This is a genomic window from Roseovarius litoreus (assembly GCF_900142765.1).
Lineage (GTDB): Bacteria > Pseudomonadota > Alphaproteobacteria > Rhodobacterales > Rhodobacteraceae > Roseovarius > Roseovarius litoreus.
The window spans coordinates 281262-396604 of record NZ_FRCB01000002.1 but is presented as its reverse complement, the minus strand read 5'-3'; the positions used below and the strand labels follow the sequence as shown (position 1 = coordinate 396604).

Below are 115343 nucleotides of genomic sequence, written 5' to 3'. Positions count from 1 at the left end.
CGGTTCTGATGCTGGGATTTTTCCGAGCTGGTGACGACAATGCCGGTCGGATGGTGGGTGATCCGCACCGCCGAGTCGGTCTTGTTCACGTGCTGACCGCCCGCGCCCGAACTGCGGAAGGTGTCGATGCGGATATCGGCGGGGTTCACCTCGATCTCGATATTGTCATCGACCACCGGATAGACCCAGACCGACGAAAACGACGTGTGCCGCTTGGCCGCCGAATCAAACGGCGATATCCGCACCAGCCGGTGCACACCCGATTCCGATTTCAGCCAGCCATAGGCATTATGCCCCGTGACCTTGTAGGTGGCCGACTTGATGCCCGCCTCTTCGCCCGCGGTCTCCGATTGCAGCTCGACCGTATAGCCATGCTGCTCGGCCCAACGCACATACATCCGCGCAAGCATCGACGCCCAGTCACAACTTTCGGTGCCGCCCGCCCCGGCATGGATCTCCAGGAAGGCGTCATTGGCATCGGCCTCGCCGTTCAGCAACGCCTCAAGCTCCTTTTGCGCCGCCTTGCGCGCCAGCGCCTTGATCGCCGCCTCGGCCTCGGCGACCACATCGGGATCGCCCTCCATCTCGCCCAGTTCGATCAACTCGACATTGTCCTGCATGTCCTGCTGGATCGTGTCATGGGTCGTGATCGCATCCACAAGGCTCTGTCGGTCGCGCATCAGCTTCTGCGCCTTGGCCGGATCGTCCCACAGCTGCGGGTCCTCGACCCTGGCGTTGAACTCCTCCAGCCGATGGCGCGCGGTCTCCCACCCCATCCGCTGCCGCAACAGCTCAAGCGAATTCTTGATTTCGGCAACGGTCGTCTGGATTTCGGCGCGCATGATACCCTGTTCCTGATCTGCTCGGATGCCGGTGATACCTCAGCCCGGCGCCCCCGGCAAGATCGCCCGCAGCCGTCTCCGCTCGTCGTGCTAGTAAAGCCCGCCCGAACTCATGCTGCCAAAGCTTGCCTTGCCGCCCACTTGCGCCTTGCGCCCCGTCGATGTCGTGACCTCACGCACCTGTTCGGTCTCACCGCGTGCAAAAAGCTCCAGATCGTTGCCCATCGCGAAGCCGCCCGAGACGCTGTAGCCGAAGATCGGCTCTTCCCCGTCACGGAAATACTCGGCCACGACATAATCGCCCTCCGCATCATCCGGCAGACGCGCGCCCGTAAACCGGTCGATCTTCAGGAAGTGACCGCCCGGCGGCACCTCGAACGGGCCGCCGCCATATGTCTTGATCGCCTCGGCCATGAACTCCTGAAACACCGGCCCGCACAAGGACGACCCATAAGCCCCGCGCCCCAGCCCGCGCGGCTGGTCATGCCCGATATAGCAGCCCGCCGCGATATTGCTGGTGAAACCCACGAACCACACATCGCGCGCATCATTGGTGGTCCCGGTCTTGCCCGCCACCGGCACCGGCAGGTTGATCGCGCCCGACGCGGTGCCGCGATCCACAACGCCCTTCATCATCGAGGTGAGCTGATAAGCCGTGACCGCATCCATCACCCGCTCGCGATCCGACACGATACGTGGCCCGCGCGCCTCGGGAATGGCGCGCGTGTCGCAATCGGTGCAGATGCGCGGATCATGCTTGAACACGGTCTTGCCATAGCGGTCCTGCACCCGGTCCACCAGCGTGGGTCGAACCCGTTCGCCACCATTGGCGAACATGGCATAGGCCGCCACCATGTTGTAAAGCGTGGTTTCCTCGGACCCCAGCGAATTGGCCAGGAACTGGCCCATATTGTCATAGACCCCGAAGCGTTCCGCGTAATCGGCCACCACGTCCATGCCCACTTCCTGCGCCAAACGGATCGTCATCAGGTTCCGCGACTGCTCGATCCCCGTGCGCAGCGGCGTCGGGCCGTAAAACTTGTTGGACGAGTTCCGGGGCCGCCACAGCCCTTGCGGCGTGTCGATCTCGATCGGCGCGTCGATCACGATGGTGGCGGGGCTGTAGCCACTGTCGAGTGCCGCGGCATAGACGAAGGGCTTGAAGCTCGAACCCGGCTGGCGCAGCGCCTGCGTCGCCCGGTTGAACACCGAATGCTGATACGAGAACCCGCCCTGCATCGCCAGGACACGGCCCGTGTCAACATCCATCGCCACGAACCCGCCCTGCACCTCGGGCACCTGCCGCAGGCTCCAGCGCGTGAACTCGCCCGCGTCATTGGTCATCTTGCGGACATGCACCACCTCGCCCGGCTCGAACGTGTCGAAGAAATTGCCGGGCAACCAGGCGATATCGGCGCGCGGCACCACATGCGGAGCGTTCTCGTCGGGGGCCACACCCTCGATGCCAAGCCGCATCTGCTGATCGGCGATCTCCAGCACCACCGCCGGATACCATGTGCCGTCCAGCACGATATCCCGCGCGACCTCGGCCCCGGCCAGCGCGGCGCGCCAGCTCTGCTCGTCCGCCAGCACCTCTTGCGGCAGCGTGATCCCGGTGCCCGTCCATCTGCCGCGCGCGCGGTCATAGGCCTCGAGCTGGCGGCGCAGGGCGATGGCCGCCTCAAGCTGCAGCTCGGGATCGATCGTCGCGCGCACGCTCAAGCCCCCGCTGAAAAACTCGCCCTCGCCGAATTCCTGGCTCAGCTGGCGGCGGATCTCGTCGGTGAAATAATCGCGTGGCGGCAATTCGGCGGAATAGGGCGAGAAATCCCCGTTCTGCACCGAGCGCAGGGGCTGTGCGACTTCGGCCTCATAGGTGGCCGCGTCCAGATAGCCGTTCTCGTGCATCTCCCGCAGCACGAAGTTGCGCCGTTGCAGCAGCCGGTCGCGATTGCGCACCGGATGGTAATCCGACGGCGCCTTGGGCATCGACGCAAGAAACGCCGCCTCATGCGGCGCCAGCTCGCGCAGCGACTTGTTGAAATAGGTCTGCGCCGCCGCCGTCACGCCATAGGAATTCTGCCCGAGGAAGATCTCGTTCAGATAAAGCTCGAGGATCTTCTCCTTGCTCAGCGTCTCCTCGATGCGCGTGGCAAGGATGATCTCCTTGATCTTGCGCTCGATCCGCCGGTCACCGGACAGCAGGAAGTTCTTCATCACCTGCTGCGTGATGGTCGAGGCGCCCCTGACTGTCTCACCACGGGTCTGCACCGCCTCCACCACCGCCGCCGCGATACCCCGCGCGTCATAGCCGCCATGCTGATAGAAATTCTTGTCCTCGGCGCTGATGAAGGCCTGTTTGACCATGACGGGGATATCCTCCGCCGGGGTGAACAGGCGCCGCTCGCGTGCAAATTCGTCGATCACGCGCCCCTCGCCGGAATAGATCCGGCTGATCGTGGGCGGGGTGTAATTGGCAAGCGACTCGTGACTGGGCAGGTCCTGCCCATAGATATGCAGCACCGCGCCGACGCTCAGCGCGACCATCATCAGCCCCAGGGTCATCAGGCTGAAGATCGTGCCGAAAAAGGTTCCTATCGCTCTGAGCACACGCACCCCCGGAGATTGTCACAGCCCCATATAGGCATCCCTCGACATCCCGTCAAAACACATCTTGCCCGACGTTTCGGAACGGCGCGTCACTGCCGCACCAGATCCGCGATCGCCGCATCCTCGGCGCGCCAGGCCTCCAGCGCATCCCTCAGCGCCTCGGCCATCTGCATCCGCCAGCCCGGATCGACAAGATTGGCAAGATCGCGCGGGCTCGACATGAACCCCAGCTCCAGCAGGGCCGAGGGGATATCGGGCGATTTCAGCACCGAAAACCCCGCATGGCGCAGCGGTCGCGAATGCAGCGGCAACCCCTTGCCCTCGATGCCCGCGCGCAGGTTTTCCGCCAGCCGCTCGGCGCGCGGCTGGGTCTCGATTCGCGCAAGATCCATCAGCACATCCGCCACGATATCGTCCTTGCCACTCAAATCGATTCCCGCAAGCAGATCGGTCCGGTTATGCCGCTCGGCCAGCGCCGCGCTGGCCTCGTCGCTGGCGCTGTCGGACAGGGTATAGACCGTGGCACCATGCGCGCGCCCCTCGCTCAGCGCATCCGCATGCAGCGACACGAACACATCCGCCCGCACCTGGTGCGCTATGGCGACGCGCTGCTCCAGCGACACGAAACTGTCATCCTGCCGCGTCAGCACCACCTCGAAGCCCCCCGCCCGCACCAGAACCTCCCTTAGTTCCTGTGCAAAGAGCAGCATCAGGTCCTTTTCCGTCAGCCCATCCACTTCGGCCCCCGGATCAATCCCGCCATGCCCCGGATCGAGCACCACCACCAGCGGGTTCTCGCCGCGCTGGCGTGGGCGCGTCTGGGCCTTCAGGCTCCGCTCCGGCAGATCCCATCCCGGCAGGTCCGGCGCCCCGGCGCCCGCGGCAAACGCCTGTGCGCTCACGGGCGTCAGCGACATCTCGAGCACAGCACCCCCGGTAACCTCGTCAATCTCGAGACCCACCCGGTCCAGCCCCAATGGCCCTGCCAGGTCCAGCACCATCCGCGACCAGCCGGGCCGAAAGCCGCCCACCCGGACCCGCTCGACCGCCTCGCTGCGATCGAGCGCATCGCCGTCGATGCCGCCCCAATCCACCTCGCGGAAATCCAGCACCACCCGTTCCGGCTCATCCAGCGTGAACACCCGGTAAGGCACACCCTGGCTCAGCGCCAGGCGCAGCCTCACCCCCTGCCCCTCGTCCGAAATCCCGCTGGCCTGCGGATCGAGCCGCGCCAATCCGCTGAACGCCCGATCCTGCGCCAGCACAGCATCCGACGAAAGGACCGCACACAGCCCCAGCACCCCCGCCAGAATCATCCTGATCATTCTGCTCATCCGCCGCTTTTCCGGTCGCTCTTGCCTGGCGCGAGCATAGCACCTGCGCCCCGCTTGCACAGCCCCCTTCATGCCACCGGCCCTTTCACCTCGCGGCTTCTTCTGGCCTCAAATATCCCGGGGGGTCCGGGGGGCTGGCCCCCCGGGCGGTCGCCCTCAGACGGCGCCGCGCTCGGCCATGAAGCGGCGCAGCCTTGCCAGCCCCTCCTCGATATCCGCCGTTGCGCGCGCATAGGAAAACCGCAGCGTGCCGCCGCCCCGCTCAGGGTCGAAATCAAGCCCCGGCGTGACCGCGACCCCGGCCTTGTCCAGGATCTCGGCCGCAAGGCTGCGGCTGTCATCGGTGATATGGCTCACATCGGCATAGACGTAAAAGGCGCCATCGGGGGGCGCGATCCGGTCGAAACCGGCCTTGGGCAGCCCCTCCAGCATCAGCGCGCGGTTGCGCCGGTAGACGGCCATGTTGGCCTCGAGCTCGCCTGTGCACTCCATCGCGGCCAGCGCCGCGACCTGGCTGGCATGGGGCGGGCAGATGAAAAGGTTCTGCGCCAGCCGCTCGATCACCCTGACATGATCCTCGGGCACCACCATCCAGCCGACCCGCCAGCCGGTCATGCTGAAATATTTCGAGAAGGAGTTGATGACATAGGCCTCGTCGGAAATCTCCAGCGCGCTCACCGCCTTCGCCTCGTATTCAATGCCATGATAGATCTCGTCGCTGATAAAGCTCGCGCCCTGCGCCCGGGCCGCCTCCATGAGCGCCGCCAGCGCCGCGCGGTCCAGCATGGTGCCCGTCGGATTGGCCGGGCTCGCCACCAAGAGCCCCGCGAGGTCCCGGCCCTTGAGGTCACTCGCCACCGGCTGCAGGCGGTTCTCCGCCGCCGTCTCGATATCCACCGGCTGCAGATCGAGCGCCCGCAGGATCTGCCGATAGCTGGGATAGCCCGGCGCACCGATGCCCACCCGGTCGCCCGCGTCGAACAGAGCGGTAAAAGCAAGGATGAAGGCGCCCGACGATCCCGGCGTGATGATCACGCGCTCCGGATCAAGGTCGAGATCGTACCACTCTCCGTAAAGCGCCGCGATCCGCCGCCGCAGCGCCGGCAGGCCAAGCGCCACCGTATACCCCATGGCATCCTCTTGCATGGCGCGCGCCAGCGCGTCTCGGGCGCCCTGCGGCGCAGGCGTGCCGGGCTGGCCCACCTCCATGTGGATGATATGCCGGCCCGCCTCCTCGGCGCGACGCGCGGCTTCCATCACATCCATCACAATAAAGGGATCGACGCCGGATCGGGTTGAGTTTCGCATGTCTTTCTTCCTAGAGTGGTGCTCGAGACGCCCAGCTTTCACTTGGAACAGGCCCCGCCGTCAATGCAGCTTATCCGCCTGATCGCCTTCTGCGCCCTGAGCGCCCTAATGGCCCTCACCCTTGCCAACCCGGCGCGGGCGCTGACGCTGTTGCGCGATCCCGACATCGAATACGCGCTCAAGCAGCTGGCCGAACCGGTGCTCAAGGCCGCCGGCCTCAGCCCGTCGCGCACCGACATTCTGCTGATCGATGACAGCAGCCTCAATGCCTTCGTGGTGGACCGCGACCACATCTTCATCCATTCCGGCCTGCTGCTCAAGATGCGCACGCCTGCGATGCTGCAATCGGTCATCGCCCACGAGGCGGCACATATCTCGAACGGTCACCTGATGCGTCGCCCCGTCAACATGCGCAACGCCCGCACCGCCGCAGGGCTCGGCGCGGCGCTGGCGGCAGCCGCGGCCATCGCCGCAGGCGCGGGCGAGGCGGCAGGCGCTGCCGCCATCGGCGCGCAGACCACCGCGCAGCGGCTCTTCTTCACGCATACACGCGCCGAGGAAAACGCCGCCGACCAGTCCGGCCTGCGCTACATGGCAGCCGCCGGCATCGACACGCGCGGCGCGGTCGAGGTGATGGACATCTTCCGCGGTCAGGAGGTGCTCAGCCTTGGTCGCCAGGACCCCTACGCGCGCACGCATCCCATGTCAGCCGACCGCTTTCGCGTGATCCAGCGTCTGGCCGAGGCCTATGCCAGCGAGACCCGCGCCAATCCCGCCGCCGATTACTGGTTCGCGCGCGCCAAGGGCAAGCTCTCGGCCTTCCAGCGTGCCCCGAAATGGACCCTCACCCGCGCCGGCGAAACCGGTTATGCCGATATCAAGCTGATGCGCCAGGCCATAGCCCATCACCGCCGCTCCGACACCTCAAGGGCCATCGCCGCCATCGACGCCGCGATCGCACAGCGCCCCAACGATCCCTTCTACTACGAACTCAAGGGCCAGATCCTGATGGAAAGCCGCCGCTTCGCCGCCGCCACCGCCGCCTATGGCCGCGCGGTCAATCTGGCGCCCGAAAACGCGCTGATCCTCGGATCCTATGGCCGGGCGCTGCTGGCCGAAGGCAAGGTGTCGCAGGCACAGGATTATCTCGAACGCTCGCGGTCCCGCGACGGGCGCGATTCCCGTGTCATGCGCGATCTGGCCGTGGCCCATGCCCGGCAGGGCAACAAGGGCATGGCCGCGCTGGTGACCGCCGAGCGCTACGCGATGTCGGGCCGGCTTCAGGATGCGGGCTTGCATGCACAGCGCGCCAGCGACATGCTGCCGCGCGGATCGACGGGCTGGCGGCGGGCGCAGGATGTGCTATCAGCCGCTCAAGCCGCCGAACAGAAACGGAGATAACCCAGATGAAATTCGCCCCCCTCGCCGCGCTGGCCACAGCCGCCGCCTTCGCCCTGCCCGCGCAGGCGCTCGATCTGTCGGACATGAGCACCGCCGAGCGCGAGGCGTTTCAGGCCGAGATACGCGCCTATCTTCTCGAAAACCCCGAAGTCATCATGGAGGCCGTGGCCGTTCTCGAACAGCGTCAGGCCCAGCAACAGGCACAGGCCGATGTCGCGCTGGTCGAAAACAACGCCGACGCCCTGTTCAATGACGAAAACTCGTGGGTCGGCGGCAATCCCGAAGGCGACATCACGCTGGTGGAATTCATGGATTACCGCTGCGGCTATTGCCGCCGGGCCTTCCCCGAGGTCGAAAACCTTGTGGAGCTTGACGGCAATATCCGCGTGATCGTCAAGGAATACCCGATCCTGGGCGAGCAATCCATGCTGGCCGCGCGCTTTGCCATCGCCACGCTTCAGCAAGCCGGCGACGAGGCCTACAAACAGGTCCATGACGCGCTGATGACCTTCAGCGGCGACATCACCGAAACCTCTCTGCGCCGCCTCGGGGACGGCTTCGGGCTCGATGTCGAGACGATCATGGGCCATATGGACAGCGACGCCGTGACAGATGTGATCGCCGCCAACCATGCGTTGGCGCAACGCATGAACATCACCGGCACCCCCACCTTCGTGATGCAGGACCAGATGCTGCGCGGCTATGTCCCGCTCGACGCCATGCAGCAGATCGCCGCCGACATCCGCGGCTGATGCCCCGTCCCCTTGCAAGGCTCGGCCTGCCGTTCGCGGCAGGCCTTTTTCTCTGGGCCAGCGCCGCCTCGGCCCAGACCGATTTTCGTGAGCTGACCCCCACCGAACGCGCCGTCTTCCACTCCCAGATCCGCGAAGCGCTTCTGGGCCTGCCGCGCCATCTTCTGCCCGATGCCCCCGCGCCTGCGCTCGATATCATGGGCGACGCCATCGCTCAGGATCTCTCCCGCCTCAAGGACAGCCGCTCTGCCCTCTTCTCGCCGGACCTGCCCGGCTTCGGCCCCGCCGATGCCGCTCTGACCGTGGCGCTCTTCACCGCGCCCGATTGCCCCGATTGCGCCGCCGCCGAAGCCGATCTGCGCCGCCTTGCCGAAACCCGCGATCTGCGCGTGACACTTCTGGACATCGACGCGCATCGCGATCTGGCGCAGGCGCTCGAGATCGACCTCGCCCCCTCCTATGTGCTGCCGGACATGATGCTGCGCGGACATATCCCCATGATCGTGATGGAACGCTACCTGCCGCAATAACGCCCCTTGGTGGCATGGCGAAGGTTATCCACAGGATATGGTTGACACAAAACGAGAACATGCATAGAACAAAGCGAAACGCTTCGATCGGAGTTTCGCATCATGCTGACCAAAAAACAGCTCGATCTACTGGCCTTCATCCACAAGCGCGTGCAGCGCGACGGCGTGCCGCCCAGTTTCGATGAAATGAAGGAAGCGCTTGATCTGCGCTCGAAATCCGGCATCCACCGGCTCATCACCGCGCTCGAAGAACGCGGATTCATCCGCCGTCTGGCGCATCGGGCCCGCGCGCTCGAAATCGTCAAACTGCCCGAATCCCTGGGCGGTGAGGCAAGCCATGGCTTCACCCCCCGGGTGATCGAAGGCGACAAGCCCTCTGCCCCCCAGCCCGCCAACAGCTACGGGGTCGATGCCTCGGACGTGATCGACGTGCCGATGATGGGCCGCATCGCCGCCGGTGTCCCGATCGAGGCGATTGCCCATGCCAGCCATAATGTCACCGTTCCCGGTTCGATGCTGTCCGGCAAGGGCGTCCACTACGCGCTCGAGGTGCGTGGCGACTCGATGATCGAGGCGGGCATCAACGATGGCGACGTGGTCATCATCCGCGAAACGAACACCGCCGATAACGGCGATATCGTCGTGGCCCTCGTCGAAGATCAGGAAGCGACATTGAAGAAATTCTACCGTCGCGGCAACGCCATCGCGCTCGAGGCGGCGAACCCGGCCTATGAAACCCGTGTCCTGCCCGAAGAGCAGGTCAAGGTGCAGGGCCGGCTTGTGGGCCTCATCCGCAGCTACTGATCCGCTTCCCCGGATCGCGCCCGCCTTGTGGCCGGGCTGTTCCAGAGCCGCGCGCCGGTGATCTCGCGCGCGGTCACCACCCTGACCCCATCGCGCCCCATCCGCAGCGCCATCGCGCCAGTCTCGCGCAGCGTTCCGGGATGCACCACCTGACAGGGCAAGGCGCGGTCCGGCTCGACCGACAGCACCAGCCAGTCATGGCCCTCGCAATCGCGCAGGCTGTCCACCGCCCGCCGCCCATGCACCGCCAGCAGGCGGATCTCTCCCGGCATCACCTGCGACCAGCGCGCATGGGCCGCCGCCTGATCGGCGGCATCGCCGTCATTCTCCAGCCAATTCTGCGCGATGAAACCCGCGCCCTTCTCCCGGCTCAAGGCCCGCCCCTCCGGGGTCATCACCCCGACCAGCGCACCGCTATCGGCGATCAGCACCTGCGGCCGCTCCGCCACCAGCCACAGGACCCCGCTCACCAGCACCGGCGCCAGCCCCGCCAGCCGCCCCCACCCGCGCCACAGCATCACGAACAGAACGCCCACCGCCATCAGCGGCAGGACCAGCGGGCCGGGGCTGACCACCGTGCCGCGTGCGCCGGGCCAACCGGCCACCCAATGCGCCACCCACAGGATCCAGTCGAGCCCAAGCCCCATCACCCAAAGCGCCAGCCATTCCAGCCCCACGGGCATCAGGCATGCCGCCACCACCGCCGCCGGCATCACCATCACCCCCATCAGCGGCACGCTCATCAAGTTGGCGATCAGCCCGAAATGCGCGAACTGGTTGAAATGCGCCGCCGCAATCGGCGCCGTGGCGATCCCCGCTACAAAGGACGACACCAGCACCGACACCGCCCCCCGCATCCAGCGCGGTCCAAGCGGCACGTCATGATCCCGCAACCACCCATAGCCTGCCACCAGCGCCGTGGTCGCCGCGAATGACATCTGGAACCCCGGCCCCAGCAACGCCTCTGGGCGCAGCAACAGCACGATCACCGCCGCAACCGCGACCGACCGCAGCGACAGCGCCCGCCGGTCCAGCATCACCGCCACCAGCGCCACCGCGACCATCACAAAGGCCCGCTCGGTGGCCACATTGCCCCCCGACAGGCCCAGATAGACCGCCGCCGCTGCCAGCGCCATCACCGCCGACAGCTTCTTGGCGGGCACCCTCAGCCCCAGAACCGGCACAGCGGCAAAGCCCAGCCGGAACGCGCCGAAAACGAACCCCGCCAACAAGCCCATATGCAGCCCCGAAATCGCCAGCAGATGCGCGAGGTTTGTGACCCTCAGCGCCGTCAGCGCCTCCTGCCCGATGCCCGACCGGTCCCCTGTCATGATCGCCGAGGCAAAGGCTCCCGTCTCCCCCGGCAAGGCCGCCTGAATACGCGCCGACATCGCCATGCGCGCCTTGAACATCCACAGCCCGCGCTCGGGCGGCGCCAGCCCCACGACCGGCGTGCGCGTATATCCCACCGCGCCAAGCCGCAAGAACCACGCGTGACGCTGAAAATCAAAGCCCCCCGGCTCCACCGGACCACCGGGCGGCGACAGATGCGCGGTCATCATCACCCACGCCCCCGGCGCAAGCGTCGTGCCGCCCTGTTCCCCATGCAGCGAAATGCGCACCCGCTCGGGCGTGCGGCGGGGCGGCACATCGCGCAACGTCACCCGGTCCAGCGTCAGCCGGATCGCATCCGATGCCGACCGGTCGATGCCCACGATCCGCCCCTCCACCGGCCCGTAATAGCGCCAGCCCAGCACCGGCCCCTCCACCTGATGCGCCCGCGCGCCCGCCACGCACACCCCCACAGCCATCACGATCACCGCCCAGCCAAGCGGCATCCAGACCGCCCCGAACCAGCGCGCGCTCACCGCCAACAACAGCGCCACCGCACCAAGGACCGCATAGACCCACGGCTCCGGCTCGACCGTGAGCGCGAAATACCCGCCCGCCCCCGCCGCAAGACAGACCGGCACCCACGGAAACAGATGTCCCCGCTGCGCCAGCCACACCGCTTCCAAAGCGTTTTGCGAAAAAGCCGGAACACGGATTTTCGCGAAACGCAGTGCGCCGTTCAATCGTTGCTCGCGGTCCGCCTTTGGCCGATGCCTCAGTTTAAAGGCAGACCGCTTGAGTGACGCCCACGGTGCCAAGTCTTGTCTCCCATTCGCCGCCCCGATAGACAGGCGCCAAAGCTAGGCCCAACTCGGTTACCGAAAGGTTAATGCCGCCCATGTCCCAGACAATCGTGACCCGCTTCGCCCCCTCGCCCACGGGCTTTCTGCATATCGGCGGCGCGCGTACCGCCTTGTTCAACTGGCTTTACGCCCGCGGCCGCGGCGGCAAGTTCCTCTTGCGCATCGAAGACACCGACCGCGCCCGCTCCACCCCGGAGGCGACACAGGCGATCCTCGACGGCATGGCATGGCTCGGCCTCGATCATGACGGCGACGCGATCAGCCAATATGCGCGCGCCGACCGCCACCGCGAGGTGGCGCTCGAACTGCTCGACAAGGGCGCGGCCTATAAATGCTTCGCCACCCAGGACGAAATCGAGGCCTTCCGCGAAGCCGCCCGCGCCGAGAACCGCTCGACCCTCTTCCAAAGCCCGTGGCGCGACGCCGACCCCTCCAGCCATCCCGACGCGCCCTATGTCATCCGCATCAAGGCCCCCCGCGACGGCGCCACCGTGATCCGCGATGAGGTGCAGGGCGATGTGACCATCCGCAACGATCAGCTCGACGACATGGTGCTGCTGCGCTCGGATGGCAATCCGGTCTACATGCTCGCCGTCGCGGTGGATGATCACGACATGGGCGTGACCCATGTGATCCGCGGCGACGATCACCTTAACAACGCCGCCCGCCAGATGATGATCTACACCGCGATGGGCTGGCCCGTGCCGGTCTATGCCCATATCCCGCTGATCCACGGGCCCGACGGCAAGAAACTCAGCAAGCGTCACGGCGCGCTTGGCGTCGATGAATACCGCCGCATGGGCTATCCCGCGGCCGGGATGCGCAATTACCTCGCCCGCCTCGGCTGGAGCCATGGCGATGACGAATTCTTCACCGACGCGCAGGCGCAAGAATGGTTCGACCTGTCGGGAATCGGCAAATCCCCGGCCCGCTTCGACGTCAAGAAACTCGAAAATCTCTGCGGACAACATATCGCAACTTCCGACGATGCTGCGCTGCTGCATGAACTGCAGGATTATCTTTCGGCCACTGGTCAGCCCCCCCTGACAGATGCGATACTTTCGCGGATGCAGGCGGGTATGTACTGCCTCAAAGAGCGCGCAAAGACCTTCCCGGAACTTCTTGATAAAGCGGAATTTATCTTGGCCGAACGTCCGATCTCGCCCGAGCCGAAAGCCGCGGCGCAACTCGATGATGTATCCCGTCGTATACTGAAAGAATTGACGCCGCATCTGCAAACTGCTACGTGGACGCGCGACGATCTTGAGACGCTCGCAAAGCACTTTGCCGAATCTCACAATACCACCTTCGGCAAGCTTGCGGGCCCTCTCAGGGCCGCTCTGGCGGGGCGCAGTGCCACACCGAGCGTGTTCGACATGATGCTTGTGCTCGGGCGGGATGAAACCATCGCCCGCCTGTCCGATGCCGCCGCCGAGGCCGGTTAACCGTCTCGAAAGGCCGACTGTAATATGCTGCCCAAGGGCGCCTGAGGCGCGGGCAAGAAGAGGGAGACTCCCATGGCTGAGACCAAGGCACCCGCCAAGCTGCTGATCAATGGCAATGAATACGACCTGCCGGTCTATGCCGGCACCGCCGGGCCCGATGTGATCGACATCCGCAAGCTCTATGGGCAGGCTGGCGTGTTCACCTATGACCCCGGCTTCACATCCACCGCCAGCTGCGACAGCACCATCACCTATATCGACGGTGACAAGGGCGAATTGCTGCATCGCGGCTATCCGATCGACCAGCTGGCCGAGAAATCGCATTTCCTCGAAGTCTGCTACCTGCTGCTCTATGGCGAATTGCCCACCACCGCGCAGCTCGAGGATTTCGAGACCCGCGTGACCATGCACACCATGCTGCACGAACAGATGATGTACCTGTTCCGCGGCTATCGCCGCGACGCGCATCCGATGGCCATCATGGTCGGCGTGGTCGGCGCCCTGTCGGCCTTCTACCACGATTCCACCGACATCTCCGATCCCTGGCAGCGCGAAGTGGCCTCGATCCGGATGATCGCCAAGATGCCGACCATCGCGGCCAACGCCTTCAAATACACGCTCGGTCAGCCCTTCGTCTATCCGCGCAACGATCTGGACTACGCGTCCAATTTCCTGCGCATGTGCTTTGCCGTCCCCGCCGAGGATTACGTGGTCAACCCGATCCTCAGCCGCGCGATGGACCGCATCTTCACGCTGCATGCCGATCACGAACAGAACGCCTCCACCTCGACGGTGCGTCTGGCCTCGTCCTCGGGCGCCAACCCCTTTGCGTGCATCGCCGCCGGCATCGCCTGCCTCTGGGGTCCGGCCCATGGCGGCGCCAATCAGGCCTGCCTCGAAATGCTGCGCGAAATCGGCACGGTCGACCGCATCCCCGAATATATCGCCCGCGCCAAGGACAAGGACGATGATTTCCGCCTGATGGGCTTCGGGCACCGCGTCTACAAGAACTTCGATCCGCGCGCCACGGTCCTCAAGCAATCCGCCGACGAAGTGCTCGATCTGCTCGGGGTCGAAGATAACCCGACCCTGCAAGTCGCCAAGGAACTGGAAAAAGCCGCCCTCGCCGATCCCTATTTCGTCGAGAAGAAGCTCTTCCCGAATGTCGATTTCTATTCCGGCATCATCCTCGAGGCGATGGGCTTCCCCACGTCGATGTTCACACCGATCTTCGCGGTGTCGCGGACCATCGGCTGGATTTCGCAGTGGAAGGAAATGATCAGCGATCCGCAGCTCAAGATCGGCCGCCCCCGCCAGCTCTACAAGGGTGCGGCACTGCGCGACTACGTCGATATCGAGAACCGCTGACCCCCTCATCAGTACGACATCAGGCCGGGATGCGCGCGCATCCCGGCCTTTTTTGCGACCATACTCCTAAAATTGTCTGCAAATTGAGCCTGAACCCCCTTGGGGAATTCACCGCGCCTTAACCGCGCCTCTGCGATCACTGCCCTGGTTCCCTTGGCAACGCGGAGTTCCTCGTCATGGCCGTTTTCGCACTCCTTCTGCTCGTCGGGGCGTCGCTCGCGACACTGGTGGGGCTGTCCGGATCGGATGAGGATGGCATCCTGCCCGGCAACACGGACGACGATACGCCCCTGATCGATGGCACCCCCGGCCCCGACACGCTGCAGGGGGATGCTGGCGATGACCTGCTGGTGGGCCGGGCCGGCGACGATCTTCTGTCGGGTGGCGCGGGCAATGACTGGCTTTTGGGTCTCGACGGGGACGATATACTTCAGGGCGGTGTCGGGCGCGACGTGCTCATCGGCGGCGAGGGCGGGGACACGATGATCGGCGGCGCGGGCGACGACTTCATCGAAGCCGCCAACATTCTCGACGAAAGCGCGCTGATCGCCTCACTCGACGGGCTTGGCTCCTTTGCCGACATCGCCTTCCGCTACGCCCTTCCCGCCCTCTCCGATCAGGGCGATGAGATCGATCTGGGCGCCGGCAACGACACCGTCGTCGCCGGCAGCGACGACAGCGTGACAGGCGGCGACGGGGACGATGAATTCGCCTTGGGCGACTGGATCGAAGGCGGCCGCCCCGTCCTGATCGAGGATTTCGATCTGGCCGAGGATCTCATCACCTTCATCTCCGCCTCGGACCAGCCCACGCCCGAGCTGACGGTCGAACGTGACACGATCACCGGGCTCACAACGCTCAAGGCCGATGGTCAGGCTGTCGCCGTGCTCCGCAACGCCAGCCCCGAATTTTCGCTGCGCAACGTGGCAGTGGGGCGCTACGCTGCCTGACTCGTCGTGACTCGTCCTGACGCGCCCCGTCCCGGCCCGCTCCGCAGATTGTCGCCCGTTCGGCGACAATGATCTGCACCGCTGATATTGTCATTCTTGGCGCGCAATATAGCCCTTATTTATTCCACCTTTATGCCACATTCTCCAAGACTCGACCGGTCCCGCGAATTATGATGCCTCGTGTTTAACGAGTACAAGCGGAGGTTGTTATGCTTGGTATTGTTCTTCTCAGCCTGTTGGGCATCGGGGCCACGGCAGGTCTCATCGCGGAATTCACGGATGACGACGATGATAACAACAACGCCTTCTTCCAACCCCCCCGCCCCGGCGATGACGCCACACCCGAGGATCCCGGCACCAACCTGAACGACATGATGACCGGCACCGATGGCGATGACACCATCGAAGGCAGCGATAGCGCCACGGTCAACGCAGGTGCTGGCGACGACATCGTCACCGGCAATGCCGGCGCCGATTCCTTGAGCGGCGAGGCCGGCAATGACCGGCTTTCGGGTCTGGCCGGCGACGACGTCCTGTCCGGCGGCGACGGCAATGACGACATCTTCGGCAGCGATGGCAACGATATCGGCTTCGGCGGCGCGGGCGACGACCTGATCTGGGGCGGCTCGGACGACGATATTCTGGCGGGCGGCGCAGGCGCCGATACGCTGATGGGCTCCTCCGGCGATGACATCCTGATCGGCGCCCTGACGCCCCTTGACGCAGAGCTCGCCCCCGATATCGCCACCGCCATCGCGAATGGCGGTCTGACCCTGACGGCACTGGACGTGTTCAACCCCGAAGGCGATGCCGATGCCGGTGACACGCTCATGGGCGGGTTCGGCGACGATATCCTCGTCGTCGGCAGCGAGGACAGCGCCACGGGCGGCGACGGATCGGACATCTTCACTCTCGGCGACTGGATCCAGGATGGCCGCAGCGCCGAGATCACCGATTACGACGCCGCCGATGACCAGATCATCGTCGCCTATCAGGGCAGCACGCCCACCGTCACCATCGCCGATGACGGCGCCTCGAACGCGCTTATCCAGCTCGACGGCGTCACCATCGCTAGCGTCACCGGCGCCGCAGCGTCGCTCACGCTGTCCGACATCGTGCTGTCCGCCGTCGGCCCCGATGGCGGGCCAGCGGGCGATACCCGCCTCGGCTCAGACGGTCCCGACGACATCGAAGGCAGCGCCGGCGAGGATCTGATCGCCGGCAATGACGGCAACGATTCCATCACCGGACTGGCCGGCGCCGACATCCTGCGCGGCGGCCTTGGCGATGATCTGATCGACGCCGGCGCCGACGATGATCGGGTGTTCGGCAATGACGGCAACGACACGATCCTTGGCGGGGCTGGTGACGACTTCCTGCGCGGCAGCGACGGTGATGACCAGATCACCGATACCGAGGGCGCCGACATCATCTTCGGCGATCTGGGCAATGACGTGATCCTCGGCAGCGCCTTTGGCACTCTCGCCACGCCCGCAGCCCTCGATTTCTCGGCAGATACCGACACGGTGGGCGATCAGCTGGATGGCGGCTTCGGCGATGACACGATCTATGCCGGGCTTGATGACACGCTGACCGGCGGCGACGGCAGCGACACCTTCGTGACCAGCGATATCGTGGCGGGGGACACCAATATCACCATCACCGATTTCGATGTCACCCAGGATCTGCTCGTCATCTCGGTCGATCCGGCGGCACCGTCGGCGCTGTCCATCACCTATACCCCAGGCGCCTCATTCGGCAGCATCGATGCAAATGTCCTGCTCGATGGCGATCTGGTGGCCTTTGTCGAAGGTGTGGGCCTCGCCTTCACCGCGTCCAACGTGACCCTGCAGCCGCGCAGCTGACGCATATAGCGCGACCCTCCGGGACCGGCGGCACCCAAGGCGCCGGCGGTCCCTGTCCGCTCAGCGCCCCTCGTATTTCGCCGGGCGCTTCTCAAGGAACGCCACAACACCTTCCTTGAAATCGCGGGTGGTGCCGCACACCCCCTGCAACCGCGCCTCCAGATCAAGCTGGGCGTCGTAATCGTTGGCCCAACTGCTGCGGATCGCTTGCTTCAACTGCCGGTAAGCCACCGTCGGCCCCTTGGCCAGATGCGCGGCCCGGCCCTGCCAGTGATCGGCGAACGCCTCCTCAGGCACCGCCTCCCAGATCATGCCCCAATCGCTGGCCTGCCGGGCACTCACCGGCTCGGCGAACAACGCAGCCCCCATCGCCTTGGCCGCCCCCATCTGACGCGGCAACCAATAGGTGCCGCCCGCATCCGGAATAAGCCCGATCCGCGTGAAGGCCTGCAGGAAATAGGCCTTCTCCGACGCGATCACCACATCGGCGGCCAGCGCCAGATTGGCCCCCGCCCCCGCCGCAGCCCCGTTCACCGCGCTGATCGTCGGCACCGGGCACTCTCCAATGGCGCGCAGCATCGGCTCGTATTCGTCGCGCAGCACCCGCTCCAGATCCATGTTGGCCGCAGTCCCGCTATCGCTCAGATCCTGCCCCGAGCAAAAGCACTTGCCATTCCCGGTCAGCACCAGCACCCGCGCCTGCCGCCCGGCCCGGCCCACCGCATCGGTGATCTCGGCCCGCATTTGCGTGTTGAGCGCGTTCATCTTTTCCGGCCGGTCCAGCCGCAAGATGGCCACGTCATCCACGATATCGAGGGTGATTGTCTGATACTCTGTCACGGGTCTGTTCCTCCGGGCTGTGTCGGGGCTGTGTCGCCCCAGTCAAACCCGATTTCGCCGCTCAGGGAAAGCCGAACCGCGCGTCAGTCCTTCATGATCTCGCGCAGACGCTCCGCCTCGTGCTGGCTCAACACGTCCTTGGGGCCTTCCTCGACCTGTGATCGCCGCCGCAGATAGGTCCAGCCGATCCCGGCCCCCACCAGCAGCATCATCGGCCCCGCCAGCCACAGCACCAGGTTCGCGCCCGTCGCCTTGGGCTGCAACAGCACGTATTCGCCATAGCGGTCCACGATGAACTGCACGACCTCTTCGTTGCTGTCACCCTCCACCAGCCGCTCACGCACCAGAAGCCGCATGTCTCGCGCCAATTCCGCGTTGGAATCGTCGATGCTCTCGTTGCGGCACACAAGACAGCGCAGACCGCCCGAAATCTCCCGTGCCCGCTCTTCGAGCTGCGGATCGTCCAGCATTTCATCGGGCTGCACAGCCCCCACCGGCGCCCAGAAAAGGCAGAGCACCAGTCCAAGGATCAGGCGTTTCATTCCGCCGGCACCCCGCCCGCAACAGTCGGCGTCTTGCGAGCGCCCGCAGCGATCCGATAGCGCCGGTCCGACAGGCTCAGCGCGCCGCCAAGCGCCATCAGGATAGAGCCACCCCAGATCCAGTTGGCCAGCGGCTTGTAATAGGTCCGCACCGCCCAACCGCCATTGCTCTGCGGATCGCCGATCACAACATAGACATCCCGCCAGAACCCGATATCCAGCGCCGCCTCGGTGGTGGGCATCCGCGCCACGGGATAGAACCGCTTCTCAGGGTAAAGCGTGGCGATCTCGGTGCCGTCGCGCGACAGGCTCACCTGCCCCATGGTCGAGACATAGTTCGGCCCCTGCACCTCCTGCACATCCTCAAGAACCAGCGTGAAGCCCGACAATTCGAAACTCTCGCCCTCCTGCACCACGCGGATATCCTCGGTCTTCCAGGCCATCATCGCCGCGACCCCGGCAATCGTGATGCCGAACCCGGCATGCGCCACCGCCTTGCCCCAATCCGCCCTCGGCAGACGCGCCAGACGGCCAAGCCGGTTCTCACCGCGCCCGGTCCGGCTCCACAGATCGACAGCCGCCCCCGACACGAGCCACGCCGCAAGGAACAGACCCACCGGACCAAGCCCGCTGCGCCCGGTCTGCATCGCCCAGGCCAGAACGCCAATGGCCACCGACAGCACGAACACCAGCCGCAAGGGCCGGATCGCCTTGCTCAAGGCGCCACGCTTCCACGGCAGCATCGCGCCCACCGGCAAGAGCAGGCCAAGCGCCACCATGAACGGCGTGAATGCCATGTTGAAGAACGGCGCACCCACGCTCAGCTTGCGGTCGAACAGCATTTCACTGACCAGCGGCCAGATCGTGCCGACGAACACCACAAAGGCCGACACCGCCAGCAGCACGTTATTGGCCACCAGGAACGATTCCCGGCTCACCACCGAAAACACGCCCTTGGCCTGCAGCACATTGGCCCGCGCCGCAAACAGCGTCAGACCACCCAGCATGAAGACCGCCGTGATCATCAGCAGGAACATCCCCCGCTCAGGGTCCGTGGCGAAGGCATGCACCGACGTCAGCACCCCCGACCGGGTGATGAAGGCCCCGATCATCGAAAAGCCGAAGGCGATGATCGCCAGCAGGATGGTCCAGCTTTTCAGCGATTCGCGCTTTTCCACCACAATCGCGGAATGCAGCAGCGCAACGGCGATCAGCCACGGCATGAAGCTCGCATTCTCGACCGGGTCCCAGAACCAGAAACCGCCCCAGCCCAATTCGTAATAGGCCCACCAGCTGCCCAGCCCGATCCCGATGGTCAGGAAAATCCACGCCGCCAGCGTATAGGGCCGCACCCACCGACCCCAGGCCGCATCCACGCGCCCCTCAATGAGCGCCGCCACCGCGAAGGAGAACGTCATCGAAAGCCCGACATAGCCGAGATAAAGAAACGGCGGATGGAACGCGAGGCCCGGATCCTGCAACAGCGGGTTGAGATCCTGCCCATCAAAGGGCGGCACCTGCATCCGCAGGAACGGGTTCGAGGTGAACAGGATAAAGGCGAAGAACGCCACCCCCACCATCGCCTGCACCGACAGCACCCGCGCCTTCAAGGTCGGCGGCAGGTTGCCCCCGAACCATGCCGCGAACGCCCCGAACAGCGTCACGATCAGCACCCACAGCAGCATCGAGCCTTCGTGATTGCCCCAGACGCCGGTGATCTTGTAGAGCAGCGGCTTGTCCGTATGGCTGTTGATCGTCACCAGTCGGACCGAGAAATCCGACATCACGAACGCATAGGTCAGCGCCGCAAAGGATGCCGCCGTCAGCAGGAACTGCACATTCGCTGCAGGCGCCGCCACCGCCATCCAGCCCGGCCATCGCCGATGCGCGCCGACAAGGGGAACAATCGCCTGAACACAGGCGACAAGGAAGGCGAGGATGAGGGCGAAGTGGCCAAATTCTATAATCATGCGTCTATAATAGTCCTTTTCCCGCCCCCGGGCCAACGGGATTCGACAGCGGCGCAGGATCACATTGTCGCGGGTCCCCGGCGCCTCAGCGCTCCACCGCCCGGAAATGCCGCCGCCATTCCGCCAGCGCGGGGTTGTCCGAGGGCCGCACCGCCTCGCGCGCCAGATCGGCATCCTGCCCGCTTGCCGCCACACCGGGGCTTTGCGCCTCAAGCGTTCCAAGCCGTGCCAGACCCTCGGTCACCTGCGGCACGCGCGCCATCGTCGCCGCGATCGAGCGTTGGAACTCCTGGCCCTTCAACTGGTGCCGCGCCCCGAAATAGAAGCTGACGATCACCCCCAGAAGCCACCACAAGGGCTCCGGCACCAGCGCGATCCCCTGCATCCGTGCCGCAAACCAGACCGGATCGACCATCGCCCCCACGAACAACCCCAGCGTACCAAGCGCCATCGCCGGGCGCGGCAGGCGATTGACCCCGTCCATGATCCGGTCGAACAGCCCGCGCTCGGGCGGCGCGAATTCGGCCCCGAACTGCTCCAGAGCCTGCGACCGCCGTTCCGCCTCCCGCGCGGCCCCGGCCTCGGCGTTTTCGCGAAACACCTGCGCGGTCTCGGCCAGCACATTGCGCCACGACCCGAAAACCAGCCCCAAAATCGTCTCGATCAACCCCATGACGCCACCCTGTCCCGAAAATCCGCCTCGCTCAGATGAAAGCGCGGCGTGATGAACTCCTCCGCGCGCCGGATCCAGCCACCCTTGCCGCCATTGCGGGCGCGTGCGAATTTCCGGCTCGCGGGCCGCTGATCCGCCAGCCTCAGGTAATAATTCCGCCGCGCGATCCCGTAGGCATCGGCCAGAAAATCCGGCGCCGCGCGCCATGCGGCATGGGCCGCCGCCTCGGTCTGCGGGCCGATCACCCCGTCAACAGCCACCTCATGCCCCATCTCTTGCAACAGCCGCTGCAGGATGCGCACCGCATTGACGCCTGCATTCACATACATGTCGAACACGCTGGCCTGCAGCACATCGGGCAAGACCTCGATCCGCGTGCGCCGGTAATACTGCTCGATGAAAATCGCCTCGGCCCTGTCGCGCGTCATCGCGCGCACATCGGCCACATCCACATCCCCGTCCCGATCCAGATCAAGCCCAAGCCGGCGCATCGTATGGATCGTGACGCCATGTTTAGTGGCGCCCCCCGGATCGTCGGGATCATCCACAAAGCCGCCCTCTCGGGCGACGATCTCTCGGGCGATCTTTGCGATATCCGGCATGTCGGCTGGCCCTCCTTGGCGCCTGTCATGAACGACAGGCCAAGGATCGCGCCGATTGGTTAACGCCGTCCTGCAGCACCGTGCGCACTTGGCACGGCCGCACCGGACCTCAAATCTGGATCAGCTTCCGCTGGCCCCCTCGATGGGGCGGATATTGCCCTCGGGGTCCTTGTAGACGCCCTGTTCCTTCAGCGCGTCCACCACTTCCTTGGGCATGTAGGTCTCGTCATGCTTGGCCAGGATCTCCGACGCCACAAAGACGCCGTCCTGAAACGAGCCGGTGCCGACCATGCCCTGATTCTCCTCGAAAAGATCGGGCAGAACCCCCTTGTAGGTCACCGTCACAACGCCCCCGCCATCGGTCACGTTGAAGCGTACCGTCTCGCCTTCGCCGCGCACGATGCTGCCCTCTTCGACAAGCCCGCCGATGCGGAACACTTCCGTGGGGCTCGGCGGCTCGGCGATCACCTGGCTGGGCGAGCGGAAGAAATTGATCCCGTCGCGCATCGCATAGCCGATCAACCCGGTCGAGATCACCAGAGCCACCGTCGCAACGGCGATAATCTGGATACGGCGTTTCTTCTTGAGCGATTTCATGGCGCGACCCGTTCAGATCAAGGAAAGACCGGGGCCAGCATCAGACCTTCGGTTTCCTGAATATCTAGCATCAGGTTGGCATTCTGCAAAGCCTGACCGCTGCTACCTTTTGTCAGGTTATCCAAAGCCGCGATCACCAGCGTCTTGCCGGGGATGCGGTCAGCCACCACGCCGATATGGCAAAAGTTGCTGCCCCTCACATGTCGGGTGCTCGGCGCCTCGCCCATCGGCAAAAGCTCGATGAACGGCTCTCCTTCATAAGCTTCGGCCAAGGCCGCATGGATCGCACCCGCCTCACCCTTGACATAACCGGTGGCCAGAATGCCCCGGTTCGCCGGGATCAGATGCGGGGTGAACTGGATGCGCACGTCGCGCCCGGCAATCGCGCTGAACTCCTGATCGAACTCGCCCAAATGCCGATGCGTGCCGCCCACCGCATAGGCGTGATAGCCCTCGCTCAATTCGGCATGCAGCAGATTTTCCTTGAGCGACCGGCCAGCCCCCGACACGCCGCATTTGAGATCGAGGATGATATCGTCCAGATCGATCACCCCCGCCGCAATCAGCGGGCGCAGGATGTATTGCCCTGTCGCCGCGTTGCAGCCCGTGCCCGCCACCAGCCGTGCGGCGCGGATCTCGTCACGGTAGAACTCGGTCAGCCCATAGACCGCCTCTTTCTGCAACTCGGGTGCGGCATGGGCGTTGCCATACCACCGCTCATAGGCCGCAGGATCGCGCAGCCGGAAATCCGCGCTCAGATCGACGATCTTCAGATCGCGTGGCAGCGCGGCGATCACCTCTTGGCTCGTCTTGTGCGGCAGCGCGCAGAAACACAGGTCGATCCCGGCAAAATCGATCTCGTCGATCGTGACCAGCTTCGGCAAGTCCAGATGCCGCAGATGCGGGAACACCTGCGCCATGCTCTGTCCCGCCTTCGAGTTGGCCGCCAGCGCCACGATCTCCATCTGCGGATGGGTGGCGATCAGCCGGACAAGCTCGGCCCCGGTATAGCCGCTGGCGCCCAGAATGGCGATCTTTCGGGTCATGTCGGACTCCTGCAATTTGTCGGCAGTTGCGTACAGGCTGGACACAATAATGCCAAGAGGCGCCTCGGTTCGTCCCAAACCCGCGTAGGTTTGGTACGGATCGTACGAAACCCCGCTCAGGCGGCGCTGAAGATGATTTCCCGGCGCAAAAACTGCGTGGCCCGGCTCGAGACCCGCTTGGGATCACCGGTGGTCAGAAACGCCGCCTCGGTCCCCGACCCCAGCATCGCGGGATGGCGCGTCAGGTAATCGGCAAGGCTTTCCGCCACCAGATTCGCCTGGCTGTAGACCTGCACATCCGGCCCCAACGCATCCTGAAAAACGTTTTGCATCAAGGGGTAATGGGTGCAGCCAAGGATCGCGGCCTCGGGATTGGGCATCTTGCGCTTGAGCGCATCGACATGGCTGCGCACCAGCGCCTCGGCCAGAATCATGTCGCCCTCTTCGATGGCGTCCACCACGCCCCCGCAGGCCTGCGCCTCCACATCGACCCCAATCGCGCGGAACGCCAACTCCCTCTGAAACGCCCGGCTGCTCACCGTCGCCGGCGTCGCAAACAGCGCCACATGCTTGACCGCCACCTCTCGCGGCGGCGAGTTGTCGCCCCATTGCCGCTCGGTAAGTGCTTCAATCAATGGAACAAAAACGCCCAGCACCCGCTTGTCGCGGGGCACCCAGTTTTCCTGCATCCGGCGCAGCGCCGCCGCACTCGCGGTGTTGCACGCCAAAATCACCAGATCGCAGCCCGCATCCCATAACCGGGAGACCGCTCTGGTTGTCAAATCGTAAACATCATCGGCATCGCGCACCCCGTAAGGCGCGTGTGCGTTGTCCCCGAAATAGACGAAAGGCACATCCGGAAGGCGCTTTTCCACCGCGTCCAGAACCGTCAGGCCACCCAGCCCGCTATCGAAAATTCCAACCGCCATAGCCTGTTGCGCCCTTGCGAATTCATTCGAATTCGAACCCGGTCATCGTCGGATCGACCGGCCCCGGGCTTAGCTCATACGTCTTGTGGCGTAAAAAAGCCATAAGGGATTTCGTGTCCCCCTTGCGCGCCTGCAAGGCGTCGCGGTCGATCGGATCGCCCACCACAACCCGCACGGATGTATCCACCCGTTTGCGGAACTCCTTGATAAGAAGGCCCATTCTCAAGGTGTAATGCAGATGACTGGCCAGCTGGAACAGCCGGCTGGTATGTCCGTCAAAGAAGATCGGCACCACGGTCGCATCCGACTTGGCGATCATCCGCGCCGTGAACCCCCGCCAGCCCGGATCCATCGGCTGCGCAAAGGGCTTGGCCGCCGTGCTGACCGTGCCCCCCGGAAAGATCCCGATCGCCCCGCCCTGCCCCAGATACTCCAGGGCGGTCTTGCGCGTCTCGAGGTTGAGCTTCACCGCCTCTTTCGTCTCGTCGAAATTGATCGGCAGAATCACCTTGTTCAGATCCTCCGCCTTGCGGAAAACATGATGCGCCAGAATGCGAAAATCGCCCCGGGTCTGGCTCAGGATGTGGCCCATCATTAACCCATCCAGAATCCCGTAAGGATGGTTCGCGATCACGATCAGCGGGCCGGTTTTCGGGATGCTTTGCAGACTGCCGCCCACAACATCCAGTGTCAGGCCGTAGCGCTCCACCATCACCTGCCAGAAATCGCGCCCGCCTGCCACCTCGTGCTCATAGCCGCGCGCGCGTTTGATAAGGCCGATCCGCCCGGTCATGTTCTCCATCGCGCGAATCATCGCCCGCCCCCCGCGCGTCTGCGCCGAGTGCGCATAGCTGATATCCCGCGCGATATGCCTGTGCTGCTGCATGGTCACGATCCCCGCCTCACCGACGGCCCTGTTAGGAAGTCACGACCCTTGTGACCAGCCACGATGAATTTTTTATGACATTTATTCCGCCGCCTGTTCCAGCGGCGTCCCTCCCGCGCGGATCGCCGCCAGAAGCGTCTCCCGCTCCTTGGCCGCGCGCGCCTCGTTGGCCTGTTTGACCGGACCGAAGCCTCTGATTTTCAACGGCAATTCGGCAAGCGCCACGATCGCGTCGCGGGTCTTGTCGGTCAGCTTGGGCAGCACCTCGCCAAGGTCGCGCTCATATTGGCGGATCAGCGCGCGCTCCATCTTGCGCTCGGCTGTATAGCCGAACGGGTCCACCGGCGTCCCGCGCACCCATTTCAACCCCGCCAGCACCCGCATCGGCCGCTCCATCCACGCACCGAATTCACGCTTCTGCGGACGCCCATCCGGACCCTTGCGCGCCAGAAGCGGCGGCGCCAAGTGGAACGTCATCTCGAAATCGCCGTCGAACTCGGCCCGGGCCTTGTCGCGCGTGTCCAGCAAAAGCCGGGCAACCTCGTATTCATCCTTGTAGGCCAACAGCTTATGGTAGCCCTTCGCCACCGCCTCGCGCAGCCGCGCATCCTCGATCCCGTCCAGCAGACGCAGGTACCGCTTGGCCAGCCGCTTGCCCTGATAGGCCGTCAGATGATCCGCGCGATAGGCGATCTCGTCCTCCAGACTGCGGGGCAGCTGGACCACGTTCGGCGTGATCTGCCGCGCGGCCTCATCGGGATGCACCGCAGCCCACCTCCCGATCCGGAAGGCGCGCTGGTTCTGCTCCACCGCCGCACCGTTCAGCGCGATCGCCTCAAGAATGGCCTGCTCGCCCACGGGGATCAGCCCGCGTTGCCACGCCGCGCCGAAAACGATCATGTTGGAAAAGATCGAGTCGCCCATCGTCACCCGCGCCAACTCATGCGCATCGACAAGCTGCACCCCGTCCTGCAACCGCGATTGCAGCGCGAGCGTCAACCGCTCCGAAGGCAGCCGAAACTCGGTATCGCGCGTGAAATCGCCGGTCATCACCTCATGGCTGTTGACCACAGCACCGGTGCGCCCCTGCCGCATCAAGCCAAGCGTCTTCGCCCCCGCCGATACGACAAGATCGCCGCCGATCACCGCGTCCGCCTCGCCCGTAGCCACGCGGATCGCATTGATATCGCTTGGTTTTTCGGCAATACGGCAATGGATATGAACGGCGCCGCCCTTCTGGGCAAGCCCCGCCATTTCCATCATGCTGGCCCCTTTGCCATCCAGATGCGCCGCCTGCGCCAGGACCGCGCCGATGGTCACAACGCCTGTCCCGCCCACTCCGGTGATGACAACGTTATGCGTGCCCCGGATCGTCGGCAGCACAGGATCGGGCATGTCCGGCAAGTCAAGATCGCTCGCCGCTTCCTTGCGGATCGTGGCGCCCTCCAGCGTCACGAAGGACGGGCAAAACCCCTTGAGACAGCTGAAATCCTTGTTGCAGGCCGATTGGTCGATGGCGCGCTTGCGCCCCAAAGGCGTGTCCACCGGTGTGATCGCCACGCAATTCGACTGCACCCCGCAATCACCGCAGCCCTCGCAGACATCGGTATTGATGAACACCCGCTTGTCCGGGTCCGGGAACGTGCCGCGCTTGCGGCGACGCCGCTTTTCGGCGGCGCAGGTCTGCACATAAACAATGGCCGACACACCGCTGATTTCACGGAATTTTTCCTGAACCTCAGGCAGTTCAGCCCGCTCATGCCAGCCGATATCCTTGGGAAACAGGGCGCGCTCCGGCTCTTCCTTGGCATCATAGACCACGGCGATCTCGCGCACCCCCATCGCCCGCAATTCGCGTACGATCCGGTCCGGCGTCAGCCCGCCCTCATTGCCCTGACCGCCGGTCATCGCAACGGCATCGTTGTAAAGGATCTTGTAGGTCATGGTGGCGCCCGCCGCCACCGCGGCCCGGATCGCCAGGATCCCCGAATGGTTATAGGTGCCGTCCCCGATATTCTGGAACACATGGCCGCGCTCCGAGAACGGCGCCTCGCCGATCCAGTTGGCACCCTCGCCGCCCATATGCGTGAAGCCGCTCGTCTCACGATCCATCCACAAGGCCATGATATGACAGCCGATTCCGGCATAAGCGCGGCTGCCCTCTGGCATTTTGGTCGATGTATTATGCGGGCATCCGGCGCAGAAATACGGCAGGCGCGCCGCGATATACTCGGCATTGTCTGCCTTGCGCGCCTCAGCGATCTCGGCCAGCCCCGCGCGGATACGGTCGGTGCCGCGCCCTTCTTCGATCAGGACGCCGCCGATCTTCTCGGCGATCATCACCGGATCGAGCGCCATGCGTGTCGGAAACAACTCTTCATTATGCAGGCTGCCCGCACCGCCCTTGTACCAGCCATAGACCCGTCTGCCGCGCCGGTTGTCGAAAATCGCCTCCTTGATCTGGATCTCGATCAGCTTGCGTTTCTCCTCGACCACCACGATCAGCTCCAGCCCCTCGGCCCAGTCGTGAAAGCCCTTCATGTCCATCGGAAACGTCTGTCCCACCTTGTAGGTGGTCAGGCCCAGCCGATCCGCCTCGGTGGCGTCGATCCCCAGAAGGTCCAGCGCGTGCACCAGATCGAGCCAATTCTTGCCCGCCGCGACAAATCCGATCTTCGCCCCCGGCTTGCCCCAGACACGCTTGTCGATTTTATTCGCGTTTGCAAAGGCTTCTGCGGCAAACCTCTTGTAATCTATCACCCGCGCTTCCTGCGGAATCCAGTGATCGTTGAGCCGGATGTTCAACCCGCCTTCGGGCATGTCGAATTCGGGCGTCACGAACTGCATCCGGTCAGGACGACCATCGACCACGCTGGTCACCTCAACGGTGTCCTTCATCGTCTTGAGCCCGCACCACACCCCGGCAAACCGGCTGAGCGCAAAGCCGTAAAGCCCGTAATCCAGGATTTCCTGCACCCCTGCGGGCGACAGGACGGGCATATAGGCGTCCACCATCGCCCAGTCCGACTGGTGACACACGGTCGAGGATTCGCCGGTATGGTCATCCCCCATCGCCATCAGGACGCCGCCATATTTCGAACTGCCCGCCATATTGGCATGGCGCATCACGTCGCCCGACCGGTCCACCCCCGGCCCCTTGCCGTACCACAGACCGAAAACGCCGTCATACTTGCCCTCACCGCGCAATTCGGCTTGCTGGGTGCCCCAAAGCGCCGTGGCCGCCAGATCCTCGTTGAGACCCGGCTGAAACAGGATCTCCGCCTCTTTCAAGGGGCGTTCGGCGCGCATCATCTGCATATCCACCGCACCAAGCGGCGAGCCCCGATAGCCGGTCACATAGCCTGCCGTATTCAACCCCGCCGCGCGGTCGCGCGCGGCCTGCATCAACATCAGCCGAACGAGCGCTTGTGTGCCATTCAGCAGCACAGATGACTTTGTGAGGTCAAATCGGTCATTCAGGGATACTTTTTGAGTGCTCATCGCGCGTTCCCCTTTCGGTGCCATGCACCACAATTATATCATAGATCAATAATAGGTCACAAATAGTGACCTACAAAGCGGAATTTCATCGTTTTTCCACGGAACCGCCGTGGTCATGTGACGATTTTCTGCTATTTCGGGGCGCGGGTGGTTTTTAAAATGAAAGTTGCTGTCATGGACTGGGACAAGTTAAGAATATTTCACGCCGTCGCGGATGCAGGCAGCCTCACCCATGCCGGCGATCACCTGCACCTGTCCCAATCCGCGGTGTCCCGACAGGTGCGCGCACTCGAGGAATCGCTCAACACCACGCTGTTTCACCGCCATGCGCGGGGACTGATTCTTACCGAACAGGGCGAATTGCTGTTCGATGCGACCCGCGCGATGCTCAAACGTCTCGATGCCGCCACCGCCCGGATCCGCGACAGCGAGGAAGAGGTGTTCGGCGAATTGCGCGTCACCACCACGATCGGCTTCGGCACCCTGTGGCTCGCCCCGCGCCTGCCCCAGCTTTATGCGAAATATCCCGATCTCAAGATTGATCTGATGCTGGAGGAACGCGTGCTAGACCTGCCCATGCGCGAGGCCGATGTCGCCATCCGCATGAAGGAACCCAGCCAGGCCGATCTGATCCGCAAACGGCTCATGAGTGTGCATATGTGCCTCTTTGCCTCAACCAGCTATCTCGAAAGCCGTGGCACCCCGGTCAGCCCCGACGATCTCAAGCATCACCGCCTGATCTGCCAGAACCCGCGCTCGGCGCAGGTCGGGGCCGGGGCGACGCTGGTCAATGAGTTGATGACCCATGATGTGCCGTCGCTGTTGACGGTGAACAACTATTTCGGCGTGTTGCAGGGCGTTCTGCACAATCTCGGGATCGGTGTGCTGCCGGATTATCTGACGCATGATTTCCCCGATCTCGTACGGGTCCTGCCGGACGTGCATTCCGTCGAAGTTCCGGTTTTCCTCGCCTATCCCGAGGAATTGCGTCATTCCAAGCGCATCGCCGCGTTCCGTGAATTTGTTCAGGAAGAAATCATCGCTTACAGAAAAAAGATAAGAGAACAGGCGGTTAGCTGAAAATTCAGACATATCGTGTTTGCGATATGCATTCAGTGCATGGCGGGCATGCTGCACCTGCGGCATTATTTTTCTTGAATGGTCTAAAAACAGCCCCTATCTCCCGGTCGTGACGGTGGCGGCTTCGCGCCCCACCATCATACCTCCCTGTTGGACTTCGGCCGAGCTTAGTGCTCGGCCTTTTTTTTGGGCAAACGCGCCCTGACATCGTCAGATCTTTGCGCGCCGCCTCTTTTGCGGGCAGCGCGCTCATTTCAGGGGCGGCTCAGATCACGCGCAAATCCGGCCCGGAAAGCGGCGACAAAGCGCGCGGCGCACCATCGGTGATGACGATATTTTCCTCATGCACCATGATCCGGCCCGGCGCCGTCTCGATCCCCGGCTCGAGCGTGATCACCATGCCCGCGCGCAACTCGGTATGATCGCGGGCGGTCAGCGACAGCCCTTCGGTCAGCTGCAGGCCCAACCCATGCCCAAGCCGCCCCGCCGCCTCGCCACCGCCGACGATATCCGCCATCGCGCGCCAGACATCGCTGGCCCTTGCGCCGGGGCGCGCCACATCCAGCCCCGCTTGGGTCGCCTCGATCAACCGGGCATGGGCCGCGCGCTGTGCGTCATCGGCCCTGCCGATTGCGAAATTCCGGTCATAGTCGCAGAAATACCCGTCGCGCACGGCGCCTGTATCCAGCATCAGCACATCGCCGACCGCCAGGGGCGCATCCGTCGCGGGCGAGATGACATCGCCATAGCCCTCCGGCCCGGCGCCACCCGCAAGGTAAGGCACCCAATCCGCGCCTTCCTCCAGCAGCACGCGCTGAAAATCGCGAAACACCTGCGACAGTGGCACACCGGGGGCGGCGATCTCGCCAACCCTGTGAAAGGCCCGCCCGGCAATCGCGCAAATTTCCGCGATCTTGCCAATCTCGGCCTCGGACTTGATCGCGCGGCAGCCCGCCACGATCCGCCGATCATCGGTGAACGGCTGGCGCGACGCCGCCTTGACCCGCTCGAAATCCGCAAGCGGCATCCGCAGATGCGTCTCCAGATGCGAGGGCACCCCCACCGGCCCGCCGATCTCGCGCAGCGCGTCCGCCAGAAGGCTCACCCCGTCATCCACCGGGTCCGGCGCCGACCATGTGCGGATATCCTTGATCCATGTCCCAGCCATCAGTGCAGCCCCAATCGACGGGATCACCGCCACCGGATCGCCTGCAGCCGGCAGGACCACGAACCACGGTCGGCTCGGGCTTTCCCAGAACCGCGTCAGAAATCCGGTGAAATACCGCACATCCGGCTCAGTCGTCAGCAGGATCGCGCCCAGACCCTCGGCCTGCATCCCGGCCTGCGCGCGGGCCAGCCGGGCCTTGTATTCGGCCGCGTCAAAGCCGCGGCTCATGCCTCGGCCTCTTCGCTGAGAATGCACAAGGCCCGCGCGTCAGCCTCCAGCCCTATCAGCCGCATCGCCGCCACGCCTGCCGCGCCTGAACTGGTGGTGGCAAGTCCGCGCCTGGCCAGATCGGGCAAGATCGCCTCGGCCTCGGCATCCGAAATCGTCACGAACAGATCGGCATCCCGCGCCAAGCCCTTGAGCGCGATCAGCGAGGGCGCCTTGCAATCAAGCCGCCCCATGCAGGACACCGGCCCTTGCGTTGTGACAGGGCGTCCGGCTTCGATCGACGCGGTCAGGGCCGGCGCCGCCTCGGGTTCCACCACGACAATGCAGGGCCCCTGCCCCCAGGCCTCGCGGAACAGCGCGGCGCATGCCCCCGCCAGCCCGCCGACACCGGCCTGCAGGAAGATATGCGTGGGCGCCTGCGGCATTTGCCGGACCGTTTCGGCGGCCATCGCCAGATACCCCTCCATCAGACGGTGCGGCAGATCGAAATACCCCGGCCACGAGCTGTCGGACAAAAGCGTCCAGCCATGATCCTGTGCCGCCTGCGCGGCGGCATCCATGCTGGCCTCGTAATCCTCGCCGGCGCGCACGACCTCGGCCCCCTTGGCGCGCAGCCGGTCGGCAAAGCCTTCGGGCACGGTCCGTGCCAGATAGACCACGGCGCGCGCGCCGAAAACATGCGCCCCCGCCGCGACCGAAAGCCCGTGATTGCCCGCACTCGCCGTAACATAGGTGCGCCCCGCAAGCGCCTGCGCCATCGGCGCCTTTCCCGTGGCCGCCGCCTCATGCGCGATGACATAGGCGGCGCCAAGCGCCTTGAAGCTGCCAAGCCCCATGCGTCCGCGTTCATCCTTGATCCAGAACGGCGCAGCGCCCCCCTCGACCGCAACCAGCGGCGTTTGCGAAGCCGCAGGACATTGCGCCAACAGCGCCTCCGGGGTTGCGGCATCGATGCTGGGCCAAGGTGCCCCCGCCAGTACATCATCCGGAAGGCCCACGCCTCGCCACGGATTTTCGATCGTCTTCATGTCCTCTCCCCGATTACCTCCCCCATCCGAGCCCTAATGCGCCCCGGGGTCAAGCCAAGAGCCTCCGCCGCGCCCCCTTCCCCCGGGCCACGCCATGCACTAAAGAAGGCCGCAACCGGACCACCCAGGGGGATTCCATTCAGATGCAGGACCCGGCAATCACGCCCGAACTGATCGAGGCCCATGGCCTCAAGCCCGACGAATATCAGCGCATCCTCGATATCATCGGCCGCGAACCCACCTTTACCGAGTTGGGCATCTTCAGCGCCATGTGGAACGAGCATTGCTCTTACAAGTCCTCCAAGAAATGGCTGCGTACCCTGCCAACCACCGGGCCACAGGTGATCTGCGGGCCGGGCGAGAATGCGGGCGTTGTCGATATCGGCGACGGACAAGCGGTCATCTTCAAGATGGAAAGCCACAACCACCCCTCGTATATCGAGCCCTATCAGGGGGCAGCGACCGGTGTGGGCGGCATTCTGCGCGATGTCTTCACCATGGGCGCGCGCCCCATCGCCTCGATGAACGCGCTCAGCTTCGGTGAGCCGTCGCATCCCAAGACACGGCAGCTTGTGCATGGCGTGGTGGCCGGTGTGGGCGGCTATGGCAACTGCTTCGGCGTTCCTTGCGCAGGCGGCGAGGTGCGGTTCGATCCGGCCTATAACGGCAACTGCCTCGTGAACGCCTTTGCCGCCGGTCTCGCCGATGCCGACAAGATCTTCTATTCCGCCGCTTCCGGCGTCGGGATGCCGGTGGTCTATCTGGGCGCCAAGACGGGCCGCGACGGTGTCGGCGGCGCCACGATGGCCAGCGCCGAATTCGACGAGTCGATCGAGGAAAAGCGCCCCACCGTGCAAGTGGGCGATCCCTTTACCGAAAAGCGCCTGATGGAGGCCACGCTCGAGCTGATGGCCACGGGCGCCGTGATCTCGATTCAGGACATGGGGGCTGCGGGCCTGACGTGCTCGGCGGTTGAAATGGGCGACAAGGGCGATCTGGGCGTGCGGCTCAACCTTGAACAGGTGCCCTGCCGCGAAGACGGCATGACCGCCTATGAAATGATGCTCTCGGAATCCCAGGAACGGATGCTGATGGTCCTGCGCCCTGAGAAAGAGGTCGAGGCCAAGGCCGTCTTCGACAAATGGGACCTCGATTTCGCCATCGTCGGCGAAACCATCCCCGAAGACCGCTTTCTCATCATGCATAACAACGTGGTCAAGGCCGATCTGCCGCTCAAGGCGCTGTCGGGCAACGCACCCGAATATGACCGCCCATGGGTGGAAACCCCAGCCGCCGAACCGCTGGACCCCGCCACCGTGCCGGGCGTCGATCCGATCGACGGACTGCGTGCGCTGCTGGCTTCGCCCAATTACTGCTCGCGGCAGTGGGTCTATGAACAATACGACACGATGGTCATGGCCGACACCGCCCGCACCCCCGGTCAAGGCGCCGGCCTGATCCGGGTGCATGGCACCGACAAGCTCTTGGCCTTCACCTCGGACGTGACCCCGCGCTACGTCAAGGCCAACCCCTTCGAAGGCGGCAAACAGGCCGTGGCCGAAGCCTATCGCAACCTGTCAGCCCTTGGCGCCGTGCCGCTGGCCACGACCGACAACATGAATTTCGGCAATCCCGAAAAGCCCGAGATCATGGGCCAGTTCGTCGGCGCGATCAAAGGCATCGCCGCCGCCGTCTCGGCGCTCGACATGCCGATCGTGTCGGGCAACGTGTCGCTTTATAACGAAACGGACGGCAAGGCGATCCTGCCCACGCCCACCATCGGCGCCGTGGGCCTGATCCGCGACCCCGAAACCGCCATCATCGGCGAGGTGCGTGACGGCCATGTGGCGCTCGTTCTTGGCGAAACCGCCGGGCATCTGGGCCAATCCGCACTGCTCGCCGAAGTCTACAACCGGATCGAAGGCGACGCGCCGCCCGTCGATCTGGACGCCGAGAAGCGTCACGGCGATTTCATCCGCGCCAATCACGCGCTGATCCGTGCCTGCACCGATCTGTCCGATGGCGGCCTTGCGCTGGCCGCGTTCGAGCTGGCCGAGGCGGCGGGCGTCGGCGTGCAACTCGACAGCGACGACACCGCCACGCTCTTCGGTGAGGATCAGGCGCGCTATCTGATCGCCTGCAATTTCGATCAGGCCGAGGCGCTGATGATCGAAGCGGGCCGCGCAGGCGTCACCCTGCAAAGCGTTGGCCGCTTCACCGGCGACACGGTGCGCTTCGGATCCGTCGAAGCGCCGCTCTCGGATCTCTCGCAGACCTACCGCTCTGCCTTTGCGTCCATCTTCGGCTGACATCCCGCGCCCCGCCGATCATTGCGCATCGGCGGGGCGCGCGCCAGTCTCCGGAAAATCGACCCTTCCCAAGTCTTGCGCGCCGCGCCCTCGCACCTGCTATTGCAGAGGGCGCATCGGCGCTCTAAGTCTTGACCAGAAGACTGACAGGAGACGCGCCATGCCAATGCAGCCTCAGGAGATCGAAGACCTGATCCGCACCGGATTTCCCGATGCCAAGATCACCATCACCGATCTGGCCGGTGACGGGAACCATTACGCCGCCGAAGTGATCGACGCCGCGTTCAAGGGGATGAACCGCGTGCAGCAGCAGCGCGCCGTCTATGCCACGCTCAAGGGCAAGATGGACGGCTCGCATGGTGAATTGCACGCGCTGGCCCTCACGACCAAGGCGCCAGACTGAGCGAATGGATCTCGGAGTCATCAGCTTGGGCCTTGTCGCCCTGATCGTGCTGACAGTGGCACTGGCCCGCAGCCGGATGCACGGCGAGCACGAGACGCGGCGCGGCTCCGAGCCGGGCACGGGCGATCATGTGATCGACATTTCGTACAATTCGGGCGGTCCGGGCGGCGGGCATCAGGGTGAGCTTCGGGTGCCCCGCGATCCGCAGGAATATGCCCGCAGGTTCGTGCCCCAAAGCGCATGGCGCCGCGATGGAGGACCCGAAACCGTGCCGCCCCCCGCTCCCGGCAAACCGAAGACAGGGGCCTGATCAAGGCCCCGGCCACCCCACCGAAAGAGAGGCGCCTTGCAAGCCGAAGACACGCCCCAAGCCTTTCCCTTCGATATCGCCAAGGCGCAGGATCTTGCCGCACATCCGCTCGCTCTGCTGCTCCTGACGCCCTTCATCTTGATCTTTCTGTGGGCCGCATGGCTGGAAATCCGCCGCTGGTGGCTTTATGGTCCCTCCCGCAACAAACGCGCAGACTTTCCGATCGACGAATCCGCACCCAGCTACGAACATCCCTCAACAGACAGCAAACCCTCCGGCGCTGCCGGACAAGGACGAAAGTAGAAGGCGACAGATGACCGACGCAAAAACCCAGATCGAAGAAACCGTAAAGGCGAATGACGTCGTGCTCTACATGAAGGGCACCAAGGACATGCCGCAATGTGGCTTCTCCAGCCGCGTGGCGGGGGTTCTCAACTACATGGGCGTTGACTTCAAGGACGTGAACGTGCTGGCCGACGAGACGATCCGCCAGGGCATCAAGGATTATTCCGACTGGCCCACCATTCCGCAGCTCTACGTCAAGGGCGAGTTCGTGGGCGGCTGCGACATCATCACCGAGATGACCCTCTCGGGCGAGCTGGACCAGATGTTCGACCAGCACGGCGTGGCCTATGACAAGGACGCCGCCGACAAGATCCGCGAAGCCAACGGCTGACGCTTCGGCCCGGTCGCACGCGATGCGGCCGGGCCTTTTCCAGATCAGCCTGCGGTGGTGCTCACATCGGCCACAGGATCGCCCCCATGCCGAGCCCCAGCATGCCCGCGCGCATCCAGATCTCCTTGCGCCGCACCAGTGCCCAACTGACCAACCCCAGACCGATCCCGATCTTCAGCGCCGCCACCCCTGCGGCCACCGGCGTCTCGGCCAGCCCGATCAGCGCAGGGTTCGCCACCATGCCAAGCGGGATAAGGTAAAGCCCCACGCCGAGCGCCATCGCCGTCAGCGCGACGCGCAACCAGTTCTCGCCGATCATCCCCGATGCGATGAACACCGCGCCGCAAACCGGCGGCGTGATGGTGGACAAAAGCGCATACCAGAAGACGAACAGATGCGCCTGCAGCGGATCCATTCCCAACTCGATCAGCGCAGGCCCGGCCACCGACACGCAGATCACATAGGCCGCCGTCGTGGGCACCTCCATCCCCAGCACGAGACAGGCGAACGCCGTCAGCAGCAGCGACGGCCATAGCATCCCTCCCGAGGCCGACAGGATCAGCGACGTGATCTTGACCCCAAGCCCCGTCACCCCAAGCACCCCGATCACCAGCGACGCGCAGAAGATGATCGACCCGATCAGCGCCACCTGCCGCCCCGCCGTCAGCAACGCCGTCTCGGCCCTCTGGAACGCACGCCGCAGATCGATACGCAGATCGGCCCCGGTCAGAAGCAGCGCGCAGCCCGCGAAAATCGCAAGACAGGCGGCATATTGCGGCGTCACATCAAGCCCGAACATGCCCCATAAAAGCACCGTGAACGGCACCAGGAAAAACGCCGAAGTGATCGCGACATCGCGCACCCGCGGGCGATCCTCGGGTGCCAGGCCACGCAGATCGAACCGCCGCGCATAGCCATCGATCCCGATCCAGACCGCCCAGAAATAGAGCAGCGCCGGAAGGGCCGCCGCGGCCATGATCGCGGTATAGGGCGTGCCGGTCAGCTCGACCATCACGAAGGCCCCCGCCCCCATCAGCGGCGGCATGATCTGCCCCCCAGACGAGGCCACCGCCTCGACCGCGCCCGCGATCCGCTTCGGGTATCCCAGCCGGTCCATCGCCGGCAGCGTGATCGCCCCGGTTGAGGCCACATTGGCCGATGCCGACCCCGAGATCGACCCGAAGAGCGCCGAACTGAGCACCGACACCTTGGCCGCGCCACCCCTCAGCCGCCCTGCGGCGGCGGCGGCCACATTCATGAAGCCTTGCCCCGCCTCGCCCGCATTCAGCACCGCGCCGAAGATCACGAAGATCGCAACCACGTTGACCGACACCGCCGTGAGCGCCCCCCAAAGCCCCCCCTCGGCAATCGTCAATGTTCCCAGAAAACTTTCCAGCGGTGTACCCGAATGTCCGAAACGCCCCGGAATATGCTGCCCCCACAGCCCGTAAGCCAGCGCCGCCGCCGCCACCACGGGCAGCGGCCAGCCGATCGCGCGCCGCGCGGCCTCCAGCACGACACCGATCAAAACGGCCGCCAACGCCACTTGCCCCGGCCCTTCCAGAAACCCGTATTGATCCGACAGCGCGTCATGGCTCAAGGCCACCCAGCCCGCCGCCCCGATCCCCAGCACCGCCAGCACCGCGCCCGTGATCAGCGACAGGCCCGCCTGACCATAGACCAGCACCCAAGGCAGCACGAAAATCAGGTGTACGGGCCGGCTCACAAGGTTGGGCACCAGCCCCGAAAACACCAAGCCTATGTGAAAAACGACCGAGGCCAGCGCGAAGCTGGCCCAGAACACCCGCGCGACACCGGATCGCGCGGGCAGATCGGTGTGCGCGATGCTCACTTCTGCGCGTCGGTCAGGGCGATCCCCGCCTCCTCGTAATAGCGCAGCGCGCCGGGATGGATCTTGCCGGTGATGTTCTCCATCAGCCCGGTATCGACGCCATTCCACCACGGTGCGGATTGCGCCATCTTGTCCTTGTTTTCCCAGAAGGTCCGCGTCAGCTGATAGGCGGTCTCGTCATCCATCTTGGTGGTGGTGAAGGCCACCACCGGCAGCGATGTCGTGGTGATATCGGCCTCCTGCCCCGCATAGGTGCCCGCCGGGATCACCAGCTTGGCGCGCTTGGTCTGGGCGATCTGCTCATCGCTGAGCGACAGCACCCGCACCCCGGTCGAGGCCGCGGCCTCCACCACATTCGGCGCAGGCCATGATCCCGCCGTGACAAAGCCGTCGATCTGACCGTTCTTCAGCGCCGGCACCGCATTGCCGATCTCGACATCCGCGATCTCGATCTGATCCTTCAGCCCGAAGAGGTCGAGATATTTCTCGCCCTCCGTCGCCCCGAAACTGCCCTTGCCCAGCAGAATCGTCTTGCCCGCCAGATCCTCGAAACCTTGGGCGCCGCTCTCTTCGGACATCACGAAATGCATGGTCAGCGACGGAATCGGAAACAGCGCCCGGATCTCGTCGAAGGCCGGATCGCCCTTGCCTTCGAACATCGCCTTTCCGCCCTGGGCCAGACTGACCAGCGATGGCGGCGTGGTAAAGACGTAATCGGCGCCGCGCGCGCGCACTTCCATGACGTTCTGAACCGAACCCTGGCTTTCCTCGATGGTGACGCTGATCTCGCCATTCGAAGCGGTCTGCATGGCCTCGGCGATCTGCACGGCCATCTGGTAATAGGACGATGTGGACTTCGCCGACTTGTAGGTGACGCGGGTCTCGGCCTGCGCCGGCAATGCGGCCACGGCAGCCAGCATCGCGGCGGCGGTCATCATGCGGAATGTCATCTGGAATCCTCCCCTTGATCCAGCCCGCATGAAAGACGCGATCGACCGAATGGTCAATCGCTTCCTCGCCTCTGTCGCGGCGCTCAGCCTGTCGCCTTCTCGCCCTCGAGCTGATCGGCCAGGGACTCTGTCCGCGCGGCGATCTCGGCCAGCATGTCGCTCAGCCCAGCGGGCACAACCGGCACCTCGACACGCTCGGCCTCGGGCGGCGGCGCATTGCGCAGCTGGTCAAGCTCGGCCTCCTTCTCGGCCATCCGGTCTTCCATCACGCGCAGCTTGTCCTGCAGCCCCGCCGTCTTGTCCGCCAGCATCAAGCCCGCCATCAAGAGCATCCTCGGCTCCGGGATGCGCCCGATCTGCGCCGTCAGCACCGACGCCTCCTCGTCCAGCATCTTGGCAGCCGCGCGCAGGTAATGTTCTTCGCCATCCTGACAGGCGACCTCGAAGCTGCGGCCCCCGATCGTGATCTCCACTTCAGGCATCAGGCTTCCTCCGTCCGGGTTTCGTCTTCGCCATCGCTTGCCTCCAGAACCTTGCCCAGTTCGGACAGGATTACATCGGCCTCGGCGCGATCGGTGGCGCGGCTGGCGCGCAGTCCTTCAATCTCGGCCAGCATCGCCTTGTTGATGAGATGCGGGTCGCCCACGCCTTGCGCATTGGCCTCGCGCAGCGCGACATTGTTGTCGCGCAATTGCTGGTTGGCCTTGCGCAGCGATTGCAGCTCCTTGTCGAGCTTTTCCAGCCGGGCGGCGGTGGCCTCTCGGGCCGACTCGGCCTCGGCCTGGGCGGCCTCCTGCCGGGACTTGAGCTTGCGCACACGTTCTTCCAACTGGGCATTGGCCAGCCGCTCGTCTTCCAGCTGCTGCCTGAGGTCCGCCACCTCGCCTGCATCCCCCGCGGCCTCGCGCCCCTCGAGTCCTTGCCCGATGCGATCCAGCGCCGCGACGATCCGGCGTTGAAGCTCCTCGATTTCGGTCATTTCTTTGCCCCCTGCTCTGTTGCTTGCCCGGCACCCCGAATCGCGGGCCGGTCGGACTGCACCCAAGTCTAGCGAAAGGTTCCATGAAATGCGCCCCCTTAGCGGCGATCGGGCGGGGCGTGCTTGATCTTTGACCCGGTCCTGTTATTGAGCGCCCAAAGATAGCCAACTCAAAGGATGCTCCCCTTGGATATCGCTGCCCTGCGTTCTGCCCACCCCGATCACTGGAAAAAAGCCACCGCGATCCGCGCGCTGACCCTCGATGCGGTCCATGCCGCCAATTCCGGCCATTCCGGCATGCCCATGGGCATGGCCGATGTGGCGACGGTGCTGTTTGAAAAACACCTCAAGTTTCATGCCGCGTCGCCCGACTGGCCGGATCGCGACCGCTTCATCCTGTCGGCGGGTCATGGCTCGATGCTGCTCTATTCGCTGCTGCACCTGACGGGCTATGCGGACATGACGCTGGACCAGATCCGCAACTTCCGCCAATGGGGCGCGATCACCGCCGGCCATCCCGAATACGGCCACGCCAAGGGCATCGAAACCACGACCGGCCCTCTGGGTCAGGGCATCTCGAACGCCGTCGGCTTCGCCATGGCCGAGGAAATGCTGCGTGCCCGCTTCGGGCGCAAGCTGGTGGATCACTACACCTATGTGATCGCCGGTGACGGCTGCCTGATGGAAGGCGTGAGCCAGGAAGCGATCGGCCTCGCCGGTCGCCACGCGCTCTCCAAGCTGATCGTGTTCTGGGACAACAACAACATCACCATCGACGGCACCGTCGATCTGGCGGACCGCACCGATCAGGTGAAACGCTTCCGCGCCAGCGGCTGGCAGGTGCTGGAAATCGACGGCCACGACCCCGAGGCCATCGATGCCGCCATCACCACCGCGAAATCCTCGCGCAAGCCCACGATGATCGCCTGCAAGACCCATATCGCCCTGGGTCACGCCGCTCAGGACACCTCCAAGGGCCACGGCGCCCTGACCGACGCGGGCCAACTCGCCGCCGCCAAGGAGGCGTATGGCTGGCCCTACGGTCCGTTCGAAATCCCCGCCGACGTGAAATCCGCATGGGAAGCCATCGGCGCGCGCGGCGCGGCCGAGCATGACGCCTGGACCGCCCGTCTGGGCGAGGCGTCGCAAAGCCGCCAGAAGGAATTCGCCCGCATCTTCGCAGGCGAGGCGCCCAAGGCCCTTTCGGCCCGCATCAAGGCGCTGAAAAAGCAGATCTCCGAAGAAAAGCCCAGTGTCGCCACCCGCAAATCCTCGGAAATGGTGCTTGAAGTGGTCAATCCGATCATGCCCGAAACCGTGGGCGGCTCGGCGGACCTGTCGGGCTCCAACAACACCCGCTCCGGCGACATGAGCGTGTTCGACGTGGACAACCGCAAGGGCCGCTACGTGCATTGGGGCATCCGCGAACATGGCATGGCCGCCGCGATGAACGGCATGGCGCTGCATGGCGGCATCCGCCCCTATGGCGGCACCTTCATGTGCTTCACCGACTACGCCCGCCCCGCCATGCGCCTTGCCGCGCTGATGAAGGTGCCTTCGGTCTTCGTGATGACCCATGACAGCATCGGCCTTGGCGAAGACGGCCCCACCCACCAGCCGGTCGAGCATCTGGCGATCAGCCGCGCGACCCCCAACACATGGGTGTTCCGCCCCTGTGACACGGTGGAAACCGCCGAGGCCTGGGAACTGGCCCTGCGCTCGACGCAGACACCCTCGGTCCTGTCGCTCACCCGTCAGAACGTGCCCACCCTGCGCACCGAGCACAAGACCGCCAACCTCACCGCGCGCGGCGCTTATGTGCTGACCGACGCCACGGGCAAGCGTCAGGCGCTTCTGATGGCGACCGGCTCCGAAGTGGCCATCGCCATGCAGGCCCGCGATCTGCTCGAGGCCGAGGGCATCGGCACCCGCGTCGTCTCCATGCCCTGCTGGGAACTGTTCGAGGAACAGGACGAGGCCTATCGCAAGCGCGTCCTTCCCGGCGGCCCGGTGCGCGTCGCGGTCGAGGCGGCGATCCGCTTCGGCTGGGATCGCTGGCTTTACGGCGAGCGTGGCAAGCGCGAGAAATCGGGCTTCATCGGGATGCATGATTTCGGCGCCTCCGCCCCCGCCGAAGTGCTCTACGAGAAATTCGGCATCACCCCGCAGGCCGTGGCCGACAAGGTCAAATCCCTGCTCTGATCGGGGTAACAGCTTCAGATCACGGCCCGGGCGATCCCTCGTCCGGGCCTTTTCATGTCACCCGCTTCCGCGCCCCTGCCCTCAGGCCCTTCCGTAAGCGCCCCGACCCCGCTACCGTCGCCGCATGACCCAGCTTGTGATCGTCTATCATTCCCGCACCGGCGGCAGCCGCCAGATGGCCGAAGCCGCCTGTCACGCCGCCCGCGCCGAGACCGAAACCCGCCTGCTGACCGCAGATGAGGCGACCCCTGACGACCTGCTGAACGCCAGCGGCTATCTCTTCTGCGCGCCCGAAAATCTCGCCGCCCTGTCCGGCGCGATGAAAGAGTTTTTCGACCGCTGCTATTACCCGCTTCTGGGCCGGATCGAAGGGCGTGCCTATGCGCAGATGATCTGCGCAGGCTCGGACGGCACCAACGCCGCGCGCCAACTGGCCCGCATCGCGACAGGCTGGCGCCTGCGCGCCGTGCAAGAGCCGCTCATCGTCGGCACCCACGCCCAGACCCCCGAGGCGATCCTCGCCCCGAAAACCCTCTCTGACGCCGATCTCGCCCCCTGCCGCGATCTGGGTCAGGCCCTCGCCGCCGGTCTGGCCATGGGCGCGTTCTGATCCGCGCTATCGCGCGTCGGTGCCGGAGGCGCATGTGGCACGACAAGACCGTCACGCGCTGCTAAACTCACGGCAACCGATCTCACACGGGCAGCCGCCATGTATATCCCGCCTCATTTTCACGAAGTCGACCCGTCCGAGATCGCGTCGATCATCGACGCGTCCCCCCTTGCCTCGATCGTGGCTCAGACCAGCGCAGGGCTGATTGCCAATCACATCCCTTTGCTGGCCGGTGCGAATGGCACGCTGATCGGACATGTGGCGCTGGCCAATGACATGCATCGCCTGATCCCCGATGGTCATGAGGTGATGGCCATCTTCCGCGGCGATGACGCCTATGTGTCACCGAATTTCTATCCCACCAAGCCCCAGCATCACCGCCACGTCCCCACATGGAACTATCAGGTGGTCCATATCTATGGCGCGATCCACTTTCAGCATGACACGCAAGCCAAGCGCGCCGCGGTCGGCCTTCTGACCCGCCTGCATGAACGTCGGCTCAACGGCGCCTCAGCATGGCGCATGGCCGATGCGCCTGAGGATTACATGGCGCAAATGCTTGATAGCATCGTCGCCTTCCGCATCGACGTGACCCGCACGCTTGCCAAATCCAAGCTCAGTCAGAACCGCGACGCGGTGGATTTCGACGGCGCGATATCCGGCCTGCGCAGCGTCGGACAGGACGCAATAGCCGGGAAAATGGCCACCCGGCGCGCGCCATTTGACTGACCGTCCCGCCCCTACCGCGCAGGCATCAGCCGCGTCCAGACCGGTTTGATGATCTTCACGCCCACAGGGATCAAGGCCAGCCCGAGCGCCAGCCCGAACAGCCCGTCTATCCCCGCCGTCACCGCCCATTCCACCGCCCCGGTCCAGTTTCCGGCCCACTCGCCCGCGCCTGTCGCCGCCGCGACCGCCACGTGATGCACCCAGTCATAGAGCGCCGGAAACCCCATCTGATCCAGCGCATGCAGGATGATCGAGCCGCCGACCCACAGCATCGCAGCCGTGCCCACCAGCATCAAAAGCTTCATGAAGCCCGGCATCGCCCGTACGATCCCCCGCCCAAGCGCGCGCGTCGCCCCCAGACGGCCGCGCTCGGCCATGTAAAGCCCCACATCATCCGCCTTCACGATCAACGCCACAGCGCCATAAACCAGCGCCGTGATCCCCACGGCCACCATCGCCAGCGTCGCGGCCTCCATCCAGAAATTGCTTTCGGGGATGGCCGCCAGCGCGATGGTCATGATCTCGGCCGACAGGATGAAATCCGTCTTGATCGCGCCCGCGACCTTGGCCTCTTCCAGATGCGCGGCATCGCCTTCGGTATGGCTGCCATCCGGTCCGCCATGCCCCTTGCCCGCGCCAAGCGCATGGGCCACCTTTTCCGCCCCCTCGAAACACAGATAGGCCCCGCCCAGCATCAGCAGCGGCGGGATCAGCCATGGCGCGAACGCCGACAGCGCCAGACCGGCAGGCAACAGGAACACCAGCTTGTTGATGAGCGAGCCGCGCGCGATCCGCCAGACGATGGGCAGCTCGCGGGCGGGCGCAAAGCCCTGCATGTATTTCGGCGTCACCGCCGCGTCGTCGATCACGGCACCCGCCGCCTTTGACCCGGCCTTGGCCGCCTGTCCCGCAACGTCATCGACCGATGCCGCCGCCATCTTGGCAATACCGGCCACATCGTCCAGCAACGCCATCAAACCGCTCATACCTGCCCCTCGCCCCTGCAGACACTCTTGCCGGACGTTAGCGCAACCAATGCCGACCCGCTAGAGTTTGCGGTAACAGTTATCGCTAACATATTGAATTCAGGTCTGTTTTCTCTGTGTTTTGACGTTTTTCGTCTTTCGGGCACCGCCCGCGCCGTCTATACCGCGCGCATCATCGCACAATCAGGAGCCACCCGTCATGACCATCACAGTCGGCATCAACGGTTTCGGCCGCATCGGCCGCTGCACCCTGGCCCATATCGCGGCCAGCACCCGCAATGACATCAAGGTGGTCAAGGTGAACGCGACCGGCCCGCTGGAAACCGCGGCGCATCTGATGAAATATGACAGCGTGCATGGCCGCTTCCCCGGCGAGATCACCCTCGGTGACGGCACGATGGATCTGGGCCGTGGCCCGATCGAGATGTTTTCGACCTACGACATGAACAGCCTCGACTGGTCCGGCGTCGATGTGGTGATGGAATGCACCGGCAAGTTCAACGACGGCACCAAGGCCCGCGCCCATCTTGAGCGTGGCGCCGGCAAGGTGCTGCTCTCGGCCCCCGGCAAGAACGTGGACCGCACCGTGGTCTACGGCGTGAACCACGCCGATCTGCAGCCCGGCGAGCGGATGATCTCGAACGGCTCCTGCACCACCAACTGCCTCGCCCCCCTCGCCAAGGTGCTGCACGAGACCATCGGCATCGAGTCGGGCATCATGACCACGATCCATGCCTATACCGGCGACCAGCCCACGCTCGACCGCCGCCATGACGATCTCTACCGCGCCCGCGCCGCCGCCATGTCGATGATCCCCACCTCGACCGGCGCCGCCAAGGCCCTGGGCGAAGTGCTGCCCGACCTCAAGGGCAAGCTCGACGGCTCCGCGATCCGCGTTCCCACCCCCAATGTCTCGGCGGTGGACCTGACCTTCGTCGCCTGCAAGGACGTGACCGCCGGCGATGTGAACGCCGTGGTGGCCGAGGCCGCCGCCGGCCCGATGAAGGGCGTTCTGGGCTATGACCCCGAACCCAAGGTCAGCATCGACTTCAACCACACCGAGGAAAGCTCGATCTTCGCCCCCGACCAGACCCGCGTCACCGGCAAGCGGCTGGTGCGGGTGCTGGCATGGTATGACAATGAATGGGGCTTCTCGTGCCGCATGGCCGATGTCGCCGTCGCCATGGGGCGCCTCGCCTGAGCCCACCTGTTGCCGAAAAGCGCCGGGTCGCATGCAAGCGGCCCGGCCCTGTATGTCTCTCTTTCTCAACCGGGATGACTTGCGCCGCGCAATCTGTCATCACTCGGTCAGCGTATGATTGCCGCAGGGACTGCACCACGACATGACCGACAGGATCGCCCTCTTTCTCGGAGCCCTCGTCGCGGCCCTGCTGATCGCCGATTACGCCCTTTTCGACTGGGCCAATACCCTGTTTCTGGCCCGCAAGATGCTGGTCCTGATCGAGTGGCTGGCCTTCTGGCGCTGACCTGAACCCTCTGTCCCCCGTCATCGCAAGGCTTGACCGCAAGGCAGGCTCTCACGTATACGACGCGCATCAATGTTAGCGCTAACAATCCTCAGGGGGTCATCATGCCAGTCAAAGTCGCCATCAACGGATTTGGCCGCATCGGTCGCAACATCCTGCGCGCCATCGTCGAATCCGGCCGCACCGATATCGAGGTGGTCGCGATCAACGATCTCGCCCCGGTCCACACCAACGCCCACCTGCTCGAATTCGATTCGGTCCATGGCCGCTTTCCCGGCACGGTCACCGTATCGGGCGATACGATCGACGTGGGCCGTGGCCCGATCTCGGTCACCGCATTGCGCGATCCCGCCGATCTGCCCTGGTCGGGCGTCGATGTGGTGATGGAATGCACCGGGCTGTTCACCGACCGCGACAAGGCGGCCCTGCACCTGCAGAACGGCGCGCGCTCGGTGCTGGTCTCAGCCCCCTCCAAGGGCGCGGACCGCACGGTGGTTTACGGCGTCAACCACGACAGCCTGCGCCCCGAGGACCGGATCGTGTCGAACGCCTCCTGCACCACCAATTGCCTCGCACCCATGGCCAAGGCGCTGCATGACGCCATCGGCATCACCCGGGGCTTCATGACCACCATCCACAGCTATACCGGCGACCAGCCGACGCTGGATACCGCCCACAAGGACCTCTACCGCGCCCGTGCGGCGGGGCTGAACATGATCCCCACCACCACCGGCGCCGCGCGCGCCGTGGGGCTGGTGCTCCCCGAGCTTGCGGGTCGTCTCGATGGCACCGCGATCCGCGTGCCCACCCCCAATGTCAGCGTCGTCGACCTCACCTTCGAGGCCGCGCGCGACACCTCGGCTGACGAGATCAACGCCGCCATCACCGCCGCCGCCTCGGACGGTCCGCTCAAGGGCATTCTCGATATCTCCACGCGCGAGCTTGTCTCGTCGGATTTCAACCACCACCCCGCAAGCTCGATCTTCGCCACCGATCAGACGCGGGTGATGGACGGCACCATGTGCCGCGTGCTCAGCTGGTATGACAACGAATGGGGCTTTTCGAACCGCATGGCCGACACCGCCGTGCGCATGGGCGCCCTGATCTCGGGTGCAGGCTCCTCGGGCAACAGCAAGGCTCAGGCGCCCGAATACGCCTGAGCACTGCGCTCTCAGGCGAATTTCGCCCGCAGCCTTTCGCGGACCGGCGGCGTGACGAATTTGCTCACGTCGCCGTTCAGCCGGGCGATTTCCTTGACCAGCTTGCTGGCGATCGCCTGGTGGCTCGCATCGGCCATCAGGAACACCGTCTCGACCTTGTTGTCCAGCGCCCGGTTCATGCCGACCATCTGGAACTCGTATTCGAAATCCGCCACCGCCCGCAGGCCGCGCACGATCAATTGCGCCCCCACATCATTGGCGCAGTCGATCAGCAGGTTTTCGAACGGATGCGCCACGATCTCGGTGCCGGTCTGCTCGGTCAGCTTGGCGCATTCCTCCTCGATCATCTCGACCCGCTCCTCGAGCGAGAACAGAGGCCCCTTGTCGCGGTTGATCGCCACGCCGATGACCAGACGATCCACCAGCATCGCCGCGCGGCGGATGATATCGAGATGCCCAAGCGTGATCGGATCGAACGTGCCGGGATAAAGGCCAATGCGCATCGGGCGGCTCCCTGTGTCAGTCATTGCGCGTCACGCAACAATAATGCGCCCGGGAATGCAAGAGGCTCCGGCCAATCTCCGCGCCTCGACCGCTCCGAAACAACAGAGCACGCCCCGCGACGCCATCAGCACAGGTCATCTGGCATCAATAGCCCATGATCATGCCCTCAAGGGCATCCTTCTCCATCGACAATTCCTGCAGCCGTGCCTTGACCACGTCACCGATGGTGACAATGCCCACCAGCTTGCCATCGGTGACCACCGGCATATGCCGGAACCGCCCCTCGGTCATGCGCGCCAACACCGAATCCGAACTGTCCTGCAACGCGCAACAGACCGGGTTCCGGGTCATCATCCCGTCCACCGTCTCGCTCAGGCAGACAGCCCCCTTCACGGCCAGCGCCCGCACGATATCACGCTCCGACAGGATGCCATCCGCCGTGTCGCCCTTCTTGCTCACCACTAGGCCACCGATCCGGCGCTCGGCCAGAATCTGCGCAGCCTCCGACACCAATGTACCCGGCGTTACCGTGATGACGCCATCATCACCCTTGGATTTAAGGATTTGCTGAACGAGCATGAACAGTCCTCCGCTCCGAATGCCCCGAACTTCAGCGTTGACGATAACCCCGCCCCTGTCAAGTTTCCCTCAAGTCTCGGCCTCCAGCCGTGCCACTTCCATGCGCATCCCCTCGACCAGCGCCGCCGCGAACCGGTTGAGCCGCTCCAGCCGCCGATCATCGGCATGGCGCACCAGGTAGAAACTCCGCGTCAGGCTGAACGCCTCTGGCAACAGCTTGACCACCCCGCGCACGAAGGGGATCGAGAAATCATGCACCACGCCGATCCCGCCCCCCTGCCGCACCCAGTTGATCTGCACCGAGACCGAGTTCGACGCCAGATTGACCCGCTCGATCCCCGCCTCTCGCAGATAATCCAGCTCCTTGTCGAAAATCATGTCCTGAATATAGCCCACCACCCGATGCCCCCTAAGATCCTCCAGCCGGGTGATTTTCGGATGGGCGCGCAGATACCGCCGCGACGCCGCCAGATGCAGCTTGTAATCGGTGATCCTCTGCACGCTCAGCCGCCCGGCGGTGGGCGGGCTGACGGCGATCACCATATCGGCCTCGCGCCGGGTCAGGTTGAACACCCTCGGCAGCGCCACGATCTGCACCTCGAGATCCGGGTTCTCCTCGGCGATCCGGGCGCAGACCTGCGGCAGCACGAAATTCGCAGCCCCATCCGGCGCGCCGATGCGGATCTGCCCGGTCATCCCTCCCGACCGGCCCGCCATCTCCTCGGCCACGCCCTCCACGGCCTGCTCCACCCGCACCGCATGGCCCATCAGCCGCTGACCCGCATCGCTCAGCGCGTAGCCCATGGGCGATTTGGCGAAAAGCGGCGCGCCCAGATCGGTCTCGAGCCGCGCGATGCGCCGCCCCACCGTGGCCGGATCCACCTTGAGGATACGCCCCGCCCCCGACAGGCTTTCCGCCCGCGCCACCGCCAGAAAGATCTTCAGATCGTCCCACTGCACGTCCATCCCCGCCCCCTTTGCATTTTTGCATGATCCTTTTGGAATATTGCCTCTGTTACAAATATATTTGCAAGGCTACCCTGCGCGCAAATCGTCATATCGGAGGACACCATGAAGGAACTCACCCATTATATCGGCGGCGAGCACGTCAAAGGCACATCGGGCCGCTTTTCGGATGTCTTCAACCCCGCCACCGGCGAGGTGCAGTCGCGCTGCCCGCTGGCCTCGTCCGAGGAAATGAGCCGTGCGGTCGAGATCGCCGCCGCCGCCCAACCCGCATGGGCCGCCACCAACCCGCAGCGCCGTGCGCGCGTGATGATGGAATTCGTCCGCCTTCTGAACCGCGACATGGACAAGCTCGCCATGGCGCTCAGCGCCGAACACGGCAAGACCTTCCCCGACGCCAAGGGCGATGTGCAGCGCGGCCTTGAAGTCGTCGAATACTGCATCGGCGCGCCGCAGATGCTCAAGGGCGAGTTCACCGACGGCGCCGGTCCCGGCATCGACATGTATTCCATGAAACAGCCCCTCGGCGTTACCGCCGGGATCACACCCTTCAACTTCCCCGCAATGATCCCGATGTGGATGTTCGCGCCCGCCCTGGCTTGCGGCAACGCCTTCATCCTCAAGCCGTCCGAGCGTGACCCCTCCGTGCCCCTGATGCTCGCCGAGCTGATGGAAGAAGCGGGCCTGCCCAAGGGCCTCCTGCAGGTGGTCAACGGCGACAAGGAAGCCGTCGACGCGATCATCGACCACCCGGTGATCCAGTCCATCGGCTTCGTCGGCTCCACCCCGATCGCCGAATATATCTATGGCCGTGGCTGCGCGAACGGCAAGCGCGTGCAGTGCTTCGGCGGCGCCAAGAACCACATGATCATCATGCCCGACGCCGATATGGATCAGGCCGCCGATGCCCTTGTCGGCGCCGGATACGGGGCCGCAGGCGAACGCTGCATGGCGATTTCCGTGGCCGTGCCCGTCGGCGACGAGACCGCCGACCGCCTGATCGAAAAGCTGGTGCCGCGCATCGAAAAGCTCAAAGTCGGCCCCTACACCGCAGGCGACGACGTGGATTACGGTCCCGTCGTCACCGCCGAGGCGAAAAAGAAGATCCTCGGGCTGGTGCAGTCCGGCATCGATCAGGGCGCCGAGCTGGTGGTCGACGGCCGCGACTTCTCGCTCCAGGGCTACGAGGACGGCTTCTTCGTCGGCCCGCATCTCTTCGACAAGGTGACCCCCGACATGGACATCTACACGCAAGAGATCTTCGGCCCGGTCCTCAGCACCGTGCGCGCCGCCTCCTACGAGGAAGCCCTCAAGCTGGCGATGGACCATGAATACGGCAACGGCACCGCGATCTTCACCCGTGACGGCGACGCCGCGCGCGATTTCGCATCGCGGATCAATATCGGCATGGTGGGCATCAACGTGCCGATCCCGGTGCCGCTGGCCTATCACACCTTCGGCGGCTGGAAGAAATCCATGTTCGGCGATCTGAACCAGCATGGCCCCGACGCCTTCAAGTTCTACACCCGCACCAAGACGGTCACATCGCGCTGGCCCTCGGGCATCAAGGACGGCGGCGAATTCAACTTCAAACCGATGGAGTGATCGGCCCTCCGGGTCCTTCGAGCCACGAAAAAAGGCGCCGCAAATGCGGCGCCTTTTGCTTTGTCCGATATGGCCTGCTCAGGCGCTCTTGCGCTTGCGCAGCAGCGCCAGAAGGCCAAAGCCCCCCAGCAACAGCGGCAGACCGGCGGGCAGCGGAATCGCCGCGATATGTTCATAGGAAACCTTGATCTTCGAGACCTTGAACTGATCGTCCTTGTGATCCGCCCCGATCCCGATGAACTTGCTGGTCACCTGCTCGTCCGAATCCAGCCAGACCTGGCCGTGATCGTCGCTGCTGCCATTGTAATACCAGGTGGACTTGTACCACGGGTCCAGATCGACATCCGAATTGTACTCGTCCAGCTTCAGGCCCTTCTTGCCCATGAAATAGCTCGCGATTTCCACGTCATCATCATGGTCGAAATAGCTGACACCGACGAATTTCAGTGTCACCTCGCGGTTGAAGCTGAACAGCAGCATCTCATCGCCGCCACGGCCATCCACCCGGTGATCCTTGTCACCCTTGAACTGCGCGCCAAGCCCGGTGCTCCATTGCCCGACATCGATCTGCTTCTTCAGATCGCCCTTGTTGTGCTTGAACGCGGTCACGGTCAGCGTCAGGTCGCCACTGGTGTATTCGTGGGAATTCGCCACGCCATCATGCCCACCCAGGTAGAACACTTCGTGGACGGTGGCCGCGTTGGCCCCTGTTGCCAGCGCGCCGATCAATGCGGCACCCGCCAGGGTCGAAAATCTATTGCGTCGGTTGGTCATGAAAAACCTCCAGATAAAAACTGTTGTAAAACGGCACGGAGGTAGAACATCGCCCAAAAAACGGGCCCAAGCACCAGCCGTACGAAGACTCAAAAAATCATTACATCGCGGCACGTATCATATTTCGGCAACTTTCCTAACACAATCCTGCATCCACACAGGACTTGGCGTCACTTTCGACACAAAACCCGCAATTCCCATAGAATTGTTTCCCCTTTTAGCGACAACGCCCGACCGCCGCCGCACGGCAATGATTCGTCTCTGCCCTCGGCCAGCATCACGCATCGCTTGCCCAAACCGCCTGTCCCGTGCTGCAATGGACGCAAAACGACCACATCCGGAGATGCCATGGCCCTCACTCATCCCGAATTCACCATCGGCATCGAAGAGGAATACCTCCTCGTTGACCGTGACACATGCGCGCTGGCCGACGCTCCCAAGGGTCTGATGGAAGACTGCCAAAGCCGCCTCGAAGGTCAGGTCAGCCCGGAATTTCTCAACTGCCAGATCGAAATCGGCACCCGCGTGTGTCGCACCGTGGCCGACGCCCGCGACGATCTCAAGCGCTTGCGCTCCACCGTGGCCGACTGCGCCGCGCGCTACAACCTCTCCCCCATCGCCGCCGCCTGCCACCCCTTCGCCGACTGGCGCAAACAGACCCATACCGACAAGGACCGCTACAACACGCTGGCCGGCGATCTGGCCGGCGTGGTGCGCCGGATGCTGATCTGCGGGATGCATGTCCATGTCGGCATCGACCCGCCCGACCGCCGCATCGACCTGATGAACCAGCTCAGCTATTTCCTGCCGCATCTTCTGGCGCTCAGCTGTTCCTCGCCCTTCTGGCAGGGCCACGACACCGGCCTCAACAGCTACCGGCTGACCGTGTTCGACAACCTGCCCCGCACCGGCCTCCCCCCCCGCATGGAAAGCTATGGCGAGTTCGAACGCTCGGTCTCGGCGCTCGTCGATCTCGGCGTGATCGAGGACAGCTCGAAAATCTGGTGGGATCTGCGCCCCTCGCACCAGTTCCCCACGCTCGAAACCCGCATCTTCGACGTGCAGCCCCGGCTGGAACACGCGCTCACCCTTGCCGCGATCACGCAGGCATTGGCCCGGATGCTCTGGCGTCTGGCGATCCGCAATCAGCGCTGGCGCATCTATGACCGCTTTCTGGTCTCCGAAAACCGCTGGCGCGCGCAGCGCTACGGCGTGACCGAGGGGCTGATCGATTTCGGTCTGGGCGAGATCGTCCCGATGGGCGACCTGATCGAAGAGCTGATCGACCTGCTGGACGAGGACGCCGCCTTCTTCGAATCCCTGGCCGAAATCGAAGGCGCCCGCGACATGCTGCGGACCGGCACCTCCGCCGGCCGTCAGCGTCAGGTCTATGCCGACGCCCTGCAGGCCGAGGACGATCCCGACCACGCTCTGCGCGCCGTGGTCCGCCACCTGATCGAGGAATTCCACGCCGATCTCTGAACCCGAAAAACCGCACATCGCACCGAAAACCGCACCGACGCGATACCGACGTTATACCGACGTGATACAGAGCCCCTTTTTCCCTGTTTTCCAAGGCGCAAACCGGGATCCTGACGACGCCTTGCAAAACTCTTGCAAGAATTGATAATTAAACATGCGTTCAATTCGCTTGCGACCACCCCGAGGAGGAGGAAACCCGGCATGGACTTCGCGCTGACCGAAGAACAGACCGCCATTTTCGACATGGCTCGCGCCTTCGGGCAGGACAACATCGCGCCCCATGCGCGCACATGGGAGCGTGAGGGCACCATCCCCAAAGAGCTCTGGCCTCAGATCGCCGAGCTGGGCTTCGGCGGGCTCTATGTCTCCGAAGAGGGTGGCGGCTCGGGCTTGTCCCGGCTTGATGCGACACTGGTTTTCGAAGCCCTCTCAATGGCTTGCCCCTCAGTCGCTGCGTTTTTGTCGATCCACAACATGTGCGCCAAGATGCTCGACAGCTTCGCCTCCGACGAGATGAAAGCCCGCGTCATGCCCGGTGTTCTCTCGATGGAAACCGTGCTCTCCTACTGCCTCACAGAACCCGGCTCCGGCTCGGATGCAGCCGCCCTGAAAACCCGCGCCGAGCGCAGCAACGAGGGCTATATTCTCAACGGAACCAAGGCCTTCATCTCGGGCGGCGGCTATTCGGATGCCTATATCGTGATGGTCCGCACCGGCGAAGACGGCCCCCGCGGCATCTCCACAATCTATGTCGAAGACGGCACCCCCGGCCTCAGCTTCGGTGGCCTCGAAGACAAGATGGGCTGGCGCTCCCAGCCCACCGCACAGGTCCAGTTCGACGATTGCAACATCCCCGCCCACAACCTTGTCGGCGAGGAAAACAAGGGGTTTTCCTATGCCATGGCCGGGCTTGACGGGGGCCGGCTCAACATCGCCGCCTGCTCGCTTGGCGCGGCCCAACAGGCGCTCGACATGACCCTGACCTACATGGGCGAGCGCAAGGCCTTCGGCAAACCGATCGACCAGTTCCAGGCGCTGCAGTTCCGCCTCGCCGATCTGGAAATTCAGCTTCAGGCCGCCCGCACCTTCCTGCGTCAGGCCGCCTGGAAACTCGACACCGGCGCGCCCGATGCCACCAAATTCTGCGCCATGGCCAAGAAATTCGTGACCGAAGCCGGCTCGAACATCGTCAACCAATGCCTCCAGCTGCATGGCGGCTACGGCTACCTTGCCGATTACGGAATCGAAAAACTGGTCCGCGACCTGCGCGTCCATGAAATCCTCGAAGGCACGAACGAGATCATGCGCCTGATCGTGGCCCGTCAGATGCTGGCCGAAAGATGACCGATATCGACATCCGCATCGAGGGCCATGCCGGGCGGATCACCCTGACCCGCCCCAAGGCCCTGAACGCCCTGACCCATCAGATGAGCCTCGAGATCGAAGAGGCGCTAGATGCATGGCGCGACGATCCCGCCGTGGCGCTCGTGGTCATCGATGCCGCGGGCGACAAGGCCTTCTGCGCGGGCGGCGATATCCAGAAGCTCTACGACACGGGCCGCGCGGGCGATCTTGACTACGGTCGCGGCTTTTGGCGCGACGAATACCGCCTGAATGCGAAAATTGCAGAATATCCAAAGCCTTACATCGCGTTCTTGAAGGGCTTCACGATGGGCGGCGGCGTCGGGATCGGCTGCCACGGCAGCCACCGGATCGTGAATGAGACCAGCCAGATCGCCATGCCCGAATGCTCCATCGGGCTGGTGCCGGATGTCGGCGGCTCGCTTCTTCTGGCCCGCGCGCCGGGCCATCTGGGCGAATATCTCGGGATCACCGGCGCGCGCATGGGACCGGCCGACGCAATCCTTGCAGGCTTTGCCGACAGCTTCGTTCCCGGTGATCGCTGGCCCGATCTGATCGCCACGCTGTGCGACACCGGCGACATCTCGGCCATCGCCCCCGCAAGCGAGACGCCCCCGCAAGGGGCGCTGAGCACGGCCCGACCCGTCATCGACGCCACCTTCGCGGGCGCCAGCCTCCATGACATCCTGCAGACCCTGCAGCACGATGACAGCCCTCTGGCCCGTGACGCGCTCCAGAAGATCGCGCGCAATTCCCCCCTCTCCATGGCCTGCACAGTCGAGATGATCCACCGTTTGCGCGATCCCGCCGCCGATATCCGGCGCGCGCTCGATCTGGAATACCGCTTCACCTACCGCGCGATGGAGCATGGCGATTTCCTCGAAGGCATCCGCGCCCGGATCATCGACAAGGACAACGCCCCCAATTGGCGTCACGATCTCGAAACGCTTCCCGCCAGCGATGTCAGCCGGATGCTGATGCCGCTCGACGCGGCACCCCTCACAGACCACAAGGAAGGATAGGCCATGAAAATCGGATTCATCGGATTGGGCAATATGGGCGGCCCGATGGCGGCCAATCTCGCACGCGCGGGTCATGACGTGACCGGCTTCGACACCGCCGATGTCACGATCGACGGCGTCGCACGCGCCGCCTCCGCGGCCGAGGCCGCAACCGGCGCGCAGGTGGTCATAACCATGCTGCCCAACGGGCAGATCCTGCGCAAGGTCGCAGCCGAGGTGATCCCCGCCATGGACAAGGGCGCCGTTCTGCTGGACTGCTCCACCGTCGATGTCGAAAGCGCCCGCGCCGTGGCCCGTCAGGCGCAGGACGCCGGGCTGTCCGCGCTCGATGCGCCCGTGTCGGGCGGCGTCGGCGGCGCGCAGGCCGGCACCCTCACCTTCATGGTCGGCGGCGACGAATCTGGGTTTAATATCGCCCGTGAACTCTTTGACATCATGGGGCAAAAAGCCGTTCATTGCGGCCCCTCTGGCAATGGTCAGGCCGCCAAGATCTGCAACAACATGATCCTTGGCGCCACGATGATCGTCACCTGCGAGGCCTTCGCTCTGGCCGACAAGCTGGGCCTCGACCGACAGGCGATGTTCGATGTGGTCTCCACCTCCTCGGGCTCCAGCTGGTCGATGACCACCTATTGCCCCGCCCCCGGCATCGGCCCGCAAAGCCCCGCCGACAACGACTACAAGCCCGGCTTCGCCGCCGAATTGATGCTCAAGGACCTTCGCCTCGCCCAAGAGGCCGCCGCCGCCGCAGATGCCGACACGCCGCTTGGCGAAGCCGCGATGAAGCTCTACGCCGAATTCGTCGAACGCGAAGACGGGATGGGCCGCGATTTCTCGGCCATGCTGCCACGCTTCGAAAAACGCGGCTACAGCTGATCCATGACCCCGACCAATTGATCCATATCATATTCAACTTTGCGAAGATGTGTCACACACGGGGCATCATTGGTGAAAGGAACGTCCCATGTTCAAGAAAAACGTCGGCGGCATCGACCGCGCACTTCGCATCCTCGTGGGCGCAGCGCTCATCGCGGGCTTCGCCCTCAATCAGGAAGGCGCCTATAGCTGGCTCTATCTCATCGGGATCATCCCGCTGGTGACCGGCATTCTGGGCACCTGCCCCGCCTATTCGATCTTCGGGTTCAACACCTGCCCGTTGAAGAAATAAAACGTTCCGCCTGTACCCTGAGGCATCAGCTCAAGGTGGAATACGTGCAACGATTGACCGGAGCACTGCCTTTCTCGAAAATCTGGGGATCAGGTTTTCGCGAAACGACTTGAAGCAGACTTTCGCGCCTCCCGGCGCAGCGGGCTTGGCCTGCTGCGCCCGCCTATTCCGCCGCCACCTTGCGCGCCGCCAGCATCTCCTTGAGATACCGCCCGGTATGGCTGCGCTCCACCTCGGCCACATCCTCGGGCGTGCCGACAGCCACGATCTCACCACCGCCATCGCCCCCTTCGGGACCGATATCGATGATCCAGTCGGCGGTTTTCACCACATCGAGGTTATGCTCGATCACCACCACCGTGTTGCCGCTCTCGACCAGCTCATGCAGCACTTCCAGCAGCTTTTTCACATCCTCGAAATGCAGCCCCGTCGTCGGCTCGTCCAGAATATAGAGCGTCCGCCCCGTTGATCGCTTCGACAGCTCCTTCGACAGCTTCACCCGCTGCGCCTCGCCACCCGAAAGCGTCGTCGCCTGCTGGCCCACCTTGATATAGCCAAGGCCCACCCGCGCCAGCGCATCCATCTTCTCGCGGATGCTCGGCACCGCCTTGAAAACCTCGCGCGCATCCTCCACCGTCATGTCCAGCACATCGGCGATGGACTTGCCCTTCCAGCGGATTTCCAGCGTCTCGCGGTTATACCGCGCGCCATTGCAGGTCTCGCAGGTCACATAGACATCGGGCAGGAAATGCATCTCGATCTTGATGACCCCGTCGCCCTGACACGCCTCGCAGCGCCCGCCCTTCACGTTGAAGGAAAACCGCCCCGGCTTGTAGCCGCGCGCCTTGGCCTCGGGCAGCCCGGCAAACCAGTCGCGGATCGGGGTAAAGGCGCCGGTATAGGTGGCCGGGTTCGATCTTGGCGTACGCCCGATGGGCCGCTGATCGATATCGATCACCTTGTCCAGATGCTCCAGCCCCTTGATCGTCTCGCAGGGCGCCGGCGTCTGCCGCGCCCCGTTGAGCCGCATCGAGGCGGTCTTGAACAGCGTCTCGATGGTCAGCGTGGATTTGCCCCCGCCCGACACGCCGGTGACACAGACGAATTTGCCAAGCGGGAATTGCGCGCTCACATCTCGCAGGTTGTTGCCGGTGGCCTTGACCACCTCCACCACCTTGCCATTGCCCTTGCGCCGCTCGGTGGGCACCGCGATCTCGCGGGCGCCCGACAGGTATTGCCCGGTGATCGAGGCCGGATCGGCGGTGATCTGCTCGGGCGTGCCGTGGCTCACCACCTGCCCGCCATGCACGCCTGCGCCGGGGCCGATATCAAAGACGTAATCGGCGGTGCGGATCGCCTCTTCGTCATGCTCGACCACGATCACCGTATTGCCCTGATCGCGCAGGTTCTGCAGCGTCTGCAACAGCCGCCCGTTGTCGCGCTGATGCAGCCCGATGCTCGGCTCATCCAGCACGTAAAGAACCCCGGTCAGCCCACTGCCGATCTGGCTCGCCAGCCGGATGCGCTGGCTCTCGCCCCCCGACAGCGTGCCGGCATTGCGGCTCAGCGTCAGGTATTCCAGCCCCACATTGTTCAGAAACCCAAGCCGCTCGCGGATTTCCTTGAGGATCGCCCGCGCGATCTCGTTCTTCTGCGCGCTCAGGCTTTCCGGCACGCCCGCGCACCAGGCATGCGCCTCGCGGATCGACATCTCCACGACCTGCCCCACATGCAGCCCCGCGATCTTCACCGCCAGCGCCTCTTCGCGCAGCCGGTAGCCGCCACAGGTGCCGCAGGCCCGGTTGTTCTGATAGCGTTCGAACTCCTCGCGGATCCAGCTGCTGTCGGTCTCGCGATAGCGCCGCTCCATATTGGGGATCACTCCCTCGAAACTGCGGGTCACCTGATAGACGCGGCCACCCTCGTCATAGCGAAACGGGATCTCCTCCTCGCCCGACCCGTACAGGAACACCTGCTGCACATGGGCGGGCAGGTCCTTCCAGCGGGCGTTGCGGTCGAACTCGTAATGCTTGGCGATGGATTCGATGGTCTGCAGGAAATACGGGCTCTTGCCCTTGCGCCAGGGCGCGATCGCCCCGTCGCTGATCTTGAGCGTGCCATCCGGCACCACCAGCCGCTCGTCGAAATACAGCTCCGCCCCCAGACCGTCGCAATCCGGGCAGGCGCCGAACGGCGCGTTGAACGAAAAGAGCCTCGGTTCGATCTCGGGAATCGTGAAGCCGCTCACCGGACAGGCGAAGTTTTCGCTGAACATATGGCGCTCCGGCTCGCCCTCGCCCTCTTTCGGCGCGGTCTCCAGAACGGCGATCCCATCCGCCAGATCAAGCGCTGTGCGCAGACTGTCCGCCAACCGGGTCTGCAAGCCGTCCTTGACCACGATCCGGTCCACCACCACGTCGATATCGTGGCGGAACTTCTTGTCCAGCTTGGGCGGATCGTCCAGCTCGTGAAACGCGCCATCCACCTTGACCCTCTGGAACCCCTGCTTGCGCAGCTCCAGCATCTCCTTGCGATACTCGCCCTTGCGGTCCCGCACGATGGGCGCCAGAAGATAGGCGCGCGTGCCCTCCTCCATCGCCATGATCCGGTCCACCATGTCCTGCACCTGCTGGGCCTCGATGGGCTTGCCGGTGGCAGGGCTATAAGGCGTGCCGACGCGGGCAAAGAGCAATCGCAGGTAATCGTAGATTTCCGTCACCGTGCCCACGGTCGAGCGCGGGTTCTTGCTGGTGGTCTTCTGCTCGATGGAAATCGCCGGGCTCAACCCGCTGATATGATCCACATCTGGCTTCTGCATCATGTCCAGAAACTGCCGCGCATAGGCGCTCAGGCTTTCGACATAGCGCCGCTGCCCCTCGGCATAGATCGTATCGAACGCCAGGCTCGATTTGCCCGACCCCGACAGCCCGGTGATCACCACCAACTCGTTGCGCGGAATATCCACATCGATGGACTTGAGGTTGTGCTCGCGCGCGCCGCGCACCTCGATATTCTTCAGCTCGGCCATGCCTGCCCCCGTGAACGCTGCCCTACAGATAGTTGAGCGCGCCGAGTCGTCCAAGTCAAAAAAGTGAACATTTCATGAACATGCGCGCAAGCGCTTGCGCCGCCACCGCATTCGGCGCGCAAACGCGCGCAAAGCCGCGCTATTTCTGCGCCAGCGCCCAGGAACAGATGGGAAAATCCGGCTCATTGGTCAGATCGTCCCGCTCCCGGTCATAGGCCGGCGGCCAGGGCGTCTCGAAATTGCGCAGCGCCGCCGCGCGGTTGCCCCATTGCCCGGCGCGCACCTTGTCCTCGTCGAACCCCGCCTCGATCAGCAGGTTCTTCAAGCCCCGCGCCGTCCAGCGCGAGCAATCCACCGGATCGCCATGCCAGGGGATGTAAAACGGCACCGCAACCCAGAAATACCCCCCCGGCCTCAGCATCTCCAGCACGTTGCGCGTGGCGGCATAGGGCCGGTCCAGATGCTCCCAGACCTGGTTGGCCAGGATGATGTCGAAGCTCAGCGCCGCACCATCCTCGTCGCGATACGGCCCTGCACAGACATCATAGGCGGGATAGCGATAGCGCCGATAGCTGCGAAACTGGAACCTGTGGCCGAACTTGCCCGAGACCTCCGCCGCGTCCATCCGCTCCAGAGGCAGCGCCTCCAGCCACCGCCGCGACGTGCGCTGCATCACAACCCTGTTCACACTCGGCACGCGCACATCTCCCTGCAATCCCGCCCTGCAATTGTGCACGCCCCGCGCCACGCCGCAAGCCCGCGCCGGCCCGCGTGTTTCTTCTGGCCACAAATATCCCGGGGGAGTCGATCAAATCCCCCCGGGATTTGATCGGCGGGGGCCGCGCCCCCACCTTATCCGCTCAGATATGGATCACCCGGTCATAGGCATCCAGAACCGCCTCATGCATCATCTCGCTCAGCGTCGGATGCGGGAAGACCGCGTGCATCAGGTCCTCCTCGGTGGTCTCCAGCTGGCGGCCCACCACATAGCCCTGGATCAGCTCGGTCACTTCCGCGCCGATCATATGCGCGCCCAGAAGCTCGCCGGTCTTGTCGTCGAAGATCGTCTTGATCATCCCCTCCGGCTCGCCAAGGGCGATGGCCTTGCCATTGCCGATGAACGGGAAGTGGCCGACCCGGATCTTGTGACCGGCCTCCTTGGCCTGCGCCTCGGTCATGCCGACACTGGCGATCTGCGGCGTGCAATAGGTGCAGCCCGCGATGCTCTCGGGCTTGACCGGATGCACCTTTTTGCCGGCGATCATCTCGGCGACCATGACGCCCTCGTGGCTGGCCTTGTGCGCAAGCCAGGGCGCACCCGCCAGATCGCCGATCGCATAGATCCCCTCGACGCCCGTGCGGCAATGGGTGTCGGTGACCACATGGGTCCGGTCCACCTTGACGCCAAGCGCTTCGAGCCCCAGCCCTTCGGTATTGCCCACGATACCCACCGCCGAGATCACGCTGTCGAACTCGCGCGTTTCCACCTTGCCGCCGATCTCGACATGAGCGGTCACCTTGCCCTTCTGACGATCGAGCTTCTTGACCATGGCCTTTTCAAGGATGGTCATGCCCTGCTTGGTGAACGCCTTCTTGGCCATGCCGGAAATCTCGGCATCCTCCACCGGCAGAATGCGATCCATCACCTCGACCACGGTCGTCTCGGCGCCAAGCGTGTTGTAGAAACTGGCAAACTCGATCCCGATCGCACCCGATCCGATGACCAGCAGCTTCTTGGGCATTCTCGGCGGCATCAGCGCGTGCTTGTAGGTCCAGACAAGATCGCCATCCGCCTCGAGCCCCGGCAATTCGCGCGCCCGCGCGCCCGTGGCTAGCACGATATGCGGCGCCTCCAGCACTTCGGTGCCGCTGTCGGTCTTGACGCTGACCTTGCCCTTGGCGGGCAACGTCGCCTCGCCCATGATCGCGGTCACCTTGTTCTTCTTCAGAAGGTGGCCCACCCCGGAATTGAGCTGCTTGGCGATTGCGCGCGAGCGTTTGACCACCGCCTCCAGATCATAGCCGATACCATCGGCCTTCAGCCCGAACTCCTTGGCCCGGTGCATCAGGTGGAACACTTCCGACGAGCGCAGCATCGCCTTGGTCGGGATACAGCCCCAGTTGAGGCAGATACCGCCCATATGCTCGCGTTCGATGACCGCCACGCTCAGGCCCAGCTGGGCGCCCCGGATCGCGGCCACATAGCCCCCCGGTCCTGCCCCGATTACGATCATGTCAAAGGATTTCGCCGCCATCGCCGACTCCGCTTCAGATTTTAGTTTGACATTAAACTATCTGACGCAGGATCACAACGCAGGACAGCACCCGCCATCCTCTCCGACAGCGGTGAAAGGGGTTAACCCCTTGTCACCGATGATGATATTTCCGGTTTCCCCCCGGTTTCCCCAGCGACGCCGCCGCAGCCCTCAGGCCGCCTCAGGCCGCAGCCGCCGCCTGAAATTCGCGCAAGGTGGCGCCATAGCCGCCCTTGGCGATATAATCGCGCTCATGCCCGGTGCTCATGCGCTCCAGCGCCTCGTTGCGATAGGGGAAGCGGCCGAACTTGCGGATCACCTCGCGATGCGCGCGGGCATGCAGCAGATTGTCGGCGCCGGTCTCGGGCATCCGCTCACAGATCAGCCGTACGCAGCGGTCCTGATCGCACAGGTTCTCGGAATGCATCAGCGGCAGGTAATAGAACTGCCGCGCCGGCTCGTCGATGCGCATGTCCCATTTGCGGTGGATCGCCGCCTTGGCCACGGCCAGCCCCATCCGGTCGGTGGCAAAGGCCCGCCCCTCGCCGCGGAACATGTTGCGCGGGAACTGGTCGGTGAGGATGATATAGGCCAGCGCGCCGCTCGGATAGGTCAACCAAAGCGCATGGGTGCCCTCGCAGGCGCCGCGCCATGCGTCTTCGAACCGGTCCCGGATCGTCTGATCCAGCGCTTCGGTCGGGTTGTACCAGCCTTCCGGCCCAACCGTGTCCAACCAGAAACCCAATACATCCTCGGGCGCTACCATAGGTTCCTCCTTGCGGCCCCTGACGGCCTCAACCTGCTGTTACAAAAATGTTAACTTCACTTGCGCCGCGAAAGATAGTCACGAATTACTACAATCTAAGGGGTATGCGTGACGTTAGCGCAACCGTCGGCGCGTTTACGCCGATCCTTGCGGCGTGTTGGCCGCCGCCTCTTCGGCCTGCTCGGCCTGCTCCAGCGCATATTCCTGCGCCGCCTCCACCGCGACGACCGATGCGCTGGCGGGCAGCGGGGCGAAGCTTTCCGTCTCGCTCACAGCCGGGGCCGCGCGCTGCGTCATCCGGTAGGCGGCATAAACCGCCATCGTCAGGGTCAGCACAGCGACGATCAGGAAAAACGCCGACGGGCCCATCTTGCCCATCGCCCAGCCGGTGACCGGCGGCCCGGCAACCGCGCCCAGACCGTTGATGAACAACAACCCCCCCGAGGCCGCGGCCATGTCGTCGCGGTCCAGAAAGTCATTGGTATGGGCGATCAGCAGCGAATAGAGCGGGTTCGACATGCCCCCGATGAGCAGCCCCGCCACCAGCAGCATCGCAAAGATTTCTCCCAGCAGGAAGCCGATGATCGCACCGCTGGCACAGACCAGCGACGCCACGAAGATCAGCACCCGGCGATCCATCCGGTCCGACAGCCAGCCGATGGGATATTGCAGCACCAGCGCGCCGATGAAAAACGTCGCAACGAAAGTCGAGATCTGCGCCACGCTCAGTCCCGCCTCGGCCCCGAAGACCGGCGCCATCCCGAACTGGGCCGCAAAGACGCCCCCCAGCAGGAACATGCCCACACAGCCAAGCGGCGAGGTATCGAGGATCTGCCGCAGCGTCATCGGCTTTGTGGTCCCGAAGGCGGGCGTCGGACTGATCGACAGCAGGATCGGCGCAAAACTCAGCGACACCAGCACCGACGGGATGATGAACAGCACGAATCCCCCCGGATCGGCCACCAGCATCAGCGCCTGCGCGCTCACGATCCCGACCATCTGCACGATCATGTAGGCCGACAGCGCCTGCCCCCGCGTCTCATTGGTGGCCGAGTTGTTCAGCCAGCTTTCCGCCGTGACATAGACGCCCGAAAAGCAGAAGCCGATCAGGATGCGCCCCAGACCCCATGCAATCGGATCGGTCAGCGTCGGATAAAGGATCATCACCGCCGAAATCAGCGAGGCCAGCGCCGCGAAGACCCGCACATGCCCCACCCGCCGGATCATCTCGGGCGCCATGCGCGACCCGAACAGGAAGCCCACGAAATAGCCCGTCATGACCAGCGACATCGAAAAGGTCGAAAACCCCTCGATCTCGCCGCGAATGCCCAGCAACGTGCTTTGCATGCCGTTGCCGACCTGCAACAACATCATGCCCAGCAAAAGCGCCCACGCGCCGTTCAGAACCTGCAGCATCCGTCAAACTCCGCACAGAAGGGGTGCCGGAACCGTCCGCCACCCTTCCGGCCTGCCAGCAAATCAGCCCGGGATCAACAGTGAAGCGTCCCCGTAGGAAAAGAACCTGTAGCGGTTTTCGACCGCGTGATCATAGATTTTCCGGATCCGGTCCTGCCCCATAAGCGCCGAAACCAGCATCATCAGGGTGGATTTCGGAAGGTGGAAATTCGTAATCAGCGCATCGGTCACCCGAAACGTGAAGCCGGGATAAATGAAGATATCGGTCTCGCCTTCCCAGGGCGCGATCGCGCCACTGGCCTGTGCGGCGCTTTCGATCAGCCGCAGCGCGGTGGTGCCCACCGGGATCACCCGCCCGCCCGCCGCCTTGGTGGCGGCGATCTCGGCGGCGGCAGCCTCGCTCACCCGGCCCCATTCCGCATGCATCTTGTGGGTGGTCACATCCTCGACCTTGACCGGCAGGAACGTACCCGCCCCCACATGCAGCGTCACATGGCTGAACGTGACGCCCATCGCCTCCAGCCGCTCGAGCAGCTCGGCGTCGAAATGCAGCGACGCGGTGGGCGCCGCCACGGCGCCCTTATGGCGCGCCCAGACGGTCTGGTAATCGGTGCGGTCCTGCGCATCGGCGGCCCGGCGCGCGGCGATATAGGGCGGCAGCGGCATGGCCCCTGCGGCATTCAGCGCCGTGTCGAACGCCTCACCCTCGAGGTTGAACCGCAACAGCCCCTGCCCCTCACGGCGCGCCAGCACCTCGGCCTCCAGCCCCGCGCCGAACACGATCACCTCGCCGTCGCGCACCTTCTTCAGCGGCTTGACCAGCGCGCTCCAGTCGCCCTCCGGCCCCGGCTCCAGCAAGGTCACCTCGATCTTCGCCTGCGTTGCCCCCTCGGGTCCCTCACGCCGTCGCACCCCGCTCAGCCGCGCCGGAATCACCGCCGTGTCGTTCAGAACCAGCCGGTCCCCGGGCCGCAGCCAATCGCCCAGATCGCGCACGATCGCATCCTGGATCGCATCGCCCTGCGCCACCAGCAGCCGCGCCGAGGATCTGGGCCGCGCGGGCCGTGTCGCGATCAAATCCTCCGGCAGATCGAAATCGAAATCGCTCAGCTTCACCTGTCGTTCTCCCATGGCGCCCGCCTGACGCCCTGCCCGCGATCCGCCGGCGCGCCCTCGTCCTGTGCCTCTTGCGGTGCGCCGATACCATCTGGCGGCGGGCGGCGAAAGAGATCGCGAAACACCCCCGGCGTCAGGATCGACAACGGGTTCACCCTCACGCTCGGCGCATCCGCAGATCCCCGCATCTCGTAATTGACGCCGACGATCCCCTCGCCGCGTCGTGTGAATAGCCCGCCCACCGCATTGACCATGTAGAACGGGGACAGCACCCCGTGCATATCCAGCTGCCGGCTGCCGGTATAGTAATTGCCCTGCATCGAGATCCCCATCGACGCGCCCACCGCACTGCCCGCCAGAACCGCGACGCGCTCGGGCGTCAGCTCGAACTGCGCCTTCACCTCGCTGAAATGGATGCCCTCTCCATCGAGCTGCTCCAAAAGCCCCACCACGCTGATTGCATTGAGCAGATCCGCCAGCGCCGGCGCATCGGTCAGCCGCACATTCGCGACCAACAAGGAGCCGTGATAGCTGCCCGGCGCCCCCGCGGGCACCAGCGTCAGCGACATCTCCCCTTCCCTCGCCTGCCGCAAAAGCCCCGCCGAAGCCAGCACGCCGCCCGCATCCCCGGCCATGATCTGGAACGCGCTGCGCCCGTCTTTCGGCACGATACTGCCCGTGATCGCAGCCCCCTCGTTCACTCTTGCGGTAAAGCGCCCCGTCGCACCGCCCGCCATGTCCAGATCGGCCCGGAAATCCGTCAGCGTGATCCCCTCGGATATCACCAGCCGGTCCAGCGCCAGCGACACCGGCCCGCCGCGCCGCGGCCCGCCGCCATCAGGGCCGCGCCCATCCCCGGCAAGCGACGTGCGGCGCAGATCGACCGTGCCACCAGACACCAGAATCTGCGGCGCGCGATCCGCCCCGCGCCCCACCAGATCCACCGGCGCGCTCAGCCAATCATCCAGCCGCACTCTCGAAAACCGCGCCCGCTCCAACGTGCCGTCCGCTTGCAGGCTCACACTGCCCTGCGCCTGCAGCCCACCTGCATCCAGCGCCACCAGATCGATCTGCGGCGGCTCGCCAAGCGTGCCCGACACTTCCAGACTGCCCCTTGCCGCCGCCGGAAGCGCCCAGTCCAGCTCGGGCAGCCGCAGCGCCACACCCGCCAGATCCGAACGCAGCGTGAACTGCCCCGGCGCCCCGCGCGGCAGGACGATCTCCACATCGGCGCGCCCCTGTCCTTCAAGGCTTCCGGGCGGCAGCCCGACGCGGAACTCGTCCACGAACCGCTCCGACAGCTCGATCCAGCCGCTCACCCGGCTGGTGCCATCGGCCTCCGGGCCAAGCGCGCTCTGCCAGCTGCCCTCGACAGGCACCTGCCCGATCCGTCCCGCGCCGCTCACGCTCACGCCGGAATTGCCGGCCTTGAGATCCAGCACCGGCGCTGCGATCACCCGGCCCTGCACAAGGCTCTCGCTGCGCACATCACTCAGGGTGCCCACCACGTCGAACGCCACCTCGTCGGGCTGCAGACCGGGCTTGAGCAGGAAATCCAGCCGCCCGGCAAGCCGCGCCTGCCCATCCGCCAGAGTCACCGGAAGATTGGCCTTGGTCATGAAGCCAAAGGGCTTTTCGTTCAGCAGCGACAGCGCCGCCGTGACCGTGCTTTGCGTGCTCAGCCGCGCGCGGGCCGGGCCGCGATTGACCCGGACATCGGGGATGATGAAGCTGGTGCCTGAAATGTCGATCCGCCCGCCCTGCGCCGCCGTCACATGGCCGCTATCGGCGGTGATGACAAAGCGATTGTCACTCAACGAGGCATGGCCTGTTGCGGCCTCGATCACCGGCACATCCTTGACGAACTGCGTCTCCAGCCCGGTGAAGTCGAAACCAAGGAAGACATCCGCCGGGCGCCCCGGATCGGCGCGCAGCGCCAGCTGCAGGTTGCTCAGATCGGCGGCGCGGACATTCTGCTCGATCCACTCGCGGGTCACCGGCGTGACGCTTCGCGGCCACAACGCCTGCAGCCGGTCGCTGTCAAGCGCATCCATCCGCCCATCAAGCGCCAGCCGCCAGCCCTGCGCCCCGGCGATCAGATCGCCGTTCAGAACCATCCGCGACCCCTGATCGCTCAGGCTCAATTGCCCAAGCGTGAGCCGGAACGGATCAAGCCGCAGCCGCATATCCATCACCGCCTGCTCGATCTCGACCGGTTCGGGATAAAGCCCCTCGGGATTGGCGCGGATATCGGTCAGGCGGAACTGACCCAGCAACTCGCTCGGCCAGCCCTGCTCCATGCCCACAAGATACGCCTGCCCCTCGGCGCGCGCCGTGACCCAATTGCTGGTCAGCGTCACATCGCTGAAGCGCATCGCCTGATCGGCGGGATCATAGGTGAAATAGACCCGCGCCTCCGAGAACGGGATCGGCTTGGTCGCCTCGTTGGGCCGCAACTCGCCTTCGGTGATATGCAGCGTGGCATTGAGCGGCCCCAACCGCCCCTCCTCGTCGACCGAAGCCCTCAGCGCCCCCGAGATCGGCGCATCCAGCGCCTCGAGCCAGGTCAGCGCGGGCGACTGCCCGGCAATGTCGCGCGCCGGCATATCCTCGAACGTCACGCCGAAATCCGCCGCCGTCTCGCCGATCCGGCGGGTGTAATTCATAGCCAGCGTCGTGGCGTAGTCCCTTGCCCCCAAAAGGGCCACATCGCCCCGGATCGTCAGATCGTCACCGCTGCGCGTCATCTCCAGCCGCCCGCCATCGGCAGACCAGGCGCGCTCGGCCCGCGCATCCTCGTAGCGCAGCGTGAGGTTGTCGGCGCTCAACTGGCGCAGCGCCGCGAATTGCGGCCGCTCCAGCAGCGCATCAAGCCGCGCGGCAAGCTCGGCCACGCTCATCGCCTCGTCGGGTCCCGGCGCGGCCTCCCCGACACTCAGCCCGATGCGCCCATCGGCAGACCGCCGCAGGATCACCCGCGCGCCCGATACACCGATTTGCGCCGGGTGCAGATCGCCGCGCATGAGCGGCCTCAGCGCCACCGTCCCGCGCACATCCAGCAGGCTGGCCAGCATCGCCCCATCCGCGCCGCGCAGCGTCACATCGCTCAGGTGCAATTGCGGCGTCCAGTCCTCCTCGATGCGCAGCCCGATACCGCCGAACCCGATCGAAACCCCGTCGATATCGGCATTGATCGCGGTCGTGATCCGCTCCTGCAGCCATGCAGGGGCCGCGTAATCGCGCCCCGTCGCCATCGACAGCGCCACCGAAACCACGACGGCAAGCATCGCAAGGGTCAGGATCGACCATAACGCCGCTTTCCTGACCCGACTGCCGCCTGACGTCTCGTGCTGGGGTTCGCTCATTCGTCTCGCTCGATCGGTCCGGTCGCCCGGACCGGATGCCTGATGCCTTTAATCCGGCGTGTCCTGCCCTAATATGACCCCGAGTCGCAGCCATAACAAGGAAGACACCATGCCAGATACCGGCGCATCCGCTCCCGATTTCACCCTGCCCCGCGATGGCGGCGGCGAGATAACCCTCTCCGGCCTGCGCCCCGCGCCGGTCGTGCTGTTCTTCTACCCGCGCGACGACACGTCGGGCTGCACCAAGGAGGCCATCGCCTTCACCACGCTCAAGGCCGATTTCGAAGCGGCGGGCGCGCAGGTCTTCGGCATCTCCAAGGACGACATCGCCGCCCATGACAAGTTCCGCGACAAACACGGGCTCGAAGTGCCACTGCTCTCCGATGCCGACTCCGACGTCTGCGAAACCTACGGCGTCTGGAAGGAAAAAAGCATGTATGGCAAGAAGTTCCTCGGCATCGAGCGCTCCACCTTCCTGATCGACGGCGACGGGCAGATCGCCCGGGTCTGGCGCAAGGTCAAGGTGCCCGGCCATGCCGAAGAGGTGCTCGACGCGGTGCGCGCGCTTTGAGCGGTCAGACGCTTGCCCAGATGGCGGTGGAGGTGCTCTCCACCGCCGATGGCCGCGAAAAGACCGCCCTCTCGCGCCGCCATGCCGCCACGTGGTTCGCCTCCCGCGACGCGGGTGATCCCCTTCCCATCGGCACAGCACTGCCCCCGCTACGCCCCGCGCGCCCCGACCGCCCCGAGCTTCTGGATCCGCGCGACGTGCCGCGCCGCCGCCCCGGCAGCGCGCAGGGCCGGCTCGCGATCCTGCATGCCGTCGCACATATCGAACTCAATGCCGTGGACCTGCACTGGGACATCATCGCGCGCTTCGGCCATGTCCCCATGCCCATCGGCTTCTATGATGACTGGGTCAAATCGGCCGACGAAGAATCCAAGCATTTCAACCTGATATGCGACTGTCTTGAAGCACATGGCAGCCATTACGGCGCCCTTCCCGCCCATGCCGGCATGTGGCGCGCCGCCGAAGACACCGCCCAGGACCTGATGGGCCGCCTCGCGGTCGTGCCCATGGTGCTCGAAGCCCGTGGCCTCGATGTCACCCCCGGCATGATCGAGATCTTCCGCAAGGCCGGCGACACCGCCGCAATCGAGGCGATGCAGGTGATCTATGCCGAAGAGGTGCACCATGTCGCCTATGGCTCGAAATGGTTCCACTTCCTCTGCGGTCGCCAGAACACGGATCCCACGCAGGCATTTCACGAGCTTGTCCGCACCTATTTCCACGGCGCCCTCAAGCCACCCTTCAACGAGGAAAAGCGCGCCGAGGCCGGAATTCCCCCCGATTTCTACTGGCCTCTGGCCGATCAGCCCTCTTCGAAAGCATAGGCAAGCCCTTGGGGATCGGCGATTTTTCGCCGTTCAAGCAACAATACGCCCATTTTCCGGACATCATTGCCCAAAAACCTTGCCCTGAGCGATTCCACTCGGTAAGCCATTTTTTGCAGGCGTCCGGTCACAAAAGATGACCAGTTGCAACAAACGCCGCGATTGAGAAGGGTTACAAGGGACCGTCGTCTTGCGGACAAGAATTGCAATCAGGCTTCACACCCTGCTCGAGCGGTATTTCCCCGAGCGTCGGGTTTTCCTCAAATCTGATACCGATACCCGCTTCATCCGGCTCCGACCTCATTCTCAACTTCTGGCCTTTCTCGGCGCCTCCACCATCGTCGCCTGGGCCATCATCGCCACCGCCATCCTGCTGATGGACAGCATCGGTTCCGGCAATTTCCGCGAACAGGCCAAGCGCGATCAGCGCACCTACGAATACCGCCTCAATGACCTCGCCCAGGAACGCGACATGCGCGCCGAAGAGGCTCTGGCCGCTCAGCAACGCTTCAACTCGGCGCTCGAACAGATTTCCCTCATGCAATCCGAATTGCTGGCCTCCGAAACCCGGCGCCGCGAAATGGAAACCGGCATCGAGGTCATCCAGACCACCCTGCGCCGTGTGATGGGCGAGCGGGAAAACGCCCGCGATGAACTGACCGCCCTCGCCGAAGCCATGCAGGAAACCGGCACCGCCCCCGGCGCCTCGGTCGAAGATGGCAACGGCACGGTCGATTTCCTCGCCGCCGCCCTTCAGGAAACCGCAGAAGAGCGTGACCGGATCGAGCGTGACGCGCGTGACGCCCTGCTTCAGGCCGATGAAATGGCCCTGCAGATCGCCCTGATGCGCGACCAGAACGATCAGATCTTCAGCCAGCTCGAAGACGCCATGACCATCTCGGTCGAACCGCTCGACAAGATGTTCCGCGCCGCGGGCATGGACACCGAAAAGCTGCTCGACAGCGTGCGCCGCGGCTATTCCGGTCAGGGCGGCCCCCTGACCCCGCTCAGCCTGTCGACCCGCGGCGAAGCCGCCTCGGGCGACGAGGCGCGCGCCAATGAGATCCTCAATCAGATGGACCGGCTCAACATCTACCGGATCGCCGCCCAGAAAGCCCCCTTTGCAACGCCGCTGCGCAACGCCTTCCGCTACACCTCCGGTTTCGGGATGCGGTGGGGCCGGATGCATGAGGGCACGGATTTCGCCGCGCCGCATGGCACGCCGATCTATTCCACCGCCGATGGCGTCGTCATTCACGCCGGCTGGCTTTCGGGCTATGGCCGTCTGGTCAAGATCAAGCACGAGTTCGGAATCGAGACCCGCTACGCCCATCTATCCAAAATCCACGTGACCGAAGGCCAAAGGGTCTCGCGCGGAGAGCGGATCGGTGATATGGGCAATACTGGACGTTCCACGGGCACACATCTACACTACGAAGTCCGTGTCGGCGGCAAGGCCGTCAACCCCATGATCTATATCAAGGCTGCTAACGATGTTTTCTAAAAGCAAAATCAACGATCCCGCCCCCAAGGCAGAAGATCCCAGACAGACCTCCACGCCTGACCGGTCGGCCGACACTTCCTATTCCGGCTCCGAGTTCAAGGCATCGGCGCCCAAGGCCAAGCCGCCCGCGTCGGTCCTTTCGGCGGATCTGCACATCACCGGCAACCTCAAGACAACCGGTGACATTCAGGTCGAAGGCACCGTCGAAGGCGACATCCGCGCGCACCTTCTGACGGTCGGCGAAGGCGCCACCATCAAGGGTGAGATCGTCGCTGATGACGTTGTCATCAACGGTCGCATCGTCGGTCGCGTGCGTGGCCTCAAGGTGCGTCTGACCTCGACCGCCCGCGTCGAAGGCGACATCATCCACAAGACCATCGCGATCGAATCCGGCGCCCATTTCGAAGGCTCGGTGCAGCGGCAGGATGATCCCCTGAACGCCAAGTCGAACGCGCCCAAGGCGCCTGCCGCCTCGGCACCGGCTTCTTCCGCCCCCGCAAGCGCGCAGCAACCTGCCGCCAAGGCCGGCTCCTGACGCGCCACGCGCAACCGGGACACACACACGCCAAAGGCGCCCTGCTCCGCAGCGGCGCCTTTTTCTTGTCTGGCGCACGGTCACCGCGCCGCGAATCGTCCGCTCACGCCGCGCGCCTCTCGACCAGCGCCGCGATCCCCATCGCACCCACCGCCCCCGCCGCGTTGAACACCAGATCGAGCGCCGTGTTGTAATACCCGCCCACATTCGTCTCGGGCACCATCAGCACCGCCGTGAACTCGATCATCTCGTTGAGCGAGCCAAGACCCATCGCGCCGATCACCGGATAGACCAGCGCCGTGGCACTGCCCGCCATCTGCGGGAAATGTCGAAGCAGCAGATGACGCAAGAGCCACGCCGTCACCGCGAACCCATAGGCATGCACCAGCTGATCGTATTTCAGGATCACATAGCTCTGCGTCTCGACCAGCCGGACCAGCACCAGATTGTAAAGCACAGACCCATCGACCGGCACCCCGCCACCCGCCATATGCGCCAGCCCCCAGACCGACAGCGCCCAAAGCATTCCCGCCGGATAGGCCGCCTTGCGCAGCGACAGCCCGATCATCGCCACAAGACAGATCATCGTGACGACATAGACGATGAATTCGCTATTGCCGATCGACAGGAACCACAGGGTGAACGCCACCACGTAGCTTGCCGTGAAGGCGGCGACGGCGGTTTCGGATCGGGTCAGTTGCATCTGTGAACCTCACCCTTCGGTGACGCTTCGGCGGGCATTTGTGTACGGAAGGGACACAACTCTCGTCAACGCGCCCGTGTTTGGTCCCAAACCCGTGTAGGTTTCGTACAAACCCTACACATTGAAACCAGGCGTCACGCCTCCAGTTCGGCATCCCAATACAGGAAATCGAGCCAGCTTTCATGCAGGTAATTGGGCGGAAACTTGCGGCCCATATTGCGCAACTGCTCCGCGCCCGGCTGGCGCGGCGACTTTTGCAGGCTCATCCCCGCTTGCCGTAAGCTCTTGGAACCCTTGCGCAAATTGCATTTGCTACAGGCCGCGACCACGTTTTCCCAACTGGTGATTCCCCCGCTGGCGCGTGGCACCACATGGTCGAAGGTCAAATCCCCCTTCGCCCCGCAATACTGACAACAGAACTCATCGCGCAGAAAAAGATTGAACCTCGTAAACGCAACTCGTTTCTGCGGCTTCACAAAATCCTTCAGAACGATCACGCTCGGGATGCGAATTTCGGTGCTCGGACTGCGCACCGTGTGCTCATATTCTGCAACGATATCAACACGATCAAGGTAAACCGCCTTTACTGCATCCTGCCAGGACCAAAGCGACAAGGGGTAATATGACAAGGGTCGAAAATCAGCATTCAGAACCAGCGCGGGATTCTGTCTCAGTGCCGCCGGTTCCCGGACGAACTCGGTTCTGAATTCACCGTCCATCTTTCATACAGCCCCCGCTCGATCCATGCCCTAAGCCGACCTCGGGACGGGACTCGCCGCCCCTTTCTGTGGATAACTATATATCGTGTTCGTCACCTGACAAGCCCCACATATTCGGCAGATATAGGGGATGCGTAATCCGCCCTCGTAACGCCAATATGACACTTATCCACAGGTCTGGGGGCGGTTCGTGGCTCTGGTCTCTCGGGGGCTGGCCACCTCGCCAGATCAGCCCCCAGGCCGCACCCGGCCCATCACCGGCGGTCATGGGATCACGGACTATATCCTCCGCCGCGCAGATACGCGCTCGAACTACTCCGTGTATCCTCCTGAAAATTCAGGGGAATTCGCCACCTCTTGCCCTTCGGGCCGAGCCTTCAGAAATTCAGTTTGTCGCGTATGAAGGCCAGCGCCACCTGCAGCCCATCGGGCGCGATGCCATGCGCGGTGCCCTTCATGACATGCGCATAGACATCCTTCCACCCCGCCGCCTGCAACGCCTCGGCGGCCTGCGGCAAGGATTGCGGCGGCACAACGTCATCGGCATCGCCATGAATCAGAATCACAGGCGGTCTTGAAACCGCCTCATCCTCCAGCAATTCAGGCCGCAAAAGCCGCCCCGAGAAGGCAACGATGCCCGCCACCGGATCCTCCCGGCGCGGCGCGACATGCAGCGCCATCATCGTGCCCTGACTGAACCCGAACAGAACCACCTGTTCGGGCATCACATCTTCATCCACCATCAGCGCATCGAGAAACGCGTTCAGATCATCCGCCGCCGCAAGCAACCCGCGCTCGGATTCCTCTTCGGACGAGCCGTCGATCCAGGGGATCGGAAACCACTGATATCCGGTCGGCATCATCGGGATCGTCTCGGGCGCGTCAGGCGCCACGAACAGCGTGTCCGGCAGATGCTCGGCCAGCACATCGGCAATCCCCAAAAGATCCGCCCCGTTCGCGCCATACCCATGCAGGAATACCACGACCGAGCGAGTCGTTCCCGAATGTGGCTCCTTGCGGCCTGCCTGCAATACGCGTGTCATCTGGTCAATATCCCCTCTGTTTCACAAGCGCATCGCACAGCGCAGGTCATCACGCAATATCGCGCGGTTCATTTCGGCAAACGCCCAAGCATCTAGCGGACCCCCTCGCGCCGGATGCACTGCGCATAATAGGCCCAAAGAATACGCGCCGCGACCGACCTCCAGGGGCGCCACGCTTCGGACATGGCGCGCAGCGCGCGTTCATTGGGCCGTTCCGGCAAGTCGTAAAGAAGCCTCGCGCCCTCCTGCAAAGCCAGATCACCTGGCGCGAACACGTCTGCCCGCCCGAGACTGAACATCGCATAGATTTCCGCAGTCCAGACCCCGATGCCAGGCACTTCGGTCAGGGTCTCGATAACCTGCTCTGTCGGCGCATCGCGCAAGGCGCGGTAATCGATCCGCGCCTCGGCCAGTGCGCGCGCATAACGGATTTTCTGCCGGCTCAGGCCGGCGGCGTGCAGATCATCATCGCTGGCCCACAGGATCTTGCGCGGCCCGGTCAGCTTTGCGCCCTTCATCCGCGACCAGATCGCATCGGCTGCCGCGACACTGACCTGCTGACTGACGATCGCATTGAGCAGCTGTTCGAACCCGTCCTGTCGCCGCCGCAGCGGCAGCGGCGCGGTCAGATCATGGGCATGGGCCATGCGCGGACAGGCCGCGCGCAAATGAGCCGCACCTTCTTCGACATCGTCGAGCGTTTCGATGATGCGCCCGGTCACAGCCTTGCCACCCAGTCCAGCGCCTGACAGGCGGTTTCGACCCTGAACGCATCGGGTTGTCGCGGTCGGTTGAGCATGATCACAGGGATAGCAAGCTGACGCGCGGCATGCAATTTCGTGCGCGGCACCTCGCCACCGGCGTTCTTGACGATGAGCCAGTCGACGGCGAGCCGCGAAAAGGTGTTGATTTCATCCGCAACCGAAAAGGGCGGCCGCCCGATCAGGAATTCGCCATTGGGAAAGGGAAACGGCGCTTCGGGCGGGTCGATCTGGCGGCAGATCAGGCGGCAGGACGAAAGATTGGCGAAGCGCGCAAGCGTTTGGCGTCCGGTAGCAAGAAACACCGTAGAGCCCGGCGCGACATGATCGGCGGCCTGTTCCTCGTGATCCAGCATGGTCCAGTCATCGCCTGTCTCAGGCTCCCAGGCGGGGCGCAGCACCTGACAATAAGGCAGCCCCAGCTCATGACATATCCGGGCACTGCGCGCGCTGATCCGATGCGCGAAAGGATGCGTGGCGTCCAGCACCGCGCTGATGCCCGCATCGGTCAGATAGGCCCGAAAGCCCTCGGCGCCGCCAAATCCGCCGATCCGCGTGGGCAATCCGGTGGGTTTGGGTGCCCGTGTCGCCCCGGCCAGAGATGCGATGGCGGCCCTGCCCTCGGCGGCCAGTTCGCGCGCGATCACCTGCGCCTCGCCGGTGCCGGCCAGCAAGAGCAGCGTCATGCGCCGGCCCTCGCGATGATCCGGCCCTCGCGGTCGATCACGACGGTATCCGCGATCACCTCTGCGGGAAGCATTGCGCGCACATTGTCCAAGGCCGCGCGGGCGACCCAATCAGCCATCGGCGCGCCGAAGTTGTCATAGGCTTGCAAGGCGGTGTTCATGAAGGCCAGATCGGGCATCCCGAGCACCTTGGCCAATTGGTCGAAATCCACCTGACTGCGGCCCGAATGCAGATCGCGCGCCCCTTGCGCAAGCTTCGTCATCTTGCCGATGCCACCCCCAATCGTGACACGCGGCACGGGATGTTTGGCCAGATATTTGAGCAACCCGCCGACAAAATCCCCCATGTCCAGCATCGCGGTATCAGGCAGACCATAGAGCGCCTGCACGGTCTTTTCGCTGGTCGCCCCGGTGCATCCCGCCACATGGCCGTGTCCCGCAGCACAGGCCACGTCTATCCCGCGATGGATCGACGCAATCCACGCAGCACAAGAGAACGGCCGCACGATGCCCGTGGTCCCGAGGATCGAAATACCCCCCTTGATGCCAAGCCGCGGGTTCCATGTCTTCTGCGCCAGCGCCTGCCCGCCGGGCACCGAAATCGTGATCTCGATATCGGGGGATTCAGACAGCCGTTCGGCCATGTCTTCAACCGTTTGGGTCATCATCTGTCGCGGCACGGGATTGATCGCAGGCTCGCCCGGCGCGATGGGCAGGCCGGGCATGGTCACGGTGCCCACACCATCGCCCGCGCGGAACAGCACACCGCCGTTCGATGCCGTCACTCGGGCCTTGATGAGCGCGCCATGGGTCACATCCGGGTCGTCGCCCGCATCCTTGATCACCCCCGCCTCGGCCCAGCCATCGCCTTGCCGGGCCTCCACGATCTCGAACTCGGGCGTCTCACCTTGTGGCAGGGTGATACGCACCCTGGCGGGCCGCCCCTCGCCCCACAGCATCATGAGCGCCGCGCGCAGGGCGGCGGTGGCACAGGCGCCCGTGGTCCAGCCACGGCGCAGCTCCTTGGCGGGTTTGCGGCTCATGTCAGGCGGACTATAGGCCTGCCTCCGGACAAGGCCAATTGGCAAATTTCCCATCTTGGCACATGCCGGATGTCGCAGCGCACAGGGCTCCATGTCGTTTGCAACCTTTCGCGCGCGCCCAAGTCAGGGCATACAGAAATCCATGAGCGATTCACTTTCCCTTCCCCAGGCCGACTGGCCCGTCCTGCAGCCCGGTTGGGTCTGGCTGTGCGGTGCCGGCCCCGGCGACCCCGGATTGCTGACCCTGCATGCCGTCAACGCGCTGCGTCAGGCGGATGTGGTGATCTATGACGCGCTGGTGCAGGAGGCGATCCTTGACTGGGCACCGCAGGCCGAGCGGATCTATGCCGGCAAGCGCGGCGGCAAACCCTCGGCCAAGCAGCGTGACATCTCGCTGCGGCTGGTGGATCTGGCGCGCGCAGGCAAGCGGGTGTTGCGGCTCAAGGGGGGCGATCCCTTTGTTTTCGGCCGCGGCGGAGAAGAAGCGCAGACGCTGGTCCAACACGGCGTGCCGATCCGCATCATTCCCGGCATCAGCGCAGGGATCGGCGGGCTGGCCTATGCCGGCATCCCGGTCACGCATCGCGACGTGAACCAGTCGGTCACTTTCGTCACCGGCCATGATCAGTCCGGGCAAACGCCTTCATCGCTGGACTGGGAGGCGATCGCCCGCGGCAGCCAGGTGATCGTGATCTACATGGGCATGAAACATGTGGAGCGCATCGCCGGCGCGCTGATGCAGGCAGGCCGCCCGGGCAATGAGCCCTGCGCGGTCGTCTGTGCCGCCACCACCGGCGATCAGGATGTGCTGGAGACCACGCTGGAACGCATGGCCGCCGATATCGCGGCAAGCCAACTCGAGCCGCCAGCGATCCTTTGTGTGGGCCGGTCGGTGCTGATGCGCCAGGTGCTGGACTGGCAGGCCATGGCCGCAGGGCACGCGCCACGCGATCTTGATCCGCTCGGCCGGGGACGCCCCGCCGAAAGCGCTTGAGGCGGGCGACGCAAGACCGGGGGCCCTGCCCCCGTCGCCGCAAGCGGCGACTCCCCCGGGATATTTTCAGCCAGAAGAAAACAGGCCCGCGATGGCAAGGGGAGTGATCCTGGCAGCGCCCGCTTCGGGCAGCGGCAAGACCACGGTGACACTGGCGCTGCTGCGGCTGCTGGCGCGGCGGCATATGGCAGTGCGCGGGGCCAAATCGGGTCCGGATTACATCGATCCGCGATTTCACGAGGCGGCCTGTGCTGCGCCTTGCGTCAATCTCGATGCCTGGGCGATGACGCCCGAGCGGATCCATGCGCTGGCCGCGGGCGACGGGCTGCTGATCATCGAAGGCGCCATGGGGCTTTTCGACGGCGCCCCCCCGGATGGGCGCGGTGCCGTGGCAGATCTTGCCCGGCACTTGGCCCTGCCGGTGGTGCTGGTGGTCGATGCAGGCCGTATGGCGCAGTCTGTCGCAGCCCTGGTGGCAGGGTTTGCGGGGCATGATCCCGATGTGCATGTAGCGGGCGTGATCCTGAACAACGTAGGCTCGGAGCGGCATGAGCGGATGCTGCGCGCGGCCCTCGGGAGCATGCCGGTTCTGGGCGCCGTGCGGCGCGATCCGGATCTCGCCCTGCCGTCGCGGCATCTGGGACTGGTGCAGGCCGAGGAGCGCGCCGATCTCGAGGCTTTTCTGGAGCGCGCGGCGGATATCGTGGCGGACCGGATCGACATCGACGCGCTTGTCGCACTGGCAGCCCCGATCGCGCCTGCGTCGGAGGCAGCGCGGATCGCGCCGCCCGCGCAAGTCATCGCGGTGGCCCGGGACGAGGCCTTTGCCTTTTGCTATCCGCACATGCTGGAGGATTGGCAGAGCCGGGGCGCCGAGGTGAAGGTCTTTTCGCCGCTGGCCGACGACCCCGTGCCGGAGGCCGGTTTCGTCTTTCTGCCGGGTGGCTATCCCGAGCTGCATGCAGGCCGGATCGCAGGCGCGCAGAGATTCATTCAAAGCCTGAGAAACGCATCACAAACTTCTGATATATATGGAGAATGCGGCGGCTACATGGTTCTGGGGGACGGACTGATCGATGCCGAAGGTACACGGCATGCCATGGCCGGGCTCTTGCGGCTGGAGACCAGTTTCCAACAGCGCCGCCTGCATCTGGGATATCGCCGCCTGATACCGCATGCAGGCCCCTTCGAGGGCCCGCTCATGGCGCATGAGTTTCACTATGCCACCACGCTCAGCGCCAAGGGCGCACCGCTGTTCAGCAGCACGGATGCGGAAGGTCAGGTGCTTGGAGAGACCGGGCTTGTCGAGGGCCGGGTGACCGGATCATTCGCCCATGTGATCGACCAGGGCTGAGAGCCGCACCGCGGCGCTTGCGCGGCTGAACGAATAGGTCTAGCAGAGCGATTATGACCGACGCAGCCCTCCCTCATGACGACAGCCGCGCCAAGCGCAATGTCGCCGTTCTGACCGCAGCTCAGGCCTTTCTGGGCGCGCAAATGGCCATGATCTTCGTGGTCGGCGGATTGGCCGGGCAATCCCTGGCCAGCAATGTCTGCTTTGCCACGCTGCCCATATCGCTTATCGTGCTCGGCTCGATGCTGGCGGCCAATCCACTGTCATGGTTCATGCAGCGCGCAGGCCGCAAGGCGGGGTTCCTGGTCGGGGCGGGCGCAGGCGCGCTAGGCGCGGCGATCGGGGCTTATGGGCTGTATCTGGCGTCTTTCCCCATATTCCTTTTGGGAAGCCTGATCACCGGCGTCTACATGTCGGCACAGGGCTTCTACCGCTTCGCCGCCGCCGATACCGCAAGCGAGGCGTTTCGCCCCAAGGCCATTTCCTATGTCATGGCCGGTGGTCTGGCGAGTGCGATCATCGGCCCGCAACTGGTCAAGGTCACCAGTCAGGCCATGATCATTCCCTTCATGGGAACCTATTTCGCGGTGGTCGTTCTGAACCTCGTGGGCGCACTTTTGTTCGTGATGCTCGACATTCCAAAGCCGCCCGTACCCTCCGAGGATGCACCGCACGGACGCACCCGGTGGGAGTTGATCACCACGCCGCGCATCGCCGTGGCGGTGATCTGCGCGATGGTGTCTTACGCGCTGATGAACCTCGTGATGACGTCCACGCCGCTGGCAGTCGTGGGGTGTGGCTTCACCGAAGGCAATGCGGCCGACATCGTCACGGGTCATGTGCTGGCGATGTTCGCGCCGTCCTTCTTCACTGGCCATCTGATCGTGCGCTTCGGCGTCGAAAAGATCGTGGCGACCGGGCTGGTGATCCTCGCCGCCGCCGGCGCGGTGGCCCTGCAGGGCGTCGAGATCGAGAATTTCTTCATCGCGCTGATCCTGCTCGGGCTTGGCTGGAATTTCGGCTTCATCGGCGCGACCACCATGCTGGCCGGTGCCCATGAAGCGCATGAACGCGGCCGTATGCAGGGCCTGAACGATCTGTTGGTCTTTGGCGGGGTGACCATGGCCTCTCTGGCCTCGGGCGGGCTGATGAACTGCTCGGGCGGCGATGCGCAGACCGGCTGGATGTCAGTCAACCTTGCGATGGTGCCGTTCCTTGCGCTGGCCGGGGGCGCGCTGATCTGGCTTGCGCTGCGCCCCAAGGACACCTGACCCCTACCACAGCCCGCTGAGCGCCCGCCCCATCAGCGCAAGCCGCGCCTGCATCGGCGCCACGTCAAGCCGCCCTTCGGCCACGCGCCCCGGATCCCGCGCCGCCCGCGACAGAACCGGTCCCGCAAGCCAGAGCGGCAGCAGCGCCGGACGCACCGCCTTTGGTACAGCGTGACGCTGCGCGCGTGCCTTCGCCAGCGCCTGCAAGCCCTCATTGGCCAGCGCGCGCACGGCCTCGGGTGTACCCTCGACCAGGGGAATGCGTCCTGCCTTCTCGAGTGCCGGGACCGCCCGCAACCAGTTCGCGATCCCAAGCGCGCGCCCGGCCTGCAGGACGGGTTCCCGGGGAACCGGCCCAAGCGCGCGCGCCGCCGCCAGCATCAGATGGCCCGACGTCGCATCGATATAATCCCGGAAATGGCTCACGTCCTCGAACGGGTCGCGGTAGATGTCCCACCGCCGCATCTGCACCAACCGATCAAGCAGGGTTGCCCCCTCGGCGTCCAGCACATGCGCCAGCGGAGTGACGACCTCATGCCGGCGCACCACGCCGCGATCCCGGATCTCGGCCAGCGCGTCGCGCCACCATTGCAGACGCATTTCCGCGATCATGCTTTCCTGTGTCACCCATGGTGCGCGGCTGACCTCGATATTGAAGGCGTAGATCGCAAAGAGCGCCGGCCGTGCCGGCACCGGGGCTGCCATCGTCGCGGCAAATCGCTCGGGATCGCCCCGTTCCACGGCCTGTGCGCAGGCGACAAGATCATCGTCGAACGTCATGGCACCCCGATCCTACAGGCACTCGTGGTGTTAAGGGCGGATCGCGCGCGGCACATGCTCACTTTGCGAACCCGTCGCGCAACAGCTTCCAGGTGATCGCATCCAGCAGCGCCTCGAAACTGGCATCCACGATATTCGCACTGACCCCCACCGTGGACCAGCGACGCCCCTGCCCGTCCTGACTGTCGATGATGACACGGGTCACGGCCTCGGTCCCGCCTTGGGTGATGCGCACCTTGAAATCCACCAGCCGCATGTCGTCTATGGCGTCCTGATAGCGCCCCAGGTCCTTGGCAAGCGCCTTGGCCAGAGCGTTGACCGGGCCGCGATCATTGCCCTGCTCATCCATCGACTCGCTGACCGACAGCTTCTTTTCGCCGTCCACCTTGACCACCACCACGGCCTCGGACAGCGACACCATCTGATCGTATTTGTTCTTGCGCCGTTCCACCGTCACCTTGTAGCGCTTGACCTCGAAAAAACGTGGCAACTGGCCCAGTTCGCGCCGCGCCAGCAATTCGAAACTGGCCTGCGCACTGTCATAGGTATAGCCGCGCTCCTCCTGCAGCTTGATCTGCTCGAGGATACGCGCCAGCGCCGGATCGCCCTTGTCGACGACAAGCCCCGCCTCCGACAGCCGCCGCCGCAGGTTCGATTGCCCCGCCTGGTTCGACATCGGAATGACGCGGGCATTACCCACATCACCGGGATCGACATGCTCATAGGTGGTCGGATCCTTGAGGATGGCGCTCGCATGCAACCCCGCCTTATGCGCAAAGGCCGAGGCGCCCACATAGGCCGCCTGCTTCATCGGCACCCGATTGAGGATCTCGTCCAGCATCCGGCTGGCCTGCGTGATGCCGGTCAACGCCTCACGGGTGATCCCTGTCTCATAACGGCTGGCATAGGGCTCCTTCAGCAAGAGCGTCGGGATCAGCGCCGTCAGATTGGCATTGCCGCAGCGCTCGCCCAAGCCGTTCAACGTCCCCTGGACCTGCCGCGCCCCCGCCTCGATCGCCGCAAGACTGCCCGCCACGGCGTTTTCCGTATCGTTATGGGTATGAATGCCAAGCCGGTCGCCGGGAATACCCGCCGCGATCACCTCGGCGGTGATGCGGCCGATCTCGGCAGGCAGCGTGCCACCATTCGTGTCGCACAGCACGATCCATCGCGCCCCCGCCTCATGCGCCGCCTTCAGCGCCTCAAGCGCATAATCCCGGTTGGCTGTCCAGCCGTCGAAGAAATGCTCCGCATCGAACAGCGCCTCGCGCCCCTCGGCCACCACATGCGCAATCGAGGCCTGGATATTCTCGGTATTTTCGTTCAGCGAAATGCCAAGCGCGGTCGTCACGTGAAAATCATGCGTCTTGCCCACCAGACAGACAGCACCGGTCCCGGCATTGAGCACCGCCGCCAGCACCTCGTCATTCTGAGCCGAGCGCCCCGCCCGCTTGGTCATCCCGAACGCCGTCATCATGGCGCGGGTCTGCGGCGCCTCGTCGAAAAAGGCGCTGTCGGTGGGATTGGCCCCCGGCCAGCCGCCCTCGATGTAATCCACGCCAAGCGCATCCAGCCGCCGCGCGATCTGCACCTTTTCATGCATCGAGAAGGACACGCCCTGCGTCTGCTGCCCGTCGCGCAGCGTGGTGTCGTAAATATAAAGACGCTCCCGGCTCATGCCGCCGCTCCTGTTTTCTTCTGGCCGAAAATATCCCGGGGAGTGTGAGGGGCTGGCCCCTCACGCCGCCTTTCGCCCCGGGTGCGCCCGCTGGCCCGCATCAGTCCAATCCCTCAAGCCGGGCCGCATCGAACCCGGCACCGGGCACCAGCTCAACACCGTCCTTGCTCATCCGCACCTCGACCCCTGCGGCGACAAGCGCCGCCTTGAGCCGGTCCACCTCTGAAAAATCCTTGCTCTGCATCGCCGCCGCCCGGGCCTGCACCAATCGGGTTTCCAGCGCCGACAGATCCGCTACCGGCCGCGCCGCCCAGTCCGGAACACCGTCGGCCATCAAGCCCAGAAACCGCAGCGTTGCGCGCAGTGTCGGAAAATCATCGGCTTGCGACAGTTGATGCAACTCCGCGATTGCCTTGGGCGTGTTCAGATCTTCGCTCAGCGCATCGACAACCGCCACATATGGCTCGGCATTGCCCTCCCCCTGCTCGGCCTGCCGGTACCACTTGCGCAACGTGGCTTGCGCCTCGCGGGCCTTTTCGGCGGTCCAGTCCATCGGCTTGCGGTAATGCGTGCTCAGAAAGACGAAGCGGATCACCTCGCCCGGCACGCCCTCTTTCAGCAGATCATGCACGGTAAAGAAATTCCCCAAGCTCTTGGACATCTTCTTGCCCTCGACCTGCAGCATCTCGTTATGCATCCAGATCCGTGCAAAACCGCTTCCCGGATGGGCGCAGCAGCTTTGCGCGATTTCATTCTCGTGATGCGGAAACATCAGATCGTTGCCGCCGCCATGGATGTCAAAGCTTTCGCCAAGCAACTCATGGCTCATCGCCGAACACTCGATATGCCAGCCCGGACGTCCCCGCCCCCACGGACTGTCCCAGCCGGGCAGATCCGCACTCGACGGTTTCCACAACACAAAATCCATAGGGTTGCGCTTGTAGGGCGCCACCTCCACGCGAGACCCTGCGATCATGTCGTCCACAGACCGGCTCGACAAGCGGCCATAATCGGCATAGCTGTCGACGGCGAAAAGCACATGCCCTTCGGCCTCATAAGCATGGCCCTTTGCGATCAGATCCTCGATCATCGCGATCATCTGCGGGATATATTGCGTGGCGCGCGGCATCGCATCGGGCTCGAGCGCGCCAAGCGCGCCCATGTCGTCCAGAAACCACTGGGTGGTCTGCGCGGTGATCCGGGCGATTTCGGCATTCACATCGCCGCCCTTGCCCACGTTCTCGATGGCGCGCGCGTTGATCTTGTCATCCACATCGGTGAAGTTGCGCACATAGGTCACGTGATCCGGGCCATACACATGGCGCAGCAACCTGTAGAGCATGTCGAACACGATCACGGGCCGCGCATTGCCCAGATGGGCGCGGTCATAGACGGTGGGACCGCAGACATACATCCGCACATTATCCGGGTTCAACGGCTCCAGCACCTGCTTGGCGCGGGCCTTGGTGTTGTAGAGTCTGATCGTCATCGTGAATTCCTCGCGCGCGCTCCCGCGGCGGGCTTATCAACTTAACGTCCTGTAGGGAATAGATGACGGCCCGCCCGAGATATCTCAGGTGGTAATGCAGCAGATGGTGGTGCAACGGATCGTCATGAACCCGGACGCTACGCGCCCTCGCGCGGATTGGCAAGGGGGCGTCGGCGGGGGGGGTGACCTGCTTGACAGCCCGGTCTCCCATGGGCCAACTGCGCGGGCAATCACCTCAGTTTCAAAATCTCGGGAGGGCGCCGCATGAAGCTCGCGCGCAGGATCACCGGTTTGACCGGCGGCGGATCGGACGGATGGGATGTCTATTACCGCGCCAAGGACATGCTGGCGGCAGGTCATGACATCACCCAACTGACCATCGGCGAGCATGATATCGGCACCGACCGCGCGATCCTCGATGCGATGCACGAGGCCACGCTGGCCGGCCATACCGGTTATTCGATGTTCAACGGCAATCTCAACCTGCGCGAGCGTGTGGCGGCCCGCGTCACCGCGCGCACCGGCCTTGCGACGACACCCGACAACGTGCTGATCGTGCCCGGCGGTCAGGCGGGGCTTTTCGCTGCGCATCACGCCGCCTGCGACGAAGGCGACCGCGCCCTGTTCATCGATCCTTATTACGCCACCTATCCCGGCACGATCCGTGGCGTGGGGGCACGCCCCGTGGCCATCCCTGCCCGGCCCGACCGCATGTTCCAACCCGATCCCACCGATATCGCGGCCCAGGCCGACGGTGCCTCCAGCCTTCTGATCAACAGCCCCAACAACCCCACCGGCGTGATCTACACACCTGACACCCTGAAGGCGATCGCACAGCTCTGCCGGGATCACGACATGTGGCTCATTTCAGACGAGGTCTATGACACGCTGGTCTGGGAAGGGGCGCATCTCAGCCCCCGCACCCTGCCCGGCATGGCCGAACGCACGCTGGTGATCGGATCGCTGTCGAAATCCCACGCCATGACCGGAAGCCGCATCGGCTGGGTCATCGGCCCGCCCGAGGCGATTGCCCATATGGGCAACCTTGCCACCCATACCACCTATGGCGTGGCGGGATTCGTGCAGGAAGCCGCCTGTTTCGCGCTCGACCAGGGCGCTGCTTTCGAGGCCGCGATCGCCGCACCTTTCCGCAGGCGCCGCGATCTGGTGCTCGGCATGATCGAGGCCCAGGACGTGGTGCGCGCCATCCCTGCGGATGGGGCGATGTTCGTCATGCTGGATATCCGCGCCACCGGCCTCTCCGGCGAGGCCTTCGCCGACCATCTGCTCGACACCCACCATGTCGCGGTGATGCCCGGCGAAAGCTTTGGCTCGGCGGCTGGCGGACATGTGCGCGTGGCGCTGACCGTGGACGATGAAAGACTGGCCAGGGCGCTGGCACATCTGCTCGATCTGGCCAGCGATCTGGCGCGTGATCCGGCCCGCTCGCCCACAGACTGACCCGGACCTTGTCCCGTTTGCGACACGGGTCGCGAACGGGACAGATTCTTGCGATAGAATCGGCTTCTCTTTCCCCGTTCAGGGAGGAGGGCCCGGCCATGTCGCCGAGCTGCAAGATAGAACTGGTGATCCGCACGATCGGCGCGGCCCGTGGTCGGGCTGCACGTGGCAGGCCAGGCGCGATCTGAAAGATCCCGCCGCCTGACACTGTCTCATTACGCGCCCAACAGGACCATCCAGCCATGAACGATATGACCTCCCGCCGTTCCGGTGGCCGCGCCGCCCGCCGCGCCAGCCGTTCCGCCCCGCTTGTCGACCATCTCCGCCCGATCCGCCCCGGTCTCGAAGGTGGGCTTTACAAACCCCTCAGCCCCGAGGCGATGGACCGCATCCATCACGCAGCGCTCGATGCGCTCGAACAGATCGGCCTTGCCGACGCGCCCCCCAGTGGCATCGCCTGGATGACCGGCGCCGGCGCCAGCCTTGGCGAGGATGGCAGGCTGCGCTTTCCCCGTGCCTTGGTCGAGGATACGCTGGCCCGCGCCAATCGCGACATCACCCTTTACGGCCGTGAGCCGCGCCATGACATGCAGCTTTCAGGCAACCGGGTGCATTACGGCACCGCAGGCGCCGCCGTGCATCTCGTCGACCCCGAAGCGCGCCATTACCGCGACAGCACCGTGCAGGATCTGCACGACGCCGCCCGGATCGCCGACCAGATGGACAATATCCACTTCGTCCAGCGCCCGATGGTGGCCCGCGATGTGATCGACAATCGCGAAATGGACCTCAACACGATCTATGCCTGCTGCGCGGGCACCACGAAACACGTGGGAACCTCCTTCACCGACCCGGCCTTCGTGGCCGATGCCTTCGAGATGCTGCATCTCATCGCAGGCGGCGAAAAAGCCTGGCGCGAGCGGCCCTTCGTGAGCAATTCCAATTGCTTCGTTGTCCCGCCCATGAAATTCGCCACCGAATCCTGTCAGGTGATGGAAGCCTGCATCGCGGGCGGCATGCCGATCCTGCTGCTCTCGGCGGGACAAGCCGGCGCCACGGCGCCCGCCTCCATCGCCGGCGCCATCGTGCAGGCCGTGGCGGAATGCCTGGCCGGTCTGGTCTATGTGAACGCCGTCAAGCCGGGACATCCCGCGATCTTCGGCACATGGCCTTTCGTGTCGGACCTGCGCACCGGTGCGATGTCCGGCGGATCGGGCGAACAGGCGCTGCTCAGCGCCGGCTGCGCGCAGATGCATGGCTATTACGGGCTGCCGGGGGGCGCGGCAGCAGGCATCGCCGATGCCAAACTGCCCGACATGCAGGCCGGCTGGGAGCAGATGTGCTCGAACGTGATGGCCGGATTGTCCGGCCTCAACATGGTCTACGAGGCGGCAGGCATGCACGCCTCGCTTCTGGGCTTCTGCCACGAGTCGCTGATCCTCGGGAATGACATGATCGGACAGGCCCTGCGCTGCGTGCGCGGCATCGAGGTCGACGAGGACAGCCTCAGCCTCGAGGTGATCCGCGCCACCTGCATCGGCGGCCCGGGGCATTACCTCGGCAGCGACCAAACGCTGATGCGGATGCAGCGCGACTATGTCTATCCGGATCTGGCCGATCGCAGCTCTCCCAAGGAATGGGTCGAGATGGGCCAGCCGGACCTTCTGGAAAAGGCGACGGCGCGCAAGAATGCGATCCTTGCCGACAGGGCCGCCGCCCGCTTCGATCCGATCCGCGATGCCGAAATCCGCAAACGTTTCGCCATCCACCTGCCAGCCTGACCACGACAGGCCCCGTCACGACAGGCCCGGTCCCGAGAGGCAGCCCGCAAAAACGGGACGACGCCTTGCGTTTCTTCTGGCATCAAGTATCCCGGGGTGAATTGGCCGCAGGCCAAGAGGGGCAGAGCCCCTGACCCGTAACGGAGGCCGCATGTGCAAGGTCGTGATCCTGATCCCAGCCGCCGGCGCCTCGTCGCGGATGCGCGGACGGGACAAGCTCTTGGAACCGGTCGACGGTCTGCCATTGCTGGCACGGCAAGCCGCCATGGCCCTGCAGACCGATTGCGCGGTTCTGGTGACCGTCCCCACCGACGGATCCAGAAGACAGGCCGCCCTCAAGCCTCTACCCGGCCTCGACATGGCCCTTCTGGACGATCCGAGCGAAGGCCTCGCGGCTTCGATCCGCGCAGGCGCCGAATGGGCAAAAACGCAGCATGCCGACGGGCTTATGGTTGTCCTGGCCGATATGCCCGATCTTCAGAGCCCTGATCTGACCCTTATGATCCGCACCTTCCAGGATGCTTCCGACAAGGTTCTTCGCGCAACCGACGTCACGGGGCGCGCGGGACATCCGGTGATCTTTCCAGCCCGGTTGTTCTCCGCCTTGACCGAAATCCAAGGCGATACCGGCGCGCGCGACATTCTGCGCCACGAGGAGGTGAGCACCCTGCCCTTGCCCGGATATCGCGCCACGACCGATCTCGACACACCCGAGGACTGGGCCGCATGGCGCCAGCGCCGGATGTCCTGACGCTCAACGCAAAGCCACCCCTCAGCGGCCGATCACGATATCCGCGCGCAGCCCGCCCAAGCGCTGGCTTTCTCCAAGCCTGACCGTGCCGCCATGCGCCCTCGCGATATCCATCGCGATCGACAGGCCAAGCCCCACACCGGTCCCGAGATTCTGGTTCCGGGCAGGCTCGAGCCGGGCGAAGGGCTTCATCGCCTCGGCGCGGCTTTCAGGCGGAATGCCCGGGCCATCATCCTCGACCCGGATGCGCAGCGACCGATCGGTCAGCAGCACCGACAGTTCGGCCTTGCTGCCATAGCGCACCGCGTTGTTGATCAGGTTTTCGATCGCCCGCCGGATCGCGCCCGCCCTGAGCGCCACCTCGCCGGTGCCATCGCCCTTCACCTCGACCAGCGTGGCCGGAATATTGGCGCGGGCGCAATCCTCGACGATCCGGCGCACCAGTGCCACCGGATCGACCGGTTCGGGCTGCCCCTCCTGCGCCCCCCGGGCGAAGGCCAGGAACTCGTCCAGCAGACGTTCCATGTCGGCCACATCCTGCTGCATGGGGATGCGGTCCTCATCCTCCAGCATGGACAGCCCCAGCTTGAGCCGCGTCAGCGGCGTGCGCATGTCGTGGCTCACCCCCGACAGCATCAGCGTGCGTTGCTCGATCTGACGCTCGATCCGGGCGCGCATGTCGAGAAAGGCGTGCCCCGCCGCGCGCACCTCGACAGCACCTGCCGGGCGATAAGGCTCGTGCCGGCCCCGCCCGAAGGCCTCTGCGGCGCGGGCCAGCCGGGTGATCGGGCGCAATTGGTTGCGCAGGTAAAGATAGGCGATCACCGTCATCAGAACGCCAAAGAACACCATGTTGACGAACAGCTGATGCGCATTCGAGGCAGAGACGCGGCGCCGATCGAATTGCAACCGCCAGATCCCGTCATGCTGCTCCATATAGAGGATCACCCTGTGATCGTCAGGCAGCTCGATCACACGCAGCGCCGGCAAAAGCGCTTCCAGCTCGCGGATCACGATGATGCCGGTGAAATCGAACCAGCGGCGCAGGTTGGCGCGGGGCAGCTCATCCGTGGGCACGGGTTGCACCGCGATCTGCAGCGTCCGCGCCAGTCGGGACGCCCCCGCCTCGCGCGCGCTTTCGCCACTGTCGAGCAGCGCCCGCACCTCGCGGCTGGCGGTGCGTGTCATCTGCTCGGTCACCCCCTCGAAATGGCGCTGGATGAACACCACGGCCACCACCAGAAACAGGCTGACGACCGGCAAAAGCAGGATCAGGGCAGCCCTGCCATAAAGACTGCGTGGCGTATATGATTTGAGCCAGTCGAAGGTCATGCGCTAAACTAGACCCAGCCCGCCCCGGAAGGAAGACCCATGACGCCCCAGACCGAGTTCAATCCGCCAGTGGGCCAGCCAGAGGATCTGGGCCGCGGCATCCGGCGCATTCTGGCGCCCAACCCCTCGGCGATGACGTTTCGCGGGACGAACACCTATCTGCTGGGCGAAACCGATCTGGCAGTCATCGATCCCGGCCCAGACGATCCGGCGCATCTTGACGCCATTCTCCGGGCGGTCGGCCCCGGCCAGCGCATCAGTCATATCTTCGTGACCCATGCGCATCTGGATCACGCACCCTTGGCGCGGGCGCTGGCGCATCGAACAGGCGCACCGGTGCTGGCCTATGGCACTGCCCGCGCCGGGCGCAGCGCGGCGATGCAGCAGCTCACGGCGGCAGGTCTCGGGGATCATGGCGAGGGCGTCGACCTGGCCTTCCAGCCCGATCACTGCCTGCAGGACGGCGAGACCGTGCATGCCCAAGGCTGGAGCCTGACCGCCCACTGGACACCGGGACATCTGGGCAATCACATGTGCTTTGCCGCGCGCGGCGCGATCTTCACCGGTGATCTGGTGATGGGCTGGGCCAGTTCCCTTGTTTCGCCCCCGGACGGAGACCTGAGCGATTTCATGGCCTCCTGTGCCAAGCTGCGCGCCCTGCCTGCCGAGGTGTATCATTCCGGGCATGGCGCCCCGATCGAGGCACCTCTGGCGCGGCTCGACTGGCTGATCGCACACCGCCGCTCGCGCGAGGCGGCGATCCTCGAGCATCTGGCGCACGGCCCCGCTGATGCCGAAACGCTGGCGCGGCAGATCTACACCGACACACCGCCCGCTCTCCTGCCCGCCGCAACGCGCAACGTTCTGGCACATCTCATTGATCTGCATGGAAAAAGCATGGCTTTGCGGCTTGATGACCTCTCCCCTCAGGCGCGCTTCCGGCTGCTCTGACGGGCCGCAGCACAATGTCGGAATTTTTGTGACAATCCCTCTGGACGTCCCCATAGGCTGTTGCTATACCGCGCCTCGTGTTCCGGCGTAGCTCAGCGGTAGAGCAGTTGACTGTTAATCAATTGGTCGTAGGTTCGATCCCTACCGCCGGAGCCAAAAATCCCAACAAAGACAAACGCTTGTAAATCAACCGCGCAGGCTGTCCGCTCTACAGCCTGAGCGTGTCCGCACTATGTCCGCGCGAAAAAGGCGAAGCGCATGGCCCCGGCTTTCTGGTCGGAATCAGCCGTGATCTGACCAAGCTATTCCCGATTGCTTGCCACTGCCCCAGATCAAAGGGGGCATTTTCCATTGAAGAATCAAATCATGTGGACAAAGCTAACGCGCATTCGTGAAAGGGGATTCAATTGAAAAAAATCATAGCCTTAGTGACCATTGTTGGCGTAAGCGCCTGTGCAAAACAGCCAGATCAGATAGCCGCAGCGGATATTGGGAATAACGAATATCGCGGATACTCCTGCAAGCAACTCGCAGAGACGGAAGTTAAATATCAGCAAGCGTTGACGAACCTAAGCGCTCAACAGAAGTCCGCGGCAAGCGGCGATGCTTGGGGCGTGTTCCTTCTCGGGCTGCCCATTTCCTCTATGTCAGGTTCCGACAAAGAAACCGCGATTGCGGTAACTAAGGGTCACCTCCAATCGATAGAGCTCGAGAAAATCCGGAAAAGTTGCGGCTGATCCGAGCGCGTCCTAACCGATCTTCAAAAAGACTAGGCTACGACCGCTGTGCGGGGTTTTACACCGTTAAATGTTCATACGGTCAGGTCTGCTCACGGTCCATACGAGCCATTGGACAATGCTTGATGCCGCAGCGTAGTTTCCGAAAGCGGCAACTCAGTTTCTGCGCAAACAGGGTTGTACGTATCGGGCCTTCCGGGACAACTTCGGGCTGGATCAGTCCTTCAAGTAGTCCATTGTGGCTGCACCATCGCCGCGCTTTTTGGTTTGACCGTTCACCACAGCGTCGTTAACACCCGGGTGGCCATTCGCCCATCCCCAGATAGAGGCCGCACCTGTGCAGAATCGGGCTGCGGACATCCCGATCTCCTTGCCCCATTTGCCATTTGACCTGTGGCAAGCTTCGTAAAGCTCTTTGTAAGAGATTGTCTCGTCAGCTTGATGCTTTGCGACAATCATGCCCAGCAATTTTTCTGCGTCAAAACCTTGCGCTTCGATATATTGCTCACAGTTTGCAGAAAGAAGTGCTTTGCCTTGTGCGACCATCTCAGGTTTGGCTGTCTCCAAGGCCTGCTGGATCCGGGCCTGATGTTCTTGTAATTCGGGGAATTTTTTTGCCATTGCCTGCCCTCCGCACATGATCTTACCCACCTCTGTAGCAGGCCTCTCCCACTCGACCAAGTGGGTATGGTTACGTCGATGTCCTCGCTGCGCGAGCGCAGCGCCACATCCATGCGCATATGCGCAACGAACGTGTATTACAGCTTGTCCAAGGCGAAGTCGCGCGAGACGAGAATGGAGATGTCCTGCCGCATTCTGATCATCAGTGACGCGAAGTTGCCGACAAAGATTGTATTTTCGTCGGTGCCGGTGCCACCGTCTGTCGGAATGCTGGTGGCGGTCAGCATCGGAATTTCCGTCAGGACGCGCGGCGGTTTCAAAGGCTGGTTGGTCGTGTCCGTGAAATTCGACACGGTGCCTTCGTCGCGAGGGTGCGTGATGCTCGCGGAAACCGGGCCTGCATTCTGTGACAGGATGTCGGTTCGCGCGGTCAGCATGAGCGCATAGTTCGCCAAGGCCGCGTCATGCGCCCTTGTGCCGATCCGCGAGGTATTGGCGATGCCGCGCGGTTCGGGCGCGCTGCCGCTGCCCAGAAGGCATACACGATCCATTTCAACCGCCATTGGAGCCGACATGATCTGAGGCAATGCCGTCTCAAGGTTCACGCTGTCTTCCAGCAGTTCCCGCGAAACCTTGAATGCTATGCTTAACTCCTCGGCTGCTTTTTAAAGTTGCGCCGCTGCATAATCTCCCTGGTGAACGGCAGGTCTGGGCCGCAAGCCGACAAATCTGCGGCTTAGCCGATTTCAATTATTTTGCGATCCGCTCTATTGGTGATCCACTCGGCTAAGAAATCGAGCGTTGCCTCGCGCTTGTCACTCGACTTCCTTTTTTGCTCAATCGCACATTCCCAGACAACGGCCACTCTAAAGCCGGCTGCCAACGCCGCTTCGATGTTCTTCTTGTCCCTCGCAACATTGTCCTTGAACTTTACAGCCCATTTTGGCTCTCTTCCCTGAGCGACCTTGGCGGCTTTCGGACAGCCCGGGTGCTGATGCCAGAAACATCCATGAATAAACACGACGACACGTCGTTTCTTGAAGACCAGGTCCGGCGAACCGAGAGCCCCGGAACCGTGTAGACGGTAACGCAGACCGCGTGCGTAGAGGCCCTTCCGAACCGCCAATTCAAGCTTCGTATTCTTGCCCTTGTTACTGCGCATCACCTTTTTGCGCTGTTCGGGCGTCAACGGGTCCGCCACGGACGATTTCCCCCTGGTCTTTGTCCACCATCCTGGTAGAACATGCCCTGCTAACCTAGGAATAAGAGAGTTGGATGAAAGACCCCTATCAGGTCATCGATCTTTTTGCGGGGCCTGGCGGACTGGCGGAAGGCTTCTCGTCAGTTGTCGATGGGGGCGTGCGCTCGTTCGAGATCGCTCTGTCCGTCGAAATAGAGGCGGCGGCGCACAGGACGCTGACACTCAGGGCATTCACGCGCCAGTTTCCGCCAAGACAATTGCCGGAAAGCTATTACCGCTTTGTGGAAGGCGAGAAGACCGTTGCAGACCTCCAGGCGGAGTTCCCGCAACAGTGGAGAATCGCAAGCAACGAGGCGCTCCGACTGGAGCTTGGCTCGACTGAGGCCACTAAAACTCTCATTCCACTTATTGATAACATCCGCAAAAAGTCTGCGGGACGTACGGTTCTCATCGGAGGCCCGCCTTGTCAGGCCTACTCGCTGGTTGGGCGATCACGGAACGCCGGGAAGGATGATTATGTCCCGGAGGAGGATGGGCGCCATTTCCTCTATAGAGAGTATATTCGCATTCTTGAGCAACTGCGCCCTGCCGCTTTCATCATGGAGAATGTCAAAGGTATTCTTTCATCATCCGTTTCCGGTGACCGGATTTTTCAACGCATTCTTGAAGACTTGCGGGACGTCGGAATTGAAGAGGGCGGTTATCGGTTACTTGCGCTGACGCCGGATGCAGAGGGCAAGGAACAAGGTCTCTCTAATCCCCCCCCCCGCGATTTTATAGTTCGCGCTGAAAATCACGGAATTCCTCAAAAACGCCATCGTGTCTTTGTCATTGGCCTCAGAGCCGACGTTGCGGACAGCCTCGAGTTTCCCAAAGACAGCGCTCTCCTTCCTAGAAGGCTACAGGTTTCCGTCCGGGACACCATCAGCGGTATGCCGCATCTTCGAAGCGGGTTGAGCAGACAGGACGGCGAAGACGAGTGGCGGCAGGTAGTTGGTGACGCGGCATCTGAACTGATCAAACTCGGGGTACGTCCCGGCAGACCCGAGGCGATGAAGTCGACATCAAAGACCCTGCGCGCTGTGCGTTCGAGAATGAAACGGTCAAACACCCGCCTGAGCCGTGTCGACAGATCGTATGACCCGGCAGAACTGACCTCCGGATTGTCCGAAGAGCTTGCGGATTTCCTTACTGACAACCGCCTTCAGACACTCGCAAATCACGAGAGCCGCGGACACATGAAGACTGATCTTGCGAGATATCTGTTCTGCGCCGCGTTTGCCGAAGCGAATGGCCGCAGCGCCAAAGCGATCGATTTTCCAGAGGAACTGGCGCCTGATCACCAGAATTGGCGAACGGGAAAATTCGCAGATCGCTTCAGAGTGCAGACGTGGGACGCCCCGTCGACAACGATCACAAGTCACATCTCAAAGGACGGCCACTACTACATCCATCCGGATCCTGCCCAGTGCCGAAGCCTGACCGTGCGGGAAGCGGCAAGGCTCCAGACCTTTCCGGACAATTATGTCTTCCTGGGCAACCGGACGCAGCAATACGTTCAGGTTGGCAACGCGGTGCCTCCCTTCCTTGCAAAGCAGATCGCAGAGGCATTGATCCGGCTGCTGCCCTGAGCAGCCGGATCAATTCATATTTTCGCGCACTGGACCCGGGTCAGCACGCCGCTTTCCTTGAAGAAGGCATCCCCCTTGCCCGTCAGCGACTCGGCACCCGCATCATCCATGATCACCCGGCTCTCCGTCGCACTCTTCACACGCAACGCCAGCTGTGCAGGCAGGTTGGAGCGCAGGTTCGTGCTGATGACGGAAGCGTCTGGTTTCTGCGTGGCGATGATGACGTGGATCCCTGCCGCTCTCGCTTTCTGCGCGAGGCGCTTGAGATGTGCCTCGATCGTCTTTTTCGCGTCAGGCTCGGAGGTGAGGTCCGCATATTCATCGAGAACGATGACCCAGCGAGGAATACGCTCCTCTTCAGAAACCTTTGCATTGTAGTCGCCGAGCGCCCTGACTTTCGAGTTTTTGAACATCGCATATCGCGCCTGCATTTCATCCACGGCGCGTGCAAGTATCTCTATTGCGTCCTCCTCATCCCAGCCAATCTCGCCGTCGAGATGATGAGACTCGGACAGGTGCTCGAGTTCCGTTCCTTTAGGATCGATGAGCTGCAGGCGAACGTCGTCCGGCGCGTAGTGCTCCGTGATCCCGGCGAGGATCGTATTGAGCGCTTCAGACTTGCCGCTGCCTGTAGTGCCGCCGATCAGTAGATGAGGCGAGTTTGACGAGGTGAAGTCGATTTCTACGACATTCCCAAAGCGGTCCTCACCAAGCGGCACTTTGAGGCCAGTCTCGGGACGCTGCCAACGGGCCCAGAGATCCTCAGCATCCACAAAATATCGGTCTTCGTCCAACTTCGGAACGTCAATCGTCACGTAGCCCTTGTCGATGTCGAACCGGATATCCTGGGACGCGTCCAGCTCCAGCGCCAGCTTCAGGGCATCATGGTGAGCTGCAATCTTGCCCGGTGCCACGCCTCTCCCCGGCCGAACCCGGAAGAGAATGGATGCGGGTCCCTCTATCACGTAATCGACGCCCGCATCTGTCCTGTTCACGTTGACGCCATACTGGCCGAGCGTGTCGAGTATTACCTGATAACGACGATCAAGCTCGGACTTCGGAAGGTGTTGTGGGGTCGAGGGGGGCATTGGGTCGACCTCCGGGGCGTCATCATTTCCTGTCTCACCGGTTTCAGATTCCGGCGGCGCCTGCAGCTTAGGCGTTGGTTCAACACCGTCCTGTGCGGCTTCGACCTCGACATCAGGCTCCGCCAGTTCAACGGGCCGATTGTCTTCCGGCTCTGCCGGTTTCACAGGATTGGCCGGCACGAGCACGAACGTGTCATCTGAGCGGTCGAGAAGTGCACTGCCTCCGGTCTGCACGATCTGCACACGGGGATCGGCGTCATAGGCCTGTGCAGTCAACTCTCTCGGATGAGAATATTCACAGATCGAGTAAAGGCCGGAGATTTTCACGGAAGCGAATTCCCCGTCGCGGAAGAGGCTTCTGATCTCTTCCGGCACTCTGGATCGTCTGGGCGCACTGTCCGTGGTTGCCTCACGAGGAATGAAGACCGCTTTCTTGCTCACTGTATCGATTGCGGAGAGGATCGCGTTTCGCCAGAGCTGCCCGTCCATCGGATCACTGTCCTGATCCGTCGGGAAGACCGCGTCAAACATTTGCAGCGTCTTGCGCACCTGCTCGGCCCCATGTGCGTCATACCCGGAGCGTCTCAATTTGCTTTCGAGAACAAGCACATCAACCGAAAGGCCCTCGTCGCCAAGACTGACCGCCAGCCGGATCATATCGGCGCGGATTGAACTCCCGGAGGCAAACCATTCCGGATGTTCGTCGAGTGAAATCCAGGCGATGAACCCGTCCTCCACGGAAATGGGCATCTGGCGATCGGCGACCTGTCGCGCAATGCTCAAACCAAGAATTTCCTCGGTCACCCTGGAAATACCAAGCGCATCCAGCGTGAGCCGCGGGGAGATCTGTCGCGCCTCCTCGTAAATTTTCTGCGCAAGTTCTCTGGCACGCTGCTCGGCCAGGTTTTCCCGACCGATCAAGGACGCGATACGCTTCAACTTTCGGGTCAGGCGATCGATAACAAACTGCTGACCGGCGTTGGAGGAGACGATCAGGGTGAACAGACCACCGGGGCCGACACCGTCTCTCAGGGACAGGACCTCGGGTCGGGTCTCAAGTCGTTCAATCTGCTCCCTCGTGATGTGTCGCTCCACGGTGATGACCCAGTGAGAGCGTTTGTGCAGCGCTCCGAAAAAGCGCGCCGTATTGTTGAAGTTGATACGAATATCCATGAAGTCTGTCGCCTCCGGGCGATCGGCAGCCACGGGGGTTCTGCGCTCGTGTCTGACTGCCAGCGTCGACCAGTCAGAGAGCGCGGTGTCTGGCATCTTGGGCCTGAGTGACACCCAGAGCGCCGAGGCCCCTGCGCCGGAAGCGATGTAGGTCGGATCATCTAGGAGGGGGTCAAACCTCCCGAGCGACGCAGACTCGTCCTCGGTTTTCGCGTCGGTGCTGATATTGTCGTCGAGAAACTGAGGCACGACCGCGATATCACAGATCAGGCCTCCCAACGCGGCCTCCGCATCTTCCCTGACCCTCTCAAGATCGTGGAGGTTGAGCTGAACCGGCGGGAAAAGAGCGCCCGCCCCGGCCAGACGATTGTCGGTGTCCACCAGTTCGAATTGCCGGGCGGCCTCGTCCCAACAACTCTTGGGTGCGACCAGTTCGATTGTCATTGCGAGATTTTTGAATTCCCCCTTGCGAACTTCCTGCACGATGTCTGCCGCCAGGGCACTCGCGCCGCCCGTCACAATAAGAATTCTAAGCCCGTCTGACTTGTAGGGATGAGCATGGAGATAGGCCGTCGTCTGACGGGCGATTTCGGAAACGAGACTGGAGTGGATCCTGTCGCCAGACGCAGTGCCGCCGGAAGAGGCGGCTCTTTGAAAGTTTTCGGTCCATCCCCGCTCACCATCCGCGAAGAGGATGTGACCATCGGCGGAACTGTGGATCGAGGGTTGCTGATGCGGAGACAGCCCCTTTATCCAATCCAGGTAGAGATTTTCGTTCTGCTCATTGAGCCTCAATGAGCCCTCGATAGCGTCGAGAGCAAGCTTCATCGACTGGGCAAGGTAGGAGGCGATCCAGCGCAGTTTCAGTGGATGAGACTGGAGCATCAGGACGCGATCTCCATCAAACTCCTGGACGCAATCGGCGTTCAGGAACTCGATCATGCCCTCGGGTATCTCGCCGTCCGGCACAAATGCCCTTCGTGCATCCGCAAGAAGCACCGACCACGCGTCAAAAACATCATTCAACAGCCGTGATGACAGGCCTTCCTTCTCAGCCTCGGCCCTGAAACCCGAGCGGATTTCAACAAGCCTGTGAATAATCGGGGTCTTCAGCAGTGCATCGGGAATGGGTTTTGACCGTCCATTCTGGAAGGGCAGCATGCGGTGCGCCACCTCGGTTATCCAGTCCTCGCCAGACCGGTTCGCAGGCGCATACAGCTCTGACGTGACCTCTCCCCTGTCCTCTCCGCAAACGGAGATCCAGAACAGCGCCAGATAGGACAGATCGTCGGGCAACCACTCGACAGCGACCTCACTGTCAACCTCCTCCCCGTCCTCGAGGTTCACTAGAACGAATTCGAGAGGAACGGGCAGCCAGACGGTTCCCTCATCCTCCTCTGTGGAGCTGCTATCGGAACTGTCCGCGTCGGGATCCATGTCCCCCCGGAGAGCCGGCACCGGTGTCTGGCCGGTCAGTCGACCGTCCACCTCGAGAGACACCGAGCCAAGTCCGTCTTTGAGGGATGCGCAGATTTCCGCAAGCGCGCTGCCGTATAGAAACGCGAAAAGGCCAAGCGTCGATTCATGCTGCGCACCGATGGCCGGGCCGGCACGCAACTCGATACGATATTCCCCATCATCAAGATCCGTCCGGGCTCGAAAATCAGACGCGACCTGAGAGAGCTTGATGAGCGGGTTCTGGATCCTATCAATGGCAGGGGACGCCAACTTCTCGACCATACGAAGCGTCTGCTTCGACAGCAGGTCCCTCAACGGAAGATCACTGGTTTCGGCCGGTTCACTCTCGAGGAACTTGCGCGCATCCTCGACCGATCGATTGTTCAAACCCGTCTCGACTGCCAGTCCGTCGAATTCGGATTTCCTGGAAGGTGCACTGTCGAGTATTTCCTCGGCAACCCTTTGACCAAGAGGCAACCCTTTGACGTCTTTGCTGAAAACCTGCTCGAAAATCCTGTAAGGTATGCGGCCGCGCCGTGTGTCAGTGGGGTCGAGGCAGTATTGAGAGCATTCTTCACGCCAGTAAGCCTGGGTGTCTGGATCATATTGCTCACCCAGTTCGTCCACGAATTTCGTCCGATGGCAGTCCTGTGCGGTTTTTTCCGGATCGAGATCCGAGGAGGGCGAGGCCGCGAGTTCCGCGCGCAAACGATTGAGTGAGAGGCGGCGCGCAACACGCGTCGCATTCATTCGCCATTCCTCGTCGGGGAACATATCAAGCTGCACAAGACACCTTCCCACGAGGGCGTTTGTCTCTTCCGGGGCGTATACACCGGGACCGGACAAGACTTCCTGCGCCGCCGCGAGGACGAAACCCGCATATTTTCTGACCGGAATGGTCATACCGGCTGCATTGAGCTCGCGAAGAACCTCGACAAGGCGATCGCGAAGAAGTTCGTTGACCTCGGGGTTGGGAGCGCCGACAAACTGCAACGCCTGTCTTACCATCTCCTCCGGAACTACAAATTCACCGGCCTCGTCAAATGTGCCGTCGAGGAAGTTCACGTCTCTGAGCGTAAAGAGGTTCTTCAAACCCTGCTCGTCACTCTCGACTTTTGTCTCGATGTAGACGAGCCCATGCTCATTGTTGTTGCGGTAAAACGTTATAGCGTGCTCCGGATTTGCTCTGAATTCGGCCGGGAAATCCTCATGTGAGTCACTGGCCACAAGAAGCCGCACACGCTTGAGACTTCTTTCGGCAGATCGGGCCTGCCAGACACGCACAAATTTAAGGGCCTCGTTCCGCGTCAGGTTCTTCAGTCTGAACGAGTTGCGGTCGGCTTCGTCGCCCGAAGCAAAGCTGCGAGCGACAATTTCGAATGCCGTGCCTGCAATGATGTTTTCAGTTCCGCTCATGTCAGGTTCCGGTCATGCAGTTGTTCTTGGGCTTACCATTCGCGTCGCGTCGGAATACTGGGTGACCAGACCGGCGGCGATCATCTGGAGCGCCAGTTGCGCCTCGTTTTCCTCGAAGATGCTTGCGTCGATCGAATTCACGAGACCCGATGCCTCGGCGGCGCCGCGCCCGACAGCAATTCCGAGACGATCGTAAAGCACTTCGGTTACAAACCGTTCGAATGGCATTTCGGAGCCGGCCGGAATTGTTGCCAGAACAATCATCTCAAGCGCGTCGACAGAGAATGTGAAATGCTTCCGTCCTCGCCATGCATTCAGGAAGCCGTTCGCGGCCGCCGTCGCCCAGAAAAAGCTTCTTATCTTGTTTTTTTGGGCCTGGGCCATTTCAGGCTCGAACTGGACCACTGCTTCGACGATATTCGATAGCACCTCTTGAAGGCATCGCTGCGAAACACGCCTCAATTGCGGGCTTGCGGCCCCACAGTCACAGACAATCGGCGACAGTTCCATTCCGAGGCTGAACCTTGCGCGTCTGTTCTGCATCAACACGAGCCAGAGTCCAGTCCAGCCCATTACGGCTCGGATCTTCGCGACCGATGTCGCGGCATGCTGTTCGAGAATGTTCAGTATCCCGTCGCGGTAAACGTCCTCAAACTCATCGAGGTTTGCCCTTGTGGCCTTCTCGATGTCATCCGTGACGGGCTCCACGTCATTCTTGCTCTGCCCGTTGATGAATGCGGCCAGAATTTCGAGGGGGCTGTCTACAGTCGCGGAATAAAGACCCGCAAAGCCTTCCCTTATGCGCCGCAGCCGATCCAGGTCAGCGTCAGATCTGAGAACCTTGAAGGCAAGCGCACCACCGCCCCTGAGGTAGAGACGCTCCAGTCGAATTTTACCGCTTCGCTCGCGCGAGTCCCAATGGATGAGAGAGGGCGTGTAGGGAAAGAAGTGCGCTCTCGACCATTTGGGCTCTTTGGTTCCGTTCGGGATATCCAACTGCAGACAGCGCAGGAGCTCCCTCAGGGTTTCCTCCGCTGACGTGTCATCCAACAGCACCTCATGCCGCCTGGGATCGCTCTTGAAGGCTCCATCCCAGACGAGGCGCCTGCCAAAATCATGGGATCTGCGCTTGATCTTCACGGCATCCCCCGCCGGCAAGGGGTCTTGGCCCTCGCCGCAGAATACAAAATTCAGAAGTTCCAATCCCGGGTAGTGCCCGGCCGCGTCGAAGTCGAGAACGCCACCGAACAGTTCGCGCGAGACTTCGGGTCCCTTGCGGGTCTTTTCCGTCAATTCATCCTGCATGCTTTTGCCTATCTGTCGCTCAAGCGCCTGCACCGACCTGAATGGTGCTTCCGTCAATTGAAATGGTTTGAGAGCGACCGTCTCTGATTAAATTGATCTGGTCCGAATTCGCATGCGCGGATTGCGCAATGCGGCCGAGGAAGCTCGCCACACGCCGAATGTCGTGCTCGTAAAACTTTGTCGGCACATGACCTGCCGCGGCTCTCAGAATGCAGTCGAAAGTCATCAGATCCAGCAAGAGGTCGTGCGGAGCGTCTTTCTGGTCGACGATCCTCAGAACCACATGCCGGTCGATCCAGTCGACACTTGTTTTCACGTGATGGGGAACCTCGTCGCTCCTGCCCCATTTCTCCGATAATCTGATGAGATCGACATCGGCAGGCTTGATCCGGGCCGCCAGAATTGCCGTTCCCGACATCGACCTGCCGAATGCCGGATCAACCAGATGAAGCGTGGGTGTCTGGTCGGCGAACTGCAGGCCCTGGATGTGGTGGAGGCCGGCGATTACACGCTTCTTCAGGAGTGTTCGTGCAGGCGCGTCGAGATTGTCATGCACGATCCCCAGAAAGTCGGCGCCGTAGGGAAAGCCCAGATGCGCCATATCCAGGTTGTTGTTGGCCACCCCGTCAACATAGGCGCGGCGGCGCAAAGCGCGGACGACACGGGTCACATTCTCGGCCTCGGATGCCCTCTGCTTTCTGTTGCGCGGATCCCCGATAATCTCATCGATCCCGTCAGCGGCATCGATCACGTCCTCCTCGGACTCGGACGGAGCGGGAAACAGCAGATCCAACTGACCGTGACCGAAGATTTCCTGTTGATTGACGATGCGCTCGTCGATTTCCCGGATAGCTCGCCGCCCCGGATCCAGCTTCGGGAGCTGCTGCATGAGAGGCAGGCGATTCAGCTGCTCTTTGGAGAGCGTATCGGGTGCCTCGAAGGCAAGATTGTAAAAGGCATAGGACTGCTGCCAGCCTCGTTTTCTGCGCTTCCTCATGCGGTGAACATCTTCGCATTTCAAGCCACCTGTGAGGAGATAGGCGAATGCCATCAACATGTCTCGAATGGTTATGACATAGCCAATTCGCTCAAGGGTGGCGAATAACAGACGCAGTTTCTGCTTTCTGGTGCCGGCGACCTCGCTGTCCACACGCTCCGACAGCATTTCCCGGTTACGGTTGATCGGGCAGGCGTCACGCGCGTCACAATCGGCGCAGGCTCTCCACCTTGTGCCGGATGTCCAGTCGCGAATTGCCCGATCTCCCAGAGACTGGCCGTCTTCACCCGCCGCGGTCGACTGATGGTTCAGATTCACAATATGCGTGCTTCCGTCGCGGCTGGCTTTTCCGTCATCGAAAGATGTCTCGAAACTCTTGAGTAGCTCGCGACAATACGAACCGGCCGCATCCGACGCAAGGACCGCACGAAGGCGGCCCTCGTTGGCACAAATGATCGTAACCGCCTCGCCGTCGTTAGAGCTTTCGACAAGTTCGGCGGCGATTTCGGGCGAGAATTCGGAGAAATCCTTGAAAATGCGCAAGGCACCGGTTGTGGCGGCATCCTGTGCCGCCCGGATGACCTGCCTGCCGTCACATGCCTCGTTGATCAGCCGCCTCGCCTGTTCTTCATCGTAACCGAGATAACTCTCGATTACGCGTCGGCAGAGATGGGTTTTTCCATGTCCGGCATCCCCCGTGAGCACAATCATTCGGGCGCCTGAACGGGCCGCCGCCAGCACATAGTCGAACGCCACGGTATCAAGATTCAGAGAGTCGCTCGCGACCTGGTATTCTTCATAGATCTGATCATGCGACGGATCAAATGGCAGGAACCGCGCCATTCTATAGACATGCTGGTTTCTATTATCCGGCAATGCACTGCTCCCTTCCACGCCAACGCCTCTCAGGGCGCATTCGCTGACGTCAACGATCACAACCTAACATTGTGGCGATTGAATGCAATATTCAAGAAATTCCGGTGCTTGCGCAGAACCGTCTCAAAGACGGCGACCGGCCAAAAACCTGGAAGATCCTTCGGTGTGTTCCCGTACGACGTATCATCAAGTTCATCGGTACTGGCCCATGCCGGACGCATCGAAAAGCCCCACCTTGATTTTTGCCTCGATCTGAGTCTCTGTTAGCCTCATCGGTCCGCGTCCTTCTTCGCCACCAAACGTTCCACCTCAGCGACATCACGCCCGCTGTGCAGACACTTCTTCCAACCCTCCGGGTCCTTCGTGTCATAGAACCAGCCAGGATTCATGCTGAAAGTGATTTCTGTGATTTCTGTTTGCCACCATCTTACCGTGTCTTATCCACTCTCGGCGAAACCCGATCCCCGGTCCGAATTCTGGCATGCACAGAAACAAGCTCCCCCCGCCGGTCCCGAGATTCAGGGTGTGAGCGATGTGCCCCCCCCCCTCCTGCTTGGATTGCAGGTAAGGTGGCTGTTGGGAGGAGTAATGGCGCACCGCCCGGCACGCTGAATTTACTTGGCCATAGGCGGGCTGTTCCACCATCAGCCCGTGATCGTGGTTGTCGCGTTGAATGCCTCGGGGTGAGATATCGCAATGTTGCCTCGCATGGGCGCGCAAGGGACCTTCGGGCAGGTGCTCGATCGCGGCAAAACGTTAGGCCATTGCATTAGCAGCGGCGACCTGTTCTTCGTCGCATTGGTGTTCGATTAGATTATGTTGTGGTGTCATGTCGTGGTCCTTTCATTTCCAATTATCTGGGTTATGCAGATCGTCGGCTGCGCGCGGCCAGTCATCTAGCCACGTGTTGCTTGCTGGTGGTCGATCCTCGGGCCATACTGCCCGCTCGGCTGTCTCGCGGTCCTGCCCGCCGTGGAATTTCCGGATCGCGGCCCGTTCCTCGTAAAGATCTCGGGCGAGTTCCTCGGGCGACACTGCATCCGCCTTTCGCCGGCTGGAATTAACCGAATAAACCGAATTAACCTCCGGCATGGGGGGTTGTTTCGGTTTTTTCGGTAAATTCCTGGCCTCGGATGCTCTCTGCGCGGCCTGTAGCCATCGTGTCATGCCTGCCCCTCGAGAATTGCCGGGTTTACCGCATAGAGCCTGGTCGGCCTTCCGCCTTGTGGGCCTGTTGGCACCAGCACCGCGCGGATTAAGTCGCCGTCGAGCAACATTTCCAGCGCGGGGTCGAGCGCGGACTTTGTGCCAAGCCCGGCCCGGTCAAGTCTCAACACGTCGCTCGACGTGAAGCGCAGCCAACCCTGTTCGCGGATCACCTGCACTAGCCGCCGGGCGGCGCGCTCGGCTTTGGGTGTGGCGGCGTCTGCGTATGCGCGGCGCGCCATCGGCAGGATATAGGCTTCCACAAGGTGAGCGGCTCTGCCAAAGTGCTGCACCGTGATCTGGTGCGGTTCCTCGGCCCCTTCGGATGCCCAGTCGAGAAATGCCAGCACCAGCGACAAGCGCGCAGTCAGCCCCGGCAATTTGCCGATGAAGGAAAGCATCAGGCCATCGGCCTCAGTTTCCCATTGCCGCACTGCCTGCCGGAATTGGTCCATCAGGTCTCGCGCGTCATCCGTGAATCCCACAATCCAAGGGCGCTGTTGATCGTGCTCATCGGTCAGCAGGTCGAGGGTCAACAGCTTTTCGATGATCCGCCGCATCAGATCTTCATCAGCCCATGCGCGAGGGCGGCGCAGCGGCGCAGGCTCGGGCCAGATCGGCAGGAAGCGCGCGAGCAAGCCGTCATCATCAGCCTTGAACAAGAGCGTTTTCAGCCGGTCGGGTTGAACGCCTCCCATAACCGCGATGGTGAGACGGTCGATAGTCAGGGGTTCGCGGCCCATGCGCTCAACGGTGTATCCCCGCCCGCCGTATGCCTCTAACCAAAAGGGCCGATCGTTGCCCCCGCCGGAATAGCGGGCCATGCCTTCGAGCCATCCGGCCAGCTCATCGCGCATCTGTAGGATGCCCCGAGGCTGATTTGCGAGGATCGCGCCCAGCCGCTCGATAGTGCCGTCATTAACCACAAGGCGCGGGATATGCGGCGGCGATCCTGCATCGGCCTCTTTCGGCCTGTCTGGCGGCGTCTGGCCTTCTTTGATCGCGGCCTTCACCGTTTCCTTCCATGTGGACTCGGCCAGCTTGGCAATCTCGGCTTTCTCGGTCCATGCCCTCTTTTCTGCGTCTGCGGTCTCTCGCAAGGGGCGCTCGGCGGCGCGCAGCGGTTGCAGGGCAGCGTCGATAGCAGGTGATTTGCCCGCACTCGGCAGACCGATCAGCATGGCCCAGATCACCGGCGGTTCGGTCCAGCCGCGCCAAGGTGACACCCAACGGGCGTTGCCAATGACACTGGACAAAACCGAAAAAACCGAAAAAACCGCATAGTCGAGCGGTGCGCCCTTGGCCTCGGCGGCCTCTCGCGCCCATGTAGAAAAGCGCGATCCGAATACATCGTCAATTGGCAGTTGCGGCGCAGGTGGAATTTCCGGGCGCAGGAATTTTACATCCGGCGCGGGCCAGTCGGGCGAAAAGGCGATCTCTCGAATCTCCGTCATGCCACCACCGCCTTTCCGGCCAGTAAGTCGCACCAGTCCCGGCCATCAGGTGCGGGCAAGGCGCTCTGCCCTTTGCGGCGTTCCGGCTGGCATACAGGGCACGGCGCGGAGCCATAGCGGCGCAGCCATTTGCCGCCCAGTTCGCGTGTGAGGTTTGCGGCGTCTGTCATTGGCCTGCCCCCCAGATCAGGGCGCAAAGCGCGGATGCCTGCGCTTCGGTCAGTCCGTGATGGCGCATCAGCATTTTGATTTGAAGCTGTCTCATTTCTGGCCCTCCATCACCGCGCCGATATCGGCGATAAGGCGATGGGCGTGGCCCCCGTCGCGGACGCGAAACATGAAGCCGTCATGGCGCCGATTTCCGGGTCGGCCTGGTGGTATTCTATCGGAAAGCCCGCCAACTGTTGCGGGCGTAGAAAGTGGAGTGTCATGCTCTTGCCTGTGGTTGCCCACAACGGCGCGGCGCGTTATACTGTAACAATTGAAGCTGTCCCGCTCGATCATTTCCAGCCCCGCCCGCGTGTTCGTCGCGGGTGGGGTTTTCATTTTAGCGGATAGAATGGTTGCGCGATGCCCTCGGTTTCCAGATCGGGAAAAGCATCCTGCATTTCATCCAGCGCGGCCAGCATGTGCCCGGCTAGGCTCAGGTCGTGCTCTGCTCGGTTTGCCAATATCCCGGCAAAGGCCGCGCCGTGATCTGTAATCCGCATCAGAAGCGGGCGGGTGAATTGGCGCTGATAGTCCATCATGCGGCCCCCTTCCGGACGGGGTTCGGCGTCGTGATCCGGCGCTCCATGAAGGCGCGCGCATCCTCGATCCGGTAGAGTTTGCGACCGCCGATATAGAGGAAGGGTAAGCCATCCGGCATTGCCTCATAACGAGCGATGGTGCGCTCGTGGCAGTTCCATTCTGCGGCGAGTTCGGCGCGGCTGACGTATCCAGCCAAGAGGCCGTTTCCGCCTGAGTAACGCTTCTCGAGTGTCTGGGTCATGGTTGCATCCTTCTGCAAAGTGAAGTGATGCAACCCAATATTCACACATTTCGGAGGGTGTCCAAAGCTGCCTATGGCGTGAATAGTGTCATTTTCGGGCTATTCGCGTTCGGTGCGCCTGCGCCTGCTTTTCTGCACTGGCCTTGATCCCCAGCGCCTCGAAAACCTCGCGCAGGGTGTCCAGCCATTCGCCGTATTCCCCTTCGCGATGCACGATCCTGCCCGGTGCCTTGCCGGTGATCTCTTCGAAGAAAGCGGCGGTGATCGTCGTGACCTCGGGTGCCTCTGGCATCCGCTTGCTGCCTGGGTTCTTCTCCGGCAGGCCCTCTAGCCGGCTGCGGGCCTGTCCTGCGAGTTCATGGGCGCGCTGCATCGGTGCCAGAAGATCGCGGGCGATCAGCCCCGCGCCAGACAAAGCGGAAAGGGCCGGGTTGTGCATACCGTCTATCAGATCGGCCAGCTTGCCGGTCAGCTTCTGGAATTCCAGAAGTTCCTTTTCGCTCACACTTGCAGATGCCGGCAGGTTGCCCAGCTGTTCATCGGATCGGCCAAGTTCCGACGCGACGAAGATCTGCGCGGCGGCTGTCTCGATCACATCAGAGGGCGGATCGTAGGATGCCAGCACCGCGCGCAGCGCATCGGCAATCTTGCGCGGTGCAGATTCCACAACGGGCCATCCGTCGACTGTAAAGACGGTTCGTGCGTTATCCGCGCAGTATTCCTCAAACCAGCCCGTCACCCGCTCGACCTTTTCATGTCGATGACCTCGGCGGCCTCTGTGCCGCCCACCAGCGCCGCCGCGCGTTCTGCGGCCTGCCGTAGCGGATCATCCATCAAATGCGCGTAGCGGGCCGTTGTGGCGGGCTGTGAGTGTCCTAGCAGCGCCCCGATGATCGGCAAGGAAAGCCCCGCCGATGCCAGCACCGACGCGTAGGTGTGGCGCAGGTCGTGCATCCGCACTGTCTTGTTGCCCTCATCGTCCACCAACCCGGCGGCGGCGCAAATGTTCTCCCATTGCTTTTTGACCTCTTGCCGGGGCTGGCCCTCAATCTGGCCCGGAAAAACAAATTCGCCTTCGCGCGCGCTTCCTTCCAACAGGGCAACAGCCGCGGCCGATAACGGGACGCGGTGAACGGTCTTCTGCTTTGTCGCTGAACCCGGCTTCATCCATATGCCGGCGCTCAGATCGAATTGCGTCCAGCGGGCCGAAAGCGCCTCGCCCTTTCTGCATCCGGTCAGCAGCATCAGCCGAAAGACATTGGCGGCCTGTTGGTCCGGCAAATTGCGCAAGGCGTCTGTCAATGCCTTTATTTCGGTCAGCGATAGATACCGGGTGCGCTTGGTCTCCTGATTTCGTTCTGTTCCGCGCGCAGGATTGTCCGACCGCCAGCCCCAGCGAACAGCAAGCCCCAGCATCCGCGAGATTACCGAAAGATCGCGGTTTGCCATCGTCGGCGCGGTCCGGCTCAGAATGCGGTGATATTCCGCAATGTCTGCGTGCCTCAGGTCCTCGACCTTGTGATGTTTGAAGTGCTCGCGGATGCCCTTCCGCCTGGCGCTGCCATGGATCGACTGACGGTATTGCTTTTGCGTGTTTGGGCGCAGGCGTGGCAAGTGATCTTCTTCAAACTGATCGCACATGTCCGCGACCGTGCGGGCGTTCCGGGCCTCCTCGAGTTCTGCCAGCGGATCATGCCCGAGGCGGATTTTGGCCTTCATGTCGGCAGCGAATTTCCGGGCTGCTGTCGCCTTCCATTCGGTCGCGCTGCCGATGGTGTATCGGCGTTCCCGGCCTGCGATACGATAGTTGAGGATGTAGGCGCGCGCGCCGCCCTTTGTGACGCGAACACCAAAGCCTGACACGTCGCTGTCATAGGTGATCTTGGCGCCGCGATCAGGCACAGGCAATTCCTTCACCAGCTTGTCGACCAAGCGTTGAGATTTTTTCATTTGCCCCCTGTGTCCGCACTGTGTCCGTAAAATGATGTGTAGTCAGTATGTGAGCCGTGTCCGCAATTGTCTAGCGCTGCCTTATTATATTCAATGCAAAACAGGTATTTGCTGCGAGCGACCTAGTGATTTTTTGCGTTTTCAAAGGCTTGAGAAATGGCCCAAAAAACGACTGTTAATCAATTGGTCGTAGGTTCGATCCCTACCGCCGGAGCCAAAATCTCAACTTTGGTCTGCATATCCACCGGGATTGCCCGGTTTGCAGTTGTGGGTTCTGTGTCCGCGCGCTGCCAGCGTGGATCCGTGCTCGGAGCGACGCATGGTGGCAGACCCTGATCGCGGCAGCCCCTTCCCGCCCAACGTCCACCGATGATCTGTCTTGAAGAGACCGACATCACACCGCCTCGTTCAAGGATTGCGTTGGCTCAACGCAAGCTGCGCACCGGAGTGTACTGCCGAAACGTGATCCCCAAAAAGACCGCGCCGGTCGCAAGGATCCACGCCAGTGCAGGCCAATTGACATGCCCGGCAAACGCGAAGCGGATCAGCTCTACTGCATGCGTGAAAGGGTTCAGTTCACACAGGGCAAGCAGCAGGGCCGAACTTTCCCCCATTTGCGCCAGAGGATACAACGCCGACGACAGGAAGAAAGTCGGGAAAATCACGAAATTCATCACACCGGCGAAGTTCTCAAGTTGGTGGATGCTGGAAGACATGGCCAGTCCGAATGCACCCAGCATCAAGCCCGCCAGAAACACCGCCGGCAGAGCGCTGACATATCCAGCCAACGGAATGTGGATCCCGAAGACCATGGCAACAAGCAGGAAAGCATAGACCTGCAACAGCGAAATTGCCGTGCTGGACAGCAGCCTACACACCAGCAGCCACCACCGCGGCAATGGGCTGGTGAGCAATATCCGCATCGACCCCATTTCGCGATCATAGACGAGGCTCAGGGCGCTCTGCATGCCATTGAACAGCAGGATCATCCCGCACAGGCCGGGCAGGATATACATCTCGTAGCTGATCGGCGTCACATGCGGCGGAGGCGTCAAAGGCCCGAACGCTCCGCGAAACCCGGCGGCAAAAACGACAAGCCAGATCAGGGGACGCACCAGTGCCGCCACAAACCGGCTTCGCTGATGAACAAAGCGCAGAACATCGCGTATCACGATGGCACGCAAGGCGAGCAAGGACGCTCTCATGTGCCCTGGTCCGTCAGCTCGAGAAAGGCCTCCTGCAGGGGCTTGTCCCGGGTCAGTTCGTGGCACGGGCAGTTCCTGAGAACCTGCCCCTTGTGCAGGATCACGACCTGATCGTCGGCCGATATTTCATCGGTCAGATGGGTCGCCCAGAGAACGGTCATTCCATGAGTTTTACACAGATCGTGAGCGTGTTCCGTAATCGCCCGGCGCGCGGCGGCATCAAGGCCGACAGAAGGTTCGTCCAACAGCAGAACGGTCGGGGAATGCACCAAGGCTCGCGCGATCTCCAACCGCCTGCGATGACCGCCATTGAGGTTGCGTACCCGCTCATGGGTACGCTCTGCCATATCCAGTCTGTCCAACGCGGATTTGATAGATGCTTCAGCGGCCTGACCTGAAAGGCCATGCAACCCGGCAAAATAGCTGAGGTTGCGCCAAACCGTCAGGTCGAGATCGAGACTTGGTTGTTGAAAGACTATTCCTATTTTGCCAAGCGCTTTTTCGGGATGAGACCCAAGATCATGTCCGGCAATCTCGATCGTGCCGGTCCGACTAGTGATCAGGCGCGTCAGCAGAGCGAACAATGTGGATTTGCCCGCACCATTGGGGCCGATAAGCGCGCAAAAGACGCCCGGCTCAACATTGAAGCTGATGTCGTTCAGAGCAGGCTTCGCGCCATATGCATAACTTAGGTTTCGGACGGAAAGCCCTGTCACGGAATACCAATCTCGATCTGATGAAGCCGGCGACTGCCGATCTGCCAGCGACGATATTGATACGATGCAAAACTGGCAAACACATTCAACTTGTCCCCCCGGTTCACAGGGCTTGGGACGTGTCCGCTTCTACATCCCGGAGGTTTTGCAGCCAAGGTAGCGCATCGCGTCTTGGCACGCCAAGGCTCGACACCTGCTGCAAAGGCGGCGGCCGGGTCATTCACGGTTGCCTGAACACATGCAGTGTCTGTTGACATAAGCCGAAATAATCCGCCACACTCTGTAATGAGGGGTCTAATCGAAGCGATACTGTCTCGCGACGGCCAAAAGCTACCTCGGAAAACAAAGGATCTGATGGGAGGATACAACGAATGACTTGGAATGCACCCAAGCTCAAAGAGATCAACTGCGGCATGGAAATCAACATGTACGCTCCAGCCGAAGATGAACGCCGCGGACACGAGCCCGACCTGTTCTGAAAACTGACGACTCGGGGTGCCCGGGATGAGGTTTCTAATCTTGGGCGCATCCGCTGGAGGCGGCTTGCCTCAATGGAATTGCGGATGCCGGAACTGCGTCGATGCCCGGAACAGGAAAATTCCATGTTCCGGGCAATCCTCTTTGGCGGTTTCGCTGGATGGGCAAACGTGGAGCATTCTCAACGCATCGCCTGACATTCGTCAGCAGATGCTGGACAATCCACAGATGCACCCGCGGTCCTTGCGCGACACGCCAGTGACATCCGTTCTTTTGACCAATGGTGACATCGACCATATCGCCGGCCTTCTCAGCTTGCGTGAGCAGACACCATTCTCGCTTTTCGCCACCAGCGAAATATTGGACGTGCTGTCCGAAAACCGGATATTTGACGCTGTAAACCGAGAAAAGGTCACCCGTCACCCGGTGGCGTTGGCACAGGATTTCGACTTGCAACCCGGGCTTTCGGCGCGGTTGTTCGCGGTTCCCGGAAAAGTCCCGCTGTTCATGGAAGGCAATGATGTTCGGACGGACTTGATCGGAGAACAGACAGTGGGCGTGCGCCTGACCGGCAACGGCAAAGTCGCCTATTACGTCCCCGGCTGCGCCGATGTGACCGATGCCGTCCTCAAACAACTCTCTGACGCCGACCGGATATTCTTCGACGGCACCTTGTGGGACGATGACGAGATGATCCGGTCGGGCACCGGGATCAAGACGGGCCGTCGCATGGGGCATATTCCGATCAGCGGACCAGATGGATCGATTGTCCGGCTCCAGGGTCTGCGGGCGGCAAAGACCTTCATTCATATCAACAATACGAACCCGATCCTTCAGCCCGATAGTCCAGAGCGCGCTTTCGTCGAACAGTCCGGATGGGACATCGCCCATGACGGACAGGAGATATCAGCATGACCAGCGAGACACTCGAGGCGCGCCTTCGAAAGATCGGCGAGGAGCGATATCACGACAAGCACCCTTTTCACGACCGGCTGCACGGCGGGCACTGCAGCCCTGATGAAGTGCGCGCCTGGGTGATCAACCGCTGGGCCTATCAGGCGGCGATCCCGATGAAGGATGCCGCGTTCATATCGCGCTGCACGGATCCCGACATGCGCCGTGCGTGGCGGTCTCGGATCGAAGATCATGACGGAGGAATTGACGAAGGCGGAGGCATACGCCGCTGGTTGAAACTGGCCGAGGCCGTGGGTCTCGACGCCGATTATGTGGCGTCGGGGAAAGGCGTATTGCCGGCAACGCGTTTCGCGGTGGAGGCGTATATCCGATACGTGCAGACCATGCCGCTCCTACAGGCCGTTGCCTCATCCTTGACGGAGCTTTTCGCGCCCAAGATTCACGAGCGCAGGATCGAAGGCCTGCTTGAACACTACGCCTTCGCCAATACCGAAAGCCTGTCCTATTTCAAAAACCGCTTGGATCAGGCCCCACGCGATGTCGCCTTCGGTCTCCAATGGGTTCTTGATCATGCCGATACCGCCGAGAAGGAAGACATGGCCTGTGACGCCCTGATATTCAAAACCGAAGTGTTGTGGGCCCAGCTCGATGCAATCTGGTCGGCCTATGTGGAGCCGGGCCGCATTCCTCCCGGCGCATGGCAGCCTGGCGAGGGCTTGCGATGACTTTGGCATTCGGTCGCCATGACATACCCTATTTGCCGCGCGGTGTCCGAATTCACCACGATCGCGTACGCGGTCAGAACGTTCTTCTGGCACCTGAAAAAGCGATCGAATTGGACGAGATCGGTTTGGCAATTCTGTCGCGGGTCGATGGTGACACCACGTTCGATCAGATCATCGCGTCGCTTGCCGCAGCCTATGACGCACCTGCAGAGCGCATAGAAGAAGACGTGCAGCAGTTCCTGACAGGATTGCGCGCGCGGGTTTACGTGATGGTCCGGACATGACCATTCCCGCCCCGATCGCTCTGCTGGCCGAGCTGACACATCGCTGTCCGCTAAGTTGCCCCTACTGCTCGAACCCACTGGAAATGGTCCGCAAGAGCACCGAACTGGACACGGGAACGTGGATCGATGTGTTCTTGCAAGCCGCGGACATGGGCGTCTTGCAACTGCATCTCTCGGGAGGAGAGCCAGCGTCGCGGCGCGATCTGGAAGACTTGACGCGCGCGGCGTCGAATGCCGGGCTTTATACCAACCTCATCACGTCCGGGATCGGGCTGACGCCGCGTCGACTCGATGCGCTGGAAGCGGCGGGGCTCGACCATGTTCAGCTATCGCTTCAGGGGACGAATGCCGAGCTGGCCGACAGGATCGGCGGATATAAAGGCGGCTTCGAACGCAAGCTGGCGATCGCAAGAGACATCAAGGAGCGAGGCCTTCCCCTGACATTGAACGCGGTGATGCATCGCCAGAACCTCGATGATCTGGACCGCACGATCGAGATGGCCGTCGAGTTGGGAGCACGGCGACTTGAAGTCGCCTGTGTCCAGTTCCACGGCTGGGCCACGAAAAATCGCGCCGCCCTGATGCCGACCCGCGAGCAGACCGAAGCGGTCAAGCAAACAGTCGCCGCCGCCGCCCGGCGCCTGAGCGGTATTCTGGCTTTCGATTTTGTTCCGCCCGATTACCATGCCGATTACCCGAAGGCCTGCATGGGAGGCTGGGGATCAGCAGGGTTGAACGTGATTCCGGACGGCACCGTGTTGCCATGTCACGCGGCCCAAAGCATCCCGCATCTGACCTTCGAAAAAGTGCAGGACCGCTCGCTTTCGGACATCTGGTACAAGAGCCCGGCATTCAACGCCTATCGTGGTACGGATTGGATGCCCGAACCCTGCCGCAGCTGCGAGCGAAAGACCATCGATTTTGGAGGGTGCCGCTGTCAGGCCCTGGCAATTGCCGGCGATGCAGCCGCGACGGATCCGGTCTGCGTGAAATCCAAAGACCACGACAAGGTGCGACAGCTGCTCGATGATGCAACCGCACGCGAAGAGAACCTGATCTACCGGGTGAACCCCTGATCCGATTCTGACCGGCAGCAAGACCGCCGATGACCATCAACACGCAAAACAGGACTGGCCGACAATGTCGGCCAGTCTTGTTGATACCCGATTATTCCACCAGCTCGATTTCGAGACCGATATCAGCATACCAGTCCGCAATTTCGCGGATTTCGCTATCGGACAACGACTGCGCCATGGGCGTCATGATGTCGTGCTGACGTTTGCCGGTACGAAACGCCTTGAGTTGCGTGTCGATATAGATGTTTGCCTCGCCTGCTAGGTTGGGCACATCTTCTGCGACATGCAGCCCGTCGGCACCGTGACAGGCCACGCATTGTTCGGGCGCTGCCGAGGGGTCCTGCGTCAGGGAGACCTGAACCCGGTGTCCCGAATACCATGCCGCCAGGTCCGCGATTTGCTGATCACTGAGCATTTTGGCCACGATCGACATCATCTCGTGCTCACGCGTACCATCCCGAAAAGCGGTCAGCTGGGCGCGAATATAGCTGGCAGGCTCGCCCCCGATATGGGGCGCGATCGGGATCTGGGCATACCCCTCAAGACCATGACAGGTCCGGCATTGACTTGCCAGTTTACGGCCTGCATCCCGGTCACCGATGTCTTCTGCATGGGCACCCCCGGCGAGCATGAGCCCGCCGAGGATTGTCATCACCGCAGCCTTCATTCCGCAGGCTTGGGGTTGTAGGCGATCCGCCAGATCGCACCGGCAAAATCGTCAGAAACCAGCATCGATCCATCCGGCAGGAACTCGATGTCCATCGGACGACCGCGATATTCGCCAGTGCTTTCGTCAAGCCATCCGTCTGCGAACACCTGCGCCCCCATGGCATTGCCCGTTTCCGGATCAAGCGCTGTGAACATCACGCGCGCGCCAACCGGAGTGGTGCGGTTCCACGACCCGTGCTGCGCCCAGAAGATGCCGCCATGATACTCCTCGGGGAAGCTCTTATCGTGATAGAACCGCATGCCAAGATCGGCCGCGTGGGCGGTCAATTCAAGCTGAGGCTCGACGAACTCCACACCCTCGGGGCGCGGTGCATCGGCCTCCGAGA

General features: G+C 63.2%; 104 protein-coding genes, 1 tRNA gene and 1 pseudogene (2 of these 106 cut by a window edge). 45 read left to right on the top strand and 61 right to left on the bottom strand.

Going from position 1 to position 115343, the window contains the following annotated elements:
- The 4 genes from prfB to F3H35_RS06085 form a co-directional block, all read right to left on the bottom strand.
- On the bottom strand, positions 1–842 hold the 5' portion of the coding sequence (gene prfB / locus F3H35_RS06100) for a peptide chain release factor 2 (protein WP_149778717.1). Its footprint begins 286 nt before the window's first position; only the first 842 of its 1128 coding nucleotides appear in the window; the start codon lies at positions 840–842; its stop codon lies beyond the left edge, outside the window.
- 90 nt (positions 843–932) lie between these two features.
- Positions 933–3452, bottom strand: a complete 2520-nt coding sequence (locus tag F3H35_RS06095; protein ID WP_149778716.1) for a penicillin-binding protein 1A — start codon at positions 3450–3452, stop codon at positions 933–935.
- Between the two features lie 89 nt (positions 3453–3541).
- Positions 3542–4768, bottom strand: a complete 1227-nt coding sequence (locus F3H35_RS06090; protein ID WP_149778822.1) for an N-acetylmuramoyl-L-alanine amidase — start codon at positions 4766–4768, stop codon at positions 3542–3544.
- A gap of 174 nt (positions 4769–4942) precedes the next feature.
- A complete protein-coding gene (locus F3H35_RS06085) occupies positions 4943–6094 on the bottom strand; it encodes a pyridoxal phosphate-dependent aminotransferase (protein ID WP_149778715.1) in 1152 nt (383 codons plus the stop codon).
- Between the two features lie 63 nt (positions 6095–6157).
- On the opposite strand from F3H35_RS06085, the gene F3H35_RS06080 reads away from it, so the two are divergent.
- The 4 genes from F3H35_RS06080 (at position 6158) to lexA (ending at position 9581) form a co-directional block, all read left to right on the top strand.
- Positions 6158–7495 carry a M48 family metalloprotease gene (locus tag F3H35_RS06080; RefSeq protein WP_149778714.1) on the top strand — a complete coding sequence of 446 codons (1338 nt, stop codon included), beginning with the start codon at positions 6158–6160 and terminating at the stop codon, positions 7493–7495.
- Between the two features lie 5 nt (positions 7496–7500).
- Positions 7501–8247: a DsbA family protein gene (locus F3H35_RS06075; RefSeq protein WP_149778713.1), complete on the top strand. Its 747-nt coding sequence runs from the start codon at positions 7501–7503 to the stop codon at positions 8245–8247.
- Positions 8247–8777 carry a thioredoxin family protein gene (locus F3H35_RS06070; protein WP_149778712.1) on the top strand — a complete coding sequence of 177 codons (531 nt, stop codon included), beginning with the start codon at positions 8247–8249 and terminating at the stop codon, positions 8775–8777. Before F3H35_RS06075 ends, F3H35_RS06070 begins: the two co-directional genes overlap by 1 nt.
- Positions 8778–8879: 102 nt before the next feature.
- Positions 8880–9581, top strand: coding sequence for a transcriptional repressor LexA (gene lexA / locus F3H35_RS06065; RefSeq protein ID WP_149778711.1), 702 nt, complete (start codon positions 8880–8882; stop codon positions 9579–9581).
- Here the strand turns inward: lexA and F3H35_RS06060 are convergent.
- Positions 9575–11656 (bottom strand): ComEC/Rec2 family competence protein, encoded by a 2082-nt coding sequence (locus F3H35_RS06060; RefSeq protein WP_223228321.1) that lies wholly within the window; start codon positions 11654–11656, stop codon positions 9575–9577. The genes lexA and F3H35_RS06060 overlap by 7 nt on opposite strands.
- A 155-nt stretch (positions 11657–11811) precedes the next feature.
- Between F3H35_RS06060 and gltX the strand changes: the two genes are divergently transcribed.
- The 4 genes from gltX (at position 11812) to F3H35_RS06040 (ending at position 17404) form a co-directional block, all read left to right on the top strand.
- On the top strand, positions 11812–13221 hold the full coding sequence (gltX, locus tag F3H35_RS06055; protein WP_149778710.1) for a glutamate--tRNA ligase: 1410 nt from the start codon (positions 11812–11814) through the stop codon (positions 13219–13221).
- 72 nt (positions 13222–13293) lie between these two features.
- Complete coding sequence (gene gltA, locus F3H35_RS06050; protein WP_149778709.1) at positions 13294–14589, top strand: citrate synthase; 1296 nt, start codon at positions 13294–13296, stop codon at positions 14587–14589.
- Between the two features lie 176 nt (positions 14590–14765).
- Complete coding sequence (locus F3H35_RS06045) at positions 14766–15539, top strand: calcium-binding protein (protein WP_149778708.1); 774 nt, start codon at positions 14766–14768, stop codon at positions 15537–15539.
- 209 nt (positions 15540–15748) lie between these two features.
- The gene (locus tag F3H35_RS06040; RefSeq protein WP_149778707.1) at positions 15749–17404 is read left to right on the top strand and encodes a calcium-binding protein; all 1656 of its coding nucleotides are present in this window, start codon (positions 15749–15751) and stop codon (positions 17402–17404) included.
- A gap of 60 nt (positions 17405–17464) precedes the next feature.
- Here F3H35_RS06040 and F3H35_RS06035 read toward each other — a convergent pair whose 3' ends face one another.
- The 10 genes from F3H35_RS06035 to F3H35_RS05990 all read right to left on the bottom strand — a co-directional run bounded on the left by F3H35_RS06035 (position 17465) and on the right by F3H35_RS05990 (position 28990).
- Entirely contained in the window at positions 17465–18244 is a 780-nt protein-coding gene (locus tag F3H35_RS06035) for an enoyl-CoA hydratase-related protein (protein ID WP_149778706.1), read from the bottom strand.
- 83 nt (positions 18245–18327) lie between these two features.
- A complete protein-coding gene (locus F3H35_RS06030) occupies positions 18328–18786 on the bottom strand; it encodes a cytochrome c-type biogenesis protein (protein ID WP_149778705.1) in 459 nt (152 codons plus the stop codon).
- Positions 18783–20756 (bottom strand): heme lyase CcmF/NrfE family subunit, encoded by a 1974-nt coding sequence (locus F3H35_RS06025; RefSeq protein ID WP_149778704.1) that lies wholly within the window; start codon positions 20754–20756, stop codon positions 18783–18785. Before F3H35_RS06025 ends, F3H35_RS06030 begins: the two co-directional genes overlap by 4 nt.
- Positions 20757–20841: 85 nt before the next feature.
- Entirely contained in the window at positions 20842–21429 is a 588-nt protein-coding gene (locus F3H35_RS06020; protein ID WP_149778703.1) for a holin family protein, read from the bottom strand.
- Positions 21420–22031, bottom strand: a complete 612-nt coding sequence (locus F3H35_RS06015) for a holin-associated N-acetylmuramidase (protein WP_149778702.1) — start codon at positions 22029–22031, stop codon at positions 21420–21422. The genes F3H35_RS06020 and F3H35_RS06015 overlap by 10 nt, the downstream gene beginning before the upstream one ends.
- A gap of 120 nt (positions 22032–22151) precedes the next feature.
- Positions 22152–22628: a cytochrome c maturation protein CcmE gene (gene ccmE / locus F3H35_RS06010; protein ID WP_149778701.1), complete on the bottom strand. Its 477-nt coding sequence runs from the start codon at positions 22626–22628 to the stop codon at positions 22152–22154.
- A gap of 17 nt (positions 22629–22645) precedes the next feature.
- Entirely contained in the window at positions 22646–23674 is a 1029-nt protein-coding gene (gene argC, locus F3H35_RS06005; RefSeq protein ID WP_149778700.1) for an N-acetyl-gamma-glutamyl-phosphate reductase, read from the bottom strand.
- Between the two features lie 116 nt (positions 23675–23790).
- Positions 23791–24603, bottom strand: a complete 813-nt coding sequence (murI, locus tag F3H35_RS06000) for a glutamate racemase (protein ID WP_149778699.1) — start codon at positions 24601–24603, stop codon at positions 23791–23793.
- A 22-nt stretch (positions 24604–24625) separates the two neighbouring features.
- Positions 24626–25489 (bottom strand): lysophospholipid acyltransferase family protein, encoded by an 864-nt coding sequence (locus tag F3H35_RS05995; protein WP_149778698.1) that lies wholly within the window; start codon positions 25487–25489, stop codon positions 24626–24628.
- 81 nt (positions 25490–25570) lie between these two features.
- The gene (locus F3H35_RS05990; protein WP_149778697.1) at positions 25571–28990 is read right to left on the bottom strand and encodes an indolepyruvate ferredoxin oxidoreductase family protein; all 3420 of its coding nucleotides are present in this window, start codon (positions 28988–28990) and stop codon (positions 25571–25573) included.
- 174 nt (positions 28991–29164) lie between these two features.
- Here F3H35_RS05990 and F3H35_RS05985 point away from each other — a divergent pair, with 174 nt between their 5' ends.
- Entirely contained in the window at positions 29165–30070 is a 906-nt protein-coding gene (locus F3H35_RS05985) for a LysR family transcriptional regulator (protein ID WP_149778820.1), read from the top strand.
- A gap of 265 nt (positions 30071–30335) precedes the next feature.
- Here the strand turns inward: F3H35_RS05985 and F3H35_RS05980 are convergent, their stop codons facing one another.
- A complete protein-coding gene (locus F3H35_RS05980) occupies positions 30336–31466 on the bottom strand; it encodes a M24 family metallopeptidase (RefSeq protein WP_149778696.1) in 1131 nt (376 codons plus the stop codon).
- Entirely contained in the window at positions 31463–32494 is a 1032-nt protein-coding gene (locus tag F3H35_RS05975) for a pyridoxal-phosphate dependent enzyme (RefSeq protein ID WP_149778695.1), read from the bottom strand. The genes F3H35_RS05980 and F3H35_RS05975 overlap by 4 nt, the downstream gene beginning before the upstream one ends.
- A gap of 143 nt (positions 32495–32637) precedes the next feature.
- Between F3H35_RS05975 and purL the strand changes: the two genes are divergently transcribed.
- From purL to grxD, 5 genes are all read left to right on the top strand, one after another.
- Positions 32638–34803: a phosphoribosylformylglycinamidine synthase subunit PurL gene (gene purL, locus F3H35_RS05970; RefSeq protein WP_149778694.1), complete on the top strand. Its 2166-nt coding sequence runs from the start codon at positions 32638–32640 to the stop codon at positions 34801–34803.
- Positions 34804–34963: 160 nt separating this feature from the next.
- A complete protein-coding gene (locus F3H35_RS05965) occupies positions 34964–35206 on the top strand; it encodes a BolA family protein (RefSeq protein ID WP_149778693.1) in 243 nt (80 codons plus the stop codon).
- Positions 35207–35210: 4 nt separating this feature from the next.
- On the top strand, positions 35211–35516 hold the full coding sequence (locus tag F3H35_RS05960; protein ID WP_149778692.1) for a hypothetical protein: 306 nt from the start codon (positions 35211–35213) through the stop codon (positions 35514–35516).
- 36 nt (positions 35517–35552) lie between these two features.
- Positions 35553–35819, top strand: coding sequence for a hypothetical protein (locus F3H35_RS05955; RefSeq protein ID WP_149778691.1), 267 nt, complete (start codon positions 35553–35555; stop codon positions 35817–35819).
- 10 nt (positions 35820–35829) lie between these two features.
- On the top strand, positions 35830–36192 hold the full coding sequence (gene grxD / locus F3H35_RS05950) for a Grx4 family monothiol glutaredoxin (protein ID WP_149778690.1): 363 nt from the start codon (positions 35830–35832) through the stop codon (positions 36190–36192).
- A gap of 61 nt (positions 36193–36253) precedes the next feature.
- Here the strand turns inward: grxD and F3H35_RS05945 are convergent, their stop codons facing one another.
- The 4 genes from F3H35_RS05945 to F3H35_RS05930 all read right to left on the bottom strand — a co-directional run bounded on the left by F3H35_RS05945 (position 36254) and on the right by F3H35_RS05930 (position 39973).
- Positions 36254–38044, bottom strand: coding sequence for a TRAP transporter permease (locus tag F3H35_RS05945; RefSeq protein WP_223228320.1), 1791 nt, complete (start codon positions 38042–38044; stop codon positions 36254–36256).
- Positions 38041–38994, bottom strand: a complete 954-nt coding sequence (locus F3H35_RS05940) for a TAXI family TRAP transporter solute-binding subunit (RefSeq protein WP_149778689.1) — start codon at positions 38992–38994, stop codon at positions 38041–38043. The genes F3H35_RS05945 and F3H35_RS05940 overlap by 4 nt, the downstream gene beginning before the upstream one ends.
- 83 nt (positions 38995–39077) lie before the next feature.
- On the bottom strand, positions 39078–39476 hold the full coding sequence (locus F3H35_RS05935) for a cell division protein ZapA (protein WP_149778687.1): 399 nt from the start codon (positions 39474–39476) through the stop codon (positions 39078–39080).
- Positions 39476–39973, bottom strand: a complete 498-nt coding sequence (locus F3H35_RS05930; protein WP_149778685.1) for a hypothetical protein — start codon at positions 39971–39973, stop codon at positions 39476–39478. The genes F3H35_RS05935 and F3H35_RS05930 overlap by 1 nt, the downstream gene beginning before the upstream one ends.
- Before the next feature lie 186 nt (positions 39974–40159).
- On the opposite strand from F3H35_RS05930, the gene tkt reads away from it, so the two are divergent.
- The 3 genes from tkt to F3H35_RS05915 all read left to right on the top strand — a co-directional run bounded on the left by tkt (position 40160) and on the right by F3H35_RS05915 (position 43514).
- Entirely contained in the window at positions 40160–42175 is a 2016-nt protein-coding gene (gene tkt / locus F3H35_RS05925; protein WP_149778683.1) for a transketolase, read from the top strand.
- 124 nt (positions 42176–42299) lie between these two features.
- Complete coding sequence (locus F3H35_RS05920) at positions 42300–42785, top strand: flavodoxin family protein (protein WP_149778682.1); 486 nt, start codon at positions 42300–42302, stop codon at positions 42783–42785.
- A 99-nt stretch (positions 42786–42884) separates the two neighbouring features.
- Positions 42885–43514 (top strand): FMN-binding negative transcriptional regulator, encoded by a 630-nt coding sequence (locus F3H35_RS05915; RefSeq protein WP_149778681.1) that lies wholly within the window; start codon positions 42885–42887, stop codon positions 43512–43514.
- Positions 43515–43525: 11 nt separating this feature from the next.
- Here the strand turns inward: F3H35_RS05915 and F3H35_RS05910 are convergent, their stop codons facing one another.
- Positions 43526–44500 (bottom strand): DUF808 domain-containing protein, encoded by a 975-nt coding sequence (locus F3H35_RS05910; RefSeq protein ID WP_149778680.1) that lies wholly within the window; start codon positions 44498–44500, stop codon positions 43526–43528.
- 199 nt (positions 44501–44699) lie between these two features.
- Between F3H35_RS05910 and gap (F3H35_RS05905) the strand changes: the two genes are divergently transcribed.
- The 3 genes from gap (F3H35_RS05905) to gap (F3H35_RS05900) all read left to right on the top strand — a co-directional run bounded on the left by gap (F3H35_RS05905) (position 44700) and on the right by gap (F3H35_RS05900) (position 47147).
- Entirely contained in the window at positions 44700–45701 is a 1002-nt protein-coding gene (gene gap / locus F3H35_RS05905; protein ID WP_149778678.1) for a type I glyceraldehyde-3-phosphate dehydrogenase, read from the top strand.
- Positions 45702–45843: 142 nt separating this feature from the next.
- Positions 45844–45987 (top strand): hypothetical protein, encoded by a 144-nt coding sequence (locus F3H35_RS18795; RefSeq protein WP_188129883.1) that lies wholly within the window; start codon positions 45844–45846, stop codon positions 45985–45987.
- Between the two features lie 104 nt (positions 45988–46091).
- Positions 46092–47147, top strand: a complete 1056-nt coding sequence (gene gap, locus F3H35_RS05900; protein ID WP_149778677.1) for a type I glyceraldehyde-3-phosphate dehydrogenase — start codon at positions 46092–46094, stop codon at positions 47145–47147.
- A gap of 11 nt (positions 47148–47158) precedes the next feature.
- Here the strand turns inward: gap (F3H35_RS05900) and coaD are convergent, their stop codons facing one another.
- The 3 genes from coaD to F3H35_RS05885 form a co-directional block, all read right to left on the bottom strand.
- On the bottom strand, positions 47159–47650 hold the full coding sequence (gene coaD, locus F3H35_RS05895) for a pantetheine-phosphate adenylyltransferase (RefSeq protein ID WP_007815159.1): 492 nt from the start codon (positions 47648–47650) through the stop codon (positions 47159–47161).
- Positions 47651–47795: 145 nt separating this feature from the next.
- Positions 47796–48230, bottom strand: a complete 435-nt coding sequence (locus tag F3H35_RS05890) for a CBS domain-containing protein (protein ID WP_149778675.1) — start codon at positions 48228–48230, stop codon at positions 47796–47798.
- Between the two features lie 69 nt (positions 48231–48299).
- Positions 48300–49196, bottom strand: coding sequence for a LysR family transcriptional regulator (locus F3H35_RS05885; protein WP_149778674.1), 897 nt, complete (start codon positions 49194–49196; stop codon positions 48300–48302).
- A gap of 105 nt (positions 49197–49301) precedes the next feature.
- Here F3H35_RS05885 and F3H35_RS05880 point away from each other — a divergent pair, with 105 nt between their 5' ends.
- Positions 49302–50801, top strand: a complete 1500-nt coding sequence (locus F3H35_RS05880) for a CoA-acylating methylmalonate-semialdehyde dehydrogenase (protein WP_149778673.1) — start codon at positions 49302–49304, stop codon at positions 50799–50801.
- A 78-nt stretch (positions 50802–50879) separates the two neighbouring features.
- Here F3H35_RS05880 and F3H35_RS05875 read toward each other — a convergent pair whose 3' ends face one another.
- Entirely contained in the window at positions 50880–51575 is a 696-nt protein-coding gene (locus F3H35_RS05875; protein WP_149778672.1) for a hypothetical protein, read from the bottom strand.
- Positions 51576–51923: 348 nt separating this feature from the next.
- Between F3H35_RS05875 and F3H35_RS05870 the strand changes: the two genes are divergently transcribed.
- From F3H35_RS05870 to F3H35_RS05850, 5 genes are all read left to right on the top strand, one after another.
- Positions 51924–53057: a carboxylate-amine ligase gene (locus F3H35_RS05870; protein WP_149778671.1), complete on the top strand. Its 1134-nt coding sequence runs from the start codon at positions 51924–51926 to the stop codon at positions 53055–53057.
- 201 nt (positions 53058–53258) lie between these two features.
- Entirely contained in the window at positions 53259–54401 is a 1143-nt protein-coding gene (locus tag F3H35_RS05865; RefSeq protein ID WP_149778669.1) for an acyl-CoA dehydrogenase family protein, read from the top strand.
- Positions 54398–55441 carry an enoyl-CoA hydratase/isomerase family protein gene (locus tag F3H35_RS05860; RefSeq protein ID WP_149778668.1) on the top strand — a complete coding sequence of 348 codons (1044 nt, stop codon included), beginning with the start codon at positions 54398–54400 and terminating at the stop codon, positions 55439–55441. Before F3H35_RS05865 ends, F3H35_RS05860 begins: the two co-directional genes overlap by 4 nt.
- A gap of 3 nt (positions 55442–55444) precedes the next feature.
- Positions 55445–56317, top strand: a complete 873-nt coding sequence (mmsB, locus tag F3H35_RS05855; protein WP_149778667.1) for a 3-hydroxyisobutyrate dehydrogenase — start codon at positions 55445–55447, stop codon at positions 56315–56317.
- Between the two features lie 88 nt (positions 56318–56405).
- On the top strand, positions 56406–56609 hold the full coding sequence (locus F3H35_RS05850) for a YgaP family membrane protein (RefSeq protein WP_149778666.1): 204 nt from the start codon (positions 56406–56408) through the stop codon (positions 56607–56609).
- A gap of 163 nt (positions 56610–56772) precedes the next feature.
- Here F3H35_RS05850 and uvrA read toward each other — a convergent pair whose 3' ends face one another.
- The 7 genes from uvrA to F3H35_RS05815 form a co-directional block, all read right to left on the bottom strand.
- Positions 56773–59637 carry an excinuclease ABC subunit UvrA gene (gene uvrA / locus F3H35_RS05845; protein ID WP_149778665.1) on the bottom strand — a complete coding sequence of 955 codons (2865 nt, stop codon included), beginning with the start codon at positions 59635–59637 and terminating at the stop codon, positions 56773–56775.
- A gap of 139 nt (positions 59638–59776) precedes the next feature.
- On the bottom strand, positions 59777–60334 hold the full coding sequence (locus F3H35_RS05840; protein ID WP_223228319.1) for a class I SAM-dependent methyltransferase: 558 nt from the start codon (positions 60332–60334) through the stop codon (positions 59777–59779).
- Positions 60335–60497: 163 nt separating this feature from the next.
- Complete coding sequence (gene lpdA, locus F3H35_RS05835; protein WP_149778664.1) at positions 60498–61892, bottom strand: dihydrolipoyl dehydrogenase; 1395 nt, start codon at positions 61890–61892, stop codon at positions 60498–60500.
- 181 nt (positions 61893–62073) lie between these two features.
- Entirely contained in the window at positions 62074–62658 is a 585-nt protein-coding gene (locus tag F3H35_RS05830) for a DUF924 family protein (protein ID WP_149778663.1), read from the bottom strand.
- A gap of 135 nt (positions 62659–62793) precedes the next feature.
- Positions 62794–64074, bottom strand: coding sequence for an MFS transporter (locus F3H35_RS05825; RefSeq protein WP_149778662.1), 1281 nt, complete (start codon positions 64072–64074; stop codon positions 62794–62796).
- A 63-nt stretch (positions 64075–64137) separates the two neighbouring features.
- The gene (queA, locus tag F3H35_RS05820) at positions 64138–65190 is read right to left on the bottom strand and encodes a tRNA preQ1(34) S-adenosylmethionine ribosyltransferase-isomerase QueA (RefSeq protein ID WP_149778817.1); all 1053 of its coding nucleotides are present in this window, start codon (positions 65188–65190) and stop codon (positions 64138–64140) included.
- Positions 65187–68555, bottom strand: coding sequence for a YhdP family protein (locus F3H35_RS05815; RefSeq protein ID WP_149778661.1), 3369 nt, complete (start codon positions 68553–68555; stop codon positions 65187–65189). Before F3H35_RS05815 ends, queA begins: the two co-directional genes overlap by 4 nt.
- Positions 68556–68664: 109 nt before the next feature.
- On the opposite strand from F3H35_RS05815, the gene F3H35_RS05810 reads away from it, so the two are divergent.
- Together F3H35_RS05810 and F3H35_RS05805 are read left to right on the top strand one after the other, a co-directional pair.
- On the top strand, positions 68665–69126 hold the full coding sequence (locus F3H35_RS05810) for a peroxiredoxin (RefSeq protein ID WP_149778660.1): 462 nt from the start codon (positions 68665–68667) through the stop codon (positions 69124–69126).
- Positions 69127–69146: 20 nt separating this feature from the next.
- On the top strand, positions 69147–69950 hold the full coding sequence (locus F3H35_RS05805; RefSeq protein WP_149778816.1) for a ferritin-like domain-containing protein: 804 nt from the start codon (positions 69147–69149) through the stop codon (positions 69948–69950).
- Here F3H35_RS05805 and F3H35_RS18790 read toward each other — a convergent pair.
- Positions 69929–70081, bottom strand: a complete 153-nt coding sequence (locus tag F3H35_RS18790) for a hypothetical protein (RefSeq protein ID WP_188129882.1) — start codon at positions 70079–70081, stop codon at positions 69929–69931. The two genes, F3H35_RS05805 and F3H35_RS18790, sit on opposite strands and share 22 nt — an antisense overlap.
- A gap of 59 nt (positions 70082–70140) precedes the next feature.
- On the opposite strand from F3H35_RS18790, the gene F3H35_RS05800 reads away from it, so the two are divergent.
- Both F3H35_RS05800 and F3H35_RS05795 read left to right on the top strand, forming a co-directional pair.
- Positions 70141–71454, top strand: a complete 1314-nt coding sequence (locus tag F3H35_RS05800) for a M23 family metallopeptidase (protein ID WP_188129881.1) — start codon at positions 70141–70143, stop codon at positions 71452–71454.
- Complete coding sequence (locus F3H35_RS05795; RefSeq protein WP_149778659.1) at positions 71444–71989, top strand: bactofilin family protein; 546 nt, start codon at positions 71444–71446, stop codon at positions 71987–71989. Before F3H35_RS05800 ends, F3H35_RS05795 begins: the two co-directional genes overlap by 11 nt.
- 103 nt (positions 71990–72092) lie before the next feature.
- On the opposite strand, the gene F3H35_RS05790 is transcribed toward F3H35_RS05795, so the two are convergent.
- From F3H35_RS05790 to F3H35_RS05765, 6 genes are all read right to left on the bottom strand, one after another.
- On the bottom strand, positions 72093–72692 hold the full coding sequence (locus F3H35_RS05790; RefSeq protein WP_149778658.1) for a DUF2238 domain-containing protein: 600 nt from the start codon (positions 72690–72692) through the stop codon (positions 72093–72095).
- Positions 72693–72826: 134 nt separating this feature from the next.
- Complete coding sequence (locus F3H35_RS05785; protein ID WP_149778657.1) at positions 72827–73411, bottom strand: HNH endonuclease; 585 nt, start codon at positions 73409–73411, stop codon at positions 72827–72829.
- A 377-nt stretch (positions 73412–73788) separates the two neighbouring features.
- The gene (locus tag F3H35_RS05780) at positions 73789–74454 is read right to left on the bottom strand and encodes an alpha/beta hydrolase (RefSeq protein ID WP_149778656.1); all 666 of its coding nucleotides are present in this window, start codon (positions 74452–74454) and stop codon (positions 73789–73791) included.
- Positions 74455–74546: 92 nt separating this feature from the next.
- Positions 74547–75176: a DNA-3-methyladenine glycosylase family protein gene (locus tag F3H35_RS05775; protein WP_149778655.1), complete on the bottom strand. Its 630-nt coding sequence runs from the start codon at positions 75174–75176 to the stop codon at positions 74547–74549.
- A complete protein-coding gene (locus tag F3H35_RS05770) occupies positions 75173–75901 on the bottom strand; it encodes a cobalt-precorrin-6A reductase (protein WP_149778654.1) in 729 nt (242 codons plus the stop codon). The genes F3H35_RS05775 and F3H35_RS05770 overlap by 4 nt, the downstream gene beginning before the upstream one ends.
- Complete coding sequence (locus tag F3H35_RS05765; protein WP_149778653.1) at positions 75898–76944, bottom strand: cobalt-precorrin-5B (C(1))-methyltransferase; 1047 nt, start codon at positions 76942–76944, stop codon at positions 75898–75900. Before F3H35_RS05765 ends, F3H35_RS05770 begins: the two co-directional genes overlap by 4 nt.
- Before the next feature lie 142 nt (positions 76945–77086).
- Between F3H35_RS05765 and cobA the strand changes: the two genes are divergently transcribed.
- The 3 genes from cobA to F3H35_RS05750 all read left to right on the top strand — a co-directional run bounded on the left by cobA (position 77087) and on the right by F3H35_RS05750 (position 80563).
- The gene (cobA, locus tag F3H35_RS05760) at positions 77087–77938 is read left to right on the top strand and encodes a uroporphyrinogen-III C-methyltransferase (protein ID WP_149778652.1); all 852 of its coding nucleotides are present in this window, start codon (positions 77087–77089) and stop codon (positions 77936–77938) included.
- 91 nt (positions 77939–78029) lie between these two features.
- Positions 78030–79292, top strand: a complete 1263-nt coding sequence (locus F3H35_RS05755; RefSeq protein WP_149778651.1) for a cobyrinate a,c-diamide synthase — start codon at positions 78030–78032, stop codon at positions 79290–79292.
- A 53-nt stretch (positions 79293–79345) separates the two neighbouring features.
- Positions 79346–80563 (top strand): MFS transporter, encoded by a 1218-nt coding sequence (locus F3H35_RS05750; protein ID WP_149778650.1) that lies wholly within the window; start codon positions 79346–79348, stop codon positions 80561–80563.
- 3 nt (positions 80564–80566) lie between these two features.
- On the opposite strand, the gene F3H35_RS05745 is transcribed toward F3H35_RS05750, so the two are convergent.
- The 3 genes from F3H35_RS05745 to cysS all read right to left on the bottom strand — a co-directional run bounded on the left by F3H35_RS05745 (position 80567) and on the right by cysS (position 84510).
- Entirely contained in the window at positions 80567–81343 is a 777-nt protein-coding gene (locus F3H35_RS05745; protein WP_149778649.1) for a phytoene/squalene synthase family protein, read from the bottom strand.
- A 58-nt stretch (positions 81344–81401) separates the two neighbouring features.
- Positions 81402–83021: a citramalate synthase gene (gene cimA, locus F3H35_RS05740; RefSeq protein WP_149778648.1), complete on the bottom strand. Its 1620-nt coding sequence runs from the start codon at positions 83019–83021 to the stop codon at positions 81402–81404.
- 100 nt (positions 83022–83121) lie between these two features.
- Positions 83122–84510, bottom strand: coding sequence for a cysteine--tRNA ligase (gene cysS / locus F3H35_RS05735; protein ID WP_149778647.1), 1389 nt, complete (start codon positions 84508–84510; stop codon positions 83122–83124).
- 264 nt (positions 84511–84774) lie between these two features.
- Here cysS and F3H35_RS05730 point away from each other — a divergent pair, with 264 nt between their 5' ends.
- From F3H35_RS05730 to F3H35_RS05720, 3 genes are all read left to right on the top strand, one after another.
- Positions 84775–85971 carry a pyridoxal phosphate-dependent aminotransferase gene (locus F3H35_RS05730; RefSeq protein ID WP_149778646.1) on the top strand — a complete coding sequence of 399 codons (1197 nt, stop codon included), beginning with the start codon at positions 84775–84777 and terminating at the stop codon, positions 85969–85971.
- A gap of 242 nt (positions 85972–86213) precedes the next feature.
- Positions 86214–87752, top strand: coding sequence for a trimethylamine methyltransferase family protein (locus F3H35_RS05725; RefSeq protein ID WP_149778645.1), 1539 nt, complete (start codon positions 86214–86216; stop codon positions 87750–87752).
- A 151-nt stretch (positions 87753–87903) separates the two neighbouring features.
- Positions 87904–88503 (top strand): nucleotidyltransferase family protein, encoded by a 600-nt coding sequence (locus tag F3H35_RS05720; protein WP_149778644.1) that lies wholly within the window; start codon positions 87904–87906, stop codon positions 88501–88503.
- 21 nt (positions 88504–88524) lie between these two features.
- Here F3H35_RS05720 and F3H35_RS05715 read toward each other — a convergent pair whose 3' ends face one another.
- A complete protein-coding gene (locus F3H35_RS05715) occupies positions 88525–89835 on the bottom strand; it encodes an ATP-binding protein (protein ID WP_149778643.1) in 1311 nt (436 codons plus the stop codon).
- Between the two features lie 39 nt (positions 89836–89874).
- Between F3H35_RS05715 and F3H35_RS05710 the strand changes: the two genes are divergently transcribed.
- From F3H35_RS05710 to F3H35_RS05700, 3 genes are all read left to right on the top strand, one after another.
- On the top strand, positions 89875–90786 hold the full coding sequence (locus F3H35_RS05710) for an MBL fold metallo-hydrolase (protein ID WP_149778642.1): 912 nt from the start codon (positions 89875–89877) through the stop codon (positions 90784–90786).
- An 81-nt stretch (positions 90787–90867) separates the two neighbouring features.
- Positions 90868–90942 (top strand) — tRNA-Asn (locus tag F3H35_RS05705).
- A gap of 251 nt (positions 90943–91193) precedes the next feature.
- Complete coding sequence (locus F3H35_RS05700) at positions 91194–91523, top strand: hypothetical protein (protein WP_223228318.1); 330 nt, start codon at positions 91194–91196, stop codon at positions 91521–91523.
- Positions 91524–91739: 216 nt separating this feature from the next.
- On the opposite strand, the gene F3H35_RS05695 is transcribed toward F3H35_RS05700, so the two are convergent.
- The 3 genes and pseudogenes from F3H35_RS05695 to F3H35_RS05685 form a co-directional block, all read right to left on the bottom strand.
- Positions 91740–92144 carry a hypothetical protein gene (locus F3H35_RS05695; protein ID WP_149778640.1) on the bottom strand — a complete coding sequence of 135 codons (405 nt, stop codon included), beginning with the start codon at positions 92142–92144 and terminating at the stop codon, positions 91740–91742.
- Positions 92145–92281: 137 nt separating this feature from the next.
- Positions 92282–92791: pseudogene (locus F3H35_RS05690) on the bottom strand (phage major capsid protein); the annotation flags it as partial.
- A gap of 89 nt (positions 92792–92880) precedes the next feature.
- Positions 92881–93345, bottom strand: coding sequence for a very short patch repair endonuclease (locus F3H35_RS05685; RefSeq protein ID WP_149778638.1), 465 nt, complete (start codon positions 93343–93345; stop codon positions 92881–92883).
- A gap of 74 nt (positions 93346–93419) precedes the next feature.
- Here F3H35_RS05685 and F3H35_RS05680 point away from each other — a divergent pair, with 74 nt between their 5' ends.
- Positions 93420–94976: a DNA cytosine methyltransferase gene (locus F3H35_RS05680; protein ID WP_149778637.1), complete on the top strand. Its 1557-nt coding sequence runs from the start codon at positions 93420–93422 to the stop codon at positions 94974–94976.
- A gap of 14 nt (positions 94977–94990) precedes the next feature.
- On the opposite strand, the gene F3H35_RS05675 is transcribed toward F3H35_RS05680, so the two are convergent.
- From F3H35_RS05675 to F3H35_RS05620, 12 genes are all read right to left on the bottom strand, one after another.
- Positions 94991–100111 (bottom strand): FtsK/SpoIIIE domain-containing protein, encoded by a 5121-nt coding sequence (locus F3H35_RS05675; RefSeq protein WP_223228317.1) that lies wholly within the window; start codon positions 100109–100111, stop codon positions 94991–94993.
- Between the two features lie 12 nt (positions 100112–100123).
- The gene (locus F3H35_RS05670) at positions 100124–101416 is read right to left on the bottom strand and encodes a hypothetical protein (RefSeq protein ID WP_188129880.1); all 1293 of its coding nucleotides are present in this window, start codon (positions 101414–101416) and stop codon (positions 100124–100126) included.
- 19 nt (positions 101417–101435) lie between these two features.
- Complete coding sequence (locus tag F3H35_RS05665; RefSeq protein ID WP_149778635.1) at positions 101436–103256, bottom strand: ATP-binding protein; 1821 nt, start codon at positions 103254–103256, stop codon at positions 101436–101438.
- A gap of 876 nt (positions 103257–104132) precedes the next feature.
- On the bottom strand, positions 104133–104456 hold the full coding sequence (locus tag F3H35_RS05660; protein WP_149778634.1) for a hypothetical protein: 324 nt from the start codon (positions 104454–104456) through the stop codon (positions 104133–104135).
- A complete protein-coding gene (locus F3H35_RS05655) occupies positions 104453–105949 on the bottom strand; it encodes a YfjI family protein (RefSeq protein ID WP_149778633.1) in 1497 nt (498 codons plus the stop codon). The genes F3H35_RS05660 and F3H35_RS05655 overlap by 4 nt, the downstream gene beginning before the upstream one ends.
- Positions 105946–106119, bottom strand: coding sequence for a hypothetical protein (locus tag F3H35_RS05650; protein ID WP_188129879.1), 174 nt, complete (start codon positions 106117–106119; stop codon positions 105946–105948). The genes F3H35_RS05655 and F3H35_RS05650 overlap by 4 nt, the downstream gene beginning before the upstream one ends.
- Positions 106120–106491: 372 nt before the next feature.
- Positions 106492–106698 carry a hypothetical protein gene (locus tag F3H35_RS05645; protein WP_149778632.1) on the bottom strand — a complete coding sequence of 69 codons (207 nt, stop codon included), beginning with the start codon at positions 106696–106698 and terminating at the stop codon, positions 106492–106494.
- Positions 106695–106940 (bottom strand): hypothetical protein, encoded by a 246-nt coding sequence (locus tag F3H35_RS05640; protein WP_149778631.1) that lies wholly within the window; start codon positions 106938–106940, stop codon positions 106695–106697. Before F3H35_RS05640 ends, F3H35_RS05645 begins: the two co-directional genes overlap by 4 nt.
- Before the next feature lie 88 nt (positions 106941–107028).
- Complete coding sequence (locus tag F3H35_RS05635; RefSeq protein ID WP_149778630.1) at positions 107029–107607, bottom strand: hypothetical protein; 579 nt, start codon at positions 107605–107607, stop codon at positions 107029–107031.
- 68 nt (positions 107608–107675) lie between these two features.
- Positions 107676–108872, bottom strand: a complete 1197-nt coding sequence (locus F3H35_RS05630) for a tyrosine-type recombinase/integrase (protein ID WP_223228316.1) — start codon at positions 108870–108872, stop codon at positions 107676–107678.
- A 443-nt stretch (positions 108873–109315) separates the two neighbouring features.
- Entirely contained in the window at positions 109316–110095 is a 780-nt protein-coding gene (locus tag F3H35_RS05625) for an ABC transporter permease (RefSeq protein ID WP_149778813.1), read from the bottom strand.
- Complete coding sequence (locus tag F3H35_RS05620) at positions 110092–110811, bottom strand: ABC transporter ATP-binding protein (protein WP_149778628.1); 720 nt, start codon at positions 110809–110811, stop codon at positions 110092–110094. The genes F3H35_RS05625 and F3H35_RS05620 overlap by 4 nt, the downstream gene beginning before the upstream one ends.
- Before the next feature lie 371 nt (positions 110812–111182).
- Here F3H35_RS05620 and pqqA point away from each other — a divergent pair, with 371 nt between their 5' ends.
- From pqqA to pqqE, 5 genes are read left to right on the top strand one after another with little or no spacing between them, the layout of a single operon-like run.
- Positions 111183–111290 carry a pyrroloquinoline quinone precursor peptide PqqA gene (pqqA, locus tag F3H35_RS05615; protein WP_007815084.1) on the top strand — a complete coding sequence of 36 codons (108 nt, stop codon included), beginning with the start codon at positions 111183–111185 and terminating at the stop codon, positions 111288–111290.
- Between the two features lie 25 nt (positions 111291–111315).
- Positions 111316–112203: a pyrroloquinoline quinone biosynthesis protein PqqB gene (gene pqqB, locus F3H35_RS05610; protein WP_149778627.1), complete on the top strand. Its 888-nt coding sequence runs from the start codon at positions 111316–111318 to the stop codon at positions 112201–112203.
- Entirely contained in the window at positions 112200–112928 is a 729-nt protein-coding gene (gene pqqC / locus F3H35_RS05605) for a pyrroloquinoline-quinone synthase PqqC (RefSeq protein ID WP_149778626.1), read from the top strand. The genes pqqB and pqqC overlap by 4 nt, the downstream gene beginning before the upstream one ends.
- On the top strand, positions 112925–113212 hold the full coding sequence (pqqD, locus tag F3H35_RS05600) for a pyrroloquinoline quinone biosynthesis peptide chaperone PqqD (RefSeq protein WP_149778625.1): 288 nt from the start codon (positions 112925–112927) through the stop codon (positions 113210–113212). Before pqqC ends, pqqD begins: the two co-directional genes overlap by 4 nt.
- Positions 113209–114288, top strand: coding sequence for a pyrroloquinoline quinone biosynthesis protein PqqE (pqqE, locus tag F3H35_RS05595; RefSeq protein WP_149778624.1), 1080 nt, complete (start codon positions 113209–113211; stop codon positions 114286–114288). The genes pqqD and pqqE overlap by 4 nt, the downstream gene beginning before the upstream one ends.
- Before the next feature lie 91 nt (positions 114289–114379).
- Here pqqE and F3H35_RS05590 read toward each other — a convergent pair whose 3' ends face one another.
- Positions 114380–114955, bottom strand: coding sequence for a c-type cytochrome (locus F3H35_RS05590; RefSeq protein WP_188129878.1), 576 nt, complete (start codon positions 114953–114955; stop codon positions 114380–114382).
- A protein-coding gene (locus tag F3H35_RS05585; protein ID WP_149778623.1) for a PQQ-dependent sugar dehydrogenase crosses the window boundary here: on the bottom strand, positions 114952–115343 show its 3' end. Its footprint extends 874 nt past the window's final position; the window shows 392 of its 1266 coding nt (coding positions 875–1266); its start codon lies beyond the right edge, outside the window; the stop codon is at positions 114952–114954. The genes F3H35_RS05590 and F3H35_RS05585 overlap by 4 nt, the downstream gene beginning before the upstream one ends.

Bases quoted from the DNA above. Each gene is read 5' to 3' on its own strand.
- F3H35_RS05870 (WP_149778671.1), top strand. From the start codon at position 51,924: ATGGCCCTCACTCATCCCGAATTCACCATCGGCATCGAAGAGGAATAC.
- F3H35_RS05980 (WP_149778696.1), bottom strand. From the start codon at position 31,466: ATGAGCCGCGGCTTTGACGCGGCCGAATACAAGGCCCGGCTGGCCCGC.
- F3H35_RS05785 (WP_149778657.1), bottom strand. From the start codon at position 73,411: ATGGACGGTGAATTCAGAACCGAGTTCGTCCGGGAACCGGCGGCACTG.
- cimA (WP_149778648.1), bottom strand. From the start codon at position 83,021: ATGAGCCGGGAGCGTCTTTATATTTACGACACCACGCTGCGCGACGGG.
- F3H35_RS05695 (WP_149778640.1), bottom strand. From the start codon at position 92,144: ATGGCAAAAAAATTCCCCGAATTACAAGAACATCAGGCCCGGATCCAG.
- F3H35_RS05755 (WP_149778651.1), top strand. From the start codon at position 78,030: ATGGCAAGGGGAGTGATCCTGGCAGCGCCCGCTTCGGGCAGCGGCAAG.
- murI (WP_149778699.1), bottom strand. From the start codon at position 24,603: ATGGCGGTTGGAATTTTCGATAGCGGGCTGGGTGGCCTGACGGTTCTG.
- F3H35_RS05935 (WP_149778687.1), bottom strand. From the start codon at position 39,476: ATGCCTGAAGTGGAGATCACGATCGGGGGCCGCAGCTTCGAGGTCGCC.
- F3H35_RS05875 (WP_149778672.1), bottom strand. From the start codon at position 51,575: ATGACCAACCGACGCAATAGATTTTCGACCCTGGCGGGTGCCGCATTG.
- F3H35_RS06040 (WP_149778707.1), top strand. From the start codon at position 15,749: ATGCTTGGTATTGTTCTTCTCAGCCTGTTGGGCATCGGGGCCACGGCA.
- mmsB (WP_149778667.1), top strand. From the start codon at position 55,445: ATGAAAATCGGATTCATCGGATTGGGCAATATGGGCGGCCCGATGGCG.
- F3H35_RS05770 (WP_149778654.1), bottom strand. From the start codon at position 75,901: ATGACGCTGCTCTTGCTGGCCGGCACCGGCGAGGCGCAGGTGATCGCG.
- F3H35_RS05880 (WP_149778673.1), top strand. From the start codon at position 49,302: ATGAAGGAACTCACCCATTATATCGGCGGCGAGCACGTCAAAGGCACA.
- F3H35_RS06070 (WP_149778712.1), top strand. From the start codon at position 8,247: ATGCCCCGTCCCCTTGCAAGGCTCGGCCTGCCGTTCGCGGCAGGCCTT.
- pqqC (WP_149778626.1), top strand. From the start codon at position 112,200: ATGACCAGCGAGACACTCGAGGCGCGCCTTCGAAAGATCGGCGAGGAG.
- gap (WP_149778678.1), top strand. From the start codon at position 44,700: ATGACCATCACAGTCGGCATCAACGGTTTCGGCCGCATCGGCCGCTGC.
- pqqA (WP_007815084.1), top strand. From the start codon at position 111,183: ATGACTTGGAATGCACCCAAGCTCAAAGAGATCAACTGCGGCATGGAA.
- F3H35_RS05720 (WP_149778644.1), top strand. From the start codon at position 87,904: ATGTGCAAGGTCGTGATCCTGATCCCAGCCGCCGGCGCCTCGTCGCGG.
- F3H35_RS05750 (WP_149778650.1), top strand. From the start codon at position 79,346: ATGACCGACGCAGCCCTCCCTCATGACGACAGCCGCGCCAAGCGCAAT.
- F3H35_RS05810 (WP_149778660.1), top strand. From the start codon at position 68,665: ATGCCAGATACCGGCGCATCCGCTCCCGATTTCACCCTGCCCCGCGAT.
- F3H35_RS05745 (WP_149778649.1), bottom strand. From the start codon at position 81,343: ATGACGTTCGACGATGATCTTGTCGCCTGCGCACAGGCCGTGGAACGG.
- pqqD (WP_149778625.1), top strand. From the start codon at position 112,925: ATGACTTTGGCATTCGGTCGCCATGACATACCCTATTTGCCGCGCGGT.
- F3H35_RS06030 (WP_149778705.1), bottom strand. From the start codon at position 18,786: ATGAAACGCCTGATCCTTGGACTGGTGCTCTGCCTTTTCTGGGCGCCG.
- F3H35_RS05625 (WP_149778813.1), bottom strand. From the start codon at position 110,095: ATGAGAGCGTCCTTGCTCGCCTTGCGTGCCATCGTGATACGCGATGTT.
- F3H35_RS05765 (WP_149778653.1), bottom strand. From the start codon at position 76,944: ATGAGCCGCAAACCCGCCAAGGAGCTGCGCCGTGGCTGGACCACGGGC.
- F3H35_RS05995 (WP_149778698.1), bottom strand. From the start codon at position 25,489: ATGCAGCAGCACAGGCATATCGCGCGGGATATCAGCTATGCGCACTCG.
- F3H35_RS05725 (WP_149778645.1), top strand. From the start codon at position 86,214: ATGAACGATATGACCTCCCGCCGTTCCGGTGGCCGCGCCGCCCGCCGC.
- lexA (WP_149778711.1), top strand. From the start codon at position 8,880: ATGCTGACCAAAAAACAGCTCGATCTACTGGCCTTCATCCACAAGCGC.
- F3H35_RS05780 (WP_149778656.1), bottom strand. From the start codon at position 74,454: ATGACACGCGTATTGCAGGCAGGCCGCAAGGAGCCACATTCGGGAACG.
- F3H35_RS05710 (WP_149778642.1), top strand. From the start codon at position 89,875: ATGACGCCCCAGACCGAGTTCAATCCGCCAGTGGGCCAGCCAGAGGAT.
- F3H35_RS05930 (WP_149778685.1), bottom strand. From the start codon at position 39,973: ATGACCGAAATCGAGGAGCTTCAACGCCGGATCGTCGCGGCGCTGGAT.
- F3H35_RS05795 (WP_149778659.1), top strand. From the start codon at position 71,444: ATGTTTTCTAAAAGCAAAATCAACGATCCCGCCCCCAAGGCAGAAGAT.
- F3H35_RS05920 (WP_149778682.1), top strand. From the start codon at position 42,300: ATGACCCAGCTTGTGATCGTCTATCATTCCCGCACCGGCGGCAGCCGC.
- pqqB (WP_149778627.1), top strand. From the start codon at position 111,316: ATGAGGTTTCTAATCTTGGGCGCATCCGCTGGAGGCGGCTTGCCTCAA.
- F3H35_RS05790 (WP_149778658.1), bottom strand. From the start codon at position 72,692: ATGCAACTGACCCGATCCGAAACCGCCGTCGCCGCCTTCACGGCAAGC.
- F3H35_RS06075 (WP_149778713.1), top strand. From the start codon at position 7,501: ATGAAATTCGCCCCCCTCGCCGCGCTGGCCACAGCCGCCGCCTTCGCC.
- F3H35_RS05660 (WP_149778634.1), bottom strand. From the start codon at position 104,456: ATGACACGATGGCTACAGGCCGCGCAGAGAGCATCCGAGGCCAGGAAT.
- F3H35_RS05965 (WP_149778693.1), top strand. From the start codon at position 34,964: ATGCCAATGCAGCCTCAGGAGATCGAAGACCTGATCCGCACCGGATTT.
- F3H35_RS05655 (WP_149778633.1), bottom strand. From the start codon at position 105,949: ATGACGGAGATTCGAGAGATCGCCTTTTCGCCCGACTGGCCCGCGCCG.
- F3H35_RS06015 (WP_149778702.1), bottom strand. From the start codon at position 22,031: ATGCCGGATATCGCAAAGATCGCCCGAGAGATCGTCGCCCGAGAGGGC.
- F3H35_RS05915 (WP_149778681.1), top strand. From the start codon at position 42,885: ATGTATATCCCGCCTCATTTTCACGAAGTCGACCCGTCCGAGATCGCG.
- F3H35_RS05665 (WP_149778635.1), bottom strand. From the start codon at position 103,256: ATGGCGCGGTTCCTGCCATTTGATCCGTCGCATGATCAGATCTATGAA.
- F3H35_RS05590 (WP_188129878.1), bottom strand. From the start codon at position 114,955: ATGAAGGCTGCGGTGATGACAATCCTCGGCGGGCTCATGCTCGCCGGG.
- F3H35_RS05730 (WP_149778646.1), top strand. From the start codon at position 84,775: ATGAAGCTCGCGCGCAGGATCACCGGTTTGACCGGCGGCGGATCGGAC.
- grxD (WP_149778690.1), top strand. From the start codon at position 35,830: ATGACCGACGCAAAAACCCAGATCGAAGAAACCGTAAAGGCGAATGAC.
- F3H35_RS05715 (WP_149778643.1), bottom strand. From the start codon at position 89,835: ATGACCTTCGACTGGCTCAAATCATATACGCCACGCAGTCTTTATGGC.
- F3H35_RS05910 (WP_149778680.1), bottom strand. From the start codon at position 44,500: ATGAGCGGTTTGATGGCGTTGCTGGACGATGTGGCCGGTATTGCCAAG.
- lpdA (WP_149778664.1), bottom strand. From the start codon at position 61,892: ATGGCGGCGAAATCCTTTGACATGATCGTAATCGGGGCAGGACCGGGG.
- F3H35_RS18795 (WP_188129883.1), top strand. From the start codon at position 45,844: ATGACCGACAGGATCGCCCTCTTTCTCGGAGCCCTCGTCGCGGCCCTG.
- F3H35_RS05865 (WP_149778669.1), top strand. From the start codon at position 53,259: ATGGACTTCGCGCTGACCGAAGAACAGACCGCCATTTTCGACATGGCT.
- F3H35_RS05645 (WP_149778632.1), bottom strand. From the start codon at position 106,698: ATGATGGACTATCAGCGCCAATTCACCCGCCCGCTTCTGATGCGGATT.
- F3H35_RS05805 (WP_149778816.1), top strand. From the start codon at position 69,147: ATGGCGGTGGAGGTGCTCTCCACCGCCGATGGCCGCGAAAAGACCGCC.
- F3H35_RS05670 (WP_188129880.1), bottom strand. From the start codon at position 101,416: ATGCAGGATGAATTGACGGAAAAGACCCGCAAGGGACCCGAAGTCTCG.
- F3H35_RS05990 (WP_149778697.1), bottom strand. From the start codon at position 28,990: ATGAGCACTCAAAAAGTATCCCTGAATGACCGATTTGACCTCACAAAG.
- F3H35_RS06020 (WP_149778703.1), bottom strand. From the start codon at position 21,429: ATGGGGTTGATCGAGACGATTTTGGGGCTGGTTTTCGGGTCGTGGCGC.
- F3H35_RS05815 (WP_149778661.1), bottom strand. From the start codon at position 68,555: ATGAGCGAACCCCAGCACGAGACGTCAGGCGGCAGTCGGGTCAGGAAA.
- ccmE (WP_149778701.1), bottom strand. From the start codon at position 22,628: ATGAAATCGCTCAAGAAGAAACGCCGTATCCAGATTATCGCCGTTGCG.
- F3H35_RS05825 (WP_149778662.1), bottom strand. From the start codon at position 64,074: ATGCTGCAGGTTCTGAACGGCGCGTGGGCGCTTTTGCTGGGCATGATG.
- uvrA (WP_149778665.1), bottom strand. From the start codon at position 59,637: ATGGCCGAGCTGAAGAATATCGAGGTGCGCGGCGCGCGCGAGCACAAC.
- F3H35_RS05640 (WP_149778631.1), bottom strand. From the start codon at position 106,940: ATGACCCAGACACTCGAGAAGCGTTACTCAGGCGGAAACGGCCTCTTG.
- coaD (WP_007815159.1), bottom strand. From the start codon at position 47,650: ATGCGCATTGGCCTTTATCCCGGCACGTTCGATCCGATCACGCTTGGG.
- F3H35_RS06045 (WP_149778708.1), top strand. From the start codon at position 14,766: ATGGCCGTTTTCGCACTCCTTCTGCTCGTCGGGGCGTCGCTCGCGACA.
- F3H35_RS05860 (WP_149778668.1), top strand. From the start codon at position 54,398: ATGACCGATATCGACATCCGCATCGAGGGCCATGCCGGGCGGATCACC.
- F3H35_RS05680 (WP_149778637.1), top strand. From the start codon at position 93,420: ATGAAAGACCCCTATCAGGTCATCGATCTTTTTGCGGGGCCTGGCGGA.
- purL (WP_149778694.1), top strand. From the start codon at position 32,638: ATGCAGGACCCGGCAATCACGCCCGAACTGATCGAGGCCCATGGCCTC.
- gap (WP_149778677.1), top strand. From the start codon at position 46,092: ATGCCAGTCAAAGTCGCCATCAACGGATTTGGCCGCATCGGTCGCAAC.
- F3H35_RS05890 (WP_149778675.1), bottom strand. From the start codon at position 48,230: ATGCTCGTTCAGCAAATCCTTAAATCCAAGGGTGATGATGGCGTCATC.
- cobA (WP_149778652.1), top strand. From the start codon at position 77,087: ATGAGCGATTCACTTTCCCTTCCCCAGGCCGACTGGCCCGTCCTGCAG.
- F3H35_RS06080 (WP_149778714.1), top strand. From the start codon at position 6,158: ATGCAGCTTATCCGCCTGATCGCCTTCTGCGCCCTGAGCGCCCTAATG.
- F3H35_RS05830 (WP_149778663.1), bottom strand. From the start codon at position 62,658: ATGGTAGCGCCCGAGGATGTATTGGGTTTCTGGTTGGACACGGTTGGG.
- F3H35_RS05985 (WP_149778820.1), top strand. From the start codon at position 29,165: ATGGACTGGGACAAGTTAAGAATATTTCACGCCGTCGCGGATGCAGGC.
- F3H35_RS05850 (WP_149778666.1), top strand. From the start codon at position 56,406: ATGTTCAAGAAAAACGTCGGCGGCATCGACCGCGCACTTCGCATCCTC.
- F3H35_RS05940 (WP_149778689.1), bottom strand. From the start codon at position 38,994: ATGACATTCCGCATGATGACCGCCGCCGCGATGCTGGCTGCCGTGGCC.
- F3H35_RS05885 (WP_149778674.1), bottom strand. From the start codon at position 49,196: ATGGACGTGCAGTGGGACGATCTGAAGATCTTTCTGGCGGTGGCGCGG.
- F3H35_RS06085 (WP_149778715.1), bottom strand. From the start codon at position 6,094: ATGCGAAACTCAACCCGATCCGGCGTCGATCCCTTTATTGTGATGGAT.
- argC (WP_149778700.1), bottom strand. From the start codon at position 23,674: ATGACCCGAAAGATCGCCATTCTGGGCGCCAGCGGCTATACCGGGGCC.
- F3H35_RS05675 (WP_223228317.1), bottom strand. From the start codon at position 100,111: ATGAGCGGAACTGAAAACATCATTGCAGGCACGGCATTCGAAATTGTC.
- pqqE (WP_149778624.1), top strand. From the start codon at position 113,209: ATGACCATTCCCGCCCCGATCGCTCTGCTGGCCGAGCTGACACATCGC.
- cysS (WP_149778647.1), bottom strand. From the start codon at position 84,510: ATGACGATCAGACTCTACAACACCAAGGCCCGCGCCAAGCAGGTGCTG.
- gltX (WP_149778710.1), top strand. From the start codon at position 11,812: ATGTCCCAGACAATCGTGACCCGCTTCGCCCCCTCGCCCACGGGCTTT.
- F3H35_RS06025 (WP_149778704.1), bottom strand. From the start codon at position 20,756: ATGATTATAGAATTTGGCCACTTCGCCCTCATCCTCGCCTTCCTTGTC.
- F3H35_RS05650 (WP_188129879.1), bottom strand. From the start codon at position 106,119: ATGACAGACGCCGCAAACCTCACACGCGAACTGGGCGGCAAATGGCTG.
- F3H35_RS05960 (WP_149778692.1), top strand. From the start codon at position 35,211: ATGGATCTCGGAGTCATCAGCTTGGGCCTTGTCGCCCTGATCGTGCTG.
- gltA (WP_149778709.1), top strand. From the start codon at position 13,294: ATGGCTGAGACCAAGGCACCCGCCAAGCTGCTGATCAATGGCAATGAA.
- F3H35_RS06090 (WP_149778822.1), bottom strand. From the start codon at position 4,768: ATGATTCTGGCGGGGGTGCTGGGGCTGTGTGCGGTCCTTTCGTCGGAT.
- F3H35_RS05975 (WP_149778695.1), bottom strand. From the start codon at position 32,494: ATGAAGACGATCGAAAATCCGTGGCGAGGCGTGGGCCTTCCGGATGAT.